The 113281-nt window shown below is 60.5% G+C and carries 102 protein-coding genes, 3 tRNA genes and 1 pseudogene (2 of these 106 only partly in view); 58 read left to right on the top strand and 48 right to left on the bottom strand.

Annotated features, from left to right (window positions below):
- Positions 1-261, bottom strand: partial view of a flagellar basal body P-ring protein FlgI gene (locus tag AC1DXO_RS17505; RefSeq protein WP_476979468.1) — the beginning only. 834 nt of this gene lie to the left of the window's left edge; 261 of the gene's 1095 nt are visible here — the first part of the coding sequence; it begins with the start codon at positions 259-261; its stop codon lies off the left edge, out of view.
- 355 nt (positions 262-616) lie between these two features.
- On the opposite strand from AC1DXO_RS17505, the gene AC1DXO_RS17500 reads away from it, so the two are divergent.
- The 6 genes from AC1DXO_RS17500 to AC1DXO_RS17475 all read left to right on the top strand — a co-directional run bounded on the left by AC1DXO_RS17500 (position 617) and on the right by AC1DXO_RS17475 (position 5264).
- Positions 617-1042, top strand: coding sequence for a flagellar assembly protein FliX (locus tag AC1DXO_RS17500; protein WP_476979450.1), 426 nt, complete (start codon positions 617-619; stop codon positions 1040-1042).
- A gap of 260 nt (positions 1043-1302) precedes the next feature.
- A complete protein-coding gene (dksA, locus tag AC1DXO_RS17495) occupies positions 1303-1731 on the top strand; it encodes an RNA polymerase-binding protein DksA (RefSeq protein ID WP_476979449.1) in 429 nt (142 codons plus the stop codon).
- A gap of 110 nt (positions 1732-1841) precedes the next feature.
- Positions 1842-3182 carry a glutamate--tRNA ligase gene (gene gltX / locus AC1DXO_RS17490; protein WP_476979448.1) on the top strand — a complete coding sequence of 447 codons (1341 nt, stop codon included), beginning with the start codon at positions 1842-1844 and terminating at the stop codon, positions 3180-3182.
- Positions 3183-3214: 32 nt separating this feature from the next.
- Positions 3215-3673: a DUF6265 family protein gene (locus tag AC1DXO_RS17485; protein WP_476979447.1), complete on the top strand. Its 459-nt coding sequence runs from the start codon at positions 3215-3217 to the stop codon at positions 3671-3673.
- Positions 3670-4419 carry a 3-keto-disaccharide hydrolase gene (locus AC1DXO_RS17480; RefSeq protein WP_476979446.1) on the top strand — a complete coding sequence of 250 codons (750 nt, stop codon included), beginning with the start codon at positions 3670-3672 and terminating at the stop codon, positions 4417-4419. The genes AC1DXO_RS17485 and AC1DXO_RS17480 overlap by 4 nt, the downstream gene beginning before the upstream one ends.
- 101 nt (positions 4420-4520) lie before the next feature.
- Positions 4521-5264, top strand: a complete 744-nt coding sequence (locus AC1DXO_RS17475; protein ID WP_476979445.1) for a hypothetical protein — start codon at positions 4521-4523, stop codon at positions 5262-5264.
- A 118-nt stretch (positions 5265-5382) separates the two neighbouring features.
- Here the strand turns inward: AC1DXO_RS17475 and AC1DXO_RS17470 are convergent, their stop codons facing one another.
- Positions 5383-5979 carry an LOG family protein gene (locus tag AC1DXO_RS17470; RefSeq protein WP_476979444.1) on the bottom strand — a complete coding sequence of 199 codons (597 nt, stop codon included), beginning with the start codon at positions 5977-5979 and terminating at the stop codon, positions 5383-5385.
- 121 nt (positions 5980-6100) lie between these two features.
- Between AC1DXO_RS17470 and AC1DXO_RS17465 the strand changes: the two genes are divergently transcribed.
- The gene (locus AC1DXO_RS17465; protein ID WP_476979443.1) at positions 6101-6871 is read left to right on the top strand and encodes a hypothetical protein; all 771 of its coding nucleotides are present in this window, start codon (positions 6101-6103) and stop codon (positions 6869-6871) included.
- A gap of 15 nt (positions 6872-6886) precedes the next feature.
- Here the strand turns inward: AC1DXO_RS17465 and AC1DXO_RS17460 are convergent, their stop codons facing one another.
- The 4 genes and pseudogenes from AC1DXO_RS17460 to AC1DXO_RS17445 form a co-directional block, all read right to left on the bottom strand.
- Positions 6887-7525, bottom strand: coding sequence for a 2OG-Fe(II) oxygenase (locus AC1DXO_RS17460; protein WP_476979442.1), 639 nt, complete (start codon positions 7523-7525; stop codon positions 6887-6889).
- An 80-nt stretch (positions 7526-7605) separates the two neighbouring features.
- Positions 7606-7839: a hypothetical protein gene (locus tag AC1DXO_RS17455; protein ID WP_476979441.1), complete on the bottom strand. Its 234-nt coding sequence runs from the start codon at positions 7837-7839 to the stop codon at positions 7606-7608.
- Position 7840: 1 nt separating this feature from the next.
- A pseudogene (locus AC1DXO_RS17450) lies at positions 7841-7997 on the bottom strand (DUF3309 family protein).
- 145 nt (positions 7998-8142) lie between these two features.
- Positions 8143-8218, bottom strand: a tRNA-Asn gene (locus AC1DXO_RS17445).
- Positions 8219-8578: 360 nt separating this feature from the next.
- On the opposite strand from AC1DXO_RS17445, the gene AC1DXO_RS17440 reads away from it, so the two are divergent.
- On the top strand, positions 8579-9712 hold the full coding sequence (locus tag AC1DXO_RS17440; RefSeq protein ID WP_476979440.1) for a methyl-accepting chemotaxis protein: 1134 nt from the start codon (positions 8579-8581) through the stop codon (positions 9710-9712).
- A gap of 62 nt (positions 9713-9774) precedes the next feature.
- On the opposite strand, the gene AC1DXO_RS17435 is transcribed toward AC1DXO_RS17440, so the two are convergent.
- From AC1DXO_RS17435 to AC1DXO_RS17425, 3 genes are all read right to left on the bottom strand, one after another.
- Complete coding sequence (locus tag AC1DXO_RS17435) at positions 9775-10788, bottom strand: glycerophosphodiester phosphodiesterase family protein (RefSeq protein WP_476979439.1); 1014 nt, start codon at positions 10786-10788, stop codon at positions 9775-9777.
- 48 nt (positions 10789-10836) lie between these two features.
- Entirely contained in the window at positions 10837-11256 is a 420-nt protein-coding gene (locus tag AC1DXO_RS17430) for a MarR family winged helix-turn-helix transcriptional regulator (RefSeq protein ID WP_476979438.1), read from the bottom strand.
- A gap of 34 nt (positions 11257-11290) precedes the next feature.
- A tRNA-Cys gene (locus tag AC1DXO_RS17425) sits at positions 11291-11364 on the bottom strand.
- 202 nt (positions 11365-11566) lie between these two features.
- Between AC1DXO_RS17425 and AC1DXO_RS17420 the strand changes: the two genes are divergently transcribed.
- The 4 genes from AC1DXO_RS17420 (at position 11567) to AC1DXO_RS17405 (ending at position 17410) form a co-directional block, all read left to right on the top strand.
- A complete protein-coding gene (locus AC1DXO_RS17420; protein ID WP_476979437.1) occupies positions 11567-12196 on the top strand; it encodes a protein-L-isoaspartate O-methyltransferase family protein in 630 nt (209 codons plus the stop codon).
- 268 nt (positions 12197-12464) lie between these two features.
- Positions 12465-13904 (top strand): TolC family outer membrane protein, encoded by a 1440-nt coding sequence (locus AC1DXO_RS17415; RefSeq protein WP_476979436.1) that lies wholly within the window; start codon positions 12465-12467, stop codon positions 13902-13904.
- A 188-nt stretch (positions 13905-14092) separates the two neighbouring features.
- The gene (locus AC1DXO_RS17410) at positions 14093-14617 is read left to right on the top strand and encodes a PopZ family protein (protein WP_476979467.1); all 525 of its coding nucleotides are present in this window, start codon (positions 14093-14095) and stop codon (positions 14615-14617) included.
- 99 nt (positions 14618-14716) lie between these two features.
- Positions 14717-17410 carry a valine--tRNA ligase gene (locus AC1DXO_RS17405; RefSeq protein WP_476979435.1) on the top strand — a complete coding sequence of 898 codons (2694 nt, stop codon included), beginning with the start codon at positions 14717-14719 and terminating at the stop codon, positions 17408-17410.
- Here AC1DXO_RS17405 and AC1DXO_RS17400 read toward each other — a convergent pair.
- Positions 17394-18473 carry a glycosyltransferase family 4 protein gene (locus AC1DXO_RS17400; protein ID WP_476979434.1) on the bottom strand — a complete coding sequence of 360 codons (1080 nt, stop codon included), beginning with the start codon at positions 18471-18473 and terminating at the stop codon, positions 17394-17396. The two genes, AC1DXO_RS17405 and AC1DXO_RS17400, sit on opposite strands and share 17 nt — an antisense overlap.
- Before the next feature lie 142 nt (positions 18474-18615).
- Between AC1DXO_RS17400 and AC1DXO_RS17395 the strand changes: the two genes are divergently transcribed.
- Positions 18616-19809, top strand: coding sequence for a glycosyltransferase (locus AC1DXO_RS17395; protein ID WP_476979433.1), 1194 nt, complete (start codon positions 18616-18618; stop codon positions 19807-19809).
- Positions 19810-19997: 188 nt separating this feature from the next.
- Here AC1DXO_RS17395 and AC1DXO_RS17390 read toward each other — a convergent pair whose 3' ends face one another.
- The 5 genes from AC1DXO_RS17390 to AC1DXO_RS17370 form a co-directional block, all read right to left on the bottom strand.
- The gene (locus AC1DXO_RS17390) at positions 19998-20444 is read right to left on the bottom strand and encodes a glycine zipper 2TM domain-containing protein (RefSeq protein ID WP_476979432.1); all 447 of its coding nucleotides are present in this window, start codon (positions 20442-20444) and stop codon (positions 19998-20000) included.
- Positions 20445-20637: 193 nt separating this feature from the next.
- On the bottom strand, positions 20638-21099 hold the full coding sequence (locus AC1DXO_RS17385) for a glycine zipper domain-containing protein (RefSeq protein WP_476979431.1): 462 nt from the start codon (positions 21097-21099) through the stop codon (positions 20638-20640).
- Between the two features lie 106 nt (positions 21100-21205).
- Positions 21206-21703 (bottom strand): hypothetical protein, encoded by a 498-nt coding sequence (locus AC1DXO_RS17380; RefSeq protein ID WP_476979430.1) that lies wholly within the window; start codon positions 21701-21703, stop codon positions 21206-21208.
- A 136-nt stretch (positions 21704-21839) separates the two neighbouring features.
- Positions 21840-22328 carry a hypothetical protein gene (locus tag AC1DXO_RS17375; protein WP_476979429.1) on the bottom strand — a complete coding sequence of 163 codons (489 nt, stop codon included), beginning with the start codon at positions 22326-22328 and terminating at the stop codon, positions 21840-21842.
- Between the two features lie 96 nt (positions 22329-22424).
- A complete protein-coding gene (locus AC1DXO_RS17370) occupies positions 22425-22940 on the bottom strand; it encodes a hypothetical protein (protein WP_476979428.1) in 516 nt (171 codons plus the stop codon).
- Positions 22941-23099: 159 nt separating this feature from the next.
- On the opposite strand from AC1DXO_RS17370, the gene AC1DXO_RS17365 reads away from it, so the two are divergent.
- Positions 23100-24338: a class I SAM-dependent RNA methyltransferase gene (locus AC1DXO_RS17365; protein WP_476979427.1), complete on the top strand. Its 1239-nt coding sequence runs from the start codon at positions 23100-23102 to the stop codon at positions 24336-24338.
- 86 nt (positions 24339-24424) lie between these two features.
- Positions 24425-25087 carry a glycosyltransferase gene (locus tag AC1DXO_RS17360; protein WP_476979426.1) on the top strand — a complete coding sequence of 221 codons (663 nt, stop codon included), beginning with the start codon at positions 24425-24427 and terminating at the stop codon, positions 25085-25087.
- 333 nt (positions 25088-25420) lie between these two features.
- Here the strand turns inward: AC1DXO_RS17360 and AC1DXO_RS17355 are convergent, their stop codons facing one another.
- A complete protein-coding gene (locus tag AC1DXO_RS17355) occupies positions 25421-27211 on the bottom strand; it encodes a lytic transglycosylase domain-containing protein (RefSeq protein WP_476979425.1) in 1791 nt (596 codons plus the stop codon).
- Between the two features lie 180 nt (positions 27212-27391).
- Complete coding sequence (locus tag AC1DXO_RS17350; RefSeq protein ID WP_476979424.1) at positions 27392-28228, bottom strand: uracil-DNA glycosylase; 837 nt, start codon at positions 28226-28228, stop codon at positions 27392-27394.
- Between the two features lie 106 nt (positions 28229-28334).
- On the opposite strand from AC1DXO_RS17350, the gene AC1DXO_RS17345 reads away from it, so the two are divergent.
- Positions 28335-30020, top strand: coding sequence for an electron transfer flavoprotein-ubiquinone oxidoreductase (locus tag AC1DXO_RS17345; protein WP_476979423.1), 1686 nt, complete (start codon positions 28335-28337; stop codon positions 30018-30020).
- A 10-nt stretch (positions 30021-30030) separates the two neighbouring features.
- On the opposite strand, the gene AC1DXO_RS17340 is transcribed toward AC1DXO_RS17345, so the two are convergent.
- Positions 30031-30798 carry an NUDIX hydrolase gene (locus AC1DXO_RS17340; protein WP_476979422.1) on the bottom strand — a complete coding sequence of 256 codons (768 nt, stop codon included), beginning with the start codon at positions 30796-30798 and terminating at the stop codon, positions 30031-30033.
- A gap of 136 nt (positions 30799-30934) precedes the next feature.
- Here AC1DXO_RS17340 and AC1DXO_RS17335 point away from each other — a divergent pair, with 136 nt between their 5' ends.
- From AC1DXO_RS17335 to AC1DXO_RS17325, 3 genes are all read left to right on the top strand, one after another.
- A complete protein-coding gene (locus AC1DXO_RS17335; RefSeq protein WP_476979421.1) occupies positions 30935-31801 on the top strand; it encodes a TIGR02452 family protein in 867 nt (288 codons plus the stop codon).
- Between the two features lie 306 nt (positions 31802-32107).
- The gene (locus tag AC1DXO_RS17330) at positions 32108-33949 is read left to right on the top strand and encodes a tetratricopeptide repeat protein (protein ID WP_476979420.1); all 1842 of its coding nucleotides are present in this window, start codon (positions 32108-32110) and stop codon (positions 33947-33949) included.
- A 6-nt stretch (positions 33950-33955) separates the two neighbouring features.
- Positions 33956-34801, top strand: coding sequence for a 4-(cytidine 5'-diphospho)-2-C-methyl-D-erythritol kinase (locus AC1DXO_RS17325; protein ID WP_476979419.1), 846 nt, complete (start codon positions 33956-33958; stop codon positions 34799-34801).
- 182 nt (positions 34802-34983) lie between these two features.
- On the opposite strand, the gene AC1DXO_RS17320 is transcribed toward AC1DXO_RS17325, so the two are convergent.
- The gene (locus AC1DXO_RS17320; RefSeq protein ID WP_476979418.1) at positions 34984-35394 is read right to left on the bottom strand and encodes a DUF6157 family protein; all 411 of its coding nucleotides are present in this window, start codon (positions 35392-35394) and stop codon (positions 34984-34986) included.
- Between the two features lie 93 nt (positions 35395-35487).
- Positions 35488-36801 (bottom strand): AmpG family muropeptide MFS transporter, encoded by a 1314-nt coding sequence (locus AC1DXO_RS17315; RefSeq protein ID WP_476979417.1) that lies wholly within the window; start codon positions 36799-36801, stop codon positions 35488-35490.
- Positions 36802-36929: 128 nt separating this feature from the next.
- Between AC1DXO_RS17315 and AC1DXO_RS17310 the strand changes: the two genes are divergently transcribed.
- The 5 genes from AC1DXO_RS17310 to AC1DXO_RS17290 all read left to right on the top strand — a co-directional run bounded on the left by AC1DXO_RS17310 (position 36930) and on the right by AC1DXO_RS17290 (position 44416).
- A complete protein-coding gene (locus AC1DXO_RS17310) occupies positions 36930-37817 on the top strand; it encodes a glycine--tRNA ligase subunit alpha (RefSeq protein ID WP_476979416.1) in 888 nt (295 codons plus the stop codon).
- Positions 37817-39901: a glycine--tRNA ligase subunit beta gene (gene glyS / locus AC1DXO_RS17305; RefSeq protein WP_476979415.1), complete on the top strand. Its 2085-nt coding sequence runs from the start codon at positions 37817-37819 to the stop codon at positions 39899-39901. The genes AC1DXO_RS17310 and glyS overlap by 1 nt, the downstream gene beginning before the upstream one ends.
- An 85-nt stretch (positions 39902-39986) precedes the next feature.
- Positions 39987-42653: a pyruvate, phosphate dikinase gene (gene ppdK / locus AC1DXO_RS17300; RefSeq protein WP_476979414.1), complete on the top strand. Its 2667-nt coding sequence runs from the start codon at positions 39987-39989 to the stop codon at positions 42651-42653.
- 162 nt (positions 42654-42815) lie between these two features.
- Positions 42816-43646: an OmpA family protein gene (locus tag AC1DXO_RS17295; protein WP_476979413.1), complete on the top strand. Its 831-nt coding sequence runs from the start codon at positions 42816-42818 to the stop codon at positions 43644-43646.
- Positions 43647-43750: 104 nt separating this feature from the next.
- The gene (locus AC1DXO_RS17290) at positions 43751-44416 is read left to right on the top strand and encodes a hypothetical protein (protein WP_476979412.1); all 666 of its coding nucleotides are present in this window, start codon (positions 43751-43753) and stop codon (positions 44414-44416) included.
- Positions 44417-44735: 319 nt separating this feature from the next.
- Here AC1DXO_RS17290 and AC1DXO_RS17285 read toward each other — a convergent pair whose 3' ends face one another.
- Positions 44736-45674 carry an NUDIX hydrolase gene (locus AC1DXO_RS17285; RefSeq protein WP_476979411.1) on the bottom strand — a complete coding sequence of 313 codons (939 nt, stop codon included), beginning with the start codon at positions 45672-45674 and terminating at the stop codon, positions 44736-44738.
- Between the two features lie 3 nt (positions 45675-45677).
- Entirely contained in the window at positions 45678-46310 is a 633-nt protein-coding gene (locus AC1DXO_RS17280) for an HD domain-containing protein (RefSeq protein ID WP_476979410.1), read from the bottom strand.
- Positions 46311-46418: 108 nt separating this feature from the next.
- Here AC1DXO_RS17280 and AC1DXO_RS17275 point away from each other — a divergent pair, with 108 nt between their 5' ends.
- A complete protein-coding gene (locus AC1DXO_RS17275) occupies positions 46419-47249 on the top strand; it encodes a universal stress protein (RefSeq protein ID WP_476979409.1) in 831 nt (276 codons plus the stop codon).
- A 31-nt stretch (positions 47250-47280) separates the two neighbouring features.
- Positions 47281-48423 (top strand): 2OG-Fe(II) oxygenase, encoded by a 1143-nt coding sequence (locus AC1DXO_RS17270; RefSeq protein WP_476979408.1) that lies wholly within the window; start codon positions 47281-47283, stop codon positions 48421-48423.
- A gap of 12 nt (positions 48424-48435) precedes the next feature.
- Here AC1DXO_RS17270 and AC1DXO_RS17265 read toward each other — a convergent pair whose 3' ends face one another.
- Positions 48436-49596 carry an FkbM family methyltransferase gene (locus tag AC1DXO_RS17265; protein ID WP_476979407.1) on the bottom strand — a complete coding sequence of 387 codons (1161 nt, stop codon included), beginning with the start codon at positions 49594-49596 and terminating at the stop codon, positions 48436-48438.
- 34 nt (positions 49597-49630) lie between these two features.
- A complete protein-coding gene (locus tag AC1DXO_RS17260; protein WP_476979406.1) occupies positions 49631-51187 on the bottom strand; it encodes a tetratricopeptide repeat protein in 1557 nt (518 codons plus the stop codon).
- Between the two features lie 180 nt (positions 51188-51367).
- Here AC1DXO_RS17260 and AC1DXO_RS17255 point away from each other — a divergent pair, with 180 nt between their 5' ends.
- The 3 genes from AC1DXO_RS17255 to AC1DXO_RS17245 all read left to right on the top strand — a co-directional run bounded on the left by AC1DXO_RS17255 (position 51368) and on the right by AC1DXO_RS17245 (position 55124).
- Positions 51368-53290, top strand: a complete 1923-nt coding sequence (locus AC1DXO_RS17255; protein ID WP_476979405.1) for an HAD-IIIC family phosphatase — start codon at positions 51368-51370, stop codon at positions 53288-53290.
- Positions 53291-53595: 305 nt separating this feature from the next.
- On the top strand, positions 53596-54444 hold the full coding sequence (locus AC1DXO_RS17250) for a Stf0 family sulfotransferase (protein WP_476979404.1): 849 nt from the start codon (positions 53596-53598) through the stop codon (positions 54442-54444).
- A gap of 251 nt (positions 54445-54695) precedes the next feature.
- Positions 54696-55124: a VOC family protein gene (locus tag AC1DXO_RS17245; RefSeq protein WP_476979403.1), complete on the top strand. Its 429-nt coding sequence runs from the start codon at positions 54696-54698 to the stop codon at positions 55122-55124.
- A gap of 22 nt (positions 55125-55146) precedes the next feature.
- Here AC1DXO_RS17245 and AC1DXO_RS17240 read toward each other — a convergent pair whose 3' ends face one another.
- Entirely contained in the window at positions 55147-57576 is a 2430-nt protein-coding gene (locus tag AC1DXO_RS17240) for a beta-galactosidase (protein WP_476979402.1), read from the bottom strand.
- Between the two features lie 195 nt (positions 57577-57771).
- Between AC1DXO_RS17240 and AC1DXO_RS17235 the strand changes: the two genes are divergently transcribed.
- From AC1DXO_RS17235 to AC1DXO_RS17225, 3 genes are read left to right on the top strand one after another with little or no spacing between them, the layout of a single operon-like run.
- Positions 57772-59946, top strand: coding sequence for an FdhF/YdeP family oxidoreductase (locus tag AC1DXO_RS17235; protein ID WP_476979401.1), 2175 nt, complete (start codon positions 57772-57774; stop codon positions 59944-59946).
- Positions 59943-60515: a molybdenum cofactor guanylyltransferase gene (gene mobA, locus AC1DXO_RS17230; protein WP_476979400.1), complete on the top strand. Its 573-nt coding sequence runs from the start codon at positions 59943-59945 to the stop codon at positions 60513-60515. Before AC1DXO_RS17235 ends, mobA begins: the two co-directional genes overlap by 4 nt.
- A 2-nt stretch (positions 60516-60517) precedes the next feature.
- Entirely contained in the window at positions 60518-61336 is an 819-nt protein-coding gene (locus AC1DXO_RS17225; RefSeq protein WP_476979399.1) for a DUF3658 domain-containing protein, read from the top strand.
- On the opposite strand, the gene AC1DXO_RS17220 is transcribed toward AC1DXO_RS17225, so the two are convergent.
- The 3 genes from AC1DXO_RS17220 to AC1DXO_RS17210 all read right to left on the bottom strand — a co-directional run bounded on the left by AC1DXO_RS17220 (position 61333) and on the right by AC1DXO_RS17210 (position 67787).
- The gene (locus tag AC1DXO_RS17220; protein ID WP_476979398.1) at positions 61333-63132 is read right to left on the bottom strand and encodes an ATP-binding response regulator; all 1800 of its coding nucleotides are present in this window, start codon (positions 63130-63132) and stop codon (positions 61333-61335) included. The genes AC1DXO_RS17225 and AC1DXO_RS17220 overlap by 4 nt on opposite strands.
- Complete coding sequence (locus AC1DXO_RS17215; RefSeq protein ID WP_476979397.1) at positions 63132-63740, bottom strand: response regulator transcription factor; 609 nt, start codon at positions 63738-63740, stop codon at positions 63132-63134. Before AC1DXO_RS17215 ends, AC1DXO_RS17220 begins: the two co-directional genes overlap by 1 nt.
- A gap of 210 nt (positions 63741-63950) precedes the next feature.
- Positions 63951-67787 carry a beta strand repeat-containing protein gene (locus AC1DXO_RS17210; RefSeq protein WP_476979396.1) on the bottom strand — a complete coding sequence of 1279 codons (3837 nt, stop codon included), beginning with the start codon at positions 67785-67787 and terminating at the stop codon, positions 63951-63953.
- Positions 67788-67952: 165 nt separating this feature from the next.
- Here AC1DXO_RS17210 and AC1DXO_RS17205 point away from each other — a divergent pair, with 165 nt between their 5' ends.
- Positions 67953-68483, top strand: coding sequence for a mismatch-specific DNA-glycosylase (locus tag AC1DXO_RS17205; protein WP_476979395.1), 531 nt, complete (start codon positions 67953-67955; stop codon positions 68481-68483).
- 24 nt (positions 68484-68507) lie between these two features.
- Here the strand turns inward: AC1DXO_RS17205 and AC1DXO_RS17200 are convergent, their stop codons facing one another.
- Positions 68508-70394: a tetratricopeptide repeat protein gene (locus tag AC1DXO_RS17200; protein ID WP_476979394.1), complete on the bottom strand. Its 1887-nt coding sequence runs from the start codon at positions 70392-70394 to the stop codon at positions 68508-68510.
- A gap of 198 nt (positions 70395-70592) precedes the next feature.
- Here AC1DXO_RS17200 and flbT point away from each other — a divergent pair, with 198 nt between their 5' ends.
- Positions 70593-70997 carry a flagellar biosynthesis repressor FlbT gene (flbT, locus tag AC1DXO_RS17195; RefSeq protein WP_476979393.1) on the top strand — a complete coding sequence of 135 codons (405 nt, stop codon included), beginning with the start codon at positions 70593-70595 and terminating at the stop codon, positions 70995-70997.
- A 16-nt stretch (positions 70998-71013) separates the two neighbouring features.
- Positions 71014-71415 carry a flagellar biosynthesis regulator FlaF gene (gene flaF / locus AC1DXO_RS17190; protein WP_476979392.1) on the top strand — a complete coding sequence of 134 codons (402 nt, stop codon included), beginning with the start codon at positions 71014-71016 and terminating at the stop codon, positions 71413-71415.
- On the opposite strand, the gene AC1DXO_RS17185 is transcribed toward flaF, so the two are convergent.
- Positions 71409-72329: a LysR substrate-binding domain-containing protein gene (locus AC1DXO_RS17185; protein ID WP_476979391.1), complete on the bottom strand. Its 921-nt coding sequence runs from the start codon at positions 72327-72329 to the stop codon at positions 71409-71411. The genes flaF and AC1DXO_RS17185 overlap by 7 nt on opposite strands.
- A gap of 90 nt (positions 72330-72419) precedes the next feature.
- Between AC1DXO_RS17185 and AC1DXO_RS17180 the strand changes: the two genes are divergently transcribed.
- The 8 genes from AC1DXO_RS17180 to AC1DXO_RS17145 all read left to right on the top strand — a co-directional run bounded on the left by AC1DXO_RS17180 (position 72420) and on the right by AC1DXO_RS17145 (position 81281).
- Positions 72420-72905 carry a lipocalin-like domain-containing protein gene (locus AC1DXO_RS17180; RefSeq protein WP_476979390.1) on the top strand — a complete coding sequence of 162 codons (486 nt, stop codon included), beginning with the start codon at positions 72420-72422 and terminating at the stop codon, positions 72903-72905.
- A 233-nt stretch (positions 72906-73138) separates the two neighbouring features.
- Entirely contained in the window at positions 73139-73966 is an 828-nt protein-coding gene (locus tag AC1DXO_RS17175) for a flagellin (protein ID WP_476979389.1), read from the top strand.
- A 442-nt stretch (positions 73967-74408) separates the two neighbouring features.
- On the top strand, positions 74409-75239 hold the full coding sequence (locus AC1DXO_RS17170; protein ID WP_476979388.1) for a flagellin: 831 nt from the start codon (positions 74409-74411) through the stop codon (positions 75237-75239).
- A gap of 94 nt (positions 75240-75333) precedes the next feature.
- Positions 75334-75675, top strand: coding sequence for a flagellar protein FlaG (locus tag AC1DXO_RS17165; protein ID WP_476979387.1), 342 nt, complete (start codon positions 75334-75336; stop codon positions 75673-75675).
- A 145-nt stretch (positions 75676-75820) separates the two neighbouring features.
- Entirely contained in the window at positions 75821-76654 is an 834-nt protein-coding gene (locus tag AC1DXO_RS17160) for a flagellin (protein ID WP_476979386.1), read from the top strand.
- A 196-nt stretch (positions 76655-76850) separates the two neighbouring features.
- Complete coding sequence (locus tag AC1DXO_RS17155) at positions 76851-79874, top strand: autotransporter outer membrane beta-barrel domain-containing protein (RefSeq protein WP_476979385.1); 3024 nt, start codon at positions 76851-76853, stop codon at positions 79872-79874.
- 200 nt (positions 79875-80074) lie between these two features.
- Positions 80075-80773 (top strand): hypothetical protein, encoded by a 699-nt coding sequence (locus AC1DXO_RS17150; RefSeq protein WP_476979384.1) that lies wholly within the window; start codon positions 80075-80077, stop codon positions 80771-80773.
- 10 nt (positions 80774-80783) lie between these two features.
- On the top strand, positions 80784-81281 hold the full coding sequence (locus AC1DXO_RS17145; RefSeq protein WP_476979383.1) for a hypothetical protein: 498 nt from the start codon (positions 80784-80786) through the stop codon (positions 81279-81281).
- Between the two features lie 12 nt (positions 81282-81293).
- Here AC1DXO_RS17145 and AC1DXO_RS17140 read toward each other — a convergent pair whose 3' ends face one another.
- The gene (locus AC1DXO_RS17140; protein WP_476979382.1) at positions 81294-81941 is read right to left on the bottom strand and encodes a DUF1223 domain-containing protein; all 648 of its coding nucleotides are present in this window, start codon (positions 81939-81941) and stop codon (positions 81294-81296) included.
- A gap of 266 nt (positions 81942-82207) precedes the next feature.
- Between AC1DXO_RS17140 and ssb the strand changes: the two genes are divergently transcribed.
- The 4 genes from ssb (at position 82208) to AC1DXO_RS17120 (ending at position 87075) form a co-directional block, all read left to right on the top strand.
- On the top strand, positions 82208-82711 hold the full coding sequence (ssb, locus tag AC1DXO_RS17135) for a single-stranded DNA-binding protein (RefSeq protein ID WP_476979381.1): 504 nt from the start codon (positions 82208-82210) through the stop codon (positions 82709-82711).
- 49 nt (positions 82712-82760) lie between these two features.
- Positions 82761-85559, top strand: a complete 2799-nt coding sequence (gene gyrA / locus AC1DXO_RS17130) for a DNA gyrase subunit A (RefSeq protein ID WP_476979380.1) — start codon at positions 82761-82763, stop codon at positions 85557-85559.
- Between the two features lie 129 nt (positions 85560-85688).
- Entirely contained in the window at positions 85689-86171 is a 483-nt protein-coding gene (coaD, locus tag AC1DXO_RS17125) for a pantetheine-phosphate adenylyltransferase (RefSeq protein WP_476979379.1), read from the top strand.
- A 28-nt stretch (positions 86172-86199) separates the two neighbouring features.
- A complete protein-coding gene (locus AC1DXO_RS17120) occupies positions 86200-87075 on the top strand; it encodes a peptidylprolyl isomerase (protein ID WP_476979378.1) in 876 nt (291 codons plus the stop codon).
- 66 nt (positions 87076-87141) lie between these two features.
- Here the strand turns inward: AC1DXO_RS17120 and AC1DXO_RS17115 are convergent, their stop codons facing one another.
- The gene (locus tag AC1DXO_RS17115; protein ID WP_476979377.1) at positions 87142-88353 is read right to left on the bottom strand and encodes a Ppx/GppA phosphatase family protein; all 1212 of its coding nucleotides are present in this window, start codon (positions 88351-88353) and stop codon (positions 87142-87144) included.
- A gap of 265 nt (positions 88354-88618) precedes the next feature.
- Here AC1DXO_RS17115 and hspQ point away from each other — a divergent pair, with 265 nt between their 5' ends.
- Positions 88619-88948, top strand: coding sequence for a heat shock protein HspQ (gene hspQ / locus AC1DXO_RS17110; protein WP_476979376.1), 330 nt, complete (start codon positions 88619-88621; stop codon positions 88946-88948).
- 233 nt (positions 88949-89181) lie between these two features.
- On the opposite strand, the gene AC1DXO_RS17105 is transcribed toward hspQ, so the two are convergent.
- Positions 89182-89258, bottom strand: a tRNA-Lys gene (locus AC1DXO_RS17105).
- 200 nt (positions 89259-89458) lie between these two features.
- Between AC1DXO_RS17105 and AC1DXO_RS17100 the strand changes: the two genes are divergently transcribed.
- Positions 89459-90196 carry a hypothetical protein gene (locus AC1DXO_RS17100; RefSeq protein WP_476979375.1) on the top strand — a complete coding sequence of 246 codons (738 nt, stop codon included), beginning with the start codon at positions 89459-89461 and terminating at the stop codon, positions 90194-90196.
- Positions 90197-90249: 53 nt separating this feature from the next.
- On the opposite strand, the gene AC1DXO_RS17095 is transcribed toward AC1DXO_RS17100, so the two are convergent.
- Together AC1DXO_RS17095 and tgt are read right to left on the bottom strand one after the other, a co-directional pair.
- Positions 90250-92475, bottom strand: a complete 2226-nt coding sequence (locus tag AC1DXO_RS17095; protein ID WP_476979374.1) for a TonB-dependent receptor — start codon at positions 92473-92475, stop codon at positions 90250-90252.
- 191 nt (positions 92476-92666) lie between these two features.
- A complete protein-coding gene (gene tgt / locus AC1DXO_RS17090; protein ID WP_476979373.1) occupies positions 92667-93782 on the bottom strand; it encodes a tRNA guanosine(34) transglycosylase Tgt in 1116 nt (371 codons plus the stop codon).
- A gap of 141 nt (positions 93783-93923) precedes the next feature.
- Here tgt and AC1DXO_RS17085 point away from each other — a divergent pair, with 141 nt between their 5' ends.
- Positions 93924-94166: a hypothetical protein gene (locus AC1DXO_RS17085; RefSeq protein ID WP_476979372.1), complete on the top strand. Its 243-nt coding sequence runs from the start codon at positions 93924-93926 to the stop codon at positions 94164-94166.
- Positions 94167-94198: 32 nt separating this feature from the next.
- Here AC1DXO_RS17085 and queA read toward each other — a convergent pair whose 3' ends face one another.
- The 5 genes from queA to AC1DXO_RS17060 form a co-directional block, all read right to left on the bottom strand.
- Entirely contained in the window at positions 94199-95263 is a 1065-nt protein-coding gene (queA, locus tag AC1DXO_RS17080; protein ID WP_476979371.1) for a tRNA preQ1(34) S-adenosylmethionine ribosyltransferase-isomerase QueA, read from the bottom strand.
- A 55-nt stretch (positions 95264-95318) separates the two neighbouring features.
- Complete coding sequence (locus AC1DXO_RS17075; RefSeq protein ID WP_476979370.1) at positions 95319-95729, bottom strand: hypothetical protein; 411 nt, start codon at positions 95727-95729, stop codon at positions 95319-95321.
- Positions 95730-95958: 229 nt separating this feature from the next.
- On the bottom strand, positions 95959-96354 hold the full coding sequence (locus tag AC1DXO_RS17070) for a hypothetical protein (RefSeq protein WP_476979369.1): 396 nt from the start codon (positions 96352-96354) through the stop codon (positions 95959-95961).
- Positions 96355-96421: 67 nt separating this feature from the next.
- Positions 96422-96892 (bottom strand): peptidylprolyl isomerase, encoded by a 471-nt coding sequence (locus AC1DXO_RS17065; RefSeq protein WP_476979368.1) that lies wholly within the window; start codon positions 96890-96892, stop codon positions 96422-96424.
- Between the two features lie 110 nt (positions 96893-97002).
- Complete coding sequence (locus tag AC1DXO_RS17060) at positions 97003-97143, bottom strand: hypothetical protein (protein WP_476979367.1); 141 nt, start codon at positions 97141-97143, stop codon at positions 97003-97005.
- A 93-nt stretch (positions 97144-97236) separates the two neighbouring features.
- On the opposite strand from AC1DXO_RS17060, the gene AC1DXO_RS17055 reads away from it, so the two are divergent.
- Together AC1DXO_RS17055 and AC1DXO_RS17050 are read left to right on the top strand one after the other, a co-directional pair.
- Positions 97237-97953, top strand: a complete 717-nt coding sequence (locus AC1DXO_RS17055; RefSeq protein ID WP_476979366.1) for an RlmE family RNA methyltransferase — start codon at positions 97237-97239, stop codon at positions 97951-97953.
- Between the two features lie 29 nt (positions 97954-97982).
- On the top strand, positions 97983-98324 hold the full coding sequence (locus tag AC1DXO_RS17050; RefSeq protein ID WP_476979365.1) for a DUF1523 family protein: 342 nt from the start codon (positions 97983-97985) through the stop codon (positions 98322-98324).
- Between the two features lies 1 nt (position 98325).
- On the opposite strand, the gene AC1DXO_RS17045 is transcribed toward AC1DXO_RS17050, so the two are convergent.
- Together AC1DXO_RS17045 and AC1DXO_RS17040 are read right to left on the bottom strand one after the other, a co-directional pair.
- Positions 98326-98679, bottom strand: coding sequence for a TfoX/Sxy family protein (locus AC1DXO_RS17045; RefSeq protein WP_476979364.1), 354 nt, complete (start codon positions 98677-98679; stop codon positions 98326-98328).
- Positions 98672-99112: a hypothetical protein gene (locus tag AC1DXO_RS17040; RefSeq protein WP_476979363.1), complete on the bottom strand. Its 441-nt coding sequence runs from the start codon at positions 99110-99112 to the stop codon at positions 98672-98674. Before AC1DXO_RS17040 ends, AC1DXO_RS17045 begins: the two co-directional genes overlap by 8 nt.
- A gap of 132 nt (positions 99113-99244) precedes the next feature.
- Between AC1DXO_RS17040 and guaB the strand changes: the two genes are divergently transcribed.
- The 4 genes from guaB (at position 99245) to guaA (ending at position 104361) form a co-directional block, all read left to right on the top strand.
- Positions 99245-100702 (top strand): IMP dehydrogenase, encoded by a 1458-nt coding sequence (guaB, locus tag AC1DXO_RS17035; protein ID WP_476979362.1) that lies wholly within the window; start codon positions 99245-99247, stop codon positions 100700-100702.
- Positions 100703-100711: 9 nt separating this feature from the next.
- A complete protein-coding gene (locus AC1DXO_RS17030; protein WP_476979361.1) occupies positions 100712-101104 on the top strand; it encodes an MAPEG family protein in 393 nt (130 codons plus the stop codon).
- Between the two features lie 10 nt (positions 101105-101114).
- The gene (locus tag AC1DXO_RS17025; RefSeq protein ID WP_476979360.1) at positions 101115-102443 is read left to right on the top strand and encodes an RsmB/NOP family class I SAM-dependent RNA methyltransferase; all 1329 of its coding nucleotides are present in this window, start codon (positions 101115-101117) and stop codon (positions 102441-102443) included.
- Between the two features lie 376 nt (positions 102444-102819).
- On the top strand, positions 102820-104361 hold the full coding sequence (guaA, locus tag AC1DXO_RS17020) for a glutamine-hydrolyzing GMP synthase (RefSeq protein ID WP_476979359.1): 1542 nt from the start codon (positions 102820-102822) through the stop codon (positions 104359-104361).
- Between the two features lie 4 nt (positions 104362-104365).
- Here the strand turns inward: guaA and AC1DXO_RS17015 are convergent, their stop codons facing one another.
- The 3 genes from AC1DXO_RS17015 to purM are packed head-to-tail and all read right to left on the bottom strand — an operon-like array spanning position 104366 to position 108084.
- The gene (locus tag AC1DXO_RS17015; protein WP_476979358.1) at positions 104366-106432 is read right to left on the bottom strand and encodes a S46 family peptidase; all 2067 of its coding nucleotides are present in this window, start codon (positions 106430-106432) and stop codon (positions 104366-104368) included.
- 35 nt (positions 106433-106467) lie between these two features.
- Positions 106468-107049 (bottom strand): phosphoribosylglycinamide formyltransferase, encoded by a 582-nt coding sequence (purN, locus tag AC1DXO_RS17010; protein WP_476979357.1) that lies wholly within the window; start codon positions 107047-107049, stop codon positions 106468-106470.
- Positions 107050-107052: 3 nt separating this feature from the next.
- The gene (purM, locus tag AC1DXO_RS17005; protein ID WP_476979356.1) at positions 107053-108084 is read right to left on the bottom strand and encodes a phosphoribosylformylglycinamidine cyclo-ligase; all 1032 of its coding nucleotides are present in this window, start codon (positions 108082-108084) and stop codon (positions 107053-107055) included.
- A 59-nt stretch (positions 108085-108143) separates the two neighbouring features.
- Between purM and rnd the strand changes: the two genes are divergently transcribed.
- Positions 108144-109292: a ribonuclease D gene (gene rnd / locus AC1DXO_RS17000; protein WP_476979355.1), complete on the top strand. Its 1149-nt coding sequence runs from the start codon at positions 108144-108146 to the stop codon at positions 109290-109292.
- Here rnd and AC1DXO_RS16995 read toward each other — a convergent pair.
- On the bottom strand, positions 109289-109849 hold the full coding sequence (locus AC1DXO_RS16995; protein WP_476979354.1) for a hypothetical protein: 561 nt from the start codon (positions 109847-109849) through the stop codon (positions 109289-109291). The genes rnd and AC1DXO_RS16995 overlap by 4 nt on opposite strands.
- 104 nt (positions 109850-109953) lie before the next feature.
- On the bottom strand, positions 109954-112044 hold the full coding sequence (locus AC1DXO_RS16990) for a TonB-dependent receptor domain-containing protein (RefSeq protein WP_476979353.1): 2091 nt from the start codon (positions 112042-112044) through the stop codon (positions 109954-109956).
- Between the two features lie 182 nt (positions 112045-112226).
- On the opposite strand from AC1DXO_RS16990, the gene AC1DXO_RS16985 reads away from it, so the two are divergent.
- Positions 112227-113051 (top strand): flagellin, encoded by an 825-nt coding sequence (locus AC1DXO_RS16985; RefSeq protein WP_476979352.1) that lies wholly within the window; start codon positions 112227-112229, stop codon positions 113049-113051.
- Between the two features lie 9 nt (positions 113052-113060).
- On the opposite strand, the gene AC1DXO_RS16980 is transcribed toward AC1DXO_RS16985, so the two are convergent.
- Positions 113061-113281, bottom strand: the final stretch of a protein-coding gene (locus AC1DXO_RS16980) for a Ppx/GppA phosphatase family protein (protein ID WP_476979351.1). It continues 1261 nt past the right edge of the window; only the last 221 of its 1482 coding nucleotides appear in the window; the start codon falls outside the window, past its right edge; the stop codon is at positions 113061-113063.

Raw genomic sequence — 113281 nt, 5'->3', positions numbered from 1 at the left:
CGCTGCAATGTTCTTGGTATTAAGATCCGCGTCCCGGACATTGACCCCCAGGCGCTCCAGCATGGCTTCCGTGCTCTGCTTCACCATCGGCGAGTTGCGCACCGTGTCACCCGTGCCGTTCAGCCCGACGACAATGCCGTAACCGACCAGCTGGTTGGACCGTACGCCCTCGACGTCGACGATATCCTTGATCCGCGAACCCGCCATCGCCTGGGGCGCCGCGACGGCAAGCGACAGGGGCGTGGCCAGAGCCGCTGCCATCAGAGCCGATTTCCATATCTTGCGCATGCACCACTCGCGGTTAACTATTCAAGTCCCTACGAGTAAGCGATTTTCGTGCCAATCCCTGTGGATAAATTTTGCGTGTAGAGTCAATGGCTTGCCAGCGTCCAGCGCGAGGCGGCAAAATGCGCGGAAATTATTGCCGGGGCGTTAAGGCTTCGCTTACCCGAAGGCGGCAATAATGGCCTACAAGCGCAATCCGAAAAGTGTCGCGCATGAAGTGGTGCACTTTTCGGATTAATTGCGCGACTAAACTATGGGTCGTAGTAGACGGTCCCCAGACGCCAGAATGTGCGCCATATTCGAAATTCAGGCCAGATTCCCAGGTGCGTAAATGACCTTCAAGATCAATTCGGCAACCGGCATGAGTGTCCCGGCCAGTGCAGGCGGGATGAAGCGCACGGGCAGTGACTTTTCGCTCGGCAAGTCCGCCGGCGCGCCCAGATCGGCCGCGACCGCACAGGCTTCGGCGGCACTGGGCATGATGGGAGTCGACGCCCTATTGGCATTGCAAGGCGATGAAGATGTCCTGACCGGCCGCCGCCGTCGCCAGATCAAGCGTTCGCACAGTATGCTCGATGCACTGGATGATCTCAAGGTCAGTGTCCTGTCCGGCGATATCGACGACAATGCCCTGTTACGCCTGCAGACCTTGATCGCCGAACATCGCGAGGACATCGACGACGACCGTCTGCAGGGCGTGCTCAATGAGATTGAGACCCGAGCGTTTGTCGAATTGGCCAAGCGGCGGCTGATGTGATCAGGGCCGACAAGTGCATGCTCAGGTAGTGAAATGGCTTGGCTAAGTGGCTGAGCATGAAAAATTTACACAAATCCTTTAAAAATATCGCAGTGCAGCGAACGCAAATTCGCTTCACAGGGTAGGCGCAGCACACTATAAGCCGCAAAAATCCGTGCGGCGGTGCGGGTGGTACTGTTCTTGCTGCGGTACCAGCGGAATGTGCTGTGAAGGCACGTTTTAGCGGATTTGGTGTTAGATATTTGGGGTCGAACAAGCTTATGCCGTCAAGTAATGTGCCTGAACTGGCCACAGCCTACCGTCCATCCGAGGACGAAGACTATATGAGTGCACGTCAACTGGCCTATTTCCGCGCCAAGTTGAATGCCTGGAAGGACGAGATCCTCCGTGGCGCCAAGGAAACCGTCAATGTCATGCAAAAGGAAACGGAGAACCACCCCGATCTCGTCGACCGGGCCTCTTCCGAATCCGACCGTGCCCTGGAACTGCGCACGCGCGACCGTCAGCGCAAGCTGATTTCGAAGATCGACGAAGCCATTTCACGTATCGACGACGGTTCGTACGGCTACTGTGAAGAGACGGGTGAGCCGATCGGCCTGGGCCGTCTCGAAGCGCGCCCGACCGCGACCCTGAGCATCGAAGCCCAGGAACGCCACGAACGTTCGGAACGAGTCCACCGGGACGACTGAGGCTGAGGGACAAGCGAAGTCCCCACGGTTGTCTGTTTTTTCTTTAAAACCCGGCGCGCACGGCGTATGGGGTGTCTCCGTTTTTCTTACGCCTTCAGAGACTCCCTATCATGACCGTCAAGGTTCGCTTCGCTCCGTCGCCCACCGGCCGCATTCACGCCGGCAATGTCCGTGCTGCCCTCGTCAACTGGCTGTTTGCGAAGAAGCACCAAGGCCTGTTCGTGCTGCGTATCGACGATACCGACCTGGAACGCTCGACCAAGGAAAACGAAGACCTGATCGAGACCGATCTGACCTGGCTGGGTCTCGTCTGGGACGAGCGTTACAACCAGTCGAAGCGTTTCGACATCTATCAAAAGTGCGCCGACGCGCTGAAGGCCGATGGCCGCCTTTACGCCTGCTACGAAACGGCTGAGGAGCTGGACCGCCGCCGCAAGGTGCAGCTGTCGCGCGGCCTGCCGCCGGTCTATGACCGGGCCGGCCTGAACCTGAGCGCGGAAGAACGCGCTGCCCTGGAAGCCGAGGGCCGCAAGCCGCACTGGCGCTTCAAGCTCGATGGCAAGCGCGTCGCCTGGGAAGACCTGGTCCGCGGCCATTGCGAGGTCGACACCACATCCATGTCAGACCCGGTCCTGATCCGCGAGGACGGCGCCTTCCTCTATACCCTGCCGTCAGTGGTCGACGACCTCGACATGAAGATCAGCCACGTCATCCGCGGCGAAGATCACGTCGCCAATACTGGCACGCAGATTGAGATATTCGAAGCCTTGACGAGATTCTTCGGCGGTCAGACTCTGCCGGCGTTCGCACATATGCCGCTGCTGGTCGGGGCGGATGGGGAGGGCTTGTCCAAGCGCCTGGGTTCGATGTCGATTTCCCAGATGCGCGATGACGGTCTGGAGCCGCTGGCCATAGTCTCGCACCTGGCAAAGATCGGTACGTCGGACGCGCTCGAAGCTGCACCGTCACTGGATGCCCTGGTCGAAGGCCAGGACTTCGGCAAGATGGGCCGTGCGCCGGCGCGCTATGATTTTGACGATTTGATGCGTTTGAACGCTGGCGTTCTGCAAGCAACCCCTTATGCGGCCGCGCAGCCGCGCCTGGCGGCACTTGGCGCCGACCTGGGGGAACTGTTCTGGGATACGGTCAAGGCAAACATTTCCAAATTCGATGAAGTGACGCAATGGCGTGATATCGTTGCCGGTGACATCGTGCCGCGCGTCGAGGATGCTGCTTTCATTTCGAAAACTCTGGAAGTATTGCCGGCCGATTATGGCCGCGAGTCGTGGAGCGCCTGGACAACTGCGATCAAGGAAACGACCGGCGCGAAAGGCAAGGCCCTGTTCATGCCGCTGCGCCAGGCCCTGACCGGCATGGATCACGGCCCGGACATGGGGGTCTTGAGCTTCCTGATCGGACGTGACAGGATCGTCCAAAGACTTGGTGGTTAGAAGACCGGGCGGCTAGCAAAAAAGGAAGCGCCATGAGGGTAGGGCTGATTGCGGGCGTTGTGTTCCTGGCGTTCATGACTCAATCGGCCCAGGCCGGCGACATCAGCGACCTGCATTGGTTGTCGGGCTGCTGGGTCGAGACCAAGGGCGAACGCGTCGTCGAGGAGCAATGGCTGAAGCCGGCCGGTGGTGTGATGCTGGGGACCGGGCGGACGGTCAAGGCGGGCCAGTTACGCGACTATGAATTCACTCGCATTGCCGCCGTTGACGGCGTTTTGACCTATTTCGCCGAGCCCTTCCAGCAGACGCCGACCAGTTTCGCCGCCATTCGCCAAACCGCGGAGGAGATCGTTTTTGAGAACAAGGCGCACGACTTCCCGCAACGGGTCATCTATCGCAGCAAGGGCGCGGATGCGCTGGAGGCCGCCATCGAAGGCACGATGAACGGCGAAACCAAAACCATCACCTGGGAGTATCAAAGATGCGCATGACGTCACTTATCGCCCTGGGGCTGCTGGCGCTGGCCGGCACGGCCTCAGCCCAGACGGACGAGGAAAAATCCCGCGCTACCGAGGTCTGGTCGCCCGTGCCGAAAAAGGTCGACGTGCCCGAAAGCGGCATGCCGTCGGATGCAAGTATCCTGTTCGATGGCGGTGCCCTGGGGGCCTGGGAAAGCGTCAGCGGCGGCCCAGCCAAATGGGACGTGGCCGATGGCGCCATGACGGTTCACCCGGGAACGGGTGACATCCGTACCAAGCAGTCTTTCTGCGATGTCCAACTTCATGTTGAGTGGTCGACACCGACCACGACGACCGACAAGAACGGCAAGGAACTGACCAGCCAGCAGCGCAACAACAGCGGTGTCTTCCTGCAGGAGCTCTACGAGGTCCAGGTGCTGGATTCGTATAACAGCGCGACCTATGTCAACGGCCAAGCCGGTTCGATCTACAAACAGTCCATCCCTCTGGTCAATGCCTCACGCGCTCCGGGCCAGTGGCAGACCTATGACATCATCTATACGGCGCCGAAGTTCGACGCCGCCGGTGTCGTGACCTCGAAGGGCCGTGTCACCGTTCTGCATAACGGCGTTCTGGTCCAGAACAATTTTGAAATCCAGGGACCGACGGCATGGATCGGCCATCCGCCCTATGTCGCGCATGGCTGCGCGCCGATCCGGCTGCAGGATCATGGCAACCCGATCCGCTATCGCAATATCTGGGTCCGCTCTTTGTCATAACGGCATTCGGGGCGTAACGGCCGTTCAGGCAAATGTGCAGCGTGCATGTTTGTGTTTGCGTCCATCTGATATAGGCTTCCTCGCAACTGCGAAGGAGCAGCATGACTAAACGCGACCCGACACTCTGGACAGGCGTGATCAGCGCGGCCGTGTTTGCGCTGTGCATGGCTGTGTGCTTGGGAGCGTTTTGGGGCGCCCTGTCGTATGGACCTGTCCTGGTTCATGGCCTGCGCACCGGCGATCTGGATCTTGCCGCACGACCGGACCGGGCGCAGCCCCGCTTCATCCAACTGGCGCGGGCAACCGGCTGTGAGCCCTGGCAGGTGTTGCCATCCGGGCGGTGCAGTTCGCGGACAAGGTTTGCCGAGTGCAATACTGTACGGTGTAATATCGCCTTCGACCGCGGCTGGATCATCGCGGTCGATTATCCAGTTGGCGACACTGCCGCAGCGCCGCCTTTTACCGGCCATTTTCCCCAGCGCCTCGGTTATCGCATTGGCAATGGCGGTGAGACCTACGACATGACCGTGGCAGTGGCCTATCGCCCGTCGGCAGGAGAGGACCGCCTGGGCGATGACGTCGACACCACGGAGTCGTGGGAGCACCTGGACGCCGGGATCAACTTCGTCCCGGTGGCCGGCCGCATGCAATGGACGACGGACGGTCGCGAGGCCCGGTTGCTGGTCAGGGCCTATGACGGCGCCCAGGTCGTGGTCAATATCCGCCAGCCCCTGGCGGAGGACGCTGTGGAGTGCAGCCGGGGCGTAGTTCTATTCGGCCCAAATGTGCGCAGGGCCGTCCTTGTCGACTCGGTGAAGCGGTGCCTGAATTGGACGCCGTCCTGATTAGAGCGAAATGACATTAGGTAGAATCGTCATTTCGCCCTAAGTTTTTGCTTTGTCGCGCAATTTAACCGAAAACGGGGCCGCCCGTGCGGTGGCATCCACTTTATCGGATTGCGCTCTAGACCAGCCGGCGGGTATCGATATCGACGTCGACGGCGGTCAGGCCGGCCATGGCGGTCAACACATCCTCAACCGTATCGACGCTGATATAGGTGTTCAGGAAGCTGGCCGGCGTAAACTGGCTTTTCAGCGTGTGCTCAATCAACGTGAAGAGCGGTTCCCAGAAGCCGTTGATATTGAGGAAGATGATCGGTTTCTTGTGCAGATCCAGGCGTCGCCACGACATCAGTTCGATGACCTCTTCCAGGGTACCGACCCCGCCGGGCAGGACCACGAAGGCGTCCGCTTCTTCGAACATCATCATCTTGCGTTCGTGCATATTGGTCACCACGCGCGTCTCGACGTCGTCATACAGAAGCTCGCGGCTGCGCAGGAATTGCGGCATGATGCCCAGCACCTTGCCGCCGGCATCGTGAACGGCGCGGGCGGTTTCGCCCATCAGGCCGACGCCGCCGCCGCCATAGACAAGGCGCAAGTCTGCCCCGGCAAGGACCTGACCCAGGTCCAGCGCCGCCTGGCGATAGGCCGGATCGGATCCGAAGGAGGAACCACAATAGACGCAGACGGATTTTATTTCAGTCTTGGCAACAGACATAGAACGACCTCACACACATGACAGGTTGTAACTTGCTTCGTTTTTCTTGCGCAACGGCTATCTAAGCCGCTATTTATCAAATCGAAAAGTGGATAGTGCTTTCAACGTGAAAAGATTTGTCTTGAAATCCCCTGCCGCGAAATTTGCCGTCCTCCCGGTCCTGGCGTTATTGTTGAGCGCCTGTCATCCCGCCGGCAATGCGGTAACCGATGAAGATAGCGAGGCGCTGAGCAAAAAGGGCTATACCCGTGCGCCCCGGATCACTGAAGTCACGCAGCAGGGCGGGAAGGTCGTTGTGATTGGCCAGGCGACTCCGGATGGCCGTGTCCACATCAAATATTCGGGCCGCAGCGACGCGACGCCGACCGATTCGAAGGGCCGGTTCAAGTTCGACGTGCCACCGGGGCCCGTCGGTGGCCTGTATGATCTGGAAATGGATGATCTCGGCCGTTCGCTGAGCGCGGAAGGCCGCCTGTTCGTGCCGACGGGGGAGCCGAACAAGGCCGTGACCTTGCACCCCGGCGGCGCCAGCCTTTCCCTGGGCGACGACAAGAATATCATGGCGGTGGTCGACTATGACGGTGCCGGCGGATTGGCCGTAGCGGGAAAGGTCGAGGCCGGGCGGACGGTCAATCTCGTTCAAGGGGGCGTGATCATCGGCCGGGCGCAAAGCGACGATACCGGGCGCTACCACCTGATGTCGCAGATCGCGCCGCCGTCAGCGCCCCCCGTTCAACTGGACCTGGCCATCGAAGCCGGCAGCGATCGTGCCCAACACACCATCACCATATCCCTGCCAACGGCCGCCGATCAGATCACACGCCTGCCGGACGGATGGCGCGTCGACTGGGCCTTGCCCGGCGGCGGTGTCCAGACAACTCTGGTTTTTTAAGATCCGGACGTAGGCCTACATCATCTCGTCTTGTTGCCGCTTCGACGACGAAAACAGCTTTTTCAGGAATTCCGTGACGCCATGCCGTTTGGCCTTGCGCGCGACCGCGTCTTCGCTGACCAGCCAGGCAATCTGCACGACGCGGCGCTCGCCCTCGAACGGTGCGTGGCCGTGCCACGAATTGTCGAGGCGCGGAAAGGCGATGAAGTGGCCATAGCCGGGATTAACCTCGGCGGTACCGAGGCCGGCCTGATCAGGGCCTTCCAGGAAGCGGAGATTGCCGCCGCTTGCGCCATCGCGGTTGAGATAGATGAGGGCGGAGGCCAGCTTGTCCGCGCCATCGGTGTGCGGCCGACCGTCTTTCAGCGCCGACCATTTACGGACCGTCACCCACGTCGGCTTGCCAACCAGATCGACCCCCAGCTTGTCGCCGATCGCCCGGGCGAAGCCTTCGCTGCGCACCTCGTCCAGCAGAGCCTTGAAAGCCGGGCCCATGGGAAAATCTTCGGGGCGCATATAGCCGGTCTTGTTGATCTGCGGAAAGTCGCTGGCAATCTGGTCTTCGAGATCTGGCGGCAGGATATCCGCGCCGATCAGATTGCGGAAGGGATAGTCGGAGGCCGGGGTGGCGGTGATCGAGTCGTAACGCAGCATGAAACTTACCTGAAAGAGCGATGCCGCTTTATAACACGGCCTTCGCGGCAAATTCCAGACGGGATAAGACTGCGCAGCGCTTATGACTCGAGACGGGCGTCCATAACGGGCGGCTCAGTGCTGTCCGGCTGATAGCCGGTCTCTTCGGCGCGGGGCGACGACGCCTGGCCGGAGGTTCGCGGCATGTCGATATACAGGGCGGCGGTAACGGCGACCAGGATCATGGCGAGCAAAGCCAGCACCGTGGGGAATACGGCATGCCGGTTAGGTCTTGGTGCGCTGTACAGGCGGTCAGTGGCAGAGACGCTGTTCATATCATATCCTTCCCAAAAGTATCAAAATGACGACAATAACCAGAAGAACACCGAGCCCGCCGGATGGACCATAACCCCCACCGTGTGCTGTGCGGCCAGTTCGGCAGGGCGCCGACAAGGGCCAGGATCAGGATAACGATGAGGATGGTACCGAGCATGAAGCGGTGCCCCCGATTTTGTGTCGGTTCACTATCGCCGCGTTCGAGATAAGGAAAAAATCAGTGGCGAGGCCGTAATATGCAAAAAAGCCACGCGCCTCGGGAGGCGTCGTGGTTATCGTTTCAATTTTTTATGAAGGTGCCTTGGCTCCCCGAACAGGACTCGAACCTGTGACAAGTCGATTAACAGTCGACTGCTCTACCAACTGAGCTATCGGGGAACGGCGCAAGCCTTGGCAAGGCGGGCCGTATAGCGCGGCTTTTGTCCCCATGGCAAGCCTTAATGTGTGGATTTTCACAACAATTCAGCGGGGACGCCTGTCGGCCACGACAGGCGGCGAATATCAGCCATAAAAAAAGCCCGAAACGGGTTCGGGCTTTGAAGTTTGGTGATGGTGGGTGTCTTCAAAAAAGCAAAGACAACGCCGTTATGACGGCATTTAGCTTAACGAAGCGTAAATGCGAAATGGCTGCGAAAAATATTGCTGGGCCTGACTTCGGAACAACTGATTGAGAGCGCGTTCATGACAAATTAACCACGCTGCTGAACTCTGGCAGCTAATATTTTGAGAGGATTCGTCGTGACCCTATCTGCCCAAGTGCTCCGGATTCGCGTACTTTTGGCCATTGTTGCAGCGGGGCTTGCCGTCGTGGCCGTGTTGAGTGTCAATCCGCTCAAGCCGGTGCTGCTGGCGGTAGCCGTGGTTGTCGGCGTCGTGGCCGTTGCGGCGCTGATGATGTCGACATCCGTAGCCCGCGCGGCGCTCCAACTGGCGAACGATAACGAATCACTGCGGGAACGCGAAGCCTCGCAAGGCGAACGGGAAGCACAGGCCGTCCGCCGCGCTGACGCCTTGTCCGACGAACGCCGCGTGGCGCTGCATGCCCTGGGCGGACAACTGGAAAAGCAGGTTTCGAGCCTGATTGACGGCCTGAGCCGCTCCTCGACCGCTATGACATCGTCGGCTGACCATATGAGCCAGTCAGCCTTCGCCGCGTCCGAAAGTGCCGGCAAGGTCGCTTCCGTAGCCATCCAGACGTCCCAAAATGCCCAGAAGGTTGCCTCGACGGTGATGGAACTGTCGCAGACGGCCAATGAAATCGCCGCATCGACTCACGAATCGACCCAGGTCTCGGCGCGCGCTTCGGCCGAAGCCGAAGCCACCTCGGCCATGATGACCCGCCTGGGGCAGAGCGCTGACGAGATCACCGCCGTGGTCGACATGATCGCGTCGATCGCCCAACAGACCAACCTTCTGGCGCTGAATGCCACGATCGAAGCCGCGCGGGCAGGGGAGCACGGCGCCGGCTTTGCCGTCGTCGCCGCCGAGGTCAAGACCCTGTCGCAGCAGACCGAAAAGGCGACACGCGAAATCACGGCCAAGGTGCAGCAGATTCAGAACGACGCCAATGGCGCCCGGACGGCCATCTCGGCCATCGTAAACACCATCGGCGAACTGCGCGCCGGAGCGGACGATATTGCCCGCTCGGTCGCCGCACAGCAGATGGCGACCAGCCAGATTGCCGATACGGTTGAAAACCTGGCCGTCGGTTCGCAAAGCGTCGGCGACGATATCGATTCGGTACGCAATATTGCCAGCGAAACCGGCCAGGTTGCCAGCGTCGTCTTCGAAGAGGCCAAGTCCGTCAGCGAGGTTTCAAAATCGCTGGGCCGTGAAATCGCCAACTTCCTCATTTCGGTCCGGGCGGCTTAACTTCACTCGATCACTGTTGGAAAAACCCAATACCGCCCGGCTTGCCGGGCGGTATTAGGTTTTCAGTGGTCTTGGTCATGAACTGATGACTTCGCTGTCGCGGCCGTTGGCTTCATCAGCGGACCTATGATCTCGACCGCATCAGTCAGCACGCCCATCCGCCACGACTTGGGCACCCTGGCATATTGCTCCGGCGTTGTGATGCCCTGGACACCGAGTTTACCCTTGGCGGGCGCGACCAGATAGAGATAGCTTCCGGCGTCGGTGAAGCGCTGTTGCAGCCGGTTCGGATAACCCCAGGCCAGCCAGGTGAGGTTCTGGGGAACGAACAAGACCGTATTGTAGCAGGCCTTGGGCATATAGCCGCTCCACCCCACAGCCATATAGCTAAAGCCACAGCTTTTCATTGTTGTCTTGCCGAATGGCTTCAGTCCCGGACGCAGGGTTGCCAACCGTGCGATCGGCCGGTCGCCGCCATAGGCCATAAGCCTTTCCGGCCGGCTTTGAGGATGTGCGGTAAGCCAGGCGTCCAGCTTGTCGGCCTCGGTTGCGTCATTGCTTTTGATATTGATCAGGAAATGCTTGTCCGGCCACGTCGTCAGCACCTCTTCCAGCGATGGCATTTGGCCCTTATATTGGCCGCGAAACGGAAAGGTCTTGCCGCCGTCATAGGTATAGCCGTGGCCGATATCCAGGGCTTTCAACTCGCTCATGCTGTGGTCGCGTGTCACGCCATGACCGTCGGTACGGCAGTCCACCGTCCAGTCATGAAAAACGGCGAACTGGCCGTCGGTCGTCGGGTGCACGTCCAGTTCGACCGCATCGGCGCCGGCGTCCAGCGACGCCTTCATCGATGCCAGGGTGTTTTCCAGGAAGGCGTGAGTCGGTTTGAAAATCCGCGTCGCCGTGCACGTGTCGCGCTTGAGATCTGTCCGGTCGTAGCGCTGATAGACGCCGCGATGGGCCAGCAGTTGCGGCGTCATCTGCGGCGGCCTGGCCAGCCACGAGGCGTTCATCAGATACAGTCCTGCTGCTACCGCGAGGCCAAGCCCGCCGGCGATGTACCGCTTTTTCATGAGAGGTCTCCGTAATATGTGTAGCATTGCTACGCATATTTTCGACTGTCAAGATGTCTTCGGAGGGATGAGGCTATCCATCACGGTCAGCATATCGGCGACCGTTTCGGGCTTCAAACGGCCAAGCACGGCCTGCAATATGGCCAGGCGCTTGGCATAGACCTGCTGGTAGGCGGCCTTGCCGGCCTCACTCAGGTTCAGCGCTACGGCGCGCCGGTCCTTAGCCGCCGTGCGTACGACCAGGCCCTGGTCGATCAGGCTGGCGACAAGACGGCTCATGGTCGGATGGCTGACGAATTCGAGCGCCGCCAGTTCGGTCAATGGCAGGTCGGGATGGCTGTAGAGGGTGCTGAGCGCCGAATACTGCGCGCTGGTCAGGCTGGAGCCTTCGTCCATGACGCGGGCGTGGCGCAGCAACCGCGTAGCGATATTCTGGAAGCGCGCCGCCAGATCCGCGGGATCCGCCATAGTGCTGACCCCGAAAGCAGAAAAGCCGGGAAACTGGAGGCCTGACCCGGAGTCGAACCGGGCTACACGGATTTGCAATCCGCTGCGTAACCGCTCCGCCATCAGGCCTCAGGAGCGAAGGGCGTTCAGCTATCAGATCGCTTGCGCCACCGCAATCACTTCCGGCAGATTTCGGGAGGAATATTTAATAGGCCGCCAAATTGTGTGATGCCGCGGTGCAAAATTCGCCGCAGGGAACGATTGCAGTCTCCAGCGCATGAATATAAAGATAAGGCGCTTTTGTCCGAGTCTGCCTGAAAGAGAATTATCCATGGATTTTCACGCCGCCCGCCAGAACATGGTCGAGTCCCAGGTTCGCGTGAACGATGTTACCGACACGGCTTTGCAACTGGCCATGCGTCATGTGGCGCGCGAACGTTTGTGCGCGCCGTCGCAGGCCTTCGGTGCCTATGGCGAGGTGGAGGTTGCCATTGCGCCTGGCCGCGTGCTGATGAAGCCGCGTGACATCGCCAAGCTGCTGCAGACCCTGGAACCGCGTGTCGGCGAAAGCGCCCTGTGCCTCGCAGCGCCCTATGCGGCCGCGGTCCTCGCAACCGTTGGTCTGACCGTGACGGAGCAGGAAGCCGATTCGCGGACCATGGCGGTGGTTGGACCTTATCTCAAGGAGCTTGAGGTCAAGACCGAAGTTGCCGATCTCAAGACACCAGTCGGCCGCGATTATGACGCCATTATCGTCGAGGGCGCCGTCGCCGAATTGCCGGCGACCTGGTTGAAGGCCCTGAAGGTCGGTGGCCGTCTGGCCGTTGTTCTGCGCGATGGCGCCGTCGGCAGGGCGCGGTTGTACATCCGGCTGGAGGGCGGTTTCTCTGAGCGCGAAGTGTTCGATTCGTCGCCGTCCACCCTGTCGGGGTTTGCACGCACGCCGTCGTTTGAGTTTTAGGCTAGGCTCAGGCTGGCTGCTGACATGCGATGACAGTGTGTCGCGCCAGGATAGAGCCTGACTGATGCCGAATTATCGCGCTTCATGGGGGATCGATGGCTTGTCCCCGGTTGAAACGCCAAATGAAAAAAGCTTAACTCGCCAGGATGCGATTTGTCTGGCAGTAGGGACTTAACAAGTTTATCCAATTCGCGGCCAGACTGGTATCATAGCCCTTCTGCCTGTCGAAACCGGCACAATGTCCGGACTACTCTATCGGGGTGTTTTGATGACCAGCTTCAAGTTCGGACGTGCGTTTTCCCAGCGTTTTGGCTCTCTGGGTCTAAAGGCCTTGGCCGCCGCGTCGGTTGTGGCGCTTGGCGTCGCCTTGGGGGCGGCCCAGGGCGTACACGCCGAAAGTCTGAACGATGCCATCGCCATGGCCTACGGGCAGAACCCGACCCTGGCGCGCGCCCGGGCGCAGCAACGCGCCAATGATGAAAACTATGTCCAGACCAAGTCGCAATTCGGCCCGTCGGTCGATGCCGGCGTCAGCACCAGCTATACCGACCAGGATCAGTTCGGTCAGGGCCGTTCCAACACGTCGGTCAGTCTGTCGGCGCAGCAGACGGTTTTCGCGTCCGGTGGCCTGACCAGTTCACTGCGGGCGTCGCAAGCCAATGTCATGGCCGGGCAACAGGATCTGCGCTCGACCGAGTCGTCAGTCCTGCTGAACGTCATCCAGGTCTACACGGCCGTGCGCCGCGACCAGCAGGCCCTGAAGATTTCGCAGGACAATTACGATATCCTGAAGCAGCAACTGGACCAGACCCAGGCGCAGTTCGATGCCGGCCAGCTGACGCGTACCGACGTCGCCCAGTCCCAGGCGCGGTTGTCGGCCAGTGCGGCTTCGCTGGCCCAGGCCCAGGCGCAACTGGATAGCGACCGGGCAACCTATGTTTCGGTGGTTGGCCAGGCACCCATATCGCTTGAGCCGGAACCGGTGCTGCCGGGGCTGCCGGCCAGCTTCGACGACGCCCTGGCCATGGCCGAAAAGAACAACCCGGACCTTCTGGCCTCCTTCTATGCCGAGGATGCTGCCAAGGCGCGCGTCAAGACGGCGCGGGCCGGCTACGGCCCCACCGTTGCCCTGAGCGCCGGGATGAGCGATTCCGCCAAGACCGACGACCTGTCGGGCCTGGGCGAAAATACACCCGTCAATGCGACCCTGCGCCTGTCCGTGCCATTGTATAGCTCCGGCCTCAACAGCTCGCGTGTTCGCCAGGCGTCCGAAAACTATAATGCCCAAAAGATCCAAACCGAGATCACCCGTCGCGGCGTCGTCTCCCAGGTGTCGCAGTCGTGGTCGCAGATGATCGCCGCGCGTTCCGCCGTGACATCGAACGAGGAGCAGGTGCGTGCTGCCCAGGTTGCCGCCGAAGGCGTCAAGACCGAGCAGCAGGTCGGCCTGCGTACCAATATCGAAGTCCTGAACGCGCAGCAGGAACTGAAGTCGGCGCAGCTTCAGTTACTGGAAGCCCAGCGGACGCAATATGTTGCCGCCAGCCAGTTGCTGTCGGTGATGGGCGGCTTGACGGCCCAGGCCTTCGTGCCGGACATCGAGCTGTACGACCCGCAGGATAACTTCGATCACGTGAAATCCAAGGGCTGGTCGCCGTTGCAACCGGTCACGCGCGTCCTTGACGGACTGGCCGCCGGCGGCAACTGATTCGTATTGCATTTTTACGCGATAGCGGAGCGAGCTTGCGGTTGTGCGGGCTCGCTTGATCACAGAAAAATTAGTCTTTGACACGAAAATCACCGTTGAAATCCTGTCTCGACAGTTGCCAAAGACGGCTAACACGTGTCACCTAACGACGGCTTCAGTTGGAATCCGATTCGCAGCAGTTAAAGAACATGGCAGAACAATCCGCACACGAACCGACAATGGAGGAAATCCTCGCCTCGATCCGTCGCATCATCTCGGAAGATGACGCCCCGGAGGCCGAAGCGAAGGCTGCCGCGCCGGCCCCAGAGCCCGAACCGGAGCCGGAACCGGAACCCTACATTGAGCCGGAACCCGAGGAAGATGTTCTCGAGTTGACGGAAACCTATGATGCGCCGAGTTCGATTTCGATCGGCGACATTGAAGCTTATGAGCCGGTAAAACCAGAGCCGGCACCGGCGCCACGACCCGCCTATACTCCGGAGCCCAGCATGTCATCCCTGGTCAGCGAACGCACCGCCGCGAGTGCAGCCTCGTCCTTTGGCTCGCTTACCAGCTCGCTGCTGGTTCCGCACTCCGACCGCACCCTGGAGGACGTCACGCGTGATCTGCTGCGTCCCCTGTTGCAATCCTGGCTTGACCAGCATCTGCCGTCCATCGTCGAAGAGCAGGTACGTATCGAAGTCGAACGTATTGCACGCCAAGCCCGCCGCTAGGCGCAAGTAATGTTGCGCTGCTAAGCTGGATTTTCGATATCCCACCTGATAAGAGGCGGCGTCTCGCGACGCCGCCTTTATTTTTTCCCCCGAAAGACCATGCTGGAAAAGACCTTCGATCCTGCCGCCGTTGAACCTCGCCTGTACAAGATGTGGGAGCAGTCGGGCGTGTTTGCCCCGACCGACGATCCGAACGCGGAAGCCTTTTCCATCGTCATCCCGCCGCCCAATGTCACGGGCAGCCTGCATATCGGCCACGCGCTCAACAATACCCTGCAGGACGTGCTGACGCGTTTTGAGCGTATGCGCGGCAAGGCGGCCCTGTGGCTGCCCGGCACCGACCATGCCGGCATCGCCACCCAGATGGTGGTCGAACGGCAACTGGCGGCCTCGGGCACCAATGTCGGGCGCCGTGATATGGGCCGCGACGCCTTCGTCGCCAAGGTGTGGGAATGGAAGGCCGAGTCCGGCGGGACCATCGTGCGCCAGCTGCGCCGCCTTGGCGCCTCGTGCGACTGGTCGCGTGAACGTTTCACCCTGGACGACGGTCTCTCGGCTGCCGTGCGCAAGGTCTTCGTCACCCTGCACAAGCAGGGCCTGATGTACCGCGACAAGCGCCTGGTCAACTGGGACCCGCAGTTCCAGACGGCGATCTCCGATCTCGAGGTCGAGCAGAAGGAGGTCGACGGCCATTACTGGCATTTCGCCTACAAGCTGGCTGATGGCTTAAGCTACCTGCATCCGGTGATCGATGAGGACGACCGCGAAGTCTTCGAAAGCCGCGACTATATCGTCGTCGCCACCACGCGTCCGGAGACCATGCTGGGCGACTCCGGCGTCGCCGTCCACCCGGAAGATCCGCGTTACAAGGACCTGATCGGCAAATTTGTCACCCTGCCGATCACCGGCCGGCGTGTGCCGATCGTCGGCGATGACTATGCCGATCCGGAAAAAGGCTCGGGCGCGGTCAAGATAACGCCGGCGCACGATTTCAACGACTTCCAGGTCGGCAAGCGCCATGACCTGGAACAGATCAATGTCATGGACGGGATGGCGCGGATCACGGCGGAGCCCTATGCCGGTCAGGATCGCTTCGTTGCGCGCAAGGCCATTGTCGCCCGCGCCGAGGAAGAGGGCTGGCTGAAAGCCGTCGAGAAGACGAAGCATATGGTGCCGCACGGCGACCGATCGGGCGTGGTCATTGAACCTTTCCTGACCGATCAATGGTACGTCAATGCCGGCGAACTGGCCAAGGAGGCCGTCGCTGCCGTCGAGGACGGACGCACGGTGTTCGAGCCGAAGTCGTGGGAAAAGACCTATTTCGAATGGATGCGTAACATCGAGCCGTGGTGTGTCTCGCGCCAGCTGTGGTGGGGCCATCGCATTCCGGCGTGGTACGGCCCTGACGGTTTCATTTTTGTGGAAATGACCGAAGCGGAGGCGCTCAAGGCGGCGTCCCAGCACTACGGCAAACCGACACCGTTGAAGCAAGACGAGGACGTCCTCGACACCTGGTTCTCGTCGGCCCTATGGCCGTTCTCGACCATGGGCTGGCCGGAGGATACGGCCGACCTGAAGCGCTTCTATCCGACCGATACCCTGGTTACCGGCTTCGACATCATCTTCTTCTGGGTCGCCCGGATGATGATGATGGGCCTGCATTTTACCGGTAAGGCGCCGTTCAGGCGTGTCTTCATCAATGCCCTTGTCCTCGATGAAAAGGGTGACAAGATGTCGAAAGCGAAGGGCAATGTTGTCGACCCGCTGAAATTGATCGACGAATTCGGTGCCGACGCCCTGCGCTTCTATATGGTGGCGATGACCGGACCCGGCCGCTCGATCAAGCTGGACGAAAAGCGCATCGCGGGCTATCGCAATTTTGGTACCAAGCTGTGGAATGCCACGCGCTTTACCCAGATGAACGAGTGCAGCCGTATTGCCGGCTTCGATCCGGCCAAGGCGAAGCTGACCCTGTCGCGCTGGATACGCGGCGAGGTTCAGAAAACGCTGATCGCCGTGACGTCCTCGCTGGAGGCCTGTGCCTTCGATGACGCCGCCAATGCGCTGTACAAGTTCGTCTGGAACGTCTTCTGCGACTGGTATCTCGAACTGGCCAAGCCGATCCTGAATGGCGACAACGAAGCCGAGTCCAACGAGATTCGCGCCATGACGGCCTGGGTATTGGAGCAGGCCATGGTTATGCTGCACCCGGTCATGCCTTTCATCACTGAGGAGTTGTGGGACAAGACGGGCGGGGAGGGCATGTTGATTTCTCATGCCTGGCCGAAGACCGATCCCGCCGCCATCGACGCCGAAGCGGATGAGGAGATCAACTGGATGATCGACCTGATCACCGAAATACGCTCGATCCGCTCGGAGATGAATGTGCCGGGGTCGGCGCGTGCGCCCCTGGTCCTGACCGGTGCTTCGGAGGTTACCCGCACCCGCGTCGCCACTCACGAAGACCTCATTCTGTACCTGGGCCGCCTGTCGTCGGTCGCGGTCGGTGAGGTTGCAGCGGCGGGTTCCGTGCCCTTTGTCGCCGGCGAAGCCACTGCCAACCTGGCGATTGCCGAATTTATCGATATCAAGGCCGAGGAGGCGCGCCTGCTGAAGGATATCGCGGCTTTCGACAAGACGATCGAAGGCGTGCAGCGCAAGCTGGGCAATCCCGATTTTGTCGCCAAGGCCCCGGAAGAGGTGATCGCGGAAAATCGCGAACGGCTGGCGGACGCACAAAGCGGCAAGGCCAAGCTCTCGGCGGCGCTGGAGCGGCTCAAGGCGGCGGCGTAATCCCGGCAATACGGGCCCGGATGGCGTCGAGCTGCCGCGCGCGCAGTTTCGGTGCGTGCGCTTCGCGCACGAAAGCCTGCCCTGCCTGCGCCAGTGTCGTGCGCCGGCCCGGATCGCTTATCAGCCCTTCCAGCGCCGTCGCGATCGCGTCTCCGGTAACTTCCGGAAGGTAGACAGCATGGTCGCCGCTGGCCTCCCGGAGGCCGCCGGTGCCCGACGAGACAACGGCGCAGCCGGCGGCGTGCGCCTCCAAAGCGGTCAGTCCGAAAGGCTCCTGCCAGATCGACGGTACGACGGCTATGGCGGCCCGTCGAAGCGCATCCTTGACCGCTTGCAGCGGCTGGTCTTTCACGACCTCGACCTGCGCCGCCACGGGGGCCAGAACCTCCAACTGCTGGTCCGTCCAGCCCTGGTGCACCTCATAGCGGTTCAGCAGCAGGGTTACCCGCCAGTCGGGATGTCGTTCCAACACCTCCGCAAGGCCCTCGCATAGCGGCGCCAGTCCTTTTTCCGGTGCTGCCCGGCCGCTGAAAACGATATGGCGATCCTTGTCGTCCGGCTCTCCTGCCCAAAGGTCAGCGTCGATCGGATTGGGCAAGGCATAGGTCGGCTTGGTCACGGCGGGATAGTGGCGGGCGAAATCCCGGCGTATGGCGTCGCTGACGAAGATAAAGGCGTCGAACGGGCTGAACTGCCAGGCCAGGCGCCAGGCGTCGAACCGGTTCTTTGCTGGCTTTACAGCGTTGTGGCGGTACAGGCTGTTGGGTACGCCCCTCAGGGCCATGGCAACTGGCTGCGCCGAGACCGCCTTCTGGTGGAACTCTATATAATCCGGTGAGAAGGCTTTCAGGGCTCGCACCATGCGCGAAAAGTACAATAGACGCCCCGGCCCGGAATCGATCTCGGTCACGCGTGTGGTGTCGCGGACCTTGGCGCCGCGTTCGCAGAAGACGCGGACATCGTCGCCTGCCCCTGACAACAGGCTGCGAACAACGGTTTCGATCGAATTGGGTTCCATGGCGCAGAAACGAAAGCCCGGCGGCAGAACTACGGCAATCTTCATAGGGGGGAGACCTGACAGCGTTTTTGCGTCCCTGTAGCCCGGTCATGCCTCCGGAACAAGCCGGCCCATTGTTTTCCGCTGCCGCCATTGTTTTCCGCTACCGAAAGCATTATGGAGCATCACTGTTCCGAGGGAGCCCTGCTTGTCGACTGATACCCCTATCCCGTCCGCCTCCGCCGCGGTCGATGCGAATTACGCAGGGCCAGCGCTTAGCCCAGAGCTTAGCCTGATCATCTGTACCCTTAACGAAGGTGCGGCCATCCGTTCGGTGATCGAGGAGATTAGCGACACGCTTGCCGGCATCAGCCACGAAATCATCGTTGTCGACGACAATTCGCAGGATAATACCCACGCCGAGGTCGAGGCCGTGGCGAAACTGCGTCCCAATGTCCGCCTGCACGTCCGGACGAATGAGCGCGGACTGTCGTCAGCGGCCATCAAGGGCTGGGACATCGCCAAGGGCCGTTACCTCGGTGTCATGGACGGCGACGGCCAGCATGATCCGCTGGCGATTCGTCAACTTGCCGACATGATCCTCAAGGGTGACAAGGACCTGGTCTGTGCGTCGCGCTATATCGGCAAGGCCGACACCGGCCTCAGCCTGTTCCGCGAACTGGGCTCGCGGGCCTTCACGGCGGTCACCAGTCTGGTGCTGAAGGCGCCGCTGACCGACCCGCTGAGTGGCTGTTTCATCATGTCGCGCGAATATTACCAACTGGCGCGGTCACGACTGACCGGCGTCGGTTTCAAGATCCTGGTCGATGTCGTGGCCTCCGCCAAGCGCAAGCCGCGTTTCGGTGAGGTCAAGGCGTCACTGCGCCAGCGCCAGGGCGGCGAGTCGAAACTGGACATTCGCGTGGTGCTTGATCTGGCGGCGCTGCTGGTCGAAAAAGCGACCAACGGATTGATGCCGGCGCGCTTTGTGCTGTTCGCAGGGGTTGGGTTGACGGGCGTCGCGGTCAATATCGCCGTGCTGTATCTCGCCCACACCTTCTTCAACAACGGCGCGCGCATACCGATCTATCGTTTTCAGTTCCGCACCGACGATATCGTCAGCTATAGTGTGGCTATCTGGCTGTCGATGACATGGAACTTTTTTATCAACAACCTGATCACCTTCAGGGATAAGCGTTTGAAGGGCGTGGCGCTGATCGGAGGCCTGCTGACCTTTTACCTGGCATGTTCGCTGGGCGCCTTGGTCAGCCTGGCCCTGTCGCTGTTCATGAAGGACCACCTTCATATTCACTATATTGTCGCGGGGATCATCGCGACCCTGATCGGCAGTATCTGGAACTACTGGGGCGCTATGCTGCTGTCCTGGCGCCGAAACCCATAATCTTTAGCTCAAGCGCCGCCGGATGGCCGGCCCCGATGGCACCTCGCATTAGCTCGGGCGGCCAAGAAGCGTGTTTTGGCGCCCTTGCCGAGTTGCGATGAATTGCAACTCGGAACAAAATAAGCCCGAAGCGGGGGGATCTCGCGCTCCGGGCTTTAAGTTGTCTCAGAAGACTTAGCAGGCGGCGACTACCAGTTGTTGCGGTTGTGGCGGCGGTCATGACGATCATGGCGGCGATCGTTGCGGTTGTCCCAACGGTCATCGTCACGGCCATAGCGGTCGCCACGGTCATAGCGGTCATCGCGGCGGTTGTCGTAATACCCGTCATTGCCGTAGTCGTCGTTATAGCCGTAGTCATAACGGCACTTGCTGTTGTTCTTGGCGATCGAGGAACCCACAGCCGCACCAACCACGGCGCCCAGAACGGTGCCGACACCCTTATGGCGCGTGTCCGAAGCGCTGCCACCGATCACGCCGCCGACCACGGCGCCGGCGATGGCGCCATCGCGCTTCTTGTCGTTCTTTTGCGCGCGGCAGCTTTCGGCCGCAGCCATGCTGGGCAGGCTGGCGCCGATCAGGGCTGTAACGGCCAAAGCTGAAATGAACAGTTTGCGGGCTGCGGTCATGCGGATCATGTGGGTTTCCTCTCGAGATTAAAAGTCTTTGGTCCTTGGGGCTGGGTGAGATCACCGCGCCGTCATGACACCCCGTATACAGAGGCCAAGATGAACGAACCTTGATAACTTCGTTCATCTTCGTTCATCAAGCGAGGATCGATCTCGCCAAGAGAAAACCCCGGAACCTGAAGGCTCCGGGGCTGTCACGCGATTACCAGTCGTGGTGGTGGTGGTGATGATGGCGGTGACCGTGCCAGCCGCGGTCACGATAATAGTACCGCTCGCGATAGACGGGCCGTGGCGATACATAGACGTAGCCGCGCGGTTCGACATAGGTGCGGCGATAACGATAACCGTCGTCGTAATAGCGGTCGCGATAGCCGTCGTCATAGTAGGTATCGCTGTAGTAACGATCATCGTAGCACGACGTGTTGTTACGGCCCATGGACGAGCCGACGGCCGCGCCGACAATGGCGCCGGCGACCGTGCCGACGCCCTTATGGTGCGTATCCGAGGCGCTGCCGCCGATCGCGCCGCCGATGATCGCACCGGCGACCGCGCCGTCGGAACTACCGCGGCTTCGGCGATAGCAATCCGCGGAAGCGGGCAGGGCTATAGTGGTCAGGGCAGCCGCCGCCACGGCAGAAACGATGAGTTTGTGAGCAATTTTCATAGCGGTTCTCCTTCGATATGCGGCTGAACACATGCACCGCAGATTTCACGAGTGTAACATTTACAGCATGAACAGCCCTTAACCGGTCCGTTCATCTTCGTTCATGTCAATAGCCCCATCCGCCCCAGTAGCGCCGATCACTATAGCCCCAGCGATGGCTGTTGCTGCTGGCATAGCGTTCGTAATAGCCGTTGCTGCGCGCATATGGCTCATAGCTGGTGTCGTAATAGACATAGTTGCGGCCATGGCCATAGCCGTACCAGGCATTGCATCCGCAGCCACGATGATAGCGACGACCGGTCCAGGTTACGCCGGCATAGTAGCCGTAGTTAGGAGCGGTCTGCAGCGTGCCGTCGCGATATCCGGCCTGTTCGCGCGCGCGCGGGTCCTGCTGGCGCGGGCCTTCGTAACGGTAGTATTCGCCGCTGACATAGTCGTAGGCCAGATCGGCCCCGGCATAGGGAATGGTGTCGACCTTGTCCGGGCCGTCGTCATGGCTGTCATGGTCGTCGCGGTAGGTGCCGCTATCCTGGGCTGCCGCTGGCACTGTGACGGCGGCAAGGGCCACGGCGAGGATAAGACTGGCAAAGCGGGCGTGCGACATGTCGACCTCGGAGACAGGGGCGAAATCTGAGCGATTAACCCTGTTATCTCATCCGATTGGCGAAAGTTATAAATGCCGCGGCGCCGGCTCAAAACACAAAATTCCGTAAGTGCTGTGCCTACAGTTACGCCGACAATCAATAATGATGGCGATGATGCGGATCACGGCAATCGACCGGATGCGGTACACCCTGCCCGGAAACCTGACCTGAGGTGTAATAGGTTACTATGCGGCGCGACACGATACGGCTGGAGGTATAGGTGGCGCTTTCCCAGCCTTCGGCATTCAGGTTGACGACGCGCGAGGAGCCGTAGTCGGCATAGCCTGCGCCGGTGTCGACATAGGGCGCATGATCGACCGGCGGCGGAGCAGAATGCGCCACCGGAGGGCCGGCATGGCGAACCGGGTGCGCAATAGCATGCCTGGCCGTCTTGACGGCGACGGCGCAATTGCAGGCGACGACCTTTTTGGCGACAGCCTTTTTGACGACGACTTTTTTGACCACCTTGTGCGACTTGGCTTTAGCTGGAGCCTTGGTGGGAGGACAGTGAGCCCCCGCCGCCATTGGCAGGACGAGCGCCGTGCAGGCGAGGGCGGCAAGAAAGACGGATCTGGTATCGGACATGAGAACAGCCTTGGAGCAAGTCAGGGGCGAAATAAGGTTAACGCATCTTCGTCCACCGATAGCACCGGGTCAACCTTACCTCGCCCGACGGGGGAATCACCAAAGGTTGTTCAGCCACGACATCAGCGAGACGTTTCCTGCGTCGGATATGAAGTCCGCGTCGCGATGGTAGTGGTTGACGGCACGCGACCGGGCATACCCACTGTAATCGAGCGGAGCCTCGTAGGACGGCGGGCTGCGATAAACAGGGCGTGCGACGACCCGGTGACGATACAGCGGCCGGACGGGCGCCGGGGCGGGCACATAGACGATCTCTCTCACAATGACGGGCTGGCGCACGATCACCGGTTCACGGACGATGACGGTACGTGTGCGGCCGCGTGGCTGGCGGTCATAGACGCGCGTAGGCCGCGACGGTCGCACGGCCGTGCGGCGGACGACGGTATGTTCCCTGATCGAGACCGCCTTAACAATGCGCGTCTTTTCGATCACGGTCGTCTGGCTGCGGTGGCGCTGGGCGGCCTCGGCGGCGACGGGCACGACGCCCGAGGTCATGACCGAAGCGGCCAGTATGGGCAGAAGCATGGATTTCATCATCGATTTGCGGGTCATTTCAGGCACTCCTTAGCTATGATCACCGCCCCATTGACCTGCAAATTACGCCCTGTGACCTGAACCGGGGCTTGAACCCGTGGTTCATCCGGGTTCATGTTCGGTTGCCTTTCGACTCATACCCCTGTAAGGGGCCTGTCCCATTGCAACGGCGGGCTCATGACGGATTTCGAGGCACATATCGACAAGGTCGGCTTTCAGGGCGACGGCATCACCGCCGGCGGGCTGATCGTGCCACTTTCGCTGCCCGGTGAACGTGTGACAATACGCGACGGCAAAGAACGCAATGAGCTGGTTGCGGTTCTGGAGGCGAGCCCGCAGCGGGTGACGCCACCGTGTCCGCATTTCGCCGCCTGCGGCGGCTGCGCCCTCCAGCACTGGGACGTGACCGCTTACAGCGCCTGGAAGCGCGAGATGGTCGAGATCCAGCTGCGCCGCGGCGGGCTCGACACCGAAATCGGCGCCATCTTCACCACACCGCCGCACAGCCGGCGCCGAGTCGGGCTGCACGCCCGTAAACAGGGCAAGACGATACAACTCGGCTTCAAGGCGCGCCGTTCGTGGGCCCTGGTGCCGATCGAGACCTGCACCATATCCGACCCGGCCATCGTTGCGGCGCTCGGATATCTGCGCCAGTTGGCGGCGCCACTGTTCGAGCACCCCAAGTCGGCGCCCATCCTGCACATCACCGTATCCCTGACCGGGCTCGATATCGATATTTCCGGTGTCGAGCGTTCAAAAAGCGGTGGCATTTCGGCCGACGCCCGTATGCAGATCGCCATGGTCGCGGGGGAAGCCGATTTCGCGCGCGTCACCATGGGCGACGATATCCTGTATATGGCGCGTCAGCCGCGCGTGCGTTTAGGCAAGGCTACGGTTGCCCTGCCCATGGGTTCTTTCCTGCAGGCCACACCCCAGGCTGAGGCCGCTATGGCGCAGTTGGTCACTGAGGCGGTTTCGGGCGCCAAAAAGGTTGCCGACCTGTTTTGCGGGGCAGGCACCTTTACCTTCCCTCTGGCTGAAACGGCGGTCGTCCACGCCGCCGATGGCGCTGCGTCCTCGATCGCGGCGCTGAAGAACGCCCTGGCCTCGGCGCCGGGGTTGAAAACCATCACGCCGGAGGTGCGCGACCTGTTCCGCCGTCCGATGCTGGCCGCTGATTTCAAGGGATTTGATGCCGTCGTCTTCGATCCGCCGCGTGCCGGCGCCGAGGCTCAGGTCCAGGAAATCGCCAATTCGGCCGTGCAACGGGTGGTTGGTGTCAGCTGCAATCCCACCACCTTTATCCGGGATGCTAAAATCCTTGTGAACGCGGGATTTTCGCTGGACAGGGTGACGCCGATAGATCAGTTCTTGTGGTCCGCCCACGTCGAACTGGTGGGTGTTTTTTCGCGCTAACCAGCCCCTGGCCAAAAGGGCAGGGCGTCGAAAAGTGTCAAGACAGAACCGTTATTGAAAGAGTCGCGTACGTGATTTCCGTTGTCATGCCTACCCTGAATGCCGAAGATCACCTGGTCCGCACGCTGACCTCGCTGGTGCCGGGCGTGGTGGAAGGCCTGATCCGCGAAGTCATTATCGTCGACGGCGGGTCGGATGATTCGACCATCGAGATCGCCGAATCGACGGGCTGCAAGATTATCCGCACCGATGCCGCGCGTGGTTTGCAGTTGTGGCAGGGCTGCCGGGCCGCCAAGGGCGATTGGTTGCTGATCATGCATTCGGATTCGCAACTGGGCGACGGCTGGATGGACCAGGTTGCCGATCACGTCAAAAACCACGCGACCCAGGCTGGATATTTCCATTTGAAGTTCGACGATCCATCTTTGCTGGTGGGCCTGTGGGCCGAAATGCTGGCCGCCCGGGCGCGCTGGCTGGCCATGCCGAGCGGCGACCACGGCCTGTTGCTGTCCAAGGCGCTGTATGACTGCGCCGGTGGTTACAAGGACCAGGCGGCGTTCGAGGACGTGGCCCTTGCCATGTCGCTGGGACGGGCACGCTTGCGGCCCATGGCGACGTCTCTGACGACCAATGCCGGACGGTTCCGCGCCAAGGGCTGGGCTGTCGGCCTGGTCACCAAGGGTGCGCGCTTCCTGCTGTATCTGCTGGGTGTCCCGCCCAAACCTCCGATGATCAAGCGCGCGGCTTGAGACCACCAATTCCCAAAGTCTTGCGCGCAGCGCATTTGCCAATATAGCTCGCGGGCTTCAGATGGCCCGCCTGCAACATTGAAGCGTTCGTGCTTTTCGTTTTTTCGTGTTTTTCGTGGCCCAAAATTCCATTGTCAACTGAGGTCGAACTCCGGCAAAGCGAGAGAAATCTGTCAGCGCGACACGGCGGATGCCTGTCTTCGATCGTGGAATTTTGGGCCACGAAAAACACGAAAAAACGAAAAGCACGAACGATAGTGTGCTGACACGCCTGTGCGGAACGATCAACTGATCGGGAGGCGGTACCACTAATTAAAGCGCTTCGCGCGGGAGCTACTTGTCGACCGAGGCGTCGATGATGCGTGCGTCGCTCGCGGCCTGGGCCAGGGTCTTGGTTGGCTGGCCCATGATCTGGCGATAGATCCAGTAGTTGGCGGCGACTTCTTCGACATATTGCCGCGTCTGGGCGACCGGGATCGATTCCATGAACAGCAACGAATCCGCGTCAGGCCCCAGCGAGTCCATGGCGTCCTTCACCGGACGAGGTCCGGCATTATAGGCCGCGATCGTGCGCAACAGGTCGCTTTCGATAATCTTGGAGTCCATCAGGCGGCCGATATAGTTCTGGCCGACGCGCAGATTGACCGCCGGTGTCAGCAGTTGCGCCGGCTTGCTGTTGAAGCTGGCATCATTCTCGACCAGGGCTGCTGTCGCCGGCATCAGTTGCAACAGGCCGTAGGCGCCGGAATAGCTGTGGGCCTTGGGATTGAACTTGCTTTCCTTGCGGGCGAAGGCGAACACCAGCGCGCGCGGCACCGTGTAGCCGCCCTTGGGGGCAAAATCGGGAATGGGGTACAGCGACGCATCGAACAACCGGTCGGCAGGCTTCAGCTGGCTGACCGGGATCTGGGTGCGGGCAGCCATGGCCAGCCACTGGTCGCGTTCGTCGCCACTGGCCGCCGTCTGCACGGCCGCCTGAAGTTCGTCCTGGGCATCGCTGCCGCGGCCGATCTGGATCAGGGCATTGAGGCGCTGGGCCTTCACATCCCCCTGGGCCCAGGTGAAATCGTCGTCGAGCGCAGCGGTGAGGGCGTTGCGCGAGTCGTTGGAATAGGTCGGTGTCTGGCCTTTCTTGGCCAGGACGACCGCAGGCGTTACCCCAAGACGCTGTTCGGCCACCAGGCCGTAAAAAGTGAAGGGGAAGCTGGCAGATACCTTGAACCAGGTCTCGGCCTCGTCCTTCTGGCCCATCTTGCCGGCGCATCGGCCTGCCCAGTAGGCGCCACCCGACTGACTCCACGCGTTGCGGCTGGGGTCGGAGGCGACGAATTTGAATTCGGCCAGGGCCTGTTCGTAACGGCCGAGGCGCCAGTTGGCCAGGCCGGCCACCCAGTGATCACCGATCTTCCTGCCCAGCTTCACAGCCTGTTCGAGTTGACCGTTATTATAGGCCGAGCGGGCCGACTTCGGTGTCAGGTCGGAATCGTCGGTGGGTGCGCCGGGATTGAAATTGGCGGTGGGCTTGCTGTCACTCAGGGACACGCCGGCGACCAGCTTGACAGCGCCGTTGCTGTCACCGGTCATCGCCACGGCCGTGCCGCCCAGCGACGGGAAGGCCGGATCGGGTGCACCGGCGGGCTTCTTGCGTTTGGCCAGGCCCCAGACGCGCATGGCCATGGGCTGATCGCCGTAGGCGGCCAGCCAGCCGGTCAGTTCGTCATAGGTCGAGCTGTATTTGCGGCTGAACAGCTTGTGGAATTCAGCATAGCCCATCAGCCGCCGGTCCTTGACCTGGGCCAGCTTGGCCTCGGCGGCATCAAAGTCACCAGAATCGATCAGATCGAAAGCCGCCTGATACAGCTGCGCGTCCCACGGTGCCAGCACACTTGTCTGGGCGACCGCTTGAACAGGCGCGGCGGGTGCCTGACCGGCGACAAGCGCGTAGGGGATGGGCGTAGCATTCAAGGCGACGGTATCAGCAGCCGGTTCAGCGGCCTCGGCCGCAGTCTGCGCATCAGGTGCCGCGAAATCCTGCGCATTCACGTGCTGCGTCAGGGCGGGCGCGGCCAGCAACAGGGCTGCGCCGGCAACAAGGCTGCGGAGTGTCTGGCGGTTGGACGTCAAAACGACACCTTCTTGCGGCGACCCGCTGTGCTGGGCCAAGCGATCGAACTTAATGAAAAATTTACGGCGGAGCAACCCCGAAAGGTATTGCTTGCGTCATCAATGTCACAGTGGGTCATGCGCAGGGATAGTGCAAGCCACATTCCCCGTCGGTTGAATCACATAATTTTTATGAGAAATTTATAGTTCGGCCTTGACCACCAACTGCAGCAAGTCGCGCCAGAACAATCCCTTGGCCTGGGGCTGGCGTAAAAGGAAGCTGGGAGGGTAGCTCGCCATGGCCGGAATAGCAGGCTCCGTTCCGTGAGATACAATGCGGCCGCGCAGCTGGCGCAGATTCTGGTCGAGATTGAGCGCGCCGGAAACCGCGCCCGCCCCCAGCAAAAGCAGGGCCTTGGGCGCTGCCAGGCGGATCATGGCGCTAAGGAACGGTGCCGACAGGCTGACATCCTCAGGGGTGAGCGGGCGGCCTCCGGCGGCGCGCCAGAAGACGCAAGGCGTCATCAAGGCGCGATCCTTCAGGCCTGCGGCTGCCAGGGCGGCGTCCATCAGGATTCCGGGCTTTCCGGCAAAGGCGACACCGCCCAGGTCCTCCTCGGAGTCGGGGGCTTCGCCGACAATCATGATGTCAGGGCTGGCCTGGCCGCGAAAACGAACCAGCGACTTGCCACCTTCGTGGCGTATCGGCATGTGATGGAAGGCTTCCAACTCGGCGTAAAGTTCGTCAAGCGATCGCGCTGCGGCAGCGCGTTGCCTGGCTTCATGCATGACGGTTGCGACGTCAAGACCGGCAAGGCTCTGCGGTTTGAGCTGGTTAACCTGTCCCGCTTGCGTCGCGGAAGCCACAGGTGTCACGTGAATTTGCGTGGATGCCGTTGCGGCACGCGGATTTGGTGATTTATTTTCGCTCAGAGTCCGATTAAGAGGCGCAGTCGCATAGACCTCTTCCAGATCATGGTCGATGAGAAAGCCAAGGTAGCTCTCTATCTCCTTTGCCAGATTGTCGGACGGATACATGTGGGGGAGGGGCCTTATGCCGGACTTTGTCTTCAGACTCCTCACATACCGGGGCGCGGGCCAAAGTTCAAACAGCGAAGCGCAAGGTTAGGGAGAAATTCGGGAAATGGACGCACCAGCCGCACGCGAGGCGATGGACTATGATGTAGTGATCGTCGGCGGCGGGCCGGCGGGGCTTTCGGCCGCCATCCGCCTGAAGCAGCAGGCCGCCAAGGCCGGCACTGAGGTCAGCGTCGCCCTGCTCGAAAAAGGCTCGGAAATCGGCGCCCATATCCTGTCCGGCGCCGTGTTCGATACCTCCGGCTTGAGCAAGCTGTTTCCCGATTGGAAAGCCCAAAAGCCTGAGGACGGGGGCGCCCCCCTGGGTACGCCGGTCAGCGACGACAAGTTCATCTATCTGGGGCCGCAGGGCGCGCTCGACATCACCTGGCTGCCCAAGCCCGGCTATATGAGCAATCATGGCTGCTATATCGGCAGCCTGGGTAACCTGTGCCGTTGGCTGGCCGAACAGGCGGAAGGCCTGGGCGTCGAGATCTATCCTGGCATGGCCTGTTCCGAAGTCCTGTATGACGACGATGGCGCGGTTGCTGGCGTGGTGGCCGGCGTATTCGGCATTGGCCGCGATGGCCATCACAAGCCCGACTACCAGCCAGGTCTGGAACTGCGTGCAAAATACACCTTCTTTGCCGAAGGGGCGCGCGGATCCTTGTCGCAACAGGTTATACGCAAGTTCGAACTGGATGCGGACTGCGAAGTTCAGAAATATGGCCTCGGCATCAAGGAACTGTGGAAGGTGCCGGCCGCGAAGTTCAGGCCCGGCCTGGTTCAGCACACCCTGGGCTGGCCTCTCGACGACAAGACGGGCGGCGGATCGTTCATTTATCATTTCGGCGACCACTATGTCGCCGTGGGTTTTGTGGTTCACCTCAACTACCAGAACCCCTACCTGTCGCCCTATGACGAGTTCCAACGCTTCAAGCACCACCCAATCGTCGCCGAGCAACTGGAAGGCGGAGAACGGGTCGCCTACGGAGCGCGCGCTATTAATGAAGGTGGCTACCAGTCGGTGCCGAAACTGGCCTTCCCGGGCGGTGCGCTGATCGGCTGTTCGGCCGGCTTCGTCAACCTGCCGCGCATCAAGGGCAGCCACAACGCCATCAAGAGCGGCATCCTGGCGGCCGACGCCGCCGTCAAGGCCCTGGCATCGGGCACTTCCAGCAAAACCCTGACCGGCTATCAGACGGCCTATGACCATTCGGATATCGCGAAGGAACTGAAGCTGGTCCGCAATCTGAAGCCGATCCTCAGCCGTCTCGGCACGGGTCTCGGCACTCTGGTCGGCGGTATCGAGATGACGGTGACCAATCTGTTGGGCGGGCTTTCCCTGCTCGGCACCCTGAAACATGGCAAATCGGACGCGCACTCGATCAAGCCGGCGGCGGAATGCAAGCCGATCGCCTATCCGAAGCCCGACGGCGTGCTGTCGTTCGACAAGCTGTCATCGGTGTTTATATCGGCGACCAATCACGAGGAGGACCAGCCGGTTCACCTGGTGCTGAAGGACCCGCATATCCCGATCGACATCAATCTGGCCAAATATGCCGAGCCGGCCCAGCGCTATTGCCCGGCCGGGGTTTATGAAATCGTCGGCCAGGATGTCGGCAAACCGCGGCTGCAAATCAACGCCCAGAACTGCGTGCATTGCAAGACGTGTGATATCAAGGATCCGACCGGCAATATCGTGTGGACCACACCGGAAGGCGGCGGAGGGCCGAACTATCCGAATATGTAACTGGCGCCACCTATAAGTTGTCCTCGACCGCGAACGGCGTCCGTCCGGACATGGTGCGGCTGAAATAGATCGTCTCGCTATCCGGGCGCAGGCGATAGAGCTGCGCCGGGCGGTTGCTGCCTAAACGAAGGCCATCCGGAATGGCTTCGAGATAGTCGCCATCGCGGATGCGTTTCCGGAATGCGCTCTTGTCGAGCCTCTTCCCGAGGATGGTCTCGTGCACCTGTTGCAATTCGCTCAGGGTGAACGCCTCCGGCAGAAGATGGACAGGCAGGGAGGTATATTCCACCTTGTTGCGCAGGCGATGAATCGCCGTGCTCAGGATAATGCCATGATCGAAGGCGAGGGGCGCTTCGACGCCTTCGACGTCAACCTCGACCCATCGCACTTCGTCAACGCCAGCCCCCTCCACTGGCGTAACGGAATCCGCAGCGATCAGGGCGAAATAGGCGAAAGTCGTCGACCAGCCACGCGGATCGCGATCCTTGCCGCCGAAGCCCTGGACCTGTTCCAGGTAGGGGGCCTCCACGCCTGTCTTTTCTCTCAATTTGCGAAGCGCTGTGGCATTCAGGTCGGCATCCCGGTGAACGTCGATGAAGCCGCCGGGCAGCGCCCAGCACCCCTTGAACGGGAAGTCGCCGCGCCGGACCAGGAGGACCTGAAGCGTGTTCTGGCGAATGGTGAAGATCGCCAGATCGACGCTGGTGAGGGGCACATCATAGTTGCGAATATTATAGGCACGCAGGAAGGCGGCCTCTTCGGGATCGGTCGGATGCATGGCGGGCTCACTGTGTGAGATGAATTTGCCACGTTTGCACCCTTATTGTCAATTTTCAACTAAGTTAGTTGACTAGAAACACTAAGGCTATTATTCCGCAATCATGATGAACATAGCGGCTCATGGGAGCCATAAAATGACGAACGAAGCCAAAACCATGAACAGTCGCGACCGCCGTGCGGCTATCGCCCAGGATACTCTGGCCGTTATCGAACATGGGCGCTATCGCAACGGCCGTGGCGAGCAGGTCGTCATCGCCGACGATCTGGCCCGGGCCGTCGCTGGTATTATCCATTATACAGGTGCCGGGTTGCGGGCTCTGCGCGAAGCGCAAGTGATCGATACGACTGTTGAAACCCGGATCGATGTGACCAACGAGTCCAGCCTTTCCGCTGTCCGCCGCCTTGTTACCGAGGAGCGACCAGATGTGCTGTGCCTTAACTTCGCCTCCGCGCGCAATCCCGGCGGCGGCTTTCTGGGCGGAGCGGAGGCGCAGGAAGAAAACCTGGCCAAGTCATCGGGGCTTTACGCCTGTCTCATCGCCAAGATGGAAATGTATCAATCCAATCGAGCGTACGACTTCTGCGCCTACCATGACGACATGATATATTCGCCGAAGGTGCCGGTTTTCAGAGACGACGCCTATCAGTATCTCGACGAACCTGTGTTGGCGACTTTTGTCACCGCACCCGCCGTCAATCGGTCAGCGGTCAGCCGGAACAGCCCCGACCGCCTGTACGAGCTTGAAATCATCATGCCCATGCGCATCGAACTGTTGTTGGCGCTGGCCCGTCATCATGGCCATCGTAGCCTCGTCCTTGGCGCCTGGGGCTGCGGCGTTTTCGGCAACCACTCCGCACAGATGTCAGGATGGTTCGCAGACGCGCTAAAAGGGCCATTCTGTAATGCGTTCGAACGCGTGCATTTCGCCGTCCTGGACCGGCATAACGACGGCACCTATGCAGCGTTCGCGGAGAGGTTTCGTTTGGGGGGAGCCTGCTGAGGGGGCAGGCATGGAAAAGCCCGTCCTCCACGGGGGCGGAGGGCGGGCTTTTTTACAGTTAAGGGTCGGGTTAGCTGCGCCGAAAGTCGACATTGCGAAAGGTAAAGCTGAGGCGCCGCGCCAGATGGATTGATGCTAAATACCATCAGCTGTGGCCACGACAGATCAATTCGCAACGGCCACGGCTGATAAGAATGTTACCGCACTCGCGGCATCTATTAACTTTCCTGTTAAGATTTTTGCCGTTATAAGTTTTACATAAGATCTGAGGGCTGTTTATTCTTCTCAAGTATGGATGCGTATAACGTGACATCGAGTTCGCTACTGAAGCCCTCCCACCTGGCCCTTGCCGCCGTCCTGGCCATGGCTGTTTTCCTTCCTTCCGTTCAGGCGCGCCCCATCATGGCCGATGCGCGTCGTGAACTGGGCACGGACGCCAGCCCCTATGCCAACTTCCTGGTCGGGCGGTTCGCCATGACCCAGGGCGATATAGCCACGGCATCGCGCGCCATGGGGGCAGCGAGCCAGGCCGACCCTCAGAACGCAGCCTTGCGTGAAAAGGCTTTCCTGGTCGGCATTCTTAATGGCGATATCGATCAGGCGACCTTGATGTCGGCGCAACTGGGTGTCGGCACCGACACCAGCCGCCTTATGACGCCTATCCTGTCAACCATTACCGCCGTCAAGGCCAACAAGGCGCCGGTCGCGCTGAAGAGCCTCGATACGGCAGCCAAGGCCAATTCCAAGGCGCGCATGGTCGTCATGCTGCGGCCCTATGTCCTGGCGATGAACGGCCAGTGGAAGGCGGCGGTCGACGACAGCGGCGACGCTGCGTTGGGCGCCAATGACAGCGATCGCCTGCTCGTCTATCTCGTCAAGTCGGAACGCGCCCGCGTGCAGGAACTGCATGGCAATCCGAAAGACGCAGAGGCCATCTACACGTCGCTGTATCAGCCGGGCGCCGCTGCCTTTATCTTCGGGCCGGACTATGCAGGCTTCCTTGAGCGTCAGGGCCGCAAGGACGAGGCGCGCGCCATCTGGCAGGAAATCGTCAGCCAGTCGAATGACGCCACCGCAGTCCAGGCGCTAAAGCGGCTGGACGCGACGGACTATGCCAAGCCGGCCTTGCCGGACCTGCGCCAGAGCATGGCCCAGGCCCTGTTCCTGTCGGCCACCATCTCGTTCAGTGAGCGCGACTCCGAAATGGCATTGGCAACCCTTCGGTTGTCCATGTATCTCGACGACACGCCCGACCGGGCCCGCGTCTTCCTGGGCCAGGTTCAGCAGGAACTGCGCGATCCCATCGCGGCCGAAGCCGCCTGGGCCAGTGTGCCCTCGACCTCGCCCTATGCCAGCGAAGCCAGTTTGCGTCGCATCTGGAGTCTGCGCGGCCGTAAGGACAACGACACTGCCCTGGCCCTGGCCAACGACGTCCTGACACGCGACCCGGACAATCTCGGCGTGATCGTCGAAAAGGCCAATATCCTCCACGATCGTGGCGACGACACCGGGGCGCTGACCTTGTTCAACGACCGCATAGCCCGGGCCGGCAGTGCCGACTTTACCTGGCAGGCCTGGTTCCTGCAGGCCATGGTCTATGACAGCCTGGACCAATGGGACAAGGCCGAGGTGGCGATCACGAAGGCGCGCGACCTGAACGGGTCGCGCCCGGAAATCCTCAACTTCCTCGGCTACGGCTGGATCAATCGTGGACTGCACGTCCAGGACGGCATGGAACTGGTCCGTCAGGCCATGGCGGTCAATCCCAAGTCGGGCGCCATCGTCGATTCCCTGGGCTGGGGCTATTATAAGCTGGGGCAGTATGACGACGCGCTCACCTATATCGAGCAAGCGGTCATGTTGTCGCCGTCCGATGCCGAAATCAACGAACACCTGGGTGACGTCTACAAGGCGGTCGGGCGCAATGCCGAGGCCACCTATGAATGGCAGCGCGTTCTGACGCTGGAGGTTGGCGACAAGGAACAGGTGAGGGTGCGGCAAAAGCTGGAAGACAATGCGGCGTCGCTGAAAATCGCTACCGTACCCGGCGTTGTGACGGGTACGACGGCGCTCAACGACCCGGCCGCCAAGCCGGCTGCGAAGGCGGGCAGAAAACCAGCCCAAAAGACTTCCCAGTCGCAAAACTGACGCGCCATGCTGGCGCCGGCCAAGGTCAATCTGTATCTGCACGTCGCCGCGCCGGACGCGCGCGGCTATCACCCATTGCAAAGCCTGGTCATGTTTGCCGACGTTGGCGATGAGGTTTTGTTGACCGACGGGGGCGGCCTGACCATTGACGGACCGTTCGGCCAAGGGCTTAGCACCGGCGATGATAATCTGATCCTCAAGGCGGCCCGGCGTTTTGCCGCGGAGGCCGGTGTCGCGGTCAACCATGGATTCCACCTGACCAAGACACTACCGGTGGCGTCGGGCCTGGGCGGCGGCAGTGCTGATGCCGGGGCAACCCTGCGGTTGCTTCGCCAGGCCTATGTGCCGGATATGTCCGATGATGCCCTGGCGGCTGCGGCCGGGCATACCGGGGCTGACGGCGTGATGTGCCTTTGGTCGCGAACGGCCTTCGCCGAAGGCTATGGTGAGAGTCTGACACTGGCCGATCTGCCGGCCCTGCCGTGTGTGCTGGTCAATCCGGGTGTCGAATGCTCAACCGCAGCAGTTTACAGCGGTTTCGATCATCTGGCGCAGTTCGACGATATTGAGGCGCGGCATGGCTTTGCGGAAGTAGTCAATATTGATGATTTCGTCCGGGCGCTGAAGAAGACGCGCAATGATCTCGAGCCCGCCGCTATCCGTCTCCAGCCGGTTATCGCCGACCTATTGTCGACCCTGGATGCGCAGCCGGAAACGCTTTTGGCGCGGATGTCGGGATCGGGGGCCACCTGTTTCGCTATCTGCGCTACAAAGGGCGCGGCAGAAGACGTCGAGCGGCGGATGCAGGCTATGTGGCCGCGCGCTTGGGTGCGGGCGTGTGCCTTGCGATAGGAAAAGATGTGAACCGCAGATTTCGCTGATTATCGCAGATTTTTCATAGACAGTTCTGATCCGTAAGAACCAAGCCATTCAATCTGGATCGCGTTGCGATCGATGCCGATACCTGCGCTTGCAAAGCCGCAAACACTCGGAAAAAATCTGCGATAATCAGCGAAATCTGCGGTTCAAAGCCCCTATGCAACCGCCGGCCTGCGTGAACGCATGGCCATTTCGACGCGAACCTCAGGATCGTCGCTGAGCTTGTGATAGGCAACCGAATCCATCGGATAGATGGCGATCTTGCCGGCGCCGTTATAGTGGGCGCCGAAGCCGTAGGATTTCGTCAGCGGCGATCCGCGCATACACGGATGGCCTTTGGCGAAAAAGGCTTCCCGGTGGGCTTCACGGTGTTCGGGTGCGATGTGGTTTTTGCGGCAGTATATTTCAAAATTGAAGCTGTCGAGATCGTATTCGTAAGGGTGTTCGGCCAACAGATCGTAATGCAGCCGCGCGATCGTCGGTGCATCGGCGGACCACGACGGAACAATGCCCTGAGTCGCTTTTGTGTCGTCGGCGACTGTGATGAAGGTATTGGTGATCTTCATAGCCTGATCCCTGTATCTACTGACTTTTTCGACGCCAGGCGTGGCGCGCTTTTCCCTGATAAGAAACCCGCGCCGATAAAAATACCATAGGAATTACGCTGCCGAGAATACGCCTTTTTGCCGCATCCGCCAACACAGTATCAGGCACGGAACGGCGATAATGGCCGTCCCGATAAAGAAGACCGAATAGGCATTGAACAGGCCCAGATCGCCCTTCAGGCCATCGACCACCATGCCGGTGAATCCCTTCAGGACCTTACCCGTCAACGCGGCTACGCTGTACATCAGGGCATAGTGGGTCAGGGTGTGGTCGCGACCCGTCATGCGCGTCAGGAAGGCGATAAAGGCGGTCTCGGCGATACCGTTGGACAGGTTGTCGGCGACCAGGGTTATGGCGAAGACCGACAGGCTGCCATGCGACACGGCCATCCACGAAAAGAAGATATTGGACACCGGCCCCAGGGTCGCACCCAGGAAGAAGGTGCGCTGCAGGCCGAAGACCAGCAGGCAACTGCCGCCCAGGGCAATGCCGATAAGGGAGGCCCACAGGCCGATACTGGCGCGCATGGCGGCGATGGCGTCGGGATCTATGTGTGTGTCTTGGTACAGGCTGGGGGCGATATTGCTCAGGTAGTCGGGCAGGCGGTACAGGGCCAGGGTCAGCAGGATCAGGCCCGCCGTGCCCTTATGTTCATTGAAGAAGCTGACGAAGGGCTCGACGATGAGTTCCCTGGCGGTCTTGACGTTATCGCGCACCAGGGCTTCGATCTGCGTGCGGCGGGCAAACAAGGTGGCAGCAACGCCGAAGACCAGCAGGCCCGCGATGGCCATGTAGGCGACAGGCCAGCCGGTCCGCTTGGAAATGACCAGGATCAGCGAGTCCGTAATCAGTATGCCGGCGCGAAAACCGTAGGCATAGAGGCTGGGGTTCAGGGCCTGGTCGGCCTCATTCCCCGTCTGCTCGACACGCCAGGCATCGACAGCGATCTCCTGCGACGCGGCGGCAAAGGCGACAAACACCGCTGAGGCGATAAACAGGCCTAGATGGACCGGGCCCAGCAGAGCCATAACGACCAGACCCAGCGCAATGGCCACTTGGCTGAGCAGCATATAGCTGCGTCTCTGGCCCAGCCAGTCATACAGGAAAGGCAGTCGCGCCTTGTCCATCCAGGGCGCCCAAAGGACTTTTGCGCCATAGACAAGGCTGACCCAGCCAATCATGCCGATGACGGTCAGGGAGACGCCGGAACTGCGCAGCCAGAAACTGAGCGTGCCGCCGACCAGCAGATAGGGCAGGGCGCAAGAAAAGCCGAAGCCGAGCAGGAGCCACGAATTGGACCGGCCAAAGGCTGCCAGCACATGGCGCAGGCGGGTTTGCAGAGTTGGTTTGACGTCGACGTCGGTCATGATGGCTATCAAGCCAGATTCTCAGGCAACCGGACAGGATTTGTTTGAAATTTTGGGGCTTTTGGCTTGCTAGGGCTGGTCGCGCCCTCTATGTTCCGGCCAAATTTGCGGGCGATTTTTACAAGACCATGGCTTCCACAGAACCTCTATCGTTTCAGGACCTTATCCTGACCCTTCATGCCTACTGGTCCGAACAGGGCTGCGTGATCCTGCAACCCTATGATGTCGAGGTCGGCGCCGGTACATTGCACCCGGCCACCGTCCTGCGCGCCCTGGGCAAGAAGCCGTGGAAATGCGCCTACGTCCAGCCGTCGCGCCGTCCGGTCGATGGCCGCTATGGCGAAAATCCCAACCGTTTGCAGCACTATTACCAGTATCAGGTCATACTGAAGCCCAATCCAGACAACCTCCAGGACCTGTATCTGGGCTCGTTGAAGGCTATTGGGCTGGATACGCACCTGCACGATATCCGTTTTGTCGAGGACGACTGGGAAAACCCCACCGTCGGCGCCTGGGGCCTTGGCTGGGAAGTGTGGTGTGACGGCATGGAAGTCACGCAATATACCTACTTCCAGGGTGTCGGCGGCATCGAGGTCGATGTGGTGTCGGGCGAACTGACCTACGGGCTGGAACGCCTGTGTATGTATCTGCAGAATGTCGACAATGTCTACGACCTGAAGTTCAACAAGGCCGGCGTCAAATACGGCGAGGTGTTCAAGGAACAGGAACGCCAGTTCTCGGCCTTCAATTTCGAAGCCTCCGACGTGGCGACCCTGAAGCGCCAGTTCGAGGACATGGAAACCAACGTGACGCGCATTCTGAACACGCCCAATTCGCTGGGTTATCCGCTGGTCCTGCCGGCCTATGACCATGTGCTGAAGGCGTCGCACCTGTTCAACCTGATGGATGCACGCGGCGCCATCGCCGTGGCCGAACGTCAGAGCTATATCGGCCGCATCCGCGATCTCTGTAAGGCCTGCGCCACCGAATGGGCGCGGCAAGAGGAGACACGGTAATGGCGCAACTATTGATCGAGCTTTTTTCGGAAGAAATCCCGGCCCGCATGCAATTGGGCGCGGCGAAGGATTTCGAGCGCCTGTTCGGCACCAAGCTGACGACCTCAGGCCTGACCTTTGACAGCATCAAGGGCTATGTCGGTCCGCGCAGGCTTGCCCTGGTCGTCGAAGGTCTGCCGGCGGAGCAGGTGGCGGTGACCGAAGAGGTTAAAGGGCCAAAGGACGGTGCGCCGGAACAGGCCATGGCCGGCTTCCTGCGCAAGGTCGGTTTGACCCAGGATCAGCTGGTGCTGGAAAACGGCGTGTGGATGGCGCGGATCGAAAAGCCCGGCCGCAAGACGGCCGATGTGCTGGGCGACATGCTGCGTGAGGTTATCCTGGCCTTTCCGTGGCCGAAGTCGATGCGGTCGGGCGTCAGCAGCTTCCGTTGGGTGCGGCCGCTGAAAAGCGTCCTGTTCCTGTTCGATGGCAGCGTGATCCCGTTCGAACTGGAAGGTTTGACCGCCGGCAATACGACGCAAGGCCATCGCTTCCTCGGTTCGGGGAAAGCCCTGACTGTGAGCGATTTTGCCAGCTATCAGAAGGTCTTGGCGGAAAATTCTGTCATTCTGGATCATGCCGATCGCCAGGCCGTCATTCTGGACAAGGCGCGCGCCGTCTGCGAGGCCGCCGGCTGCGAACTGATGGACGATCAAGGGCTGCTGGAAGAGGTCGCGGGCCTAAATGAATTCCCTATCCCCATCCTCGGCGATATGGACCCGCAATTCCTCGCTCTGCCGCCGGAGGTCATCAAGACCTCGATGCGGACGCACCAGAAATATTTTGCCGTGCGCGACAAGGCGACTGCGCTCAAGGAGCGAAGCGTTAGCGCAACTGATAATCTCAAGATGGCGCCGCACTTCGTCATTGTCGCCAATATCAAGGCGACAGACGATGGCATCGAGATCAAGCGCGGCAATGCCAAGGTGTTGTCGGCGCGTCTGTCGGACGGCGTCTTTTTCTGGAACGAGGACAATAAGGCGGGCAATTTCGATCGCTGGCTGGAACGTCTCAAAGGCACCACCTTCCACGTCAAGCTAGGCACCATGGCGCAACGCGTCCAGCGGATTACGGCGCTCGCCACCTATATCGCGCCACTGGTCGGCGCGGATGTCGCCCTGACGACCGAAGCCGCACGTCTGGCCAAGGCCGATCTGGCATCGAAGATGGTTGGGGAATTTCCAGAACTTCAAGGGGTTATGGGCGGCTACTATGCCGACGCCTTAAAGCTGGACCCTGATGTGGCCAATGCCATCCGCGAGCACTACAAGCCGCAGGGGCCGTCAGATGGTGTTCCGGCAGGCAAGGTTAGCGCCGCCGTGGCCCTGGCCGATAAACTCGACACTCTGATCGGCTTCTTTGCTGTCAATGAAAAGCCGACAGGCTCGAAAGACCCTTATGCCCTGCGTCGTTCAGCTCTGGGCATCCTCCGCATCATCCGTGAGCATGGCCTGCGTCTTTCGCTGCCGGGCCTGATCGCGGCCTGGTTCCAAAGCCCTGGCCGTGACGCCGTTACCGCGGCGGACGCGCAGGGCGTGGCTCGCGATATTGCCGATTTCTTCAACGACCGCCTAAAGGTTCAGCTGAAAGAAGAAGGCCGCCGCCTCGATGTGATCGAAGCGACCCTGGGCGGGGACGACATCGTCAACACGCTGGCGCGGATCGACGCCGTCGAAGCGGTGATTGCCACGTCGGCCGGCGAAGACCTGCTGACCCTGCACAAGCGCGCTGCCAATATCCTGGCGGCCAGCAAGACCGACTTGCCGCACGCCGAACCGCAGACCTATGCCGGGATCGACACGCTGGAACAGGCCCTGCTGAGCGCGCTGCAAATCGCGGCGCCGACGGTCAAGTCCCACATAACGAAAGAAAACTACACCGAGGCCTTGAAAACTATTGCTGCATTGCGGCAAACTGTTGATACATTCCTCGATGGTGTGCTGGTCAATGCGGATGACGAAGAGATCAAAGCCAACCGCCTGGCCATTCTGAGAGGGGTATGCGACCTGTCACGCGACATTGCGGATTTGAGCAAAATCGCCTGACGCAGTTAATGCGTGACATGAAAAATACAAAGGAACCAAAAGGTTCCGGGTATAATTAAACAATAAACATGAAAAGGGAAAGTTCATGTCGAAGCATTGGGTCTATGCGTTCAAGGCGGGACAAGCCGATGGTGACGCGTCGATGAAGGCGCTGCTGGGCGGTAAGGGGGCGAATCTCGCCGAGATGTCGTCGTTGAACCTGCCGGTACCGGCCGGGTTCACCATCACCACGGAAGCCTGCGTCCATTATTACAAGAACGACGCCAGCCTGCCGGACGGCCTGGTAGAAGAGGTCGAAACGGCCCTGGCCAACCTGGAAAAGACCACAGGCAAGGGTTTTGGCGACGTCGCCAATCCACTGCTGGTCAGCGTCCGCTCGGGCGCCCGCGCCTCCATGCCGGGCATGATGGACACGGTGCTCAATCTGGGCCTCAACGACGCCACCGTCGATGGCCTTGCGACCCTGACCGGTGATCGCCGCTTCGCGCTCGATTGCTACCGCCGCTTTATCACCATGTACTCCAATGTCGTGCTGGGGGTGACTCACCACAGCTTCGAAGACATTCTCGACGACCACAAGGACCGCCTGGGCGTTACCGTCGACACCGACATCACGGCCAAGGACTGGGAAAAGGTCATTGCCGAGTACAAGGCCATGGTCAAATCCGAACTGGGCCGCGACTTTCCGCAGGACCCCAAGGATCAGCTCTGGGGCGCGGTGAAGGCCGTGTTCGGCTCGTGGATGAACGATCGCGCCAAGTTTTATCGCAAGATGCACGACATCCCCGAAGACTGGGGGACTGCCGTCAATATCCAGTCGATGGTCTTCGGCAATATGGGCAATACCTCGGCGACCGGCGTTGCCTTTACGCGCAATCCGTCGAACGGCGACAGCAGCTTGTACGGCGAATTCCTGCTCAATGCCCAGGGCGAAGACGTGGTCGCCGGGATTCGCACGCCCCAGGCCCTGACCAAGAAGTCGCGCGAAGACATGGGGGAACGCGCCCTGTCGATGGAAGAGTCCCTGCCTGAAGTGTTCCAGCAGTTCAAGTCAACTGTTGACACGCTGGAAAACCACTACCGCGATGTCCAGGACGTTGAATTCACAGTCGAGCAGGGCAAGCTGTATATGCTGCAGACCCGCAACGCCAAGCGGACGTCGAAAGCTGCCCTGAAGATCGCCGTCGACATGGCCAGGGAAGGCCTGATTACGCCGCAGGAAGCCCTGATGCGTATCGATCCGTCGACCCTGGATCAACTGTTGCACCCGATGCTCGACCCCAAGGCCGACAAGGTGATCATCGCCAAGGGCTTGCCGGCATCGCCGGGCGCCGCTTCGGGCAAGATCGTCTTCACGGCGGAGGACGCTGTGCGTTTTGCCGCTGGTGGCGACGACGTCATCCTGGTTCGCGACGAAACCTCGCCAGAAGACATCAAGGGCATGTATGCCGCCAAGGCAATCGTCACGGCGCGTGGTGGCATGACCAGCCACGCGGCGGTCGTCGCCCGTGGCATGGGGCGTCCCTGCGTCTCCGGCGCCGGCGAGATGCAGATCTATGCCGAACGCGGCGAGTTCGTGTCGCGTGGCCAGACCTACCGCCACGGCGATGTCGTAACGCTGGATGGCTCGTCGGGTGAGATCATCAAAGGCGCCGTGCGCATGATCGAGCCGGAATTCTCCGAAGACTTCCACCAGATCATGGCCTGGGCCGATGAGTACAAGCGCCTGGAAGTCCGCACCAATGCCGAGACCCCGGCCGACGCGCGCACAGCCCTGGGCTTTGGCGCCAAGGGTATTGGCCTGTGCCGCACCGAGCATATGTTCTTCGACGAAGACCGTATCTCGGCCGTGCGCGAAATGATCCTGGCCGACGACGAAGCCGGACGCCGCAAGGCCCTGGCCAAGATCGAGCCGATGCAGAAGGCCGATTTCGTCGAACTGTTCAAGATCATGGACGGCCTGCCCGTGACCATCCGCCTGCTCGACCCGCCGCTGCACGAATTCCTGCCCCACACCGAGGAGGACGTGAAGCACGTCGCCGAAATGTCCGGTGTCGGCGCCGACAAGCTGTACAAGCGCACCAAGGAATTGTCGGAAACCAACCCCATGCTGGGCTGGCGCGGCTGCCGTCTCGGCATCACCTTCCCGGAAATATATGAGAGCCAGTTGACGGCACTGTTCAATGCGGCGGTCGATGTGGCGGAAGCCGGCGGGAATCCGCTGCCGGAAATCATGCATCCACTGGTCGCGACGCAGACCGAAATGGCCAATTTGTCGGCCATGACCCACAACATCGCGGCGCAGGTCTTTGCTGCGCGCGGTAAGACCCTGGTCTACCGGACCGGCACCATGATCGAACTACCGCGCGCTGCCCTGCTGGCCGACAAGCTGGCCGAGACGGCGGAATTCTTCTCGTTCGGCACCAACGACCTGACCCAGACGACCTTCGGCATCAGCCGCGATGACTCGGGCCGCTTCCTCAATCCCTATATCGAGAAGGGGATTTTCGACAAGGACCCGTTCGTCAGCCTTGATACCGACGGCGTCGGCGCCCTGATCGAAATTGCCGTCGCCAAGGGCAAGGCTGCGCGTCGGGACATCAAGCTCGGGCTATGCGGCGAACACGGCGGCGATCCGGCTTCGATCGCCTTCTGCCACAAGGTCGGACTGGGCTATGTGTCCTGCTCGCCCTATCGCGTCCCGGTGGCGCGCTTGGCCGCGGCACAGGCGGCGATTGCGTCGCAGGGGTAATCACGGAGAGCCGGGTGTGGCGCTTTTGTCGGCCCGGCGCCTTCGAACGAATTTTGTCCCTCGCGAGTTGTTTTGGCTGGTTGCCGACCCGGCTTAAACGCGATAACCTTTGGTTAATAGGTTTCACGCCTTGACGTGGAACATTCGGATATGGGGTGTCGCATGAAGACCGGGGCCGTTTGGGTAGTGGGTCTGAGTGGGCTGATCGCGCTGGGCGCGTTCGGGCTGTACCGGACTCTGCCAGGTGTGGAAAGCGATGTGCGCGCCAGTGTGACCAAGGCATTGGCGGATAAGGGGTTTGACGATGTCCGCGCCGATGTGTCTGGCCAGACCGTAACCCTGAGTGTCGGCGATACGGTGGCCGATCCGGCGACGCACCTGGCCAAGGCCAGGGCGGTCGTCGCCGATCTGGACGGCAAGGTGACACAGATCAAGATCGTTTCGATTGGCGAGGCCACGCCGCCGCAACTGGCGGCGTCCAATCCGTCGTCCCTTACGGCGCCCCCAGTCACGGCGCCGGCTGGCATTGTCAACGGCGAGCGGGCGACAGCCATCGCCTCGGTCCGCGCCGACCTGCCGGCCGTCGCGGGTGACTCCGCGCGGGATGCGGCCACCGAAGTGGCGCGGACCTGCGAAGACCGCATCACGGCTGCGCTCGGCGGCCGCAAACTCAACTACCGTTTCGGCACCTATGACCTGACCGCCGACAGTGAGCCGATCCTCGACGATGTCTACGCGGCGGCGTCCGCCTGTCCTTCGGACGTCAAGGTGGTGGTGACCGGGTATACCGACACGGTCGGTGATGCAGCGGCCAACCGGCTGATCTCCGAGGCCCGCGCCCAGACGGCGGCCGACGGCCTGGCCAGGCGTGGTCTGGACCGCGATCGCCTCGTGGTCCAGGGTATGGGCGGAACGGCGCCGGTGGCTGACGACGCGACACCTGAAGGTCGGGCGGCCAATCGCCGTGTCATTTTCAGAACCAAGGCCGGGTAAGGGAAAAGCCATGCTGCATCTGTTATTCGAATTGCGTTTTCTGTTGATGGGCGCGGCCATATTGGGGCTGGCGACCGGTTTTATTGCCCGTAAGGTGAGTTGATATGCCTTCGCTCGTGTTGCAATCCGTTCTATTTCTGGTGGCCAGCTTCGGCCTGTTTGCCATTGTTGGCTGGATGATGGCTGGTAAGAAGCGGGTGGCCCGTCCGGTAAGGGCAGCTGTTGACTGGTCGACGGCTGACGTCGTGGAGTTCGCTGCGCCTGCGCCGGCCGCAACACCGGTGCGTCCGCAGCCCGTCAGCTATCTCGATGCCGCCGCGGAACATTTCACCGTCGGTGTCACGCCCGCCAAGGCGCCGGAACCCGATCGCCCGTCCTATATTCCGCTCAACCCCGCCCAGGCGGTGGCTCAGCCGGGCGCTTCGTTGCATGCCTTTACCCTGTCGGACGATTTCGGCAATGTGCGCCGCGTCTCCAGCCTGGCCAGCATGACGCCGGAAAGCGTTGAGGCGGCTGTCCAGCAGGCGGGTTCCGGTCTTGAGCCAACGCGTTTGACGGCGCCGCAGGGCCCGATCGATGATCTGACGGTGATTTCGGGTATTACGGCCGACCAGCAGCGTCAGTTGAACGATCTCGGCATCTATCATTTCTGGCAGATTGCCGGATGGTCGCCGGAGCATGTTGCCTGGGTTGCCAATCGGCTGCCGACTTCGCGCCGTATCGCCCGTGAAAACTGGATGTCTCAGGCCGCGCGCCTGGCAAGGCTGTAGTTTCGTCCGTATTCGGCTACAATTTTCGTGAAATTACTGATTTTACAGTAATTTTCATCGCGGAAAGCGCGGAAAAGACGGACGAGGCGCGGAAATCTAGGGCGTTGTTCCTCCAGCGCGAAGCGCCTTACATTCACGAAAGCTGCTGCAGGCGTCATTGTTGCCCTTCGGGCAAGAACGTATCGGCCTGCTCCATTTCCGCGCCTGTCCGTCTTTTCCGCGCTTTCCGCGTTGAAAAATACTGTACTTTCAGGTCATTGCGCCAGAGCTGATGCCGCCCTGAATGATTTGCCGCAACAGCAGTCAAGGGCCACGGATACTACACCCGCGGCAGGCTGAGGCCCGAGGACGGGCTGAAGCGGAAGCGGTCGCGGTTATAGCTGTACAGTTCGGCCGGACGGCCACCCGTATCTTCGCGCATAATGCCCAACGGCTCGACAAAGCCTGTCCGTTCCAGGGCGCGGCGGAAGTTCTGCTTATGCAGCCGTACACCCGTCAAAGCTTCCAGCGACTTTTGCAACTCGAGCAGGGTAAAGCTCTGCGGCATCAGCTCGAAAATCACCGGCCGGTATTTCAACTTTCCGCGCAACCGCGACAAGGCCGTGGCGACAATGCGGCGATGGTCGGATGCCAGCGGATCGCCGCTGTGCGGCGCCGCCTGTCCCCCGGTCGCGCGCAGAGCCTCGGCGATAATCCCGGCTTCGTAGAGCAGTTCGTAGCGGTCGAGGACGCGCTCTTCGTTCCAGTTGTCGAAGTCTTCGGGGAACAGCGTATCCACCCGGCTGCGTCTCAACTCGCTGTCACAACGGTCGATCCAGGCGCGCAGGGCGGGGCGCAAGGCTTCCAGGGCGGCATTTGTCGAGTCCTTGCCGCGCCAATCCTCCCCCCTCCAGTCTTCCCACGGAAAGAAACGGTGGAACGGCACCCAGGCAGCATTGATCCGCGCCTTGAAATCGCTGTCCGGCGTCAGTGCGAGATAGCCGATCGAGATCACGCGATTGGCGCCCGCCATGGCGTCGCGGCCTTCGTCGCCGAAACTGTACAGCTGCTCGACATAGCCAATGTCGAAACCCGACTGTTCCCGCACGAAGGCGCGCAGGGCGAGATCGAAGGTGCGGTGGCTTTGCGGCGCGAACGGACCCGAGGGCAGGGCGTGTGCCGGGCCATTCTCACCGCGTGGCAGGTTAAGGCACAGGACCAGGGCCTCATTGTCCTTGACCGTCACCACAACCGCCGACAATTCGATGGCCAGGCCCATAGTCTATCCCCGGGCCTGGATCAGCAAGGTGTGGAAACGCGCCACAAAGGCCTCCGAGGCTGCCTTGGCCGGCAGGGGATCGATGGTCAGGTTGTATCCCTCGGGCGGTTCACCGAAATATTGCCGCGCCTCCGTATCGCTGAACCCTGCCAGTTGCGTTGCTTCGAAATAGGCGCAGGCATGGTCGGCCAACTTGATCAGCTTCTTGACGGCGGGCGGCATGAGGGCCGGCAGGCCGAAGCGGACATGAATGGCCTGTTCTAGATGGGCCTCGAAACGTTTGTAGTCCAGGCCAAGGGCAGCCTTGAACGGTGAGATCATGTCGCCGATGACGTATTCCGGAGCGTCGTGCAACAGGGCCATCAGGCGATGGGGTACGCTGATCTTCGGATCGATATGGGCGCAGATATCTTCGACGATCAGGCTGTGCTGGGCAACGGAAAAGCCGTGATCGCCGAGAGTCTGGCCGTTCCACCGCGCCACCCGCGACAGCCCCAGCGCAATATCGTCGATCTCGATATCGATCGCCGCCGGATCAAGCAGGTCAAGGCGCCGGCCGGACAGCATGCGTTGCCAGGCGCGCGGCGCCGTATCACGCAGGGATTTTCGGGGAGAACGGAAAGGCTTGGCGGGCATGGATTTTAATGTCGCATCGGGAATTTATCGGACTGGGTGTATAATGCGGCTATTGGCCGCCGCGGCGCGACCTGATTCTGTAACTATGCACAAAAAACGGAGATTATCATGACCGTTTCAGCTTCTGCGCAGGGCGCCTGGTCGCGTATCAGCGTGCCGGTCAGCGGCGCGGCGACCGAAGTCCTGGCCCTGCAACTGGCGGCGCAGATCGCGGCCGGCTTCGGGGCACGGTTGAATGTCCTGTTCGCACCGCCCGATCCGGCTGAACTGGCGCCCTGGCTGGGCGAGGGCTTTATGGGGACGGTCCAGATGTCGACCATCGACAGCCTGAAGGTGGCGGCCGAGGAATCCGAAGCCGTGGCGCGGGCACATTTCGAAGCCCTGACATGTCCGGGAAAAGCGTTCACAGTGTTGAATTCGCCGGTCTGGCAGGATCTGGCCATGGAGACACGCCTGTCTGACCTGGTCGTTTTCGGTGAAAACAGCGCCAAGGGACAAGGCTTATTGTCAGAGGCGTTCCAGCAGGTCCTGATGGAAGAGCGTGCCGGCGTCTTTATCGCACGCAAGGCGTTTGATTTGAAGGGTACGGCGCTGGTGGCCTGGGACGGCAAGGAGCCGTCGTCGCGCGCCGCACGCCGGGCGACACCTCTGCTGAAAAAGGCGTCACGCGTCGTCATTATCGGCGCACCCATCGGTGATAATCCCGCCGACCTGCAGCGCCTCGCTGACTATTACGGGGCTCACGGCATTGCGGCCGCGATCGATCCTCTGCCCAAGGGTGACATATTGCCGCTTCTGCTCGATGCCAATGCGCGGCACGGCGCCGACTATATGGTCGCCGGCGCCTTCGGCCGTTCGCGCCTGCGCGAATTTGCCTTCGGCGGAACGACCCGGGCCCTGTTGCACACAACGCAGCTGAATCTCTATATGGCGCATTGAAGGCTTTGAAAAAGGCGGTTATTTTACCGCCATGACCGAAGCACAACTCGCCACCGCACCCACCCAACTTGCCTACCGTAACCTGCTGCCGGGGGATCCGGCGCCATGGTTTCATCAGGTCAATACCAGCCATCCAAAATACGCCTTCTCGTCGGTTGGTGGGCGTTATGTCCTGATGGGCTTTTTCGGCACGGCGGGCGATGAACCGGTACAGAACGCCATGACGGCCATCATGGCGCATCGTGCCCTGTTCGACGACGTCAAGATCTGCTTCTTCGGCGTCAGCGCCGATCCGCAGGACCGGGAAAATAACCGGCTGGTCGAACATATGCCCGGCCAGAGGCATTTCTGGGATTTCGACGGGGCGGTGTCGCGGCTTTATGGCGCCTTGCCGTTGGAAGGCGCCGCGATGAACTATCGCCGCTTCTGGCTGCTGCTCGATCCGACCTTGCGGATACTAAAGGTTTTTCCATTCGCGGCGGATGGATCGAACCTGCCGGGCATTTTTGCCTTGATCGACGCCCTGCCTCCGCCGGAACGCTTTGCCGGGGTCGAATTGATGGCACCCGTCCTGTATCTGCCGAATGTCTTCGAACCGGAGTTTTGCCAGAGGCTTATCGGGCTGTATGAGGCTGGCGAAGGCGAGGAAAGCGGCGTCATGCGCGAGATCGAGGGCGTGACCAAGGCTGTGCACGACCACAGTTTCAAGCGCCGGCGCGACGTGACCATCGAGGACGAGGCGCTGAAGAAGCAAATTCAGGCCAGGGTGTTGCGGCGGATCAATCCCGAGATTCAAAAGGTCCACAATTTCAACGCTACGCGCATGGAACGCTATATTGTCGGTTGCTATACCGAAGAAGACGGTGGGCATTTCCGGCCGCACCGCGACAATGTCACCAAGGGCACGGCGCACAGGCGTTTTGCAATAACGATCAATCTGAACAATGACTTCGAAGGTGGCGAGCTGAGCTTTCCGGAATACGGGCCGCGCAGTTTCAAACCGCCGGTCGGCGGGGCCGTGGTCTTCGGCTGTGCATTGCTGCACGCGGTGTCTCAGGTGACGCGCGGGCGACGTTATGCCTTCCTGCCGTTCCTGTATGACGATGCGGCGGCACAGATCCGCGAAGCGAATAATCCCTTCCTCGACGCCAGTATGGAACCGTACAAGGCCTGAATCAGGCTGGTTTTACGTACAAAAGAGGACGGAATCGTACAGGATCGGTGAGTAGTGGCGCAGGGTGAAGCTATAGTCGTCGCGCAATTCGCGGATCTTATCGATAATCGTCACGAGATCGTCGGGCTTGTGGTACGCGCAGACGGCGAGCTTCGGCCGGTGTGATTGAATGATCCGGCGGGCACCGGTCAGGGCCTCGATCTCAGCGCCTTCGACATCGAGCTTGATCAGGGTAGGCACGCCGACGTCGAGATTGTCGAGCGCGTCGAGCGGTACCTGGACCTCGGCGGTTGCGCTGACGCGACTGCCGTTATCGCTGCGATGCTCGATCCCCATCTGCGCCGGACGGTCCCACAGACCCAGGCTATGCAGGGTGACGTCGCGAAGGCCAGCGGTCTTGGTGCGGAAGGCTTCAGCATTGGCCGGGTCGAGTTCGAAGGCGTGGATGTGGTCGTAATGACCATCGGTCTTGCCAACAAAGTCTCGGACCGTATCGCCATCGAAGGCGCCGCCGTCGATCAGGACCTCATGGTCGTGCAAGGGCATGACGTCGGGCTCGAAGTAGATGGCCTTTTCCGGTCGGGCGACAAGTGTCAGGACGTTCAGGTCCCAGGTCAGGCGATACAGCATGATCGCGTCCAGGGTCTGCAACGACGTGATGTCTCTCAGGACGCGGCGGGCTGACTGATGGGCGGCGCGCACGCTGTCGAGCGTCGAAAAGCCCGGCAGGTTGGCGAGGCGAAAGCCAGCCGAGGCGCCTTGCGGCCACAGCGGAATGATCTCGAAATAGGAAAGCAGGGGTTGCGGACGCTGACCCCATACCGCGCGGAAGTGGCGAATGGCGTTTTCCGAGCCGCAGCACAGGACGCCGACGGCGTCGGGAAGGCCATCAAGCAAGGGGCCCAGGTCCGCGTCGCCGATAATGGCAATGCCGTCCTGAGTCTGGCCGGCGCGGGCATTGTCGAGCAGGGCAATCACATGGCCGGCAGCGATTGTATGGGCAACAAAATCCCGGGCCAGGACAGCGCTGGCGCCGATCAGGATGGTCGGACGGGTCAGCCAGTTCTGGGCCTGTTTGTGCACAACGGTATTGGCCAGCCAGGTTTCGAAAGCCGGCGCGGTAAAATCAATCTCGCCGAGGCGGAAGGGCAGGGGGTCGACATCATAGGGCATGAAACACCTCTCGCCTGATCTTGCCCCGGGGCGCTTAAGACTTTGTTAGCGCGAAGGCTTGGGTTAGCTCGGACAGTTGATCGCGAACCAGATCCATGGCCGGCTGCCAGTGGCCGGCAGCGGGGGCGCAGATGTAGCGAACGTTGGGGTACCAGGGATAGTCGTCCTGACCCAGCTTCAGCCAGGCGTGATCGAGGCCGAGCAGCCAGGTGGGTACGCCACAGGCGGCCGCGATATTGGTCGTGGCGTTGGATGGGCCCAGCACGACATCGAGCCCGGCGCACAGGCCGGCCAGGCCGTCGAGATCATCCTTCAGGTCAAGGCCGGGCGCTGTATGCAGGGTTAAGCCGGCGGCGGCCATCATGGCCTGTTCCGTGCCGACATCGCCATATTGCAGGTTGACGAAGGTGATGCCGGGCACGGCCATAACCTCCATCCATTGGCTGAACGGCGCGAAATAACGGTCGCGGGCAGCGTTGGACTTCAGGCTCTTCCACAGGATGCCGACCCTGGGCCCAGGGGCCAGGCTACCCAGCCAGGCCTGGACTTCAAGCGGGGGGGAAGGTGGCGTCAGGAAGGCGCGGGCGGGCGAAAAGGCTGCGGTGTCGGGACGGAAACGCGACAGGAGGTCGCCGATCAGGACATAGGAATCGAAGGCCGCCGGATCGAGGCCCGGCACATCGCGGACGATTCGGCCGTCGAGCGTGCGGGTGCGATGCGCCATGACGCGGGCCTGGGGGAAGCTGCGGGCAAACAGTGGGACAAGGCGTGGCTCGACCACAATACCGAGCCAGCCATAGTCGCCGATCGCTGCCGCAATATCGGGCAGAAGGGAAGCAAACAGGATTTCGTCGCCCAGACCCTGTTCCGCCGACACAAGTAGGCGCTTGGCGGCCAGGTTTTCGCCAGGGTCGAGACGCGGCAGGTTCAGGTCATAATGGACCTCGGCATTGGAGCCGGCCTTATGGCGCGCCTGGAACCAACGCCAGCCGGCTTTCAGATCGCCCAGGGCCAGGGACGCGTGGGCGCAGGCCATCTCGGCGCTGCGGCGATTGTCGGGATCGCGGAATGCGTCGGCGCAGACCAGGGAATCGCGCAGGCCGGACCGCATATCGCCACGGTCCATCAGGGCGCAGGCGCGGTTGAACAGGGCGTGGAGGTTGCCCGGGTCAAGCCGCAGGGCTTCGTCGAAGAAGATGACGGCATTGGCGACATCGCCCTTGGCCGCCATGACGGCGCCCAGGCCTTCCCACAGCGCGGTTTCTTGTGGATTTTGGGCCAGCAGGGTCTTGAGCAGGTCAATGGCGTCGTCAAACAGCGACTGTTCGCGCAAGGTGGCGGCGAAGGCGGTCAGGGTCGCCATATCGCGGATGCCGCGGTTGATCAGGTGGGCCAGCAGTTTCTCGGCCATGTCCCACATATTGAGGCGGAAGGCGAGGTCGGCGAGATGGCGGGCGATGTCCAGCGAGTCCGGCTCCGCCGTCAGGGCCTGCTGCCAGGCCTCAAGCGCGCCTGGCAAGTCGCGGGCGGCCTCGCAAGCGAGGGCCTGCTGGCGCAAGGACGGTGCGGGCTGGGGCGCGGGACGAAGCATGTCGCGATCCTAACGTGATTCGCTGTTCGACTCCGATGACACGAAAGGCAGAATAACATGTATCCCACAGATGGGTTTTATCCAGCCATGTTAGGATCGATAACAATGAAAAAAAGTGCGGTTGGTTGTGAAGATTATCTCAGGGTGTGGTGATTTGCCGATTGCTTTGATCAAGCGGGCTTGCCCTTTTCCAATGATCCAATTAGTGCGTTACAAACGTGGCTGGTCGGTATGCAGCTTGGCGAAATGGAATTGACGATGACGACTTTCAGCGACTTCATGTTTCCGAAGGAATTGGCCGTATCAAAAACGAATTTCAATCGAATCCTGTTTATTGGTTCATGCCTGACGGAGCACTATCTCCGGTACTGGAAAATCCATCGTCCTGATATCGAATATGATTTTATCCTGTACAATAACCTCGGCCAATTTCCGGAAAAGCCGCCCAGGGCTTTCGCTGACTACAGCCTGCAATATGTCCAGATACCCCTCCGCTCGATCCTGACGGATACCGTCGTGGACATGGCACGTTTCAGCAAAGGAGACTTTGCCTCCGAAGTGTTCGAGCGTGCGTGCAGCCTGCTTGAAATGATGGTAGACAAGGCCCTGACCTACAATCGCGAAAGCGGTCTTTTGACACTGGTGTCCAATTTTGTCGTTCCGCAGGGCCGGGCTGCGCCCAGTCTCGGTGATCAGTACACGTTGAAGGATTTGTCGCATGTCGTCGAACTCCTTAACCGCAAACTGTCGGAGATATTACAGCGTTTCAAAAACGCCTATGTTGCAGACGCGAACGCGATTGCCGCGACCATCGGAAAGGGCGGGTTCCTTGACGATACAATCTACTTTTTTGCCCATGGATCAACTATTTTCCCGGACTGGCCGGGCCATGAAAACCGCCCGGGTTGGACGGCGCCTGAACCGGGCCGCATTGAACCTGTACCGTCCCTGGCAGAAATCCTTCCCGTGACGAATACGGACTATTTCGACGCCATATTTGGGCAGATCGAGTCCACCTACAGGACTGTCAACCAGATTGATCAGGTCAAGGTCGTAATTTTTGATCTAGATAATACATTATGGCGTGGTCAGATCGGGGATCACTACGTTCCTGGTGGCGCATGGCCGTATTCGGATGGCTGGCCGCTTGGCATTTGGGAAGCAATTCACCATTTGCGCGCGCGAGGAATCTTGGTCGCGATCTGCTCGAAAAACGATGAAGCGCTGGTGCGAGAGCGTTGGTCAAACGCTGTCAATCCGCCTTTTCTGGCTATGGAAGACTTTGTCGCCACCCAAATCAACTGGTCGCCGAAAGCCGAGAATATCGCTATCATCCTTAAGCAATTGAACCTGACGGCCAAGAGCGCGGTCTTTGTGGATGACAATCCGGTTGAGCGGGCCGCGTGTGCGGAAGCGCATCCGGGTTTGCGTGTTATCGGTTCCAATCCTTTTATGACACGCCGTATCCTGTTGTGGTCGGCTGAGACCCAGGTCGCACGGTTGACAGATGAGTCCGTCCGCCGGGAGGGGATGATCAAGGCTCAGATCGAACGCGATAACGAGGCTCAGGGTCAGGGCAGAGAAGCTTTTCTGATGGGGCTGGGAACAGAGGTCGAACTGATTGCCGTCGAAAACGAAAATCAAAACGAATATTCCCGCGTGGTCGAACTGGTCAATAAGACCAACCAGTTCAACACCAACGGCAAGCGCTGGCAAAACACGGAATTAAATGCCTTTATTGCTGCCGGTGGACAGATTAGAGCGTTCAAAGTGAAGGACCGGTTTGCAGACTATGGTCTGGTAGGTGTTGTCCTTTTGACAAGACACGAAATCGTTCAGTTCGTCATGAGTTGCAGGGTGTTGGGGATGGACGTCGAGACGGCTGTGCTGCGGCAACTGGTGGACAGCATGCGCTCTGAAGATTCGTCAATGCCAATTACCGGCACCATCTCCGAGACGGACTCTAATTTGCCATGCCGCGACCTTTACACACGTGGTGGTTTTTTGCCGGAACCAGGCCAGTCAGGCGTGTTTTCAGCCCCGCTTGGCACGGCAATGCCGGAAATAGCGCACGTCAAAATGAAGACGGCTAACCTGGCTTAGGCATAGTTGAGAAAGTGAGAAGACCAGCGCCTGTCGGCAGGTCCGACTTGTTTAAACGCGTCGGCGGCTAGCCTCCCGCCTGGGCCGAGAAACGCGATTCAGGAAGTATCGAAGGCGGTAGCGCTTGCACGGTGAAACCATTCGCCGGGACAATGCTCAAATGCACTTTTGACATGAATGTCGGAAAATTATTGTAGTAGGCTCTGGACAGAAGCATCTGCCAGATGGTCATATCGCCGTATAGAGTCTCAAGTCGGGGAGCAGTTAGGCACTATTAGATATCAAGCTTGTGTGGAGGAATTAAGATGGCTTTAGCTGCTGATCTTGAAAATATCTTAGGCAACATAGGCAATGTATTACGAGATAACCCGACACGTCGCGATCCGACCAGCGTCCCGGTTTCTCCTGAGAAAGAATATACCATCTTTTTCACAGCCAGGTCGGGTTCAACCTATCTGACGGAACTGCTCAAGTCCGTGAAATTGGGTGACCCCAGGGAGTGGCTGAATCCTGGTTTTGTCAAAGATCAGGCCCATTATTTCGGTGCAAATAATTTCCGTGATTATTTCCTGAGAATGCGTTCAGAGTTTAGTCCTGGTGGTGTATTCGGCCACGAGATTACTCTTTGGTTTTACAATTACTTTTCGCAAGAGGTACGCCTTGAAGATTATTTTAATTTCAAGTCGCCTTCGATATTTCTGTTTCGCGAAAACATAGTCGAGCAGGCGGTGTCGCTTTTCCTTGCCGTAGGGCGTGGCGTTTTTCACAAGTCAAGCGATGAGGGGGACGTGGCCTATCCAGATGTTCCATATGACGCCAGTGAAATCAAGCGATACATAGAAATGTTCTGCAGCGAGGAACGCGGCCTGCAGACTCTGTTCGATCAAAATGGCTGGACGCCATACTATTTGTCATATGAAACTATTTTTTCTCATACGCCACGCGAGGTAGCAATTTCTTTTGGCAATATGCTGAAAGTTGACCTGGAGTTAGATAAAATCAATCCCAGAATGCAGAAAGTTGGTGATAGTGTAAATGCAAGTTATGCTGAAAGATTTTCTGGTGAAGACGCTGATTATTGCGCGGACGTCATGGCGCGTCGGGTTTGGCTGATAGAAAAGCTAAATTCGCGAGGTCTGCTAAAAGTGCGGTGACAGCCTTAAAGCCGACGCTCAAGCGCGGCAACCTGTCGTGCGAGCGCACGCCTTTAGTGTGTCAAGGGATGGGTTTTCTGATCGAATTTTTAGACAAGGGTCGCTAAATAGCGAGGGCGACACCGTCTTGGCGCGACCTGCAAGGGTGCGGAGTCATGCGCCGTCACTCTGTAACCTGAAAAAAGCCAATACTGATTTGCAGCGAGGTGTCACTATCTGCTCCGGCTGGGGAAACAGGAAAGGATTCCACCATGGCTGCACAACAACTGCACCGAGGACGACTGATCGACCACATTCAGCTCGTGGTCGAGGATCTGGGCGCGACCCGGCGCTTTTACCAGGCGATATTCGATGTGCTGGGTATTCCGATTGGCGGGGAAGGTCCGGACTTTTTCTGGGCCGATGAACTGTTCGTCTCGACACCCGGCAGCAAGGCCGCGCAGGGCAAGTTGACCGGCCGGCATCACCTGGCCTTCCAGGCCGCCGACCGCGAGACGGTCGAAAGTTTTTACAAGGCAGCGCTGGACAATGGCGGCAAGGACAATGGCGGGCCGGGCGAGCGTCCCTATCACCCGGGCTATTTCGCCGCCTTTGTCCTCGATCCCGACGGCAACAATATAGAAGCCGTCTACCATGGCGCGGCGAAGCGCTCGGCGGCCAGTGTGACGCTCGATTTCTGACCGGTCATCGAGCGTCTCGCTTCTACTGGCCGATAGTGATGCGGTATTCTGGTATCAGGGTAACGCTCCTGACCTCGGCGATCTGGCCATCGGTGAAGGTTCTCGGCCGCCACGCTTCGTCGAGATAGATCTGCGCATCCTCGCGCAGAGGCAGGACCGTCAGGGTCAGCGGCTTGTCGAGCCTGGCCGCATAGCGTTTCAAGCCGATATTCCACGCCGGACCGTTGAAGTAAGCGTCGTCGAGCATCTCGGAGCCCGACAGCAGACGCGCCACATCGCCCTGATAGTCGACCCGCATATAGACATCATCGACACCCGCCAGGACATCGGCGGGTAATGTGATCTGCCAGGCGGCAGAAGCGCCGAAGGTTTCCGGCTGCGGCTGAACCGCCGTCTTTTCAGGCCCCGTCATCTTCAGCGGCGGGACTTTTTGGGCCGGGCGGACCTGGGTTAGTTGAGCGGTCAGGGTCTTGGCGGGCAGGGTAATGTCAAAGACCTGGAACAGGCCGTCGGTCTTGGCGCGCTTCCCGGATGTCGCGGGCAGGGCCGGGTAGATGGCGGCGTGGAAATGCGCATCCCCCATCTGGCGCAGGGCCACGCCGCCGGCTGGCGCTTCGAAGGCTTCGGCATCTGTCAGGACCAGGTGAGGTGCGCCCGAGATCGGCAGGATGCTGATCTGGGTGGCCTGGGTCTGGGTCAGGATCAGAATACGGGCGGTCTTGCCGGATCTCGTGCGGACCTCGATCAGGCCATTCGTGGTGGGTTTTACGCCCGTGACGATCAGCCGTCCGTTGGCGACCGACGATTTGGCGCCATGGACGGAGGCGATATCGGCGGCGTTGAAGGCGAGTTCAACGGGTATATTGTCCGACGCCGAGAAGACGTAGAGGTCACCCTTGGCGTCCTTGATTTTGGTCAGCGGCTGCGCCGTGGCATAGGTCAGTGTGACGCCCGACAGGTCGAAATTGATCGGCCAGATGAAATAGGCGCCGTCGGCGATATCGACGCCCTGCGACGGAAAGGTCAGGTCGCCGCTGGCAAGGGAGATCTTAAACTGCACGGCCCTGTGGGTCGCCATGGCATATTGGCGAACGTGGTTGTTGACGAAGACAAAGCCGTGCGTGCCGTCGCTGCGCACCGACCAGCGCAGGGTTTTGAGGTCGCCCGAGTCCTGATTGTAGCCTGCGGGGGCGTGGGTCGCCATAGGCGCCAGACGATCGCCGAAAGCGTTCAGAAAGACATGGATCGGCCGCAGCCTGGCGAGCACGGGGTGCGCTTCGCCGTATTGGCCCAACGGCGCTTGGAAGTCGTAGCCGAGCTTGGGCAGGTCGTTATAGCCGCCAATCGCCGTTGTTTCTTCGCGTGAGGGCGCGCCCGTCGGGTTCTGGCCGCCCTGGAACATGTAGTAGCCCATCAGATTGACACCGGAACCGAGCTTGGCCGTCACCATGGACGAGATATCATCTGGGTCAAGAATGGGACGTCGGCGGTACATGACCGGGACCCCGGCGCCATATTCCGCCCCCAGGAAGGGCGTGATGCCGAGGTCACGTTCGCCGTCGTCTTCCGTCGATGTGCCGGCCTGGGCGCCCAGGCCTTTTTCATTGCGGATGCCGAACTGGAACATGTAGCTGGCCTTGGGCGGCAGCTTTTGCGTCGAAGCATCCCACGGCTCATCGACATAGGTGCCGAAGACGGGCAGGACTTCGCCGCGCGGAAAGACTGTGTGGTCCCAGCCGGTGACCGTGTATAGGGGCAGGTCGAAGCCGTCCTTGATCAGCATGGCTTTCAGGGCGGCAATGTGCTCGCGGCCCTGTTGCGGACCGGTGCGATTATATTCGTTCTCGATCTGGACGCCGACAACGGGACCGCCGTCCTTCCACATCAGGCCGCGAAGCTGCTGGCCAACCTGCTGGTAGAAGCTATCGACATAGGCGAGATAGGTCGGGTCGTTGCGGCGGGTCGGCACGCTGTCGACCACCCAATCCGGAATACCGCCATAGCGCACCTCGGCATGGGCCCACGGGCCCGGGCGGACGAAGACATAGAGGCCGTGCTTGGCCGCCAACTCGACAAAGGCGCGCAGGTCGTGGTTGCCACTCCAGTCATATTGGCCACGATGCTCTTCGTGGTGCTGCCAGATGATATAGGTCGAGACAATATCAACGCCGGCCGCCTTCATCTTCAGCAATTGGTCTTCCCAGTCGGCGCGCGGGACTCGAGTGTAGTGGAACTCGCCCATGACCGGCAGCCAGGGCTGGCCGTCCTTCATCAGGTACTGGTTGTTTACGGTAAGGGTATGGCCGTCCGGCGTCCTGGCCTCGCCCATATTGAGCCCGCCGGACAGTGGCGCTGTGGTGGCTCGGGCGTCGACAGAGACGGTTTCGGCATTGGCGGCGTGAAGAGTAAGCGCCCAGATTAGGGCAGTGGTGGCGGCTGAGAATGCGCGCATGCGAACGGGTCTCCCATTTTGGTGATCAGGGTATCGGCCCGCAGTAGCTATCCTGTGGCTGGACAGCCTTATTATATTTTGCCGGCACGTTACGGATATTCACCGCCGTGGCAAGAGGCAGAGGCGTTTTTCTTTTGCGGTCAGGGCTGTGTGGCAGGCAAGAATTCGGTTAGGCTTGGCACGCAGGAGGACTCGATGAACAAACCGATCGTGGGCGGAGGGGCAAAAAAGGTGCTGTATGCCCTGCAGACCGCCACGCGCATCGGGCTGGACAACACCGCCAAGGCCCTGACCTCGAAAAATACCTGCAAGGCCTGCGCCTTGGGCATGGGCGGCCAGAAAGGCGGCATGACCAATGAACAGGGCGAGTTCCCTTCGGTGTGCAACAAGTCGATCCAGGCTCAGTCGACCGATATCCAGCCCGGCATCCCCCTCGAAGTCCTGACCCACAGCCTGGCCGAACTGCGCGAGCTGGATGGCCACGAACTGGAGCATCTCGGGCGGCTGGCCTTTCCGATCTACAAGCCGGCAGGTAGTGATCGTTTCGAGGCCATCGACTGGGATGCGGCGCTGGACCTGGCGGCGGCGCGTTTTGCCGCCACCACGCCGGACCGGACCTTCTTCTACGCCTCGGGCCGGTCGTCCAACGAGGCGGGCTTTGTCCTGCAATTGCTGGCGCGGCACTACGGCACCAACAATGTCAACAATTGCTCCTACTACTGCCATCAGGCGACGGGCGTCGGACTGGGGTCGTCGATCGGCACCGGCACGGCGACGGTCGAGGTCGAGGACCTGGAGCATTGCGACTTCATCCTGCTGATTGGGGCAAATCCTGCCTCCAATCATCCACGATTGATTCACAAGCTGAAAGGCGTGCGCGATCGCGGCGGTCAGGTGGTTGTGATCAATCCAGCCAGGGAGCCTGGGCTGGTCAGATTCGCCCTGCCGAAGAATTTGCGGTCGATGGTGACGGGCGGCGACTGGATCGCCTCGGATTATCTGCAGCCGCGGATCGGTGGCGACATAGCGGTGCTGAAGGGCCTCGCCAAGGCGATCCTGGGCCTTGGGCGTGAGGAAGCGACGTTTATCGAGCGCTATACCAGCGGATTCGCGGCCTTCCGGGCCGATATCGAGGCCACGTCATGGGAAGCGATCGAAACGGCCAGCGGACTGGGCCGGGCGGATATCGAACGCGTGGCGGGGCTTTATGCCGGGGCGAAGGACGCCGTCCTGGCCTGGGGCATGGGGATCACGCATCATCTCAACGGCGTCGACAATGTTGAATATATCGCCAATCTGGCACTGTTGCGCGGCCAGATCGGTCGGGTGGGCGCGGGTCTTTTGCCCTTGCGCGGCCACTCCAACGTGCAAGGGATCGGGACCATGGGCGTCAAGCCCGTCCTGGCCGCCGAGGTGCTTGAGCGGATGGAGCTGGCCTTTGGCATCACCCTGCCGAAGGGCGCCGGTTTCGACACCATGGCCGGGATGCAGGCGGCGCATCGCGGTGAGGTCGACGCGGCGCTGATCATGGGGGGGAACCTGTACGAAGCCAATCCCAACAGCGCCTGGTCGGGCGACGCTATGGACCGCATCGGGTTCAAACTATTCCTGACGACGACGCTGAATGCCGGCCATATTCACGGCCACGATTACTCGGAAGCCCTGGTCCTGCCGGTGACGGCGCGCGACGAGGAGTGGCAGCCGACGACGCAGGAATCGATGTTCAACTATGTTCGGCTGTCGGACGGCGGTATCCGGCGTTTGAAGGACGTGCGGCCGGAGGTCGACATCCTGTGCAGCCTGGCGCAACGATTGATTCCGGACTCGCCGGTCGATTATGACGCCTTCCGCCAGCACAAGACGGTAAGGCAGGCGATTGCCGGCATCGTGCCGGGCATGGAGGAACTGGCCGACATCGATGTGGCCAAACGCGAGTTCCACGTGAAAGGCCGGGTGATGCACAGTCCGGCGTTCAAGACGATCGATGGCAAGGCGCGGTTCGTGGTGCGGTCCATGCCGGAGGTCAGTGCATCCTTGATGCTGAGCACCGTGCGCTCTGAGGGACAGTTCAACACCATCGTCTATGAGCGCACTGACAGCTATCGCGGCGGCATTGACCGGTGGAGCGTCATGATGAACGCGGCAGATATGGCGCAGCATGGCCTGGCAGATGGCGATGTGGCGACGGTCGAATCCGATCACGGCGTGATGGAGGCTGTGACTGTCCGGGTGTTCGATCTGGCGCCGGGGGCGATGCTGGCCTATTTCCCGGAAGCCAACCGACTGACCGGATGCGAGGTCGATCCGCGTAGCCGCACCCCCGCTTTCAAGTCGACACCGGTGCGCATCCGCCGGGTTCAGGCGTCGTGACGGCGGTCGTTGTCCTGGCCGGCGGCGAGGGCCGGCGGATGGGCGGCAACAAGCCGTTTGCGCCATTTGGCGGTGGGACGCTCATTGGCGCCACATTGGACCGCCTGAGGCCTCAGGCCGACGAAATCATAATCAATGCTGGGTTGCCGGGAACGAACATCGCTAAGGCGCTGGCCGGTTTGGGGGTGCCGTTGGTGTTTGATGAGCTTCTGCCCGGGCTTGGGCCACTGAGTGGGGTTGTAACGGCTGTAAACTGGGCATTTAACAGAGGTTTTACAAAGGTAATTACGGCACCGTGTGATATGCCCTATCTGCCCGAGGACATGGTAGCCCAGTTGCAGGCAGCGCCGGATGACGCAGATGTGGTCCACTTTTCCGGTGCACGCGACTACCCGTTGTGCGCGTCGTGGCAGGTCTCAATCCTCCCCGAGCTCCTGGCGGCTCTAAATTCGGCGAGCGCCAAGGGAGGATTGGCCGTCATGCGGTTCCTGGCTCTGCGACGTGTCCATCGGATTCCTGTGACCGACGATGCGGCATTTGCCAATATCAATACAGTCTTGGGAGATTGAGCGTGCAACCGTCGCTACCGCTGCATGTGACCTTCACCCTGTCGGGCCGTGGGACCCTCGTTGAGGCGTTGAGAGCGTCTGGGAGGCCGGATGAGGTAATCGGCTTGCCTGATGATCTTTCGCTGGGGCCGATCTCACCGATGGATCATGCCGCGCGCCTGGAATTTCTTGGAGACGTACTTGGCTACGAAACGGACGAAGACGATATCCGTAAGATCGAGGCGTTTTGGCGGACGGCGCTGGACAGCTCAAGACGGCGGATTGTCTGGCTGTCGCAATGGTCGACGCAGGAATATTGCGGCTTTCTGGAATGGCTGCACAGAAACGGCGATGCGCCGTTTGAACTGGTCGATCTGACGGACGCCGTGATGCCGCACCATATTCACCAGGGCGAATGGGAACCCGTGCCTTATACGGCCATTATGCGGACGGACCAGTTTATAGAGGCTGATTTCTGGTCGAAGGCGCGGCCTGCCGAGCCGGATAAAATGGATGCCTGGAGGGGTCTGTGGGAACGTCTGCGAGACGAAAATGCGCCGTTGCGGGCGATAAGGCCGGACGGGCTCGTTTCTGCAGATCTGGACTATTTCGATTCGGATTTGCTGCGGCAGGTCGGCGCAGACTGGATAGACGCCCGTCGTGTTGTCGGTGAGGTATTGGTGGCGATAATGTACGATTGCTTTCGGCCGGCAGGCGTCAGGCAGGCGGGCGATATCCTCCTGTTTTCACGTCTACGGACACTGGTCGAGGAAGGCGTTTTGGAAAGCAAGGGAAAGCTGTGGGGGGCGGCCTTTAAAGTCCGGCGGCCGCGCCAGGGCTAGATCGATCGCGTCAGGTGATTGACCAGGGCGCGCAGGCGGGCCGGGTCCACCGGCTTGTGGATCAGGAAGATGTCGGCTTCCGAGGCGCGGCGCATCAGGGCGGGGTCAACATCGCCGGTAATCAGGGCCAGGCTGGGGCAATCGGGACGTGATTTCAGCTCGATCAGAAAATCCAGGCCGGCATGGCCTTCGCGCAGGCGGTAGTCGCTGAGGATCAGGTGGTACGGGGGTTGCGTGTCCAGGGCCTGGCGAGCGGCGTCGAGTGTATCGCACAGGGTGAGGTCGACATTCCATCCGGCGAGCAGCAGTCCCAAGGCTTCGCGAACGGCCGCATCGTCGTCTATGATCAGCAGGTGCGGACGGGCCGCTCCGGAGGTATGCTCAGGTAGCGATGGCAGATCGGGCTTGGCGGTGATGTCGGGCACTTCGGCCTGGAGTTCGAACGCGAAAATCGAACCCTTGCCCGGCGTCGAACTGAGTTCGATACGCGTGCCCAGGAGCGCGGCGGTGCGGGCGCAGATGGCGAGACCCAGTCCCAGGCCTTTGCGACGGTCGCGTTCGGCATTGCCGATCTGGACAAACTCGTCGAAAATACGTTGGCGATCGGGGGCGGCAATGCCTTCACCGCTGTCGCGAACCTCGATACGGATCGAAAGTCCGCGTCGGCGGGCGGCGATCAGAACCGTGCCGGAACTGGTATAGCGCAGGGCATTGGCGATCAGGTTCATCAGTATCTGTTCGACCAGAACCTCGTCGCCCCGGACCCAGGCTGATGAGGAGCGCAGGCGCAAATCCAATCCCTTGTCGCGGGCGGTTGGCGCAAAATAGTGCTGCAGGCGGTCGAAGACGGGCTGAAGGGCGAAAGGCGATATTTCGGCCTTGACCGCGCCGGCTTCCAGCCGCGACAGGTCGAGCAGGCCGTTGAACAGGGTTTCCATGGCCGCGATATTGTCCTGGATATGACGGACGACATGGGCCGCTTCGTCTGTCAGGGCCAGGGCTTTCAGCGAACCGGAAAACAGGCTGAGCGCGTACAGGGGTTGGCGCAGGTCGTGGCTGGCGGCGGCGAGGAACTGCGATTTGGCGAGATTGGCGGTTTCGGCCTGGCGGCGCGCCTGTTCGGCGCGTTCGCGGGCTTCCTTCATCTCGGCCAGGATCTTGACGTTCTCGAAGCGGATGGCGAAGCCTTCGCGCAGGACGCCGTTCTGGACGCGGGCAAACATCAGCATGATGACGGCGAACAGGGCCGAGGCGAGGCCGAGCACGATGTGGCCGAAGTCGCCGATCATGACCGTGCGAACCAGGACGGCGGCGAAGATCACCCCGATAAAGGCGTAGCAGCCCGGCAGGTTATAGGCGTTGCCGGGGACGCTGCCGGCCGATATACCGTAAAGGCCGCACAGGGTGAGGGCGATGGTCAGGGGCTGGGAGGGCACGACGAAGGCGAACAGGGTGCCGGCCCAGATGGCGCCCGCTGCCAGCATGTAAAGCGTGTAATAGCCGGCCCACGCCTTGAGCGCTTCGCCCTGTGGACGGGCGCGGCGGTACAGCAGGAGGAGGGCAAAACGGCCGACCTGGCTCAGGGTCTGGATACCGAGCCAGGTGAAGACAACGGCCGGTCTGGTGTAGGGCCAGGCCGTGAAGACCATGAAGACCGTGACGACGATGGCGGCGGCAAACGAGTTGGGGACCTGTTTGTACAGGGTCAGGATGCATTCCGCGGAAACCTTGGGGTCGTTAGCCAAAGATTTAGCGGCTAAGGCGTCGGAGTCCGAAGCGCGCACAGCGGCGGTCATTAGCTGACCAGGCCGAGCCGGCGGGCTTCCATGACGGCGCGTGCGCGGTTGGCGACACCCAGGGCCTTGAAGATTTCGGTCAAATGGGCGCGAACGGTACGTTCGGCGAGACCGAGGCGGGTTTCGATCTCCTTATTGACGCAGCCTTCGGCCAGAAGTTCGAGGACCTCGCGCTGGCGCGGCGTCAGGCCATCGGCACCCACTGGTTCGGCGTCGACGGAATCGTCGTCGAAGGCCATGCCGCCCTGAAGGACGAGATCGATCTGCGACATGATGCGTTCGGGGCTGTCGGCCTTTGAGATAAAGCCCGACGCGCCAAGGTAGCGTGCCCGCAGGTGGGCGGCGCGATCGTCGCGACCTGAAATCATGACACGCGGCGTCAGCGGATCAAGCCGGGCCAGGGCCTGGATCATGTCGAAACCGCTGGCGTCGGGCAGGAGGATGTCGATCAGGATGCAATTGACGGGTGACAGTTCGCGGAAGCGCGACAGGGCGTCGCCGCCTGTCTGGGCGAGCGACACGCGAAAATGCGGACGCAGAATAGCGCAGGTCGACGTAAAGCCGCCACAGAACAGGGGATGATCGTCAATCAGCAGAATGTGCGTCATTCTGCCTAGATAACGCGTATCGGGATCATATGCCAAGAGGGGAATTTCCGCTTAGGGTTTGTTGGAAAATAACTGCTTCATGACATCGGCGTCGACCGCAAACTCGCTTGAAAGTCGCCAGGCGAACCGATTCAGTTATTTTTCAACGGGCGCTTATTGGGGTGGCAAATTACCGTGGCGGCAGGACGTTCACCCCACTGTCACGTCATTTCACAAAAAGTGGAAGTCAGCGGCGACGGGTACGGCAGCATTGTCAAAAATAGCAATGGCAATGCCTGCCGCGCCGCCGGCGCCACTGGCGTCGAAATACAGGGTATGGGTGGTGAGGTTGAAATAGAACTGGGCGCCTGGGCCTGTCGCCGCTGTGCCATAGGTGAACTGTGCCGCCGTCGGGGTGGCGCCGACGGCAAAGCCATAGTCGCTGGCATTGAAGGCCAGGAAATCGGTGCCGCTGACGAAATCTTGAACACGGTCGATGCCGTTGGCCGTTCCCGCGGCGAGGAACTCGAAAGAATCCGCGCCGATGCCGCCGTACAGCTTGTCGGTCCCGGCGCCACCGACCAACACGTCGTTTCCGTCATTGCCGCGCAGGATGTCGGCGCCGCCCAGGCCCTCCAGATAGTTGTTGTTGGCATTGCCGGTCAACTGGTTGGCCAGGTCGTTACCGTAGCCCGTCGTCGGCGTGTCACCGGTGAGGATCATGTTCTCGACTTCGTTCGGCAGCCGGTAATCGTACAGGGCAATGACGATGTCGTCGCCACCGCCGGCGGTTTCGATAATCACGTCGGAATAGTGGTCGATCGTATAGACGTCGTCGCCGCCGCCGCCGACCAGGGTATCGGTGCCGATCCCGCCGTCCAGGCGATTGATGGCTCCATTACCCGTCAGCATGTTGTCGAGGTCGTTACCTGTGCCATTGATGGCGGCGATACCGGTCAAGACGAGGTCTTCGACGTTAGCGGCCAGGATGTGGGTCTGGGAGGACCAGACGACGTCCTGGCCCGCGTCCGCGCCTTCGGTAACGACATCACCGTAGCTGTCGACGATATAGGTGTCATTACCGCCGCCGCCGATCAGACGGTCAGAACCTTCGCCGCCATCAAGCAGGTTGGCGCCGATATTACCGGTCAGGTAGTTGTCCAGGGCGTTGCCGGTGCCGTTGATCGCCTTGTTGCCGATCAGGATCAGGCTTTCGACGTTCTGGGCCAGGGTATAGGTGATGTTGGCCTGGACGGCATCGAGGCCGCCGCCTTCTCCCTTTTCGAGGACACTGTCGCCGATATTGTCGACGACATAGGTGTCGTTGCCAAGACCGCCAGACATGGTGTCGGCGCCGGTCAGGCCATTGAGAATGTTGTTCTTCGTATTGCCGATCAGCGTGTTGGCAAGTGTATTGCCGATGGCCGAAACATTGGACAGGCCCGTCAGGGTAATGTTCTCGATGTCCTGGCCGCTGCCGTTGAAATTGACGCTGGCATAGACCGTATCGGTACCCTGGCCCGCCACTTCGGTGGCGACGTCGCCGGCATTGTCGACAATGTAGGAGTCATCGCCCAGGCCGCCCTTCAGGGTATCTGCGCCGGCCCCGCCGTCGAGCTGGTTGTTGCTGCTATTGCCGGTCAGCGTGTCGGCGAAAGCCGAGCCCAGCAGGTTTTCGAAGGTCGTCAGGCGGTCGAATCCGGCGCCGACTGTATTTTGCGGAGCGCCCTGTAGCAGCAGGCTGACCGAGACGGCCGCGGCTGCGCTCGCATAGCTGGCCGTGTCGACGCCCGCGCCGCCGTCGAGGGTATCGTCGCCGCCACCGCCGGTCAGGGTGTCGTTGCCATCCGTGCCGCCGATGTCGTCAGCGCCGGAGCCGCCGGTGATGTTGACGTTCTCAATGTCATAGGCTGTGCCCGAGGTATTCGACAGGTAATAGCTGTTGCCGCTGACATAGGCCGAGAAGCCCACTGTGTCGGCACTGTAGTCGGCGACCAGGCGGTCGTTGCCGCCATGGGCGAACCAGGTGAACCCGGCTTGCGCGAGGGAGACGGTGAGCATGTCGTCGCCGCTACCGGTGTCGAGTTCGCCAATATGCTCGGCATTCCGGATGCGGCTGCCGTCGGCGAGGATAACGCCGGATGTGGTCGCTGCTGTGGCGGCGTTGTAAAGAATGACCACCGTCGCGGCCGTCAGGTCCAGAGACACGGTATCGTCACCCACGCCACCATCAAGCTGGCTGACACCGGTCAGGCCATTCAGGATATCATCGCCGCTGCCGCCGGCCAGGGTATCGTCGCTGGACGTCCCGCTGATGTCGTCGTCACCCAGGCCACCGGTGATATTGACGCTTTCAATAGTGTAGGCCGTGGAAGACGTACCGGACAGGTAGTAGCTGTCGCCCGTGACGTAAGCCGAGAAGCCCGTGGTGAGCGTGCTGTAGTTGGCGGTCAGGCGGTCATTGCCGCCGGCGGCATACCAGTTGAAGGTGCCTTGGGTTGCCGTCACCGTCAGTTGGTCGTCGCCACTGCCGGTGCTGAGGTCGACCAGCTTTTCGACGTTCTTGACCGTGCTGCCGTCGGCCAGGGTGATGCCCGTAGCAGTGGCGGCTGACAGCGCGTTGTAGATGACAGCCGCCGTGGCGTCCGACAGGTCGAGCGAGACGGAATCGACGCCTGTGCCGCCATCGATGGTGCTGACGCCCTTCAGGCCATTCAGGACGTCATTGCCGGCGCCGCCTTTCAGGATGTCGTTGCTGTCAGTGCCCGAAATGTCGTCATTGCCCGAACCGCCTGTGACGCTGACGCTTTCGACATTGTAGGCCGCGGAACCGTTGATCGACATGTAATAGCTGTCGCCGGTGACATAGGCGCTGAGCGCACTGGTCGATCCGGTATAATCGATATTCAGGCGATCGGTGCCGTCGCCGGCATGCCAGGTGAAGGCCCCTTGCGCGACGGCGAGGGTGAGGGTGTCGTTGCCGGAACCCGTGTCGAGCTCCGACAGCTTTTCGACGTTTTTGAAGGTCGAGCCATCGACCAGGGTGACGCCGGTGGCGGTCGCCGCGGCCAGGGCATCGTAGACGACGTCGGCCGTCGAACTCGCCAGGTCGATACTGACCATGTCGGTGCCGGCCCCACCGTCGATAGCGTTGATGCCCTGTAGGCCGTTCAGTGTGTCGTTGCCGCTGCCGCCCTTCAGGATGTCGTCGCCGGAGGTGCCCGACAGGTCGTCATTGCCATGACCACCGCTGATGGCGCCGCTGCTGATGTCGTGGGCGTAGGATCCATTGGCCGAGATATAGTAGTCGCTGCCCGACAGATAGGCCGCGAACCCACCATTGTCTGTCGTGCCGTCAAAGACGAGGCGGTCGTTGCCGCTGCCCGAGGCCCAGTCGAAACCGCCCTGCAGAAGGGAGGTGGTGAAGGTGTCATTGCCTGAACCGGTGGCGAGACTGGTTATGTGCTCGATATTCTTGATCGAGGTGCCGTCGGCCAGGGTCATGCCGGCCGCGGTCGCGGCCGTGACGGCGTTGAAAGCGATATTGGCCGTGGCCGTGCCGAGGTCGAGGGCCAGGCTGTCCATGCCGGCGCCGCCGTCGATCACGGCCTTGGCGCCGATGCCGGAGAAGTCGTCGGCCCCGGACCCGCCGGTGATGACGAGGGTTTCGACGTCGACGACCTGTGAGCCGGTAGCGGTAATATAGTAGCCGCCGCTGCTGCTGTAGACGCTGAAACCCGACGTGTTGGCGCTGTAGTCGAGCACCAGCTTGTCGACGCCTGTGCCGGCATACCAGGTGAAGGCGCCCTGGGCGAGAGAGATGGTCAGGGTATCGGCGCCGGAACCGGTCTTCAGCTCGGCAATATGCTCGACATTGCGGATACGCGTGGCGCTCACCGGGATCATGCCGGTCGCGGTGGCGGCGGTGACAGCGTTATAGGTGATGGCGCGGGTTTCGGCCGACAGGTCTACCGAGACCGTGTCGTCTCCGGCCAGGCCATCGACCGTGTCGCCGGCGTGAATATTGGTCCAGACGTTGTCGCCAGTTGTGCCTGTATAGGTCGTCATGGTCGTTTCCTGTCGCGCATAGTGGGGTGCGCGGACAGTGGCTCAGGCGGTACCAGGCTGTCTATTGCCTATATAGGCAGGCAAAAGTCGGGTCTGTTCAGTCTCTTGGCGCGTTACCGGCACGCCGCGCCTTGTGTTTTGGCGGCGCGGCGCTACATCGATTATATGGCGACTCTCGACAAATTCGGCCCCCTGCCGGAGGATCACTGCGTTCCCGATATCCTGACGTCGGGGCTGAAGGTCGTCTTTTGCGGCACGGCCTTGGGTCGGGTTTCGGCCCAGGCCCGGGCCTATTATGCCCATCCAGGCAATTTCTTCTGGCGGACGCTGTTTGCAGTCGGGCTGACGCCAGAACTGGTGGCGGCGCGAGACTATGCACGCCTGCCAGGCTACGGCATTGGACTGACGGATCTGTGCAAGGCGCATTTCGGCAATGACGCGGAACTGCCGGACGGAGCGTTTGATGTCGCGGCTTTGCGCGACAAAATGGAGAGGTTTCAGCCCGCCGTTTTGGCCTTTACCAGCAAGACCGGCGCGGCTGCGTTTCTGGGGCGGCCGACGGGAAGCGTGAATTTGGGCTTCCAGCCCGAGGTCATCGGCGCGACGCGTCTTTGGGTGCTACCTTCGCCATCAGGCCAGGCACGCGTCTACTGGGACCAGAGCGTCTGGCAGGGCCTGGCTGACGCCGTCGCGTAACGGGTGCAGGGGCTGAGCCCCTGCTTACTTTCTGCCTACGACATACTCGTCGATCAGAGCGTTGCGCATCTGCGTCATGACCGGACCCCACTCGGTCATTGAGGGCGAGAAGAAGACACGCGTAGTCGGGTACCACGGGAAGTGATCCGTGCCGAGGCAGTTCCATGAATGGTTCTGCGTCACCATCCACACCGTGGCCCCGGCGGCGCCGGCGATATTGCTCGTGGCGTTGGCAGGACCCAGAATGCAGTCCATAGCGACGCAGAGCGCGCTCAGGTCGTCGAGATCGTTCTTCAGGTCGATACCGGGCGGAGTCCAGATGTTGAGGCCCATCTCGGCGGCCTCGGCCATTTCGGCAGTCGTGTCGCCATATTGCAGGTTGACGAACTGGATATCGCGGATCGACAGGACGTCCTTCCACTGCTCAAACGGCGAGTAGTAGCGGTTGCGCCGCGAGTGGGAGATGAGCGACTTCCACAGGACGCCGACCTTGGGCTTGTCGTTCAAGCCGTTGAGGATCGCCTTCCAGTAGGCGATGCGCTCCGGATCGGGCTTGAAAAACGCGTTGGCGGCAGGAAAGGAGTCTGCGGTCGAGCGATAGCGGCCTAGGAAATCACCCATCAGGGCATAGTAGTCATAGCCCGACCAGTCGGTGATGTCGGGGAAGAGCCGGACCGGCAGGCTGTTATGCTTGGTGGTGTGGTGCTTGACCACTAGGCAATCCGGGAAGGCCTTCTGGAACAGGGGCACAAGACGATGTTCGACACCGATCGATAGCGAACCTTCAGGGCCGATTTCACGCAAAAGGTCGGGAAGGATGGTGGCGAACATGATTTCGTCGCCCAGGCCCTGTTCGGCCGAGACGAAGATATGCTTGCCGGCGACTTCCATTCCCGACTTCCAGCGCGGCTTGGTGACCAGATACTGGATCTGTTCCAGCGTGTTGTCCTTGCTGCGGCCTTCGTACCACTTCCAGCCGTTTTCCAGGTCGCCGATCGCCATGTAACAGAAGGCCAGGCTGAGCTTGCAGGTATAGACGTTCATCGGGTCGGAAAAGAGGGGCAGGGCGCGCTTGAGGTAGGTGATGCCCTCTTCGATATTGCCCATGACCGCGATGGCATTGCCGTAATTATACAGGGCATGGACGTGGTCGGGATCGAACTTCATGGCCTCGGCGTAAAAGATCGCCGCGGTTTCGGATTCGCCGCGTGCATTGACGACCGTGCCGATGGCGTTCCACAGTTGCGGGTCTGCCGGGTTGAGCGCGATGGCTTCCTGCAGCATCTCGATGGCGCCATCGAGGTCGTTCTTTTCGCGCAGCACCGAGGCCAGGTTGTTGAGCGCCTCGCCGTGGCCGGGACATTTGTCGAGGAAGAAACGGAAGAATTTTTCCGACAGGTCGAGCATACCCAGGCGATACGACAGCCGCCCAAGGTCGTTGGCGATCACCGGATTATTGGGCTGCAGCCGCAGGGCGGTTTCATAGGCGGTGATGGCGGTTTTCAGGTCGCCGCACTTTTCGCGAGCGATGGCCAGGATGTGCCAGGCTTCGCCGCTCTTCTCGTCGACGTGCAGCGCTTTCAGCGCGCAGTCTCCGCCTTCGCCCCAGCGTCCCTTCTTGAACAACATCAGGGCTTCCTTGAGAAGCACCAGGGTATCGATCTGCTTGATCTGATCGGTGTGTTCTATCAGGCGTTTGAGCGCCTCCGACGAGCCCGAATCGCCCAGGATCTGGGAGGCCGGGTTGTCGAGTTCGACGGGCTGGAAGGGCAGAGTGCCATCGTCCGGAAAGCCACGCTTTAGCTCAGGAAGTTCTGGGGGCAAATCCGGCGAATTTTGGGGCGGTGGAAACCACGCAACGACGCCGGGAACAGGCGCCTTTTTGGCCGGGTTTCTCAGATAGTTGGACATGACTCCTCCGCACACACGTTTCGTGTCATGGTTAGCGTCAGATTCGTTTAACAGGCCTTAAAGATTCGGGACAAAGATTAAGGCAAGTGATTCTGTGACGGCAAAAAATAGCTGAGCAACCTCATGTTAACTCGGTGTGATCTATAAGCCTTAAGGATAAGGTTTGCGGGTCGCTCCGGCAGACCGAAGAGAAAGAAAATGCCTTTAAAACTGTCGCTTAAGCCTGGGGAGAGATTCGTTCTGAATGGGGCCGTCGTGCAGAACGGCGATCGCCGTTGTTCGCTTGTCCTGCAGAACAAGGCCTCCGTACTGCGTGAAAAAGACATCATGCAGCAGGAGGAAGTCAATTCTCCGGCGCGTCACGTCTATTTCCCGGTGATGATGATGTATCTCGACGAAGCCGGGGCGGACAAATATTACGACGAGTTCCTCAAGCGGATGACCGAGTTCATGAACGTCATCGCCAATCCCCAGGTGCTTCAGGACTGCGTGTCCGTTTCGCGCAGTTTGATGACCAAGGAATACTACAAGGCTCTGATGGGTTGTCGCCGACTCATCGACTATGAAGACGAACGATTGGGTCGAGCCCACGGCTCCTCCTGAAGAGAAAGAAGCTTAGATGTCCCTTAAGGCGTACCAGACTACAGCCGCTCGCGCAGAGAATCCGCGCCAGACCGAATACCGCCTGTTCGGCCAGGTAACGCGTGCCCTTATTGACGCGGAACGCATGGACAAGTCGATGATTCGCGAGCGCATGGACGCACTCGACTGGAATCGCCGCATGTGGTCTGTGTTGGGCGCGGATTGTTCGGTCGACGGAAACGGACTGCCCGACATGGTGCGCGCCAATATTATTTCGCTGTCGATCTGGGTCAACAAGCACACATCGCTTGTCATGCGTAACCAGGAAGAGATCGGGCCGCTGATCGATATCAATCGCATTATCATGCAGGGTCTGGCGCCCAGCCAGGAAGAGCCGGCCAGTCCACCGGTCACGCTGAATACGCGTACGACCTACTGACTTTGCGAAGAATTTTTAAGAGCCCGGCGCGCGATCGCCGGGTTTTTTGCGCCTTTTTTTGGCGGGAGGGCCTGTCGCAGCAGGTCCTCGAGACGTAGAGCAGCTTCATCGTCTGTCCGACTATGCAGCACCACAGGAAAAGTACCCAGTGGCGGCAGGCCGAGGCGGCGATCGCAGGTTGTCAGGCCCTGAGGCAGATTGGCGGCGCTGCGCAAAGTAACCCCGAGGCCACCGCGCACCGCCGCCCACAGGCCATCAAGGCTGGGGCTGACAGCCGCCATACGCCAGGCGCGACCGGCGCGGTCGAGATGTTCGATGGCCAGCTTGCGAAAGGCGCATTGCGGGCCCAGCATGACCAGCGGCAGGGGCGCGTCGGGCGCAAAACGTGCGTCATCAGCGGCAATCCAGGCGAGTTCCAACGCGCCAACGGTCTGGGCGTAAGGTTTGTCGCCCTGGCCCACGGTGAGGGCCAGGTCGAGTTCCTCGGCGGTAATCGCCTGGGCCAATGCGGCATTGCCTTCGATACGGACCTCGATCACGACACGCGGATACAGAGCGGAAAACTGTTTCAGCAGCGAGGGCAACAGATCGGCGGCAAAGTCCTGCGCCATACCCAGGCGAACCCTGCCATCGATCGCCGCGCCCTGAAGGGTGTCGAGCAGTTCGTCATTCAGGGCCAGCATCCGTCGGGCATAGAACAGAACGGTTTCGCCGGCCTCTGTCAGGACACGACGTCGTCCGTGCTTGCGGAACAACGGCTGGCCTATATCGTCGCTCAGCCGCTTCAGTTGCAGGCTGACGGCAGACGACGTGCGCCCCAGGCGCGCACCGGCGTGGCCATGGCCACCCAGGTCATGGGCCATGACCAGTGTACGCAGGACATCGAGATCGAGATCGAGATTGCGCCGTACCATAGTTTTCAAAAACTCAACAAATGAGCCAAAAGTATCAATTTGATTTCAGTATTCGTCAACAGTAGGCTTGGGCGTGCAAGGAGAAAAATCATGACCAAGTGGCTGAAATTAGCGGTTTTGACCGTCTGGATGGCGACGGCGCCGGCCGTCCACGCTGAAAATTTGCTGGCTGGGACCTGGACCCTGGTGGCCGCTGACCGGCTGCTGCCCGATGGCACACGCGTCCATGACTATGGCGAGGCGCCGTGCGGCTTGCTGATGATCGACGCGGACGGCCATTATTCGTTGCAGATCTACGATTCTGCCCGGCCAAGGTTTGCCTCTGGTGACAAGCTTAAGGGAACGCCGGAAGAGTATCTGGCAGCTGTCCTGGGGGCCAGCAACCACTTCGGGACGCTCACGGTCGATCCCGCGGCCCACCTCCTGACGCTGGACATTGCGGCTTCATCCTATCCCAACCAGAATGCGACGCGTCAGGCGCGTTCCTATGAGCTGAACGGCGATGAGCTGAGCTATCGCGTGGCGACGCGGCCGGATGGCAGCGTGCCGATCTCGGTGTGGCGCAGGGTAAGGTAAGGCGGCGAGAATTGCCGGGCCGGGCAAAATCTGCCCGGCTACGAATCGAACATGGTTAAGACCGGCTGCGAAACAGCGCGCTTGCAAGTTAAATAAAATGTTCAACTTCAATAACTTAAATTAATATTAAGCATAATTGCCAGTGGCATCGCCGTTGCATTCAAGAGGGCAGGCCAAAATGGCCATACGGCAAAATGTCCGTCTCAACCCGACCAGAATGGAAAGGATGACCGATGTCTCTCTCGGTAAACACCAATATGGGCGCCATGGTGGCGCTTCAAAACCTCAACAGCACCAACTCGCAAATGGCGGCCGTACAAACACGGATCAGCACAGGCTTGAAGGTGGCAACAGCCAAGGACGACGGCGCGACCTACGCGATTGCGCAGAGTCAACGCTCGACCGTCGCTTCGCTGAACGCGGTGAAGGATTCGCTGAACCGGGCTTCGTCCGCCGTGGACGTGGCCATGTCAGCGGGTGAAAGCATCTCGGACATGTTGACGCAAATGAAGGAGAAAGCGCTAGCCGCATCCGACACCTCTTTGGATACCACCAGCCGTACGGCTTTGAATACCGACTTCGCCGCCTTGCGTGACCAGATCACCAAGACGATCAGCAACGCGGTCTTCAACGGCGTCAACCTGGTGGACGCCAGCATCACGGGGCTTCAGGCCCTGGCCAATGCTGACGGTACGTCCCAGCTGACGGTCTCGTCCCAGAATCTGAGCCTGGGCGGATCGATCATCAGCCTCGCCACCGACGCCAGCTTTGCGTCGGCGACGTCTGCCAACAGCCTGCTGACCACGATCGATGATTCGATCAGCAATGTGTCGGCGGCTCTGGCCAAGCTGGGAACGAATTCCAAGTCGGTTTCGGCTCACATGTCCTTTATTGGTAAACTTCAGGATTCGCTGGAGGCTGGCATCGGCAACCTTGTCGACGCCGACATGGCCAAGGAAAGCGCCAAACTTCAGGCTCTGCAGACGAAGCAGCAACTTGGGGTTCAGGCACTCTCAATTGCCAATCAGGCGCCACAAACGGCGCTCAGCCTGTTCAAGTAGGTCCATTAACGCCGGGGCAGGGTTTACCTGCTCCGGCATTTCTTTGTCTGGCCGGCGCTGGTAAGGCGCCGGCTTAGTTGTGTTTGGCGGTTCCAAACCAACCCACCAAAGACACAGGCAATAAAAGCACGAGATTGCACGCCACAGTCTGCTGCAGAAATTAGCGCTTCGGACATCAGTTTGAGGTAGATTTGACGAAGTTTCGCTGGTTGTGTCCGGCAAAATTTGCCTACACGGAAAATATTGCCTACCGGGCACCAAAACCAGGCAGAAATTGCCGGGTAAAAACGTCGTAAATATCGACTTAATTTAAAATAAATCAAATACTTATATATTTTTTCTCAGACGGGTTTTGTGGCCCTGAAATTGCATCATGGTACTCAGGCAAAATGCCGCCGGTCGACAAAATGTCACCGGCCTTTCTAGATGAAGGACTAGAACCATGTCGCTGAACAGCGTCAATACCAACGTGGGCGCTCAAGTCGCCCTGCAAAACCTGAACCGCACCAACAGCGAACTGGCAAGCACTCAAAGCCGCATCTCTACCGGCCTGAAAGTTGCCAACGCCAAGGATGACGGTGCTGCTTACGCCATCGCCCAAAGCCAACGTTCCACGGTCTCATCGCTCGACGCGGTGAAGGACTCGCTGTCGCGTGGATCTTCGGTCGTTGACGTTTCCATGTCGGCCGGTGAATCCGTCTCCGACATGCTTACCCAACTGAAAGAAAAGGCCCTGGCGGCCTCCGATACGTCGCTTGACACCACGAGCCGCGACGCGCTGAAGAACGACTTCGAATCCATCCGTGACCAGATCACCAAGACGCTGAGCAACGCGACCTTCAACGGGATCAACCTCGTTGACGGCACGAACGCCAACATCGCGGCCCTGGCCAATGCGGACGGTTCGTCGACCATAACGGTAGCAGGTCAAGACCTGTCGCTGGGTGGTGCCATCGTTTCGCTGGCTACGGACGCCAGCTTCTCGTCCGCCACGTCGGCATCCAACCTGCTGACGACGCTGGACGATTCGATCAGCAACGTCTCGGCCGCGCTGGCCAAGCTCGGTACGTCCTCGAAAGCCCTGGAAAATCATGCCGCCTTCGTCGGCAAGCTCCAGGATTCGCTGACTGCCGGTATCGGTAACCTGGTCGATGCTGACCTGGCTAAGGAAAGTGCCAAACTCCAGGCGTTGCAAACGAAGCAACAGCTCGGCGTGCAGGCCCTGTCCATCGCCAACCAGTCGACCGGCTCGGTCCTGAGCTTGTTCCGTTAATCGGAAGGAGGGGCGGCCGGGAACGACCGCCCCTTTCTCTCTCATTTAGTCAAGGAGGGCGCCCTCAGGCCAGCTGGCCGGGCGTGAGACGGAGATGATCAACAATGTTTTGAGTTTTCCGCAGGTACCCGACGTTACGCAGATAAAGCCGACCCCGGATGTACCTAAAGAAGTGGCTGCCGGCAGCGAAGCTTCGGCGCCCAAGGAGCAGAATCACGGCAGCGACCTGGCGAAAAAAGGCCAGGACAAGGGGCCACCCCCAGAGTACAGCCTGCGCCTGACTGTCGACAAGGATCCCGATACGGGCGACTGGGTCTACAAGGCGATCGATCGGTACACCGGAGAAGTGGTTCGTCAACTGCCGAGAAAAGAACTTCTCGAGATGAGAAAATCGGCGAGCTATCAAGCCGGTTCGGTTATTAAAACAGATATTTAGACCGTTCACTTAAGGTCTAAATCGGCATTTATCCACCGTGCATCCTGTGATGCGCGGCAAAAGTCGTTTGCGTGCGTTAACACTTTGCTTACCATAACCGTTAAGAATTTGCTGAGTCGGCAAATCCCTCGGAGGTTAGCAAGCCATGTCCGTCAGCGTACACACCAATTCATCTGCCATGATTGCGTTGCAGAATTTGAATGCAACCAATAAGCAGATGGAGGATGTCCAGCAGAAGATCAGTACCGGACGAGCTGTCTCCACTGCCAAGGATAACTCGGCGGTCTATTCGATCGCTCAGGGACAACGGGCCGACCTGTCAGGCTTGAACGCGGTCCGTGACAGCCTCAACCGCGCCAACTCGATCGCCGATGTGTCGATGGCCGCCGGCGAGTCGATCTCGGACCTGCTCAACCAACTGCGCGAAAAAGTGGTCGGGTCGATGGATACGTCGATCGATACGGCGTCGCGCCAGGCACTGAACGGCGATTACAAGTCCATTATCGGCCAGATCAGCCACATTGTCGAAAACGCCACCTTCAACGGCAGCAACATCCTCAACGGTTCTGTCGCCACGGACATCCAGTTCATTGCCAATTCAGACGCCGACTCACACATCACACTGTCGGTACGCGACCTGTCATTTGGCGGGTCGATCTTAACGCTCGACTCGGCTTCGACCTTGCTTTCGGCCTCATCGGCGACCAGCGTCCTGACGGCGCTCGATGCGTCGATCCTCAACCTCAACTCCAACCTGGGGGCCCTGGGCTCGCAGGCCAAGCAGATTGAAGGCCATCTGAGCTTCGTCGCCAAGCTGGACGACGCGATCACCGGCGGTATTGGTCACCTGGTCGATGCCGACATGGCCAAGGAAAGCTCACGGCTGCAGGCCTTGCAGGTGCAGCAACAACTAGGCACGCAATCGCTGTCGATCGCCAACCAGGCGCCTCAGCAGATCCTGTCGCTGTTCAAGGGGTAAGCCGACGGCTAAGCCAAAAGCCTTTGCGAAATTCGAAAAGACGGGGCGGGCGCTGGCTCGCCCTTTCTTTTTGGCGACGGGTATCATGCGATCGCGCAATCACGACCCGTTAACCGACAAAAGTTTACGCTTCTTAAGGATTGTTCGGACATACTGACAGCCTGAGCAAACCCTTACCCGGCAAGAAATTCCTACCGTGATCACGTTCGACGCATCATTGCTGACGAGTTATTACAACTCCAAAAACGGTACGACCGCGGCTGCGACGAATTCTGCCTTGTCCTCAGCCACCTCAACCACGGCATCGCCCACGGGTTCGTCCGTTGCGCCGCGCACGCCATGGAGCATTGGGCAAAGCGAAAAAGCCGATAGTCCCCTGGTCAAGAACGTCATGGCCGGGCACCGTTTCATCAATCCCAATGCGGCCACGACCAATGTCGTTGGCGCGTCGCCCGACTATGGCAAGCTGTTCACCCTGTACCAGGGGCTGGCTGCGCTCGAAGGTTTGGCGACCAAGGCGCAGGACAGCAAGAATTCCGACCTGACCATGGCGGCGATTCGCCGTCGCTTTTCGTCCGGCATGGAAGAGGTCCAGTCCTATATCCAGGACACCAAATACGATCACGTTGCCCTCAGTGAAGGCACGCTGACCCAGGAATTGAAGAATACGGTCGGCACCGCGCGCACCAACACGGTCTATACCGGGCCCGCCATCCACAAGGGATCTGCGACGACATCGGTCAAGGCGTTCGAGGGCGACGTCAAGTTCAGCATGTCGGTCAAAAAGATCGGCACCGCGACGCCGTTCTCGGTCGATATCGACCTGGCTGATATGGGCACGCAGACTCGGTCCATGTCCAATGTCGTCTCCTTCATCAATTCCAAGCTGAAAGAGCAGGGACTGCAGACCAAGTTCGTGGTCAACCGCACGGCCGCCGTGCCGGAGACCCAGGTTGTCAACGGCAAGACGATCACACTGTCCAAGGGCGCCGACAGCTTCGGGCTGAAGATCCAGGGTGTGACGACCGAGGCGCTGACCATGAGCGCCCCGGTCAAGGCCGACTCGGTCTATGTTGTCCAGACGACGGGCGATCCCGAGAAGAAGACCGTCGTCAAGGACGACGCCGGCAAGACGACCAAGGACGCCAGTGGCAAGACGGTGACGGAAACCGGCGCCAATGTCGGGACGCAACTGATCAAGTTCCAGTCGGACCCGAACGGTGTCGTATCAGACCCGATTTCCAAGGTTGGCGACAAGTTCTGGACGGCCGGGGAAGAGGCGCAGACCGACCTGCCCGATGAGATCAAGACCGTGCGTCAGACCGTGTCAGGGCCGGACGGATCGGTTTTTGTGCTGGCCGACGTCGAAGGCGGCATCAACAATCAGGATATCAAGGGTACGCAGGACGTCGCCCTGATCAAGTACGACTCGGCCGGCAAGGTGGTGTTTACGCGCACCCTGGGTTCGGCCGAAACGGCGTCTGGCTACGCCATGTCGGTATCGGCTGACGGCCGGATCGCCATTGCGGGATCGGTGACCGGCGCGCTCAATATCTCCAATACGACCACCAAGGTCATCGGCAGCGGGACCTCCGCGGTCACCCTGACCAGCACGACCACATCCAGTGTCAACGGCGTCAATCCGTCGATCAGCGACAGCTTTGTCACCGTTTTCGACGCCCAGGGTATTGAGGAATGGACCCAACGCCGAGGTGCGACGGCCGAGGATGAAGCGACGTCGGTTGCCTTTGGTGACGACGGTTCGGTCTATGTCGGTGGCAAGTCCAAGTCGCTGATGGCTGGCGCTACGGGCGGGGCCAGCGGCAATTATGATGGCTACGTCATGGGCTTTTCCAGCACAGGCAGCCCGCAATTTACGGTCCAGACCGGCACGGTCAACAGCGACCAGACATCGCAAATCGTCGTCGATGGCAATACACTGTATTCCGCCGGCATCGAAGACGGTAATGCCGTCCTGCGCAGCTATACGCTGGGCTCGCATGACGAAACCAAGACGACGGTTGATTCCCATGGTGTCAGCCACACCGCGACCTCGACCGTCTACACGGCGACGCAGTCGGCGTCGCGCAATCTCGGTGGCATCGGCGGCGGTTCGATCAGCGGCCTGTCGGTCTATAATGGCAAGGTCTATGTCGGCGGCTCGTCCGGCTCGGACAAGCTGATGGAGGCGACCAGCAACACGACCAAAAACTATTCCGGCGGCTATGACGCGTTCGCCCTGTCGGTCAATTCGGACCTCGGCGACACTTCGGATGACAAGGTCGCCTATTACGGCGGCGCCGGCGTCGAAAAGGACGCCAAGGTGCAGTTCTCCGACGGCAAGGCGTGGATATCGGGCAGTACGTCGGGCGATATCGACGGTACGACGACCAGCAGCACCAAGAAGGGCACGAAAGACGCCTATCTGGCGCGGCTGAATATCGACAACGGCGAGGTGGAATATCAGACGCGGTACAGCGGCCAGGACGGCGTTGTGTCGCCCAATGCCATCGCGGTGTCCAAGGGCGGCTCCAGTGTTCTCGACCTGATGGGCCTGCCGCAGGGTACGATCGAGCAGAAGGACCTGGCGATCGGCGCCAATGGCAAGCCCGAGGCGACGTCGCGTATCACGGCTTCGACCAGTGTGCGAACGGGCGACCAGTTCTATATGATGGATTCCTCGGGCACCAAAAAGGCCATCACCATCGATGCCAATGAGACGATGGAAAGCCTGGCCAAGAAGATCGTCCGTGCGTCGGGCTATCGCCTCAAGGTCGAGGTCACCAAGGTCGTCGGCAAGCCGATGAGCGTGCTCGACATCAAGCCGGCCAATTCGAACAGCAGGATGGAGTTTGTCGCCGGCCCGTCGGGCAAGAACGCGCTGGAAGGCCTGGGGCTGCACGCCGGGGTCGTCTCGGCCGATGCCAACAAGACTATGGACGCCTCCAAGTCCAACTACCTGAAATCCCAGAAGGGCCTGGGGCTGGACTTCGACGGCTCGCTGAATCTGGCGACCGATGCCAATATCAAGGACGCACTGGATTCGCTGAAGACGGTCATCAAGAACGTCCAGAAAGCCTATAACTACCTGAAATACGGTGATCCGCAGGAAACGGACGCCAAGAAGAAGGGCAATACGTCCGGGACGGCGCCGGCCTACCTGACCAACCAGATTGCCAACTACCAGGCTGCCTTGAATCGCTTGACAGGCGGCGGATAACAGGGCCTTTAGTGAAACTTCGGGCAGCGCGCGAAACTCGGTTTCGCGTGCCGCCTGCAAGTTGAAAGCCGGCAAGCGCCTGTCCGTTCAAGCTGTTATCCCAGCTCCGTTCCGGTCGTGCCAGGTTTGGGGCGCGTATCGCACGCTTCGCGCACCCGCATTGGAAAGCGCTTTTGGTGCATGCGCCGAAGGGGGAGTAGATGGCAGTTAAGGGCAACAAGGGCTGGCAATTTATTGCTATTGGCGCGGCTGTGATGATCGGACTGGCGGTCTTTGCCGCTTTTGCGCTGAACAAGGGCCATAAGGCCGATCCCAAGATGAATGACGGCCAGACCGGCATTACGATCGATATCGCAGATGCGACCGCGTCGATGGATTCCAAGAAGCCCCTGCGCTGTTACGTCAATGGCGCCGATGCCGGCGAACTCACCCTGGCTGAGTGCGCCAAGAAGAACGGCGTCGCCACCGGCGCGCTGGACGTCGGGCTCGACGACAACGGCAATGTGGCGGCGGCCCCGACCGGGTCCCTGGCGCCCGTACCCGTGGCGCCGGCCTCGGCGGGCCCGACGGTGCCGGGAACGCCTGTCAAACCTGTCCAGACGCCGGAGCCGACCGCCGAGGTCGTGCCGGATACCCAGGTCGCTGCCGGGCCGACCGATACCTGCCTGCGCTACAATTCCAACACCTGGAACCGCCTGTCGGATAATCTGACCCTGGGCCAGTGCGTCAAGCTGCTGTATGATGGGCGCTGCGTCAATCCGGGCAATGCCTCCTATGGTCGCTGGGGTGGCAAGACCCTGCGCCTGGTGCCGCGGCGCGTGGAAATTTCGGACGATAACAGCACGTTCCGGACCTTGGTCGAACAGGGGCAGGGCTGCTCCGTGCCGACAATAAAGTAAGGTGACCGATATGATAGCGAAAGCGTTTCTGGCCTTTGGATTTGCCGGTGTGGCCCTGGTAGCGTTGACGGGTTGCGAAAAGCCGGTCAAGGCGCCCAACGTCGAAGGTGAATGCTACTTCATCGGCCATCCGGCCGACGGCACGATCACGTTCAACTCCATTGCTCACAAGCAGCCCGACCTCGAACACTGCGCTGTTTATGTCTACAATGCGCGCATGGACATGCTGCGTACCGGCACGGCAGGCGAAGTGACCGAAGGCGCCTATAATGGCAACTTCCTGTGGGCGACCAATACCGAAGTACGCATGTCGCTGAAGTATGAAAGCCCACGCTTCCCGTTCCTGGTCAAGGCAAACGGCAAGCTGGTCCAACCCGGTTCGATCGTCAGCGAAGAACCCGAGGATAAGGCGCCGCGTACGGTCGAAATCCCCGACAACCTGCCGCAAAAGACCGATAAGGGCATTATCGTGACCCAGGATCCGGCGGACGTTCCCCCCAAAAAGTAATGCAGTAGACGCCTACAGCGCACGCGCTGCGATGATCGGGCCGCCCCGGCCATTCTGCAGCAGGATAACAGTTTTCAGCCCCTGCTCCGGTGGCGTCGGAAGGCTGTAGCTGGCGGACACACCGTTCCATTCGCCCAGTTGCGTCAATTGCTTGACGATATGGCGGTGGGGCAGGGTGCGGCCGGCATTCTCGCCCGCGCTTATTGGAACGTCCAGGCTCCTGGGATCGTAACGCGCCAGCCATACCGACGCCTTGCCGCCGGTTTGAGTAGCAATGGTGACGTGGTCGCCGTCCGTGGTGATATCCGGTTCGGCGCCGCTGCGGGCGAACTGGGTCAGGGCCTTGTCGAGCTGCGCCCGGGATGTGCCGACAATGGCGCCGCGTCCATTGATCACCATCTGCGGCGTATAGACATTGGGATTGTGCAGTCCGGCAGCGTAGTCATGCTGGCGCGCCGTATATTCGGGCCGGGCAAAACGGTCCTTCCAGCCGAGATAGTCCCAGTAGTTGACCGAGAAGCTGAGCGTGATCAGGTCATCGCGGTCAGCCAGGGCGTTGAGAACGGCATTGGCCGGCGGGCAGGACGAGCAACCCTGGCTTTGGAACAGTTCGATAACGGCCGGCGCGGATTTGGGGCCGGCGTCACAGGATGTCGACATGAGTAACAGTCCAAGGAGGGGGATCAGGCGACGCATGAGTTGCTCCGTTCCATGTCATAATAGCCTACGTCGCAGCGTGCCGAAAGGTTACGGAACAAAATGCGAACTTATCAACAGAAAATCGTTAACCTTTGGCCGAAGCGGCGCCGTAAAGCTTGGCGCGGCCGCATAAAGTCTCTAATGTCGGGCGAACGAGTCGTTGCCGCCCCGCCCGCAGAAATCGCGCCGGGAATTCACGTGCGGCACATAAGAAGAAGGCAAATCCCATGGCAGGTAGTGTCAACAAGGTCATCCTTATCGGTAATCTCGGCAAGGATCCGGAAATCCGTACCCTCAATTCCGGCGACCGGGTCGCCAATCTGACGGTCGCTACGTCCGAACAGTGGCGCGACAAGGCGACAGGTGAACGCAAGGAAAAGACCGAGTGGCATCGCGTCGTTATTTTCAACGACAACCTGGCCAAGATCGCCGAGCAATATCTGCGCAAGGGCTCGACCGTCTATCTGGAAGGCAGCCTGCAGACGCGCAAATGGACCGATCAACAGGGCGTTGAAAAGTACTCGACGGAAATCGTGCTGCAGAAGTTCCGCGGCGAACTGACCCTGCTGGGCGGCCGTGGCGATGGCGGTGGCCGTGGCGAAAGCAGTGGTTCGGGCGGCTACAACGAATATGAGGACGCCTATGGCGGTCCGCCGGCCTCTTCGGGTCCCAAGGCAGCGGCGTCCGGTCCGGCGCAGAGCTTCGATCTGGATGACGAAATCCCGTTCTAGGCTCTACCTAGGCAGACCGGTACCGTTTTCACAGTAAGATATTGATGGCATGAACGACATAACCAACGGCGATCAGCTACCAGAGGCGGAAAGCCCGCGTGGCGGCGGTGTGCCGCCGCAACAGGGAATCAGCCATATTTCGATCGAGGACGAGCTTAAACGCTCGTACCTCGATTATGCCATGAGCGTTATCGTGTCGCGCGCCTTGCCCGACGCGCGCGACGGGCTGAAGCCCGTCCACCGCCGTATCCTCTATTCGATGCACCAACTCGGCATGACGCCGAACAAGTCCTATTCGAAATGCGCCCGCGTGGTCGGTGACGTCCTGGGTCGCTTCCACCCGCACGGCGACCTGTCGGTCTATATGGCGCTGGTTCGCATGGCGCAGCCGTTTTCGATGGGCCTTATGCTGATCGACGGTCAGGGCAATTTCGGCTCGGTCGACGGCGATATGCCGGCCTCCATGCGGTATACGGAATGCCGCATGTCGACCGCGGCGACGGCCTTGCTGGCCGATATCGAAAACGACACGGTCGACTTTCAACCCAACTATGACGGCAAGGAAGAAGAGCCGACGGTTCTGCCGGCACGCATTCCGAATCTTCTGGTCAATGGCGCTGGCGGTATCGCCGTCGGCATGGCGACCAATATCCCGCCGCACAATCTGGGCGAAGTCGTCGATGCCTGCCTGGCCTTGCTCGACAATCCTTCCGTTTCTCTGGAAGAGTTGCTCGACATCGTACCGGGGCCCGACTACCCGACGGGTGGCGAAATCCTGGGCCGGTCCGGCGCACGTCAGGCCTTGATGACAGGTCGCGGCTCGGTCGTGACGCGCGGCAAGGCCAGTATCGAGACGATCCGCAAGGATCGCGAAGCCATTATTGTCACCGAACTGCCCTATCAGGTCAACAAGTCGGCGCTGATCGAGCATATCGCTGAAATGGTGCGCGACAAGCGCATCGAAGGCATTGCCGATATCCGTGACGAAAGCGATCGCCAGGGCATGCGCATGGTGGTCGAGCTGAAGCGCGACGCCTCGGGCGATGTGGTGCTCAACCAGCTCTATCGCTTCAGTGCCCTGCAGACCAGTTTCGGCGTCAATATGCTGGCACTGGACCATGGCCGGCCGCAGCAGATGGGGCTGCGCAAGCTGCTCGACATCTTCCTGGAATTCCGCGAGGACGTCGTTGTCCGTCGCATTCGCTTTGAACTTAACAAGGCGCGTGACCGGGGTCACGTCCTCGTAGGTTTGACCATTGCCGTTGCCAATATCGACGAGGTGATCCACATCATCCGCACGTCGGTCGATCCGGCACAGGCGCGCGAACGTCTTTGTGGCAAGGCATGGCCGGCCGGCGATATGAAGCCGTTGATTGACCTGATCGCCGACCCGCGGTCCATCGTGCTGGCAGATGGCGAAGTCCGCCTGACCGATGAACAGGCGCGCGCTATTCTGGCCCTGACCCTGTCGCGCCTGACGGGGCTTGGCCGCGAGGAAATCGGCGACGAAGCCCGCGCCCTGGCGGATGCCATTGCCGGTTTTCTGGAAATATTGGGGTCGCGCGAACGCATCCTGGCGATCGTCCGCGAGGAATTGGTCCAGGTCCGTGCCGAGTTCGCCGTGCCGCGCCGCACGGCGATTGCCGAGGGCGAAGGCGACATTGAGGACGAAGACCTTATCTCGCGTGAGGATATGGTCGTCACTGTCACCCATTCGGGTTACGTCAAGCGCACACCGCTGGCCGCCTATCGCGAGCAGCACCGCGGTGGCAAGGGCCGGTCGGGCATGACCATGAAGGACGAGGACGCCACGATCGGCGTCTATTCGGCCTCAACCCATCAGCCGATGTTGTTTTTCTCCTCGAACGGCAAGGCTTACAAGCTGAAGGTGTGGCGCCTGCCGTTGGGCACGCCGCAATCGAAGGGCAAGGCCTTCGTCAATCTGCTGCCCATCGAACCGGGCGAAAATGTCAGCAATATCCTGGCCCTGCCTGAGGATGAAGCGACCTGGGATACCCAGGACATTATCTTCGCCACGCGGTCGGGTGACATCCGGCGCAACAAGCTGAGCGACTTCGTCAATGTCAATCGCGCCGGCAAGATCGCCATGAAGCTCGAAGACGGTGACGCGATTGTCGGCGTCGCCATCTGCAATGAAGACCAGGACGTGCTGCTGTCGACCGCGGCGGGCCGGTCGATCCGCTTCGCGGTCGACGAAGTGCGGGTCTTCAAGGGCCGTGACTCGACAGGCGTGCGCGGGGTGAGGCTGAACGGCGACGATACGGTCATTTCCATGGCCATCCTGAAACGTGTGGCGGCGACGCCGGCGGAACGTGCGGCCTATCTCAAATATTCGGCCCAGCAACGCAATGCGGGCGCGATCGATGAGACGGATGAAGCCGCGGCGGCCGCGCCCGAAGAGGAAGCAGAAGAGGGCGCCGAAGAAGCCACTCTGTCGCCTGAGCGCATCGCCGAACTGGCGGCGGCGGAGGAATATATCCTGACCATTTCCGACATCGGTTTCGGCAAGCGCAGTTCGTCCTACGAATATCGCAGGACCGGCCGGGGCGGGCAGGGCATCGTCGCCATGGATATGAGCAAGCGTGGTGGTCGCCTGGCGGCGTCCTTCCCGATCGAGGCAACGGACGGTATTCTGCTGGTCACCCAGGGGGGGCAACTGATCCGTACCAATGTCTCCAAGGTCCGGATCGCCGGTCGCAACACCCAGGGCGTGACCATCTTCCGCACAGCGGAAGGTGAACGCGTCGTCTCGGTCGAGCGGCTGCCGGACAGCGGCGAGGACGAGGCGGGTGCCGATGAGACTCCGTCCCTGAGCAACGAAACCTGATGCCGTCTGCGAAAGAGCCCCAGGTTCGCGTGCGAATGGGGCTTTTTCCAGCGCGAGTTTAAGGCTAGATGTCGGAAAGCGTTTTCAATAACGGGCGTTCTTATGTCCGCCTGCTCTCAGAGGGGCAAGATGCGTATTGGACTCTATCCGGGGACGTTCGACCCCATTACCAACGGCCACAGTGACATTATAGGTCGGGCTGTGAAGCTGGTCGACAAGCTGGTGATCGGCGTTGCACGCAACATCGGCAAGGACCCGATGTTCAGTCTGGAGGAGCGGGTCGAGATGCTGGCCGAACAGACGCAGCATCTGGGCGACCGGGTCGAGGTCCGGCCCTTTTCCAGCCTGCTGATGCATTTTGCCCAGGAGGTTGGGGCCGGTGTCATTATTCGCGGCCTGCGCGCTGTCGCCGACTTCGAATACGAATTCCAGATGACAGCCATGAACCAGCAGATGAACCGTGATATCGAGACGGTTTTCCTGATGGCGGATCCGCGCCATCAGGCGATTGCGTCGCGTTTGGTCAAAGAAATAGCCCAATTGGGAGGCAGTATCCGTCCCTTCGTGGCGGAAAGTGTTGAAAAGCGCCTGCTTGCCAAGGTAAGAAGCTAAAACAAGCACGATTGCAGTGGGATCGAATATGTCAGTTTTGAAAAAGGCGCTCATGACGGGGGCGGCAGCCTTTATGGCGTTTGCCGGTATTGCCGGAGCCGCCAGCCTCGACCCCGGCTATCGCGCGCCAGATCCCAACAACACCCTGGTGATCGATACCACCAAGGGCCGCGTTGTCGTCGAGATGTATCCGCAGATGGCGCCGGCCTCGGTTGAGCGCATGCTGACCCTGACGCGCCAGCATTTCTACGACGGGCTGATCTTCCACCGCGTGCTCGAAGACTTCATGGCGCAGACCGGCGACCCCAAGGGCACGGGCATGGGCGGTTCGGAATTACCGGACGTCAAGGGCGAGTTCAGCATGCGTCACGATGCCAGCTTCCCGATGGTGGTTGCTGCCAGGCCCGCGGGCTACACGGTGGGCTTTCTCGGCGCTATGCCGGTGCAGTCGCAGGTCAACGAGTTGATGACCATTTCGACGGACGGCAAGGCCAGTGCCTGGGGCCTGTTCTGCCAGGGTACACTGGGTATGGCGCGTGACTCGTCACCGGATTCGGCGAACAGCCAGTTCTTTCTGATGCGTGGCGCCAACTCCTTCCTGGAAAAGCGCTACACGGCTGTGGGCACCATTGTCTGGGGTCTGGACGTGGTTCGCAAGCTGAAGATCGGTGAGCCGCCGGTCAATCCGGACAAGATGCTGACGGTTCGCGTCCTCGCCGATATCCCGGAAGCCGAACGGCCGCAAATCGAAATTATGGATACCTCTTCGACCCAGTTCCAGGGTGTGCTCGATGCCACACGCAAGGACAAGGGCGCTGATTTCTCGGCCTGCGACGTCAACCTGCCGGCCAAGGACCTGGCGGCTCCGGCGCCTGCCGTTGCGGCGGCGACACCGGCGAAATAGATCAAGCCATCAGAACGAATTAAAGGGGCGGGCCTGAGGGGCCGCCCTTTCTTTTTCTGGCCATCCTCAATCCGCCGCAACGGCAGGCCGGCCACGACCACGACGCCGGCGACGTGTCTTCTTGCGCGCCATCGACAGCAACAGGCCCTCGCGCAGGCCACGATCGGCGACCCGCAAGCGGGCGCATGGCCATTGCCGCTGCACGGCCTCGAGAATGGCCGCGCCGGCCAGAACCAGGTCGGCGCGATCGCGGCCGATACAGGGTTCGGCCTCACGTCCGGTACGGCCCAGGGCCAGCAGGCGTTCGATGACGGCGCGACACTGATTGTGTTCCATCCACAGACCATCGACCCGGGACCGGTCGTAACGTTCCAGCCCAAGATGCATGCCGGCCAGGGACGTAATGGCGCCGGACGTGCCGACAATATAGGCTTCCCCGGACTCGAAATGCTGTCGGAACGATTCAGCTGCGGTAAAATCGCGGATGCGTGTGGCGACCTCATCGACCATGGATTCGAACCAGGCCTGCGGATCGCCGGTTTTCGGCTCCGGGAAGCGTTCCGCCAGATTGACCACGCCGACAGGCAGGGAAATCCAGTGACGGGGGCGCGGCATGCGAGCCGCCATGCGCAGGGCGCGCTGCTGGGCATCCATCTGGGCATTGAGGAGTGCTGCGTCGCTGGGCAGGGGCAGGAGGGGAGGACGCGGTGCGTCGTGATGGTCCAGTTCGACCCAACTCAGTTCGGTGGAGCCACCGCCCACGTCCATGACCAGGGCGGCGCGGGCGATCGGGTTGACCTCGCGTCCGTCGAGAAGCGAGGCACAGCCCATGACCGACAGGTGGGCTTCTTCCTCGGGTGAGATGATGGTCAGGCGAAGTCCGGTCTCACGTTCGACCCGGGCAATGAAGTCGCGACCATTGCGGGCGATGCGGCACGCCTGGGTGGCGACGGCGCGGATGCGGGCGACCCCGCGTTTGTCGATCTTTTCGGCGCAGACCTTGAGCGCCTTCAGGGCGCGCTCCATGGCATGGTCGTGCAGGCGACCCGAATGCGACAGGCCTTCGCCGAGCCGTACGATACGTGAAAAGGCTTCGACAATCTTGAATTGTGAATTGTGCAGGGAGGCGATCATCAGTCGGCAATTGTTCGTGCCAAGATCGAGCGCCGCGTAGGTGCCAGATTCACGGCCAGACTCGCGACCCGAATCACGGCCAGATTCGCCACGCGCTCCGATCGCGGCGGGATAGCGCCGCGTATGTGAGGGAGCCCCGCTCATGGCTCATACCCCGCTGATATGGATGGATGCCATTGCGGCGTCCCTTCAGGGAGACCTTATGACGAGGCGGTTACAAAGCCAACCGGTTTTTGAAACTTTATGAGATTCAGCGGGATATCGGGCAACTTGCCCTAAGGTCGCCATGAGGCACCATCTCCGTTCATGAAAATGCATAAAAGGTGACAACCGAATGGGGAAGGGGCATGAAATTGGCGGGCAAGCGGGTGCACTATAGGTGATAGGCCGGGAGACCAGCAGGTTGGAAATGTCTGAACAGCGCGCAAAATTCGGTATCGGACAAGTTGTGCGACACAACCTGTTTGATTTCCGCGGCGTCATATTCGACGTCGATCCTGAATTCTCCAATACCGAGGAGTGGTGGCAGGCCATTCCGGAATGCGTACGGCCGCAAAAGGATCAACCCTTCTATCACTTGCTGGCGGTCAATGGCGAAAGCCATTATGTCGCCTATGCGTCGGAAGGTAACCTGTGTGCCGACGATACAGGGCAGCCGCTCAGTCATCCGCAAACCAATCTGTTGTTTGACCGTTTCGAAAACGGCCGCTACCTGCCCAAGATGCGCATGGCTAATTAGCATCGACGGAAGCGCGTCGATGCTAATTAGCTTTTTTTGAGCTCAAACCGCCGCACGGGCGGCCACGAGGACTCCGCACTGTGCTCAAGAAGCGCAGCGTTAGCACGCTCAAGCGCCGCATTGCGGTTGGCTTCGCCCCGCGACGGGGCTCGCGTTACAAGCCGTCATGTTTTTTGAAACGGGGGATAGTTCGTCGCCATGATTGTGTCACGCAAGTCTACGATGGTAAGACTTGGTGAGCCCGCTGGGACTCGAACCCAGGACCCTCTGATTAAAAGTCAGATGCTCTAGCCGGCTGAGCTACGGGCTCATGAAGACGTAACGGCTTGACCCGGAACCAAAAAGGGTGGATCAAAACGTGGCAGACTACATAGAGGGGACTTTCGCGTTGTGCAAGCGCGAGAACCGTTTTTTGTGTATTGTTTTTTTATGTCCAGAAACCGTTATAAAAAGCGGTCGGGCGGAGGCGGGTGTATGAGCTTAGGAGTTCGGGTGACAAGGGGGACGAGCTTGACGCAAGACAAGGCCGGACGACGCAGAGCCGGCGCGATTTTTCTCGGCGTCGTACTGGGCGCCATGACGATGGCCGGTTGTGCCTCTTCTCCGCAGTATCCTATCAATACGTCCGCGCCCAACGCTGACAGTCGCGGGCGTGACGCCAAGTCGCCTGAGCAGATGCGTTCCAGCACCGAGAAGGACAATGACTGGGGTGACGCCTTCACGGCGCCGCTTGAAGATTTCAATCTCAGGCACCAGGACATTCCCGAAATATTGCAGAGCGCCGTCGTCAAGCCCTATGATCTGACCGGTCTCGATCACTGCGAAGCCATTGCTGCCGAGGTTTCCAAGCTTGATGCCCTGCTGGGCCGGGATTTCGACGAGCCGCCGCCGCCCGCTGATACGCGCACCAACTCACAGAAGGGCAAGGAGTTTGCCAACAATCAGGCCGTCGGCGCCGTGCGTGGTGCGACGCGCAGCATAATCCCTTTCCGTGGTCTTGTTCGCGTGGTGTCGGGCGCCGAGCGTCATCAGAAGGCTATGGACAACGCCATCCAGGCGGGCAAGGTGCGCCGCGCCTACCTGAAGGGGGTGGGCATGAACAAGAATTGCGCCCCGCCGGCGGCACCGTCGTGGTTCAAGCCGCGGATCTATGTCGAGACCTATGTCCAGCCGCAGAAACCCGCGGTGGCGCCTCCGACGACGCGAAAGCCAGTCACCAAGCCGCGGACCAGTCGCAAGCACAGATAAGAAAAAGGCGGCAGGCTTGTGAGCCTGCCGCCTTTATATTGCACTCCGGCCAATCAGAAGGATTTGCGAATCGCCACGCCGAAGGTGCGCGGGTCGTTGACCATGCCGGTCAGGTTGTTGAAGTCGATCGCGCTTTCGGCGCGGATCTCGTTGGTGATATTGCGGACGAAGGCGGCGAATTCCGTGCCGTCATCCGTCAGATAGCCCACGCGCAGACCACCGATAAATTCAGGCTTGCCTTCGAATTCCTTGGCTTCATACAGGAAGTAGTTGACCTCGGAACGGTAGAACCAGTCGGTATAGGCGAAGATCTGGTCGCCATTGCCCAAAGGCCAGGCGTAGCGCGCCGTGAAGTTGGCGACGTATTTCGGCGCCTGCGGCAGCGGATTGCCGTCGATCAGCGCCAGGCCGCCCGATACCGGATCGGTGACCGTACAGACGCCGGAGCCGCACGGGCCGACGCCCAGAGTCGGGTCCTGGATTTCGGTGTAATTGTAGCTGGCGCCGGCCGTCAGGATCAGATTGTCCATGGGCTTGGCCTTCAGGTCGAATTCAACGCCGTAGCCGATCGCCTTGTCGGCATTGATCAGGTGGGCGGAGTTGTTCGATCCGCCGACGGCGGTCAGTTGCATGTCCTTCGTCGTGAAATCATAGACGTCGAGGTCGATATTCAGCTTGTGGTCCAGATAGGCGGCCTTGTAGCCGACTTCGGCTGAGGTCGTGGTCTGTGCCTTGGCAACCGTCGGCACCGTCTTGTCGAAGACGAAGTTGACACGGTCCTGGATAGCGCCGCCAAGATAGCCGGTGGCGACGCGGGCATAGATGTTGGCGGTGGGCGACAAGGCGTAGGTCGCGCTGAGGTCGCCCGACACATTGTCACCGCGCACCTTCGTCGTGACGGGCAGGGTGACGCCGGTCGCGACGGGCGTGCCGGAGATACTGTCCTTCTTGCCGTCGGCCGAGAAACGCAGGCCGGCGCGCAGGGTCAGGGCGTCGCTCGCCTTGAATTCGCCCGAGGTGAACAGGCCGTAGTTGACATTGTGGTTGTCGTGCAGCAGGTCGGCATTGACCGTGCCGGCGCCGTTATAGTTCAGTTCGTGATAGACCAGTTGCTGCTCGAAGAAGTAGGCGCCGATCTGGCCGCGGAACGCGCCCATCGGATCGAATTCGAAGCGCAGTTCCTGGCTCAGTTCCTGCGGCTTGGAGGTGCCGCCGGTGCTGGTGGGGAACAGGGCGTTGTTGAGCCCCAGCGGCGGGAAGGTGTAGTTGTCGCCACCATCGATATCGCCCGAGCTTTCGACCTTGGCCATTTCGTAGCCACTGATCGAACGCAGGGTGCCCAGGCCGTCAAAATGGTAGTTCAGGTGCAGGCCGATGCCGGCGGATGACAGGCTCTGGCTGAGGACGCCATCCAGCGCGACCTTTTCAATGTCGAAGCCGTCGGCGAAGTCGTTGCTGCCTTGTTTGAACAGGCCGGCGCGGAAGACGCGCGGCGTGCCGTCGAGATCGCGGCCGTGGACATTGAGCAGGGCATCGAAATTGCCGGTCTTGTAGGCCAGCTGGAAGCGCGCGGCCCTGTCGTTATAGCCTTCGAGCATTTCGCCGGTGTGGGTATTTTCCACCCAGCCGTCGCGGTGCTGAATCTGGCCTGATATGCGGAAACTCAGGCCTTCGGCCAGCGGTCCGGTGACGGCAGCTTCGATATTGGCCGTGCCGTAGGTGCCGTAGGACGCACTGCCGAAGCCGCCAAAGACGTCGGACGGCTTGGCCGAGTCAAGCTTCACCACACCGGCGGGTGTGTTGCGGCCGAACAAAGTGCCCTGGGGACCGCGCAGGACTTCGACGTCGGCGAGGTCGAAGACCGGGAAGGCCTTCAGCATCGGGCTTTCCATGGCGACGTCGTCATAGACCACGGACACCGGCTGGGCAGCGTTGACGTCGAAATCGGTATTGCCGAGACCGCGGATATAGAAGCGCGGATAGGTCCGGCCGAACGACGATTCGACCAGAAGGGAGGGGGTGCGGCCGGACAGGAGGCGAATATCCTGGCCAGACGAATTGAGCACGCCGAGCTTTTCTCCGGAGATGGAGGTGACGGCGACCGGCACGTCGCGGGCCGTTTCACTGCGCCGCGTGGCGGTGATGATGACTTCGGTCACCTCGTCGGTCGTCGTGGTGTCCGCGGCATAGACCGCCGGCGCGGCAAAACCGAGGATAAGTGTGGAAACGCCGCCCATCAGGGCCAGCGAGCGGCAGGTATTGCGAGAGAGCTTAGGCATGAGAATCCTCTGAAAAAAGATCTATGCCGTTCCTTGCCGTTTCCAGCCCCGGATTGTTACGCTCCTTTGCGGAGTCGCGGATCGGGCTAGGGTTAATCGGCTTGTTCGCATTTGCAACAATATTGCGACGGTTCGGTTACAAACCCGCGTCAGTGTGGCGAATTTGCATTTCCGCAGCGTAAACCAGGGGGTCAATCCTTCATCCAGCGGTTCCGCAAGTCGGCGCGCAGGGCGTCGAACGTACCGCCGGCAATGGCTTCCCGCATGCGGATCATCAGGGCCTGGAAGAAGGCGATATTGTGCCACGACAACAGGATCTGACCGAGGATTTCTTCGGCGCGGACCAGATGATGCAGGTAGGCCCTGGAATAGTCGCGGCTGGCCGGGCAATCGGACGTCGGGTCCAGCGGCGTGTCGTCCTCGGCAAAGCGGGCGTTTTTCATATTGATCGGCCCGTCCCAGGTCCAGACCTGGCCATGACGGCCCGAACGGGTTGGCAGGACGCAGTCGAACATGTCGACACCGCGCGCCACGCCTTCCAGCAGATCGATCGGCTTGCCGACTCCCATGAGGTAGCGCGGGCGATCCCACGGCAGCAGGGGCGCTGCGTAGTCGAGCGTATCGCACATCGCCTGGTGGCCTTCGCCAACCGCCAGGCCACCGATAGCATAGCCGTCGAAGCCAATATCGAGCAAACGGTCCGTCGATTCCCGGCGCAGGGCCTTAAAAGTCGAGCCCTGCTGTATGCCGAACAGGGCCTGGCTGTCGCGCGTCCCAAAGGCCTGTTTGGAGCGCAGCCCCCAGCGCGCCGAGAGCTGAAGCGCTTCCTGGGCACGCTTCTCGTCGGCCGGCCATGAGACGCATTCGTCGAGTTGCATGACGATGTCGGAGCCCAGCAGGTCGGCCTGGATTTCTATCGAGCGTTCGGGCGACAGGACGTGCTTGCTGCCGTCGATGTGCGAGGCAAAGGTGACCGCGTCTTCCTTGACCTTGGATATGTTCGACAGGCTCATCACCTGGAAGCCGCCGCTGTCGGTCAGGATGGGACCATCCCACCCCATGAATTTGTGCAGGCCGCCCAGGCGATGGACGCGCTCCGGACCCGGGCGCAGCATCAGGTGGTAGGTATTGCCCAGGATGATCTTCGCCTTGGCCTGGCGAACCATGTCGAGCGTCAGGGCCTTGACCGTCGCCGCCGTACCGACCGGCATGAAGATGGGGGTCGGGATGTCACCGCGCGGCGTCTTCAGGACGCCGGTGCGGGCCTGGCCTTGATGGGCGTGGATCGTAAAAGGAAAGGTGGACATGGTCCGGCTCATAACCAAGACAGGTCCCCAAGTCAAAGAAAGCCGACTTTAGTTTGCGGGACGTGTGTGATAGATGCCGAGCTTGGACGTGCTTTTGCTTGGCTGGCGAGTAGGCGCGGCGAAGCAGGTCGGGAACGCCAGGTGGACCATCTCAAGACGTTCAGCGAAATTTTCCGGCAACCCGATGCCGTGAGTGTAGCCCACGACAAGGCCAGGGAACTTTTGGCGCAGGGGGCTTCGTGGCAAGAGCTTATCGACAGTCTGGAGATGCTGCGCGCTTCACTGCGCGCGGCGGATGACGAAGCAACCGAAGACCGTGTCATGGAATTGATGGACTGCTTTTACGGTTGGTGCGCGACAGAATGGGACTTAAGACCGAAATAACGTATAACTATATCGGCGCACTACTATTCGTATTATTTGGAAGTGTTATCGATCAGGCAGGCGTCGCCATAGGAAAAGAAGCGGTAGCCGGTGTCGATGGCCTGGCGGTAGGCAGCCTTCATTGTGGCCGTGCCGCCCAGGGCGCAGACCAGCATATACAGGGTCGATTTCGGCAGGTGGAAGTTGGTCATCAGCAGATCGCACGAGCGGACCACAACGCCGGGTGTGATGAAGATGGCGGTCTCAGCGGCATACGGATGGATTATACCTTGCAGATCACAAGCGCTTTCCAGCAGGCGCAGACTGGTGGTGCCGACGCTGATGATGCGGCCGCCGGACGCGCGGACGGCGTTGATCCTGTCGGCGGAAGCCTCAGAAATAACGCCGAATTCTGCATGCATGACGTGATCGGCCGTATCCTCGACCTTGACCGGCAGGAAGGTGCCGGCGCCGACATGCAGGGTGATGCGCTCGATCCCCACGCCGCTCTTTTGCAATTGTTCTAATAATTCGGAAGTAAAATGGAGGCCAGCCGTGGGCGCGGCGACTGAGCCTTCTTCATCTGCAAAAACGGTCTGATAATCGGTCCGGTCCTGATCGTCCTCATGGCGCTTGCTGCGGATATAGGGCGGCAACGGCATGGCGCCAACGAGGTGAAGGCGTTCGACCAAGTCCTGAGGGGCGTGATGAAAGTCGAGCGTATAAAGTCCATCTTCGGCCTTGCCAGCGACAGTCGCTTGCAATTCAGCAGTGGAGTTTTCACTTCGGAACAGCAATGCATCGCCGACGCGCACCTTGCGGCCGGGTTTGAGAAAGCCCTGCCATTGTGACGATCCGCTGGCCTTGATCAGGGTGGCGTCGACCGCGACATCTGCGCCGTCGCGCCGGCGCACGCCGTGCAACTGCGTGGGCAGCACCTTGGTGTCATTGACGACCAGCAGGTCGCCGGGACGCAGATATTGCGGTAACTGGCCTATGGTGCTGTCGATCAGGTTGTCACCGCGGATGCGCAGCAGTTTCGCTGACTCGCGCGGCTGCGCCGGTCGCAGGGCGATACGGTCGTCGGGAAGGTCGAAATCGAAGTCGGATACCAGCATGGGGCGGTCAAAGCCCCGAAACGGCGGTCAGGTCAAGACTAAACTGCCAAAAACCCTATCGGGCCAGAGCCTTGTTGAGATAGCCACGCTGCGTCTTGATCCAATCGAGGCCCTGGTCGAAATTATCGAAATTGGCCAGGTTGCGTGTCGAGAACATGGCCTGGGTCAGGGGCATTCGGGCCTTGACCAGCGGATCGGAGCTGATGACGGCCGTGAAACACCCGCCGTCGCGGCCCTGCGCGAAGAGGGCCCAGCGCTGGCTCAACTCCTCAATCTCGGTAATCAGGACCGTACCCTCGTAGCGGCGCATATCGATGATGCTGTCGTAGCTCCACGCCTCCTCGACGCGGGCCAGATGGTCCATCATGCTTTCAGTGATTTCGTCGCCCTCGATCAGCCCGAAATAACGAACAATGATGATATGAAAAACGTCGTCGATGGTCAGGCTGATGCGTGAGCGGCTCATAAGGCGTTTTCCCGGCAATTTTGGGCGGTTTTTATCCGACCCTGCCACAATCACCTTAAGGCTTTGTTGCAATGGACGAATACCAACTGGTCAAGATGCCGAGAGATAAGGTGCAGGTTGGTATTCGCTTTTTTTCAGCTCAAGCGCCGCATGGCTCCTCGCATAAGCTCGGGCGGGCGGTCGCCCTTGCCAAGCTGCAATGCATCTGCGTCATTGCAGCTTGGATAAATCAAGCGGTCGCCGGTTCCGCGACCTTGAGCCAGTCGAGGCCTTCATCGAACGATTCGAATATGGCAATGCCCCGATCAGGCATGGCACGGCGCAATTCCTGTAGCTGGAGCGTCATGACGGGACAGGCGCTGACCAGGGCTATGCGGCGACCGCGATCGCGGCCTTCGGATATGACCAGCCATTTATGGGTCAGGAAGGCCAGATAATCGCGCGACAGTTCGGCTTCGTAGCGGCGAAAGTCGAATATCGCATCATAGGTCCAGGGATCGGCGATACCCTTCAGGTGGTCGATCAGGTCCGGCGTCGTATGTTCATCGCGCAGGCTGTGAAGCCGGATCATCAGGATGTGGTTGGAAACATCGACCGTGAGGCTGAAACGCGAACGCCTGGACATGGTACACTACTACTTTACGCTACAATACTTAAGGCCCGCACCCTAAGGTGCGGGCCTTAACAGCACATTAAGCGGCGACGTCGGCGGCGACCTTCATCGAGACGATCTTGCCGGGATTGCGTGGCGGCTCGCCCTTGGGCAGGGCGTCGACATTTTCCATGCCTTCGATGACTTCGCCCCAGACGGTATATTGCTTGTCGAGGAACTTGGCGTCGTCGAGGCAGATGAAGAACTGGCTGTCGGCCGAGTCCGGATTTTGCGAGCGGGCCATCGAGCAGACGCCGCGCACATGCGGTTCGGCGTTGAATTCGGCCTTTAGCTTCTTGCCGGAACCGCCAAAGCCCTGGCCCTGCGGGTCGCCGCCCTGGGCCATGAAGCCCGGGATGACGCGGTGGAAGACGATGCCGTCGTAAAAGCCTTCGCGCGCCAGTTCCTTGATGCGGGCGACATGGTTGGGCGCCAGGTCAGGGCGCAGACGGATCGTCACCGGGCCGGCGTCGAGGGTCAGAATCAAGGTGTTTTCGAGGTCTTCGGCCATGGGGAGGCTCCTTTTAAAATATATTGGCCCCCACATAGGCGTTGAGACGATCGATTGCAAATTCCGATTTCAGTCCGCGCTGTCGGCCGATTTGGTCTCACCGGCGCAGGCTAGGAGGCGGACGACTCATCGACCGAGACGGCGGCCTCGGCGGACGCGGCCTCAGCGGATGTTGCGACATCCGCCGGCTTTTCCGGGGGTTTGCAGGCGGCGAGCAGCAGAAGCGATAGAATGAGAAGAGCAGGGCGCATGGCGATTCCTTTGATTATTGCGGCAGTATATCGAATTGGCGGTTCCAAACCTTTTTCTTTCTTAGAACAGACGCTACCTGTTATAGAGCCGCCATGAACGATACCCCAGAAGAACCAGAACGTCGCCGGATGGTCAAGCCGCCCGAAGGCGGCCAATTGTCCGGACGCGGCAAAGGCCATACCGCCGTCAAGACCGCCAAGCAGCGCACCCAGTCCTCTGCCAAGTGGCTGGAGCGCCAGCTCAACGACCCCTATGTCCAGAAGGCCAAGGCCGAGGGCTGGCGGTCGCGCGCCGCTTTCAAGCTGATCGAGATCGACGAGCGCTTCCACCTGCTGAAACGCGGTGCGCGGATCATCGACCTGGGCTGTGCGCCCGGCGGCTGGGTCCAGGTCGCCAAGCAGCGCGGTGCGGCTCACGTGGTAGGTGTCGATCTTTTGCCGGTCGATCCCGTGCCGGGCGCCGAGATCATCCAGGCCGATTTCACCGATCCGGAGATCGGCCCCAGGCTGATGGAGATGATGGGCGGCAAGCCCGACGTCGTCCTGTCCGACCTGGCGCACAATACAGTCGGGCACAAACAGACGGACCACCTGAAAATCATGGGCCTTCTGGAACTGGCTGGGGACTTTGCGCTTGAGAACCTCAAGCAGGGCGGGACCTTTGTCGCCAAGGCCTTCCAGGGCGGTGAGACCGAGCAGTTGTTGCTGAAGCTGAAACTGGCGTTTGAGTCGGTCAAGCACATGAAGCCGAAGTCGAGCCGCGCCGGTTCGACCGAAATCTATATTGTCGCGACGGGCTTCAAAGGATAGGGTCACGCCTTAACCAGAGGGCGCAGACCGTGAAGAAACTGATTTTCCTGATACTGGGCATCATTGTCGTCGGCTTGGTCGCGACCTGGACCGTGCCCTACTGGACGCATGGTTCCGCCGTCGTCACGGTCACCGATGTCGATCACAAGCTGATGAAGGATCACGGCAAGGTCAGGGACGTCTATCTGATCTTCACTACCGACGGCACGTACAAGAACGTCGACAGCCCGGCCTATTTTAAATTCAACTCGTCGGATATCCAGGGCAAGCTGGCCGCCAAGGGCAAGTTCAAGATCGACTATTACGGTTTCCGCGTGCCGATTCTGTCGATGTACAAGAACATCACCAAGGCGGAGAAGGTGCCCGAGTAGCTCAGGCCTTTTTCTTTTTCGCCTTGACGGGCTGGCTTGCCACGCCGTCAGCGGCGCGCTTGATCCACGACCGCAGCGCGTCCTTGTCCTTCAGCATCGGTTCCGGCACGACGACATAGGTTTTGCTGATCGGTTGGCTGGCGTCATATTGCAAGGCCTTGGCGCCGACTGTGCCGATCAGGTCCTGATGGTCGTCCTTGAACACTTTGAATGCCAGTCCGACGTCTGACAGCGACGCCAGCGGCTTCCCGTCTACATAGGCCAGTATGCCGCCGAACATGGCGCGAAAGGTGATATCCATATCGGGCGGCGCGGCGGCTTCGACGATGGTCTGCAGGTGTTTCGGATCATGCATGGCTGGCCTCGGTTATGCGGTCCGGCATTGGGAAAGTTTTCCACACCAGCCATGCCGTCAGCCCGCTCAACGGTGCGAGCAGAGCATAGCCGAGCGTGATCGGCATTGAGGCAAGCCCGACGCTGCCGCCGAACATGTCAGACATCAGAGCACAGAAGAAGAGGGCGATAAAGCCGGCGAGCGTGGACGTTAGCGGCACGGTCAGCGTATTCAGCCAGCCCACGCGATACAGGCCGTAGAACATCGGCAAGCCAAGTGTTGCAGCGACCGTCAGGGCATGCATAAACATGACGCTCAGTATCGACTGCGCGATATGGGGCGCTACATCGCCTGCCGGTCTAGCCATGAATTGGTAGGCTAAAACGCCGGCGATCAGCGCCGGCGTTGCCGCTGCACCTAGAAGGCTCATTATCAGCCGAATAAGTCCGATCATGTCGTGTCCCTCACGCCAGCCCAGCTTAGTCGCGTGACGGCCCGGCGTAAACGGAAACAATATTTTCCCGACAAGCCCTTTACCTGCCACCGCGATTCCCCTATGCACAAGCCGCAAAATGGAGAGTCCGTTATGGATATACGCGAAGGCCTTACCTTCGACGACGTTTTGCTGGAGCCGGGTCCTTCCGAGGTCATGCCCACTCAGGTCGAAACGAAGACCAAGTTCACCCGTGAACTCAGCCTCAATATTCCCCTGGTCTCGTCAGCCATGGACACGGTTACCGAAGCCCGTCTGGCTGTCGCCATGGCCCAGGCCGGCGGTATGGGCATCGTCCATCGCAATATGACCAACGAACAGCAGGCCGATGAAATTCGCGCCGTCAAGCGGTTCGAATCCGGCATGGTCATCAACCCGATCACCATCTATCCCGACACCAAGCTGGCCGAGGTTCGCGACATCATCGCACGCCGCTCGATCTCGGGCTTTCCGGTCGTTGAGCGCGAGACCAACAGGCTTGTCGGGATACTGACCAACCGCGATATCCGCTTCGAAGGCGAAGGCAGCAAGACCGCCGGCGAATTGATGACCACCGAAAATCTGATCACCGTCACCGATGGCGTCGATCAGAACCGGGCGCGAGAATTGATGGCGCGTCATCGCATCGAACGTATCATCGTCGTCGACGACGCCTATCGCTGCGTCGGTCTGATCACCGTCAAGGATATGGAAAAGTCCCAGTCCCACCCCAACGCCGCCAAGGATTCGTCCGGCCGCCTGCTGGTCGGAGGCGCGTCCACTGTCGGCGATGCCGGCTTCGAGCGCTCCATGGCGCTGGTTGAGGCCGGCGCCGATGTGGTGGTGATCGACACGGCCCACGGCCACTCGTCGCTGGTGTCCCAGGCTGTTGTTCGGTTGCGCAAGGAAACCAACGGTGTCCAGATCGTCGCCGGCAATGTCGCTACCTATGAAGGCACCAGGGCTTTGATCGACGCCGGCGCTGATGCCGTCAAGGTTGGTATCGGTCCGGGCAGCATCTGCACCACGCGTATCGTCGCGGGTGTCGGCGTGCCGCAGTTGACCGCCATTCTCGACAGCGTCCGCGCCGCGGAGGGCACCGGCGTCCCGGTCATTGCTGATGGCGGTATCAAGTTCTCCGGTGACCTGGCCAAGGCGATCGCCGCCGGGGCCGCCTGCGCAATGCTGGGTTCGATGTTCGCCGGTACCGAGGAAGCACCGGGTGAGGTCATTTTGTACCAGGGCCGGTCCTATAAGTCGTATCGCGGCATGGGCTCGCTGGGCGCCATGACCTCGGGCTCGGCCGACCGTTACTTCCAGAAGGAGGTGCGCGACAGCATGAAGCTGGTGCCGGAAGGTATCGAAGGCCAGGTGCCCTATAAAGGACCGATCGGTCCGGTCGTCCACCAACTGGTCGGCGGTCTGCGCGCCGCCATGGGCTATGTCGGCGCGCCGACGATCGAAGAATTCCAGAAGCGCGCCCGTTTCGTGCGCATCACCGGCGCCGGCCTGCGTGAAAGCCATGTCCATGATGTGATGATCACGCGCGAGGCGCCGAACTACAGGCAATAGGAGGCGCGAATGACTCAGGAACTGTGGGTTGCGGTCATAGCCGCCGTGCTGGGTCTGGTCACCCTGCTGGCAGCCCCAGTCGTCGCCTACACCACGCCCGGCTATTCTAAGTGGAACTCCGGGCCGCGCGACACGCCGTTCGAATTGCCGCCCATCGCCGCACGGCTCAACCGAGCCTTCGCCAACTTCATGGAAACCTATGTCTTCTTTGCGGTTATCGCCGTGTCGCTGAACTTCGCCGCTAAGAGCGATCTGGTTTCGGTATTGGGCGCCCACGTCTATCTGGTCGGCCGAATCGCCTACGTACCCCTCTATCTATGGGGCGTGCCGGGACCGCGCTCCATCGCCTGGGGCTTTTCGTTGCTGGGCATTCTGATGTGCCTTTTCCGCCTCGTATTCTAAGGACCGCTCTTTGACACCCGCCGCCCGATTGCAAGCCGCCGCCGAAATCCTGGACCAACTGGCCGGGACGCGTGCAACGGCGGAAGTGGTGCTGAAGCAGTGGGGGCAGGCGCACCGCTATGCCGGATCCAAGGACCGCCGCGCCATTGCCGACCGCGTCTATCGCTGCCTGCGCGCCCGCTCGCGGCTGTTGTGGGCAATGCAATTGGGTGAAAAGTCGCCAGGACAGGGCCGGGCGCTGGTCTTGGCGTCACTGTCGCTGATCGACGGACTGGGGATGAACGATATATTCGCCCTGTTCAGCGGTGCGGGTTATGGGCCCAAACCACTCAGTAGCGAAGAACTGGCACTGTTGGCGGCAGGTGAAGGCGAGGCGCCGGCCTGGGTCACCACCGGGTTGCCGGAATTCGTCGTCGGCCGGTTTCAACAGCAATTTGGCGACGCCTGGGCAGCCGAAGCGACCGACCTGATGATGCCGCGGGCACCGATCGATCTGCGCGTCAACGGCGGCAAGACGACCCGCGAGGCCATGCTGGGGATGCTGACCGAGGAGGGTTTGGCGCCGGAACCAACGCCGTTTTCCAAGTTCGGCATTCGCCTGCCGTCTGAGCCGCCTCCTAACCTGGTCAAGCTCGAAGCCTATCAGAGTGGGCTGATTGAAATTCAGGACGAGGGCTCGCAACTGGCGGCTTTCCTGGCGGGCGCCGGTCTGCTGCCTGGGGCGCCGAAGGTCGTCGATTTCTGTGCCGGCGGCGGCGGCAAGACCCTGGCCCTGGCTCAGATGATGGACGGCAAGGGAGATATCTTCGCCTGCGACGTGGTCGAAAAGCGCCTTAGGGCGATCGAGCCGCGCCTGCAACGCGCCGGCGCTTCGGCCCATTTTGTCCATTTCTTCGATCCGCAGGACGAGGCGCAACTGGAATTGCTGAAGGGCGCCGACCTGGTCCTGGTCGATGCACCGTGTTCAGGATCGGGCACATGGCGGCGCCATCCGGAAGAGGCGCATCGCCTGGATGAGGCCGAGGTTGCACGGCTCCATGATCTGCAGGTCCAGATATTGGCGCGCGCCGCACTGTGCGTAAAGCCGGGCGGGCGCCTGGTCTATGTCACCTGTTCGGTGCTCGACGACGAAAACGCCAGGTCGGCCGACGATTTCGAAGCGCAACACCCCGGTTTCGATGCCCTGCCGATCCATGAGTTGATCGCGGCCTCGGGCCATGTGCTGGATCACAGTCAGCAGTTGGCTGATCTGGCCCGCACCGGTCATCGCCTGAGCCTGACACCCCATTCCACAGCCACCGACGGCTTCTTCATCGCCGCCTATCAACGTTCGTTTTAAGTATGAGGTGATCCACAGATTACACAGATTACACAGATTTTTTTTCAGTGCCTTGCGCGCCAGCCCGGATAGGCCGGTGGAATTGGGATCACGAAAAGCACGAAAAGCAGAAAAGCACGAATGGGAGAGGTGGCTATCCTCGCGCGAAGCGCCTTCATTTGATGGGGCGGCATAATGATTGAATGCCCTTCGGGCGCGATATCTCAACAGCTATTCGTGCTTTTCTGCTTTTCGTGCTTTTCGTGATCCAAGATTCCACTGTCGAAGACGGTAATCCGAAGTTACGCGGTCGAAAATAATCTGTGTAATCTGTGTAATCTGTGGATTCCCTTCCTGACCGGCCTCAAAGGCCGCGCCGTAAAGGAAAGCCTGTTTAATGTCCCATCACGAAGCGCTATTGATCATCGACTTCGGCTCGCAGGTCACGCAACTGATCGCCCGCCGCGTCCGCGAATGCGGTGTCTACTGCGAAATTCATCCCTTCACCAAGGCGGCCGACAAGATCGACTCCCTGCGCCCCAAGGCAGTCATCCTGTCGGGCTCGCCGCATAGCGTGGTCGACCAGGGTCCCAGTATCGACGCCAAGCTGTTCGAGATGAACATGCCCGTCTTCGGCATCTGCTACGGCGAACAACTAATGTGCGACCTGCTGGGCGGCAAGGTTGAGAGCGGCCATGATCGCGAATTTGGCCGCGCCGAGATCGACATCATCAAGCCGTCGCCGATCTTCAAGGGCCTGCACGATCGCGAAACTGTGTGGATGAGCCATGGCGACCGCGTCACCGCCATCCCCGAAGGCTTCGAGGTCATCGCCGTGTCGGAAGGCGCACCCTATGCCGCCATCGCCGATGAGAAGCGCAAGTTCTACGCCGTCCAGTTCCATCCGGAAGTCGTGCACACCAAGCGCGGCACCGATATGATCCGCAACTTCCTGTTCGAGATCGCGGGTTTTACCGGCGACTGGTCGATGGCCTCGTTCCGCGACGAGCAGGTGGCGAAGATTCGCAAGCAGGTCGGCACTGGCAAGGTCATCTGCGGCCTGTCGGGCGGGGTCGACTCGTCAGTCGCGGCCGTGCTGATCCACGAGGCGATCGGCGAACAACTGACCTGCGTCTTTGTCGACACCGGCCTGTTGCGCAAGGAAGAAGGCAAGCAGGTCGTCGAGCTGTTCCGCGATCACTACAATATTCCGCTGATCCACGTCCAGGCGCAGGACATGTTCCTGGGCGCCCTGGCAGGGGTGGCTGATCCGGAAACCAAGCGCAAGACAATCGGCAAGCTGTTTATCGACGTCTTCGACGCCGAGGCCGCCAAGATAGATGGTGCCGAATTCCTGGCCCAGGGCACACTGTATCCCGACGTGGTCGAGAGCGTTTCGCCGTCGGGCGGCCCGTCGGCAGTCATCAAGTCGCACCACAATGTCGGCGGTCTGCCCGACTATATGAAGCTGAAACTGGTCGAACCCCTACGCGAACTGTTCAAGGACGAGGTGCGGGCGCTGGGCCGCGAACTGGGCCTGTCCGAGCAATTCGTCGGCCGCCATCCGTTCCCCGGACCTGGCCTGGCCATCCGCATTCCGGGTGAGGTCACGCCTGACAAGGTCAAGACCTTGCAGGACGCCGACGCCATCTATCTCGATGAAATCCGCAAGGCGGGGCTCTACGACCAGATCTGGCAGGCCTTTGCGGTGCTGTTGCCGGTCAAGACAGTCGGCGTGATGGGCGATGCACGGACCTATGAGGACGTTCTGGCCCTTCGCGCTGTGACATCGAGCGACGGCATGACGGCGGACTTTTTCGAATTCCCGTGGCCGGTGCTGGGGCGTTGCGCCACGCGCATCGTCAACGAAGTGCGCGGCGTCAATCGCGTCGTCTATGATGTGACATCGAAGCCGCCTGGCACGATTGAGTGGGAATAGGCAACTAATTGCCTGCCCTAAGCTCGGCCAGCAGAGCGCCGGCGTCATACACCTTCGCCAGCGCTTCGCTGACCGCCGCCGTCGAGACCATGATGGTTCGATTCAGGGCGCCATCGTAAAAATAGTAGCCGCCAAGGCAGTGGATATTGCCGTCGAACACCGTCCCGACAATCTCGCCATCGGCATTGATCGCCGGCGATCCGGAGCTGCCGCCGGAAATGTCATTGGACGTCGTGTAGTCGAGCACCACCGAGCCGTCGATCCGGCTGCGCGCCGCCAGGAAGCTCTGCGGCAATTGATACGGCGCCTGGCCGGTCGCGCGTGTATATAGCCCGGCATAGTCGGTAAAGGGCGTGACCAGTGTGCCGTTCTCGTTCCAACCCTTGACCCGGCCATAGGACAGGCGCGGCGACCATGTCGCGTCGGGATAGGTGCGCGTGCCGTAGACCTTGAAGCGCACACGCGCGATCTTGTCGCCGGCAATACGTGTCGGTCCGACGATCCTGTCTTCATAGAGCTGGCGTATCCGGCGCGCCTCGGGATCGATCCGCAGCGCATATTGAATCATCGGGTCGTCCGACGCCAGGATTGCCGACATGCCGCCGTCCCACAGCCTTTGCCGTTCGGTCACGTCGTCGAGCCGGGTTCCAGCCACCAGGCCCCTGGCCAGGGTTTCGGGCGATGCGCGGCCTAGCAGGAGTTTCGTCTGGGTGGCATCGGCTGTCAGATATTCGCGCGCCTTAGACAGGCGGAACGCGAGATAAAGCTCTTCCAGGGGCTTATCGATCGGCGTCGCCGTAAACAGATCGTTTTCGATCCATGGCAGGCGAGAGTCGGTATATTCGGATAGCCGTTCGGCGGAAGGCTTTGTGCGCTCCGCAGCGCCGCGCACCAGGAAGCGCGCATACATGAACAGGCTCGACTGGTTCAGGCTCTGCTCGAACGTGAAATAGGGGATCAACAGACGTTTGTAATCGCTTTGAACCTTGTCCAGATCGTTCCACGGATTGCCGATGTCCCTGCCAAACCGGCCTTTCAAGGCGCCTTTCAGCCGTTTTTCCTCGGCGCGTTTGGTGGCGAACATTGCCGGATCGCGCAGAGTCAGTTCCTGCCCCGAGGCGGCCTTGAACGCGTTTTCGACATCGAACAGCGGATCGGTGGAAATGCGTTTATTTTCGGGGCTCTGCGCGGCAAAGCCGATCAATCGCCCGCGTAGTTCGGCCCGCGTCACCTGGGTCATCGGCAGATACAGATCGCGCTGGGATTCGAGCTGCGCCGCTGTCAACAGCCGTTCCGTCTTACCCGGATTGCCGGAAATGAAGACCGGATCGTTTTCCCGGGGCGCCTTGTCGTTCCATATCAGATGTTGCGGTGTCGAAACGACGCGTCCGTCGTCGTAAAGGCGCAGAAACGCAACGTCGAGGGCGTAGCGCGGGAAGTTGAAATTGTCTGGGTCGCCGCCGAAAAACGCTGCTTGAAATTCCGGAACGAAAACAAGGCGTACATCGGAATATTTGCGATACTGGTACAGCTTGTACTGGCCACCCTGATACAGGCTGATGACCTGGCAATGCCGTTTGCGGTCGGCGCCGCAGGCGGCCATTTCGATCTCGCTGATCCGGCCGTTCAGAACCTGGACAAATCCGTCTCCCGTCAGGCCCTGGGTGGCGGCGCGTATGTCGTGTGTTACGTCCGAAATGCCGGTCAGGATTTCGGCGGACAAGCCCTGACAGGTCAGTTCGTCTTCGCGGTTTTTCGCCAGAAACCCTTCGGCCACATGGTCTTGCGACGCCGATGACAGCTCCTGGGCGCACTCCATGACGCAGTGCTGGTTGGTGAAAATCAACCCATCCGCCGACACGACACCGGCCGAACAGCCGGAACTGAGGCGGACCGAGGTGTCGCGGATATGGTCGATCCAGGCTTGATTGAGCCGCAAGCCATAGGCCTTGTTGACCTTTGCCAGGGGAAAGTTGTCGAAGGTCCACATGCCTTCATCGGCCTGGGCCGCCGGCGCCCGAACCAGAACGACCAAAACCATTGCGACAAGGATAAGCAGTGGACGAAACATGGCTCACTATCGCATGAATAGCCGAACTTAAGCAGTTACATATTGGTTAGAATTTGGCGCAAGGCCCGCGGGTACAGGCTGTGTTCCTCGGCCAGGACGCGGGCGGCGAGCAAATCGGCCGTATCGTCGGGCAGGACCGGCACGCGCGCCTGGGCAATAACACCACCCTCATCGACCCCGGACGTCACCCAATGGACGCTGGCCCCATGTTCGGCCACCCCCGCTGCGAGAGCGCGCTCGTGGGTGTGCAGGCCTTTGAACTCGGGCAACAGGGCCGGGTGGATATTGATCATCTTGCCGGACCATGTCTCGACCAACCAGGGTGTCAGGACGCGCATATAGCCGGCCAGGCAGATAAATTCGACGCCGTGCTGGCGTAAAACCTCATCGACGGCGCGTTCGTGGCTTTCGCGGTCCTTGCCGTAGGGCTTGTGATCTATGGCAACCGCCGGGATGCCTTGCGACCTGGCCCAATCCAGGCCTTTGGCGTCCGGATCATTGGCCAAGACCAGGACGATGTCGGCCGGAAAGTCAGACGCTTTGGCGGCTTCGACCAGGGCCATCATATTGGACCCGCGGCCGGAAATCAGGATGGCGGTTCTGGTCTTGGGCGGCATGGTTCAGGCGGCTTTTTGCGCCAATTGGCCACAGATAAAGGCGTCTTCGCCGGCATTGAGCAGGGCCGCTAATACGGCGTCGGCATTTTTTGGGCTGACATAGAGGACGAAACCGACGCCGCAGTTGAATGTCCGCAGCATTTCGTGCTTGTCGATGCCGCCTGTTTCCATCAACCACTTGAACACCGGTGGGAAGTCCCAGCCGTCGAAGTCGAACTGGGCGGTCAGGCCGTCGGCCACGGCGCGGTCCGGGTTTTCGATCAGGCCGCCGCCGGTGATATGGGCGCCACCCTTGATCAGGCCGGCCTTCATCAGCGGCAGGACAGTCTTGATATAGATCCGCGTGGGCTCCAGCAGGGCCTGGGCCAGGGACAGATCCTTGGCAAAGGGCGCGGGCGACGACCAGGTAAGGCCGGCGACCTCGACGACCTTGCGGATCAGCGAATAGCCGTTGGAATGCGGACCCGACGACGCCAGGCCGATAATGACATCGCCTTCGCGCTGGTCGTCCAGTTTGGGCAGGACCTGATCGCGGTTGACGGCGCCGACGCTGAAGCCGGCCAGGTCGTAGTCGGAATCACCGTACATGCCGGGCATTTCAGCGGTTTCGCCACCGACCAGGGCGCAGCCGGCGCGCTTGCAGCCTTCGGCAATGCCGGCAACGACCCGGCGGGCGACGTCGACTTCCAGCTTCGAGGTAGCGTAGTAGTCGAGAAACATCAGGGGCTCGGCGCCCTGGGCCAGCAGGTCATTGACGCACATGGCCACCAGGTCGATGCCGACCGTGTCGTGGCGGTGGGTTTCGATGGCAATCTTCAGCTTGGTGCCGACGCCGTCGGTTGTGGTGACGATCAGCGGATCGTCATAGCCGGCGGCCTTCAGATCGAACAGAGCGCCGAAGCCGCCGAGGCTGGCTTCGGCTCCGGGACGGCGTGTGGACTTGGCCAGGGGCTTGATCGCGTCGACCAGGGCCTCGCCCGCGTCGATGTCGACGCCGGAGGCCGCATAGGTGAGGCCGTTCTTCAATTCCGACATAGATGAAAAATCCTGCGTTTTGGGTTTTGAGGCCCGTCGCGGTTTGCTATAGACAATAAATGACTCCAATTACAAATACCAAAGACCTCATCGCCTTTTGTGAAGCCATAAAAGACGCGCCCTTCGTCACCGTCGACACGGAATTCATGCGCGAGACGACGTACTGGCCGAAGCTGTGCCTGATCCAGGCGGCCAGCGCCGACGTTGCCGCGATAATCGATCCGATGGCCAAGGGACTGGATTTGCAGCCTTTTCTCGATGTCATGGGCAATGAGAAGATCCTGAAGGTCTTTCATGCCTGCCGTCAGGACGTCGAAATCTTCTACAATCTGGGTGTGCTGCCCAAGCCCGTATTCGACACCCAGGTCGCCGCCATGGCGGCCGGTTTCGGCGATCAGGTGGCCTATGATTCGCTGGTCCGCCAGAAACTGAAGATCGATATCGACAAGGGGTCGCGCTTTACCGACTGGGCGCGTCGTCCGTTGTCGGAGCAACAGCTGAGCTATGCGCTGGGCGATGTGACCCATCTCGCCAAGTTATATCCGAAGCTGCGCGACCGCCTGGCGCGCGAAGGGCGCCTGGAATGGGTGTCGGCCGAGATGGAAAACCTGACGGATCCGGCCCTGTACTCGACCAATCCGGAAGACGCGTGGAAGCGGCTGCGACCGCGCAAGACCTCGGCCAAATATATGGCGGTGTTTGCCCAGACCGCGGCGTGGCGCGAACGGATGGCGCAGGAACGCGACATGCCGCGCGGACGTATACTGAAGGACGAAGGCATTGACGAGATCGCCACGCAATTGCCGACCGATCCGGCGGCCTTCGATCAGCTGCGTTCGACATCGAAGGGGTTCGGCGCCTCGAAATTCGGCCAGGATCTGAGCGAGATCATCCGTAATGTGCTGAAGAACCCGGAGGCCTTCGCGCCCAAGGTCGAGAAGATGGCTGCCCCGGTCCAGGTGCCGCAGTCGGTTGTCGAACTGCTGAAGGTGTTGCTGCGTATCCGCTGTGAAGAAGAGGGCGTAGCACCGAAGCTGCTGGCGACCGTGGCCGATCTGGAAAAGATCGCGCTGGACGACAATGCCGATGTGGCGGCGCTGCATGGCTGGCGGCGCAAGGTGTTCGGCGAAGACGCGCTGCGGCTGAAACGTGGCGAATTGGCGCTGGTGCTGAACGGCACCAAGGTCGAGGTCGTGGAACTGGACTAGTCGCGTTCAAACAGAGTGTGCAATGTCTTGGCGAACTGAACCGCAAGGGCACTATGGAGTCGGTGTTGCTGGCGCCTGGCGGCTGCAACGCCCATAAAACTGCTTGTGTCGACGAACTCGCCATATACGTCTTTGTAGATGGCCAACTCTGTCTGATCCGAACTTCGGACGACGTGCACGTCGGCGAAGAATGATGTTGCGACCCCGTTGTACATGATGCGGCCATTAGCAATGCCGCTATAAAGCTTGACGACGACCCTGAACGTAACGGCGTCCGATCCGTTGGGTGATTTCGAAAAGGCGTTTTGTACGCAGGTCTCGATGGCCTGCCTCAAATCGTCTTTTTCATCGTCCGGTACGCCGGAGAGATTGCTGTTTGACGGGCCGCTGGCCCACTCGACCTGCACCGCGTCGAGACGCATGGCCATACGGTCGGCTGCCGGCAATGGGTTAGGTGGGAACGCCACGGCTGGCTTGGTTGCGCAGATGGCCGATGTGGTTGCGCAAACGGCGAGCATAAACGCCGAAATCAGGAACGCGCCCACGGTCCTATTCATAAACAATCCCCCTGCATCGGCAAACCACGGCCGTCTGTTCACATTCCTACACGGCTGTTAGCGGGCGCGCAATCAGGTGATGAGTGGTTGCAATGGGCATCCTATTAGCTGCCAATTTTGTAAGCCAAGGCGATCTTGAGGGACTGGTTACGTGGGTAGGGTATGGAACGCGTCTTCAGCGTCGGCGTGTCGACGACCTGGATCCAGACTGCGCTATTGAAGATATCGTCCGCACTGGCCACCACCGACAGGCGGTCGTTCAGCGCATGTCGCCAGGTGGCGGCAACCCGGTAGTTGCCTGGGCTATAGCCTTGCAACTGCAAGGTCTTGCTGCGCCAGTCCAGGGTGACCTGATATTGATCGCCGTCCAGATCGCCGCGTTTGGTGGCGTTATATTCCAGGGAACTGTTGCCCGTCAGGACGAAGTTCGAGCGCCGACCCGGCGCCACGCCTTCTAAATACCGCATTTGGTTATAGAACAGATTGCCGTCGAAGGCGTATTTCCAGTGGCCGCCAATAGGCCCGCGAACACTGAATTCCGCTCCACCCGAAGCGCTGTGGCCGGTATTGACCACGGTCGTGAGCAGGACGCTGTCGCCGATATCGCGTATGAACGGCTCCCATTGGTCGCGATTGACCCGGTAATAGACCGTCGTGTCGGCACTGAATTCGCCGCTGGCATAGTCATAGCTCATCTCGAAAGCATCGGTCGTTACTGGTCGCAGGTACGGATTGCCGATGCTGGCTGTTAGAGGCGAGTTGTACTGGATTGTCGGATCGTACATGTCCGGCGACGGTCTTTGCACCCGTTTGCTGTAGCTCAGCTTTGCCTTGGTTTTGGCGCCGAGGTTGCGGCTGAGATGAAGGGTAGGGTAAAGATCGGTATTTTCCACCCTCTGACTTCCCGTCAGGTCGAGGTCTTCGGCTTCAAGACGCAGGCCCGGCAGCAAGGTCCACTTTCCTAAGGGCACCTGGAGGGTTGCGTAAGCCGCGGCCAATGCGCGTGTTCCTGTAAAATCGTGCGTGCTGTCAAAAGACTGAGGGCCGTGCAAGCCGCGGATATTGTCGTAGGTTCGCATCTGATCGGCCGTCGCACGCGTCCAGGACGCGCCTGTGGTCAGGATGCGCTGATCGAAGGTGCGTTCGTAATCGACGCTTGCAGCAATGCTGCTGCCGCTATTGGTGCGCGTGAAGCCGTAAACGGACATGGCGCCGCCGGTGAAAATGTCCGTCGCGATGGTTGCGGTGCCGAAGCGGTAGCTGTTGCGGTTGGCGTCGAGTGTCAGGTGCTCGGCGTTCACATCGCTGGCATAGACGTAGTTGGCGTCGATGCTGTCGTAATCATTGGTGCTGGTGAAAACCGGCGATTCCGAGAAATCTCCGTTGGACGTCTGGTAGGTGGTCAGGCTGGTGTTTCGGTCGCGGCTGCTGCCGTTATTTGCCAGAAACGTCAGGGTGGCCTTGTCGGACAGCTTGTAACCCAGCCGGATATCGGCGCCGTGACCCGTGCCGTTGAAGCGGCCACGGCTGTCGGACGCCAGGACATCAAAGGTGCCGGTCGCAGGATTCAGGCTCTGTTGCATGGCGCCGCCATGAAACGGTGTCGAGACGCGCCAGGTGTTGGCGCCACCGCCGAAGGTCCAACGGCCGCGGGTGAAGGCCAGGGAGGCGGCGCCGGACGGGTTGCCGAAGGTCGTTATTTCGCCGTTCAAATTGCCGGACAGGCCAAGCCTGGTCCGCTTGTTGGTGAAGATGTTGATGATGCCGGCTGTGCCCTGCGGATCGTATTGGGCCGACGGATTGGTCATGATTTCGACCCGGTCGACATCGGCGGAGGGCAGGGTGCGAATAGCGGCATTACCGTTGGCGGGCACCTTGCCGTCGACCATGACCGTCACACCGGGATCGCCGCGTAAGGCGATCTGGCCGTCGGGACTGATTGTGACCGATGGCAGTTTTTTGAGGATATCGACGATGACGCCGGTTTTGGCCTGGGGATCCTTGCGAATGTCATAGGTGCGGCGGTCGATCTTGTCGACGACGTCCTTGCGCTTGCCGGTCACGACGACCGAGGTCGTGTCGTCGGAGGCAGCCGTGGCCGGCTTGTCGGATGGCGGGGTTTGGGCGCGAGTTACAGTGGCGGCCAGACCGAAACAGGCACAGATGATCGCCTTGGTGCCCGGCCCCGTGCGCACGTCGTTACCACCATGCTGTAAACGCTTTCGGAGGCACCGTTACATCCTTCGTACAGGGCGTCAAGGTTGGTCCGTTAAAGGTAAATCTTTAAGGGGTGTTAGGTTTTTTGCGGCATATTGGCCGTCGGCGACACTGCCCCGTTCGACAGAATGTCAAGAACCATGGGGCGGAGGATCAGGATATGAATTCGGTCAACACCAATGCCGGGGCGATGATCGCCCTGCAGAACCTGAACAAGATCCAGTCGCAGCTACGCGTCACGCAAAATCGCATCTCGACCGGTTTGAAGGTCGGCAGTGCCATTGACGATCCGGCGGCGTGGGCAATCGCGCAAAGCCAGCGGTCTCAGGTCAAGTCGCTGGATGCCGTCAAGGATTCCTTGTCTCGGTCGTCGTCAGCCGTCGATATCGCCATGTCGGCCGGCGAGTCGATCGCCGACCTGCTGTCGGAACTGAAGGAAAAGGCGCTTGAGGCGTCCGACACATCGCTGGATACCACAGCGCGTCAGGCCTTGAATTCCGATTTTACGTCGATCCGTGATCAGATCACCAAGACACTGAGCAACGCCAATTTTAACGGTATCAACCTACTCAATGGATCGCGGGCGAATATTGCAGCGCTTGCCAATGCGCAGGGGACCAGCCGCATGACGGTGGCGGCGCAGAACCTGTCATTGGGCGGCTCAATCGTGACGCTGGGTGCGTCGGCGGCGTTTGCCAGCGCCACCTCGGCGGCCAACCTGCTGACGACGCTGGACAGTTCGATCAATAATGTATCGGCTGCACTGGCCAAGCTTGGGACGTCGTCCAAGGCGCTGGATCGGCACAGCGAGTTTATCGGCAAGCTGCAGGATTCGATGGAGGCTGGCGTCGGTAAGCTGGTCGACGCCGACATGGCGGAGGAAAGCGTCAAACTGCAGAGTTTGCAGCTCAAGATGCAGTTGGCCATACAGTCGCTGTCGATCGCCAATCAGTCACAGACTTTTTTGCTGACGCTGTTCAGGTAGGCTTGAAACCTAATAGCTGCCCATTTTGAGATTGAGGCGTAGGGCGCTGGCCAGAGCCTTGGCGCGTTTGCGCGTCTGCTCGCCCAGCAAAAGGTCTTCCCAGCCGGACTTGGCTTCGAGAACGAGATTGCGCTCCTGCTGAAACAGATGGGCGTTGTTCAACAGAATGGCCGACTTGGCCGACAGATCGCAGCCCAGCCGAAGGGCCAGGCCCAGTTGCGTCGCCTGGT

The organism is Asticcacaulis sp. P2_C5 (genome assembly GCF_056404555.1).
This window is presented reverse-complemented; position numbering and strand designations above follow the sequence as displayed.

What these genes read in the sequence shown, in the direction of transcription:
- AC1DXO_RS17500 (WP_476979450.1), top strand. Translation starts at nt 617, where the DNA reads ATGACCTTCAAGATCAATTCGGCAACCGGCATGAGTGTCCCGGCCAGT.
- dksA (WP_476979449.1), top strand. Translation starts at nt 1,303, where the DNA reads ATGCCGTCAAGTAATGTGCCTGAACTGGCCACAGCCTACCGTCCATCC.
- gltX (WP_476979448.1), top strand. Translation starts at nt 1,842, where the DNA reads ATGACCGTCAAGGTTCGCTTCGCTCCGTCGCCCACCGGCCGCATTCAC.
- AC1DXO_RS17485 (WP_476979447.1), top strand. Translation starts at nt 3,215, where the DNA reads ATGAGGGTAGGGCTGATTGCGGGCGTTGTGTTCCTGGCGTTCATGACT.
- AC1DXO_RS17480 (WP_476979446.1), top strand. Translation starts at nt 3,670, where the DNA reads ATGACGTCACTTATCGCCCTGGGGCTGCTGGCGCTGGCCGGCACGGCC.
- AC1DXO_RS17475 (WP_476979445.1), top strand. Translation starts at nt 4,521, where the DNA reads ATGACTAAACGCGACCCGACACTCTGGACAGGCGTGATCAGCGCGGCC.
- AC1DXO_RS17470 (WP_476979444.1), bottom strand. Translation starts at nt 5,979, where the DNA reads ATGTCTGTTGCCAAGACTGAAATAAAATCCGTCTGCGTCTATTGTGGT.
- AC1DXO_RS17460 (WP_476979442.1), bottom strand. Translation starts at nt 7,525, where the DNA reads ATGCTGCGTTACGACTCGATCACCGCCACCCCGGCCTCCGACTATCCC.
- AC1DXO_RS17455 (WP_476979441.1), bottom strand. Translation starts at nt 7,839, where the DNA reads ATGAACAGCGTCTCTGCCACTGACCGCCTGTACAGCGCACCAAGACCT.
- AC1DXO_RS17435 (WP_476979439.1), bottom strand. Translation starts at nt 10,788, where the DNA reads ATGAAAAAGCGGTACATCGCCGGCGGGCTTGGCCTCGCGGTAGCAGCA.
- AC1DXO_RS17430 (WP_476979438.1), bottom strand. Translation starts at nt 11,256, where the DNA reads ATGGCGGATCCCGCGGATCTGGCGGCGCGCTTCCAGAATATCGCTACG.
- AC1DXO_RS17420 (WP_476979437.1), top strand. Translation starts at nt 11,567, where the DNA reads ATGGATTTTCACGCCGCCCGCCAGAACATGGTCGAGTCCCAGGTTCGC.
- AC1DXO_RS17415 (WP_476979436.1), top strand. Translation starts at nt 12,465, where the DNA reads ATGACCAGCTTCAAGTTCGGACGTGCGTTTTCCCAGCGTTTTGGCTCT.
- AC1DXO_RS17410 (WP_476979467.1), top strand. Translation starts at nt 14,093, where the DNA reads ATGGCAGAACAATCCGCACACGAACCGACAATGGAGGAAATCCTCGCC.
- AC1DXO_RS17405 (WP_476979435.1), top strand. Translation starts at nt 14,717, where the DNA reads ATGCTGGAAAAGACCTTCGATCCTGCCGCCGTTGAACCTCGCCTGTAC.
- AC1DXO_RS17400 (WP_476979434.1), bottom strand. Translation starts at nt 18,473, where the DNA reads ATGAAGATTGCCGTAGTTCTGCCGCCGGGCTTTCGTTTCTGCGCCATG.
- AC1DXO_RS17390 (WP_476979432.1), bottom strand. Translation starts at nt 20,444, where the DNA reads ATGATCCGCATGACCGCAGCCCGCAAACTGTTCATTTCAGCTTTGGCC.
- AC1DXO_RS17385 (WP_476979431.1), bottom strand. Translation starts at nt 21,099, where the DNA reads ATGAAAATTGCTCACAAACTCATCGTTTCTGCCGTGGCGGCGGCTGCC.
- AC1DXO_RS17380 (WP_476979430.1), bottom strand. Translation starts at nt 21,703, where the DNA reads ATGTCGCACGCCCGCTTTGCCAGTCTTATCCTCGCCGTGGCCCTTGCC.
- AC1DXO_RS17375 (WP_476979429.1), bottom strand. Translation starts at nt 22,328, where the DNA reads ATGTCCGATACCAGATCCGTCTTTCTTGCCGCCCTCGCCTGCACGGCG.
- AC1DXO_RS17370 (WP_476979428.1), bottom strand. Translation starts at nt 22,940, where the DNA reads ATGACCCGCAAATCGATGATGAAATCCATGCTTCTGCCCATACTGGCC.
- AC1DXO_RS17365 (WP_476979427.1), top strand. Translation starts at nt 23,100, where the DNA reads ATGACGGATTTCGAGGCACATATCGACAAGGTCGGCTTTCAGGGCGAC.
- AC1DXO_RS17360 (WP_476979426.1), top strand. Translation starts at nt 24,425, where the DNA reads ATGCCTACCCTGAATGCCGAAGATCACCTGGTCCGCACGCTGACCTCG.
- AC1DXO_RS17350 (WP_476979424.1), bottom strand. Translation starts at nt 28,228, where the DNA reads ATGTATCCGTCCGACAATCTGGCAAAGGAGATAGAGAGCTACCTTGGC.
- AC1DXO_RS17345 (WP_476979423.1), top strand. Translation starts at nt 28,335, where the DNA reads ATGGACGCACCAGCCGCACGCGAGGCGATGGACTATGATGTAGTGATC.
- AC1DXO_RS17340 (WP_476979422.1), bottom strand. Translation starts at nt 30,798, where the DNA reads ATGCATCCGACCGATCCCGAAGAGGCCGCCTTCCTGCGTGCCTATAAT.
- AC1DXO_RS17335 (WP_476979421.1), top strand. Translation starts at nt 30,935, where the DNA reads ATGACGAACGAAGCCAAAACCATGAACAGTCGCGACCGCCGTGCGGCT.
- AC1DXO_RS17325 (WP_476979419.1), top strand. Translation starts at nt 33,956, where the DNA reads ATGCTGGCGCCGGCCAAGGTCAATCTGTATCTGCACGTCGCCGCGCCG.
- AC1DXO_RS17320 (WP_476979418.1), bottom strand. Translation starts at nt 35,394, where the DNA reads ATGAAGATCACCAATACCTTCATCACAGTCGCCGACGACACAAAAGCG.
- AC1DXO_RS17315 (WP_476979417.1), bottom strand. Translation starts at nt 36,801, where the DNA reads ATGACCGACGTCGACGTCAAACCAACTCTGCAAACCCGCCTGCGCCAT.
- AC1DXO_RS17310 (WP_476979416.1), top strand. Translation starts at nt 36,930, where the DNA reads ATGGCTTCCACAGAACCTCTATCGTTTCAGGACCTTATCCTGACCCTT.
- glyS (WP_476979415.1), top strand. Translation starts at nt 37,817, where the DNA reads ATGGCGCAACTATTGATCGAGCTTTTTTCGGAAGAAATCCCGGCCCGC.
- ppdK (WP_476979414.1), top strand. Translation starts at nt 39,987, where the DNA reads ATGTCGAAGCATTGGGTCTATGCGTTCAAGGCGGGACAAGCCGATGGT.
- AC1DXO_RS17295 (WP_476979413.1), top strand. Translation starts at nt 42,816, where the DNA reads ATGAAGACCGGGGCCGTTTGGGTAGTGGGTCTGAGTGGGCTGATCGCG.
- AC1DXO_RS17290 (WP_476979412.1), top strand. Translation starts at nt 43,751, where the DNA reads ATGCCTTCGCTCGTGTTGCAATCCGTTCTATTTCTGGTGGCCAGCTTC.
- AC1DXO_RS17285 (WP_476979411.1), bottom strand. Translation starts at nt 45,674, where the DNA reads ATGGGCCTGGCCATCGAATTGTCGGCGGTTGTGGTGACGGTCAAGGAC.
- AC1DXO_RS17280 (WP_476979410.1), bottom strand. Translation starts at nt 46,310, where the DNA reads ATGCCCGCCAAGCCTTTCCGTTCTCCCCGAAAATCCCTGCGTGATACG.
- AC1DXO_RS17275 (WP_476979409.1), top strand. Translation starts at nt 46,419, where the DNA reads ATGACCGTTTCAGCTTCTGCGCAGGGCGCCTGGTCGCGTATCAGCGTG.
- AC1DXO_RS17270 (WP_476979408.1), top strand. Translation starts at nt 47,281, where the DNA reads ATGACCGAAGCACAACTCGCCACCGCACCCACCCAACTTGCCTACCGT.
- AC1DXO_RS17265 (WP_476979407.1), bottom strand. Translation starts at nt 49,596, where the DNA reads ATGCCCTATGATGTCGACCCCCTGCCCTTCCGCCTCGGCGAGATTGAT.
- AC1DXO_RS17260 (WP_476979406.1), bottom strand. Translation starts at nt 51,187, where the DNA reads ATGCTTCGTCCCGCGCCCCAGCCCGCACCGTCCTTGCGCCAGCAGGCC.
- AC1DXO_RS17250 (WP_476979404.1), top strand. Translation starts at nt 53,596, where the DNA reads ATGGCTTTAGCTGCTGATCTTGAAAATATCTTAGGCAACATAGGCAAT.
- AC1DXO_RS17245 (WP_476979403.1), top strand. Translation starts at nt 54,696, where the DNA reads ATGGCTGCACAACAACTGCACCGAGGACGACTGATCGACCACATTCAG.
- AC1DXO_RS17240 (WP_476979402.1), bottom strand. Translation starts at nt 57,576, where the DNA reads ATGCGCGCATTCTCAGCCGCCACCACTGCCCTAATCTGGGCGCTTACT.
- AC1DXO_RS17235 (WP_476979401.1), top strand. Translation starts at nt 57,772, where the DNA reads ATGAACAAACCGATCGTGGGCGGAGGGGCAAAAAAGGTGCTGTATGCC.
- AC1DXO_RS17220 (WP_476979398.1), bottom strand. Translation starts at nt 63,132, where the DNA reads ATGACCGCCGCTGTGCGCGCTTCGGACTCCGACGCCTTAGCCGCTAAA.
- AC1DXO_RS17215 (WP_476979397.1), bottom strand. Translation starts at nt 63,740, where the DNA reads ATGACGCACATTCTGCTGATTGACGATCATCCCCTGTTCTGTGGCGGC.
- AC1DXO_RS17210 (WP_476979396.1), bottom strand. Translation starts at nt 67,787, where the DNA reads ATGACGACCTATACAGGCACAACTGGCGACAACGTCTGGACCAATATT.
- AC1DXO_RS17205 (WP_476979395.1), top strand. Translation starts at nt 67,953, where the DNA reads ATGGCGACTCTCGACAAATTCGGCCCCCTGCCGGAGGATCACTGCGTT.
- AC1DXO_RS17200 (WP_476979394.1), bottom strand. Translation starts at nt 70,394, where the DNA reads ATGTCCAACTATCTGAGAAACCCGGCCAAAAAGGCGCCTGTTCCCGGC.
- flbT (WP_476979393.1), top strand. Translation starts at nt 70,593, where the DNA reads ATGCCTTTAAAACTGTCGCTTAAGCCTGGGGAGAGATTCGTTCTGAAT.
- flaF (WP_476979392.1), top strand. Translation starts at nt 71,014, where the DNA reads ATGTCCCTTAAGGCGTACCAGACTACAGCCGCTCGCGCAGAGAATCCG.
- AC1DXO_RS17185 (WP_476979391.1), bottom strand. Translation starts at nt 72,329, where the DNA reads ATGGTACGGCGCAATCTCGATCTCGATCTCGATGTCCTGCGTACACTG.
- AC1DXO_RS17180 (WP_476979390.1), top strand. Translation starts at nt 72,420, where the DNA reads ATGACCAAGTGGCTGAAATTAGCGGTTTTGACCGTCTGGATGGCGACG.
- AC1DXO_RS17175 (WP_476979389.1), top strand. Translation starts at nt 73,139, where the DNA reads ATGTCTCTCTCGGTAAACACCAATATGGGCGCCATGGTGGCGCTTCAA.
- AC1DXO_RS17170 (WP_476979388.1), top strand. Translation starts at nt 74,409, where the DNA reads ATGTCGCTGAACAGCGTCAATACCAACGTGGGCGCTCAAGTCGCCCTG.
- AC1DXO_RS17165 (WP_476979387.1), top strand. Translation starts at nt 75,334, where the DNA reads ATGATCAACAATGTTTTGAGTTTTCCGCAGGTACCCGACGTTACGCAG.
- AC1DXO_RS17160 (WP_476979386.1), top strand. Translation starts at nt 75,821, where the DNA reads ATGTCCGTCAGCGTACACACCAATTCATCTGCCATGATTGCGTTGCAG.
- AC1DXO_RS17150 (WP_476979384.1), top strand. Translation starts at nt 80,075, where the DNA reads ATGGCAGTTAAGGGCAACAAGGGCTGGCAATTTATTGCTATTGGCGCG.
- AC1DXO_RS17145 (WP_476979383.1), top strand. Translation starts at nt 80,784, where the DNA reads ATGATAGCGAAAGCGTTTCTGGCCTTTGGATTTGCCGGTGTGGCCCTG.
- AC1DXO_RS17140 (WP_476979382.1), bottom strand. Translation starts at nt 81,941, where the DNA reads ATGTCGACATCCTGTGACGCCGGCCCCAAATCCGCGCCGGCCGTTATC.
- ssb (WP_476979381.1), top strand. Translation starts at nt 82,208, where the DNA reads ATGGCAGGTAGTGTCAACAAGGTCATCCTTATCGGTAATCTCGGCAAG.
- gyrA (WP_476979380.1), top strand. Translation starts at nt 82,761, where the DNA reads ATGAACGACATAACCAACGGCGATCAGCTACCAGAGGCGGAAAGCCCG.
- coaD (WP_476979379.1), top strand. Translation starts at nt 85,689, where the DNA reads ATGCGTATTGGACTCTATCCGGGGACGTTCGACCCCATTACCAACGGC.
- AC1DXO_RS17120 (WP_476979378.1), top strand. Translation starts at nt 86,200, where the DNA reads ATGTCAGTTTTGAAAAAGGCGCTCATGACGGGGGCGGCAGCCTTTATG.
- AC1DXO_RS17115 (WP_476979377.1), bottom strand. Translation starts at nt 88,353, where the DNA reads ATGAGCGGGGCTCCCTCACATACGCGGCGCTATCCCGCCGCGATCGGA.
- hspQ (WP_476979376.1), top strand. Translation starts at nt 88,619, where the DNA reads ATGTCTGAACAGCGCGCAAAATTCGGTATCGGACAAGTTGTGCGACAC.
- AC1DXO_RS17095 (WP_476979374.1), bottom strand. Translation starts at nt 92,475, where the DNA reads ATGCCTAAGCTCTCTCGCAATACCTGCCGCTCGCTGGCCCTGATGGGC.
- tgt (WP_476979373.1), bottom strand. Translation starts at nt 93,782, where the DNA reads ATGTCCACCTTTCCTTTTACGATCCACGCCCATCAAGGCCAGGCCCGC.
- queA (WP_476979371.1), bottom strand. Translation starts at nt 95,263, where the DNA reads ATGCTGGTATCCGACTTCGATTTCGACCTTCCCGACGACCGTATCGCC.
- AC1DXO_RS17075 (WP_476979370.1), bottom strand. Translation starts at nt 95,729, where the DNA reads ATGAGCCGCTCACGCATCAGCCTGACCATCGACGACGTTTTTCATATC.
- AC1DXO_RS17070 (WP_476979369.1), bottom strand. Translation starts at nt 96,354, where the DNA reads ATGTCCAGGCGTTCGCGTTTCAGCCTCACGGTCGATGTTTCCAACCAC.
- AC1DXO_RS17065 (WP_476979368.1), bottom strand. Translation starts at nt 96,892, where the DNA reads ATGGCCGAAGACCTCGAAAACACCTTGATTCTGACCCTCGACGCCGGC.
- AC1DXO_RS17060 (WP_476979367.1), bottom strand. Translation starts at nt 97,143, where the DNA reads ATGCGCCCTGCTCTTCTCATTCTATCGCTTCTGCTGCTCGCCGCCTGC.
- AC1DXO_RS17055 (WP_476979366.1), top strand. Translation starts at nt 97,237, where the DNA reads ATGAACGATACCCCAGAAGAACCAGAACGTCGCCGGATGGTCAAGCCG.
- AC1DXO_RS17045 (WP_476979364.1), bottom strand. Translation starts at nt 98,679, where the DNA reads ATGCATGATCCGAAACACCTGCAGACCATCGTCGAAGCCGCCGCGCCG.
- AC1DXO_RS17040 (WP_476979363.1), bottom strand. Translation starts at nt 99,112, where the DNA reads ATGATCGGACTTATTCGGCTGATAATGAGCCTTCTAGGTGCAGCGGCA.
- guaB (WP_476979362.1), top strand. Translation starts at nt 99,245, where the DNA reads ATGGATATACGCGAAGGCCTTACCTTCGACGACGTTTTGCTGGAGCCG.
- AC1DXO_RS17030 (WP_476979361.1), top strand. Translation starts at nt 100,712, where the DNA reads ATGACTCAGGAACTGTGGGTTGCGGTCATAGCCGCCGTGCTGGGTCTG.
- guaA (WP_476979359.1), top strand. Translation starts at nt 102,820, where the DNA reads ATGTCCCATCACGAAGCGCTATTGATCATCGACTTCGGCTCGCAGGTC.
- AC1DXO_RS17015 (WP_476979358.1), bottom strand. Translation starts at nt 106,432, where the DNA reads ATGTTTCGTCCACTGCTTATCCTTGTCGCAATGGTTTTGGTCGTTCTG.
- purN (WP_476979357.1), bottom strand. Translation starts at nt 107,049, where the DNA reads ATGCCGCCCAAGACCAGAACCGCCATCCTGATTTCCGGCCGCGGGTCC.
- purM (WP_476979356.1), bottom strand. Translation starts at nt 108,084, where the DNA reads ATGTCGGAATTGAAGAACGGCCTCACCTATGCGGCCTCCGGCGTCGAC.
- rnd (WP_476979355.1), top strand. Translation starts at nt 108,144, where the DNA reads ATGACTCCAATTACAAATACCAAAGACCTCATCGCCTTTTGTGAAGCC.
- AC1DXO_RS16995 (WP_476979354.1), bottom strand. Translation starts at nt 109,849, where the DNA reads ATGAATAGGACCGTGGGCGCGTTCCTGATTTCGGCGTTTATGCTCGCC.
- AC1DXO_RS16985 (WP_476979352.1), top strand. Translation starts at nt 112,227, where the DNA reads ATGAATTCGGTCAACACCAATGCCGGGGCGATGATCGCCCTGCAGAAC.